A 109,859-nucleotide genomic window follows, 5' to 3' on the forward strand; every position below is an offset into this window, starting at 1 on the left:
CCACCGCAGCTTCACCGTGCTGGTGCCCGCCGTGAGCGGGGTCAGCCAGGCCCAGCTGACGCTGGTCAACGTGCTGGGCCAGACCGTGCGCACGAGCACGCTGGCCTTGCCCGCCGCCGGCGCCCAGACCACGATGGACGTGCAGGACGTGCCGCTGGGCGTGTACCTGCTGCACATCCAGGCTGGCAACACGACCATCACCAAAAAAGTGGTGGTGAACTAATGCCTCCTTGACCAACCCGGCTGCCTTACCCGGCAGTCGGGTTTGGTCAATCGGCTCATTTCTTTGCTCAACTCCGACTTCTCATGAAACAGCTTCTTAGCTCAACCTTTATTCTTTTCCTGCTGCTGGCCGCCCCGGCCGTCCGGGCCCAGGGCCCCGGCAACGGCGGCCCCCGCCCCGGCGCCGTGACCGACGTACCCGTCGACGGTGGCGCCTCGCTGCTACTGGCCGCCGGCGCGGCCTACGGCCTGAAAAAGCTGCGCCGTACGCGCCGTTAAGCTTTTCTCATTTCGGTAGGGAAGCGCCAATGCCCCACTGAACTCTTATTCTGCAAAAGCCCCCGGTAGCTTACCGGGGGCTTTTTTTATGTCATTGGGGCTTGGCAACGGCCCTGCTGCCGGGACGCCGGGGCGCGGACCGGGCCCCACTGCGTAGTTTTGCGTACACTTAGCTCCACCTTACTTTCCGACCTGCTTTTCTATGAACGCATCCCGACTTGAGCACGACTTTCTGGGCGAACGAGCCATTCCCGAACAGGTGTACTATGGCATTCAGACGCTGCGGGCGCTGGAAAACTTTCACATTACCGGCATTCCCATCAAGTCGGAGCCGCTGTTTGTACAGGCTCTGGCCTACGTGAAAAAGGCCGCCGCCATGGCCAACCGCGACCTGGGCGTACTCGACCCGACGCTGGCCGGCTACATCATGCAGGCCTGCGACCGGGTTATCAGCGGGGAGCTGGACAATGAGTTTCTGACCGACATGATCCAGGGCGGGGCGGGCACTTCGGTGAACATGAACGCCAATGAGGTTATTGCCAACGTAGCTCTGGAGCTGATGGGCAAGCAGAAGGGGCAGTACGAATTCTGCCACCCCAATAACCACGTCAACTGCTCCCAGAGCACCAACGACGCCTACCCCACCGCCTTCCGCATTGCCCTCAGCAACAAGCTGGTAGGCTATAGCCAGACCCTGGGCGAGCTGGCCGATGCCTTTGCCGCCAAGGGCGACGAGTTTCGCAACGTGCTCAAGATGGGCCGAACCCAGCTTCAGGATGCCGTCCCGATGAGCATGGGCGACGAATTCCGGGCCTTTGCCACCAACCTGCGCGAGGAGCTGCTGCGCATTGCCGACAGCCGCAGCCTGATCAGTGAAATCAACATGGGGGCCACGGCCATCGGGACCCGGGTGAATGCGCCGGCGGGTTATGCCGAGCTGGTTACGGAGCACCTGCGCACCGTCACGGGCCTGGATTTGAGTTTGGCCGGCGACCTGATTGAGGCCACCTACGATACGGGGGCTTACGTGCAGCTCTCGGGGGTGCTCAAGCGCACGGCCGTGAAGCTCAGCAAGATTTGCAACGACCTGCGCCTGCTCTCGTCGGGGCCGCGGGCGGGGCTGTTCGAAATCAACCTGCCGGCCCTGCAGCCGGGCTCGAGCATTATGCCGGGCAAGGTCAATCCGGTGGTGCCCGAGGTCGTGAATCAGACCGCGTTTTACGTTATCGGCGCCGACCTGACTGTGACCATGGCCGCCGAGGCCGGGCAGCTCCAGCTCAACGTGATGGAGCCCGTCATTTCCTTCGCCCTATTTACCTCCCTTTCCTACATGACCAACGCCTGCCGGACCCTGCGCGAGAAGTGCGTGGTGGGCATCACGGCCAACAAGGAGCACGCCGAAAACCTGGTCCGCAACAGCATCGGCATCGTGACCCAGCTCAACCCAGTTATCGGCTACGAGGCCAGCGCCGAAATTGCCAAGGAAGCCCTGCGCACCGGCAAATCGGTCCACGACATAGCCGTCACGGAACGGGGGCTGCTGACCCAGGCCAAGTGGGACGAGATTTTCACCTTCGAAAACCTGATCCGGCCGGGCTTTATTCAGTAGCGAGCTTGCTGGTTGCCCTTCATAGCAAAGCCGGTTCCCGCGCGGGAACCGGCTTTGTCGTTTTCGCGCTGAGCTGTTCGAGTCGAGGCTTCGAAACCGGCCTAAGCCGGGGCGGCGTCTTTTACCACCGGCTCCACAGCCCGCTCGAACCGCAGGCGGCCGTCGGGAGCAGTGCCGGCGGGCTGAAAGCCGTTGCGCAGCAGCACCTGCTGGGAAACGGCGTTGTCGGGCTGGGTGTGGGCCTGCAGCCGGCGCACCATCCCGGTTTGGGCGGCGTGTTCAATCAGGCCGGCCACCAGCTCATTTCCCAACCCCTGCCCGCGCCAGTCGGCGGCAATGGAGTAGCCGATTTCGGCGAGGCCGGCCGCGTCGGGTGGCCCCAGAAAGCCCCCGGCTCCGACCAGCGTGGCGGGTACCTCGGGCGTGGCTTTGCGGATAGCGTACCAGCCGTACCAGCCGGCGGCGTCGCGGCCGCCAGCGGTGAGCTGCTCGAGGAAGAACTCAGCAGCGGCTTGGTCGTACTCGCCCGGGGGCCAGTCGCCGGGCAGGGCGGCGCCGAGCAGCACCGGAAAGTAGCGGGGCTTTTGCAGCTCGGCAATCAGCAGGGCGCGGCTGGCGGCAATCAGGGTGAGCCGGGGCGTGTGGGCAATCAGGGGAATCATGACAGGACTATGGAGCGGATGCAAAGGTAAAAGTAGCGTAACCTCGCCGCGGGCCGCGGGTTTTGCCGAAAAGCGTTCCGGCTCATCGGCAGCAGCAAGGCGGCAGCGGCGGGCAACAGGTAGTTACCACGAACCACTGTTGTTGCTGTCGTCGTCGAAGCCGCCCCCGCCGGTGTCGCCCGAGGAAGAGTCATCGTATGACGAGGTATCGTCGGAGGAAAAGTAATCGGGCTCGGCGCTGCCCGCGTCGTCGCTGAAATAGTCCTGCTCCGGCGCACTGCCGGCATCATCGTTGAGCGCGGGAAAGCCGCCCGACGCAGCCCCGCTGGCAGCTCCGGCAGCGGGCCCAGCTAGCGGGGACTGGCCGGCATCGTCGAGCTGCTGGTTGTGCAGTCCGGCGCCGGACTCGTCCTGCCCGTGGGCCATGCGGTTGCCCAGATAAGCTCCGGCCGCGGCGGCAGCCCCCGTCATCAGCATGCCGCCCATGCCGCTGCCGCTAGTGCCCCGGTTGGGCAAAAAGTCGGGGGCGGGCTGTCCGGGGCGCTGGTTATAGCCAGTGCCGGGGCCGGGGCGGTTGGGCTGATTCGGCGCCGCTGGTTGGTTGGGCAGAAAGTCGGGAGCCGGCGCGGCGGCGCGGCGGCGAAACAGGCGCGACACCAGCCACAGCACCCCACCCAGGAGCAGGGCCCCGACGGCCAGCATCCCCCCGCCCGGCCCCGACGATTCAGGCTCCGGGACCGAGGCTGAAGGCCGGAACGGCTCCGAGGCCGGCGCCGACTCCGCAGGTGGGGCGTACGAATCGGTAGTGGCCGGAGCAGCGGCAGTGGCCTCCGGGCCGGGGGCTTCCACGGCGGCGGCTCCCACGTCGGGAGCCCCTGCGGCGACGCCGGCAGGGCCAGCGTCGGCAGTAGTGGTGTTCTGCCGGCCAGGGTCGGTGGCCGAGAGCAGCTTGTTGAGCCCGGCCCGCAGCCCGGCAAAGTAGCGGCCCTGCTTAAATAGGGGCGTCAGCTGCTCGTTGATAACGGTGCTGGTCAGCGCGGGCGTGATGACGTCGCGCAGCCCTTTGCCAGTCTGAATGGACACTTGGTGCTCCTGGGCGGCCACTAGCAGCACCACGCCGTTGTCTTTGCCGCGCTGCCCCACGCCCCAGCTTTCACCCAGGGCCCGGGCATAGTCGGCCACGGCGCGGCCGCCGAGCGTGGGCACGGTCACGACCACCACCTGGGTGCCGTTGGCGTCGGCGAAGCGGCGCAACCCATTTTCCAGACTCTGGGCCTCGGCCGCACTCAGCAGCTGGCCCTGGTCGGTGACGAAGCGAAACGGCACGGGCCGGGCGGGTAGCTCATCGGCCGGCGCCACCGGGGCGGCCAGGCCCAGGCCCGCCGTCAGCCACAACAGCGCAAAAAACAGAAAACGGTGCATAGGGCAAGCAGTAAGTGGTGAGGTGCTGAAGGGAGCTTTTACGGCGGCGCGCCGGATTTGGCTGTGGCTCACTCCGGGCGGGAATCAGGAATAAATCCGGGGGCTACGCCGTATCTTTACGGGCCATGACCAGTGCCGCTTCCCCGACCATCTATTTCGAAAATGCCGCCGCCCGCCTGCTCGAGGACCCGGCCGGCTTTCTGTGGATTGTCTGGAACAGCGCGGAGCGCACGTTTGCTGATCTGCGCGAGCTGTTTGGCCGCGTCCAACTGGCCCTGGAAGAGCACCACTGGGGTCGGATCCTGATTGACCAGCGCCTGATGAAGCCGTTTTCTCCCGAGGAGCAAATCTGGATAACCCAGGAGTGGTTGCCGCGGGCCGTGAGCGAGGGTGGCTACCGCTTCGGGGCCGTGCTCATCTCGCCCGACGTGATGGTGCGGCTGGCCACGGCCTACATCACGACTCACGTGCAGGGCATTCCGCTGCAGTACCGCTCGTTTGAAACCCCGGAGTCCGCCATGCGGTGGCTGCTCCAGCAACCTGTGGCCGCCGAGTAGCCACCCGCCGCGCCCTACCCGTTCTTACAGCAAAAGCCGCTTCCCGTTCCCGGAAAGCGACTTTTGCTTGTTAAACTTTGTTTGATTTGGCAGCTCAAACGCCTAGGAACCGGTTCCGGAACCCTGAGGGCGGCTGTTCATTTCCGCCATTTCGGGGCTGGCACCGCCATTCGGGCCCGAACCCTGATTTTGGCCTGGGCGCTGCTCTTCGGCCGCCTGCACGGGCACGTCGGTGGCCTGCTGGCCCACCCGCTCCGACATCTGGCCGCTGCTGCCGCTGCCACCGGAGCCGGCCTGACCGCCGCGCACTTCAATCTGGTGGCGCCGGGTTTTCTGCTCGTCCTTCGGCACACTCACGCGCAGCACGCCATCTTCGAAGCTGGCCTGAATCTGGTTGGCATTCACGGTGTCGGGCAGCTGCAGGGAGCGGTGGAAGGAGCCGTAAGAGCTTTCCACCATGTGGTAGCGCCGGTTATTTTGCTCGTTGCGGAACTGCCGCTCCCCGCTAATGGTCAGGCGGCCCTGGTGAAAATCCACCTTGATGTCTTCGCGCTTAAGGCCGGGCAGGGCCGCTTCAATTTCGTAGCTCTTCTCGGTTTCGTAGGCGTCTACGTGGGGCGAGTAGGTATTCAACCGGCCGCGCGAGGCCAGGGAGTCGTTGAAGAACCGGTCGAGCATCGTGCTGAAGCTCGACGAGCTCAGGTCGGAAAAGGAATCCTGATACTTCTGGATAGCCATGGCTGTGAAAATTTGGGGTGAAACAAACGAACACAAGCGTACTTTATTTACGAAGCGGACCGGAGCAGTGTTGCAACACAAACGGCGTTTCCAGCCTATCAGAGCATTTTATCGCTGCTTCAACGCCCACTAAATCCGCCGAAAGACCAGGCGCTACCACCCGGCTTTAGCTCCCGCGCCCCACACCATAATTTCCGAGGCTCGCAGGCGCCGGTTGGCAGCCTTGCTGACCAGGTACAAGTCGTTGGTGCTCCATTCGGAGTACAGCAGCTGCCGGAAGCCGGGCCCGGCCGGGGGAGCCCGCACCACCCGCAGGCTCGCTGCCGCCCCCAGCCTCAGGGCCGTCGGCCACCAGTAGTAGCCCTTGGCATAGCGGCCGGTGCGGGCACTGCCCAGGAAAAACTGCCGGCCGGTGGAGTAGCTCACGAAGCTGCCCACGGCCAGCGGCTGCGCCTGCCACTGCTCGCCCAGCCGCAGGCGCGGGTAACGGGGCACGTAGGTGGCCTTGGCCGTAAAAATGAACAACGGCCGGCTGCTCAGCGCCCGGGGCACGTAGCCAACCAGCAGTTCGGGCTCCAGGCGCGGATTGCCCCGGTAGCCGCCACCCAAGGCCAGCAGCCCCAACCCTCCGCCCACCTGCAGGGTCAGAAACGGCCCCCGCGGCCCCGGCGGCTTGGGTTGAGCCCCGGCGCCCGGACCCAGCAGCAGCCCGGCCAGCAGCCACCGCCGCGCGTTACCGACTCGCATAGGTCACGGTTTGAAGCTGAAACTGCCGCCGCGCGCCCCAGACCGAGAGAATCAGGTAGCGCTGCTTCCGCAGACTGTAGCAGGTCAGGAAAGGCACGCCACCCGGCAAGGGCTGCCGGACCGAGAAGCGGTGCACGTGCCCCGCCAGGTGCAGTACTAGCTGCGGGCTGGCTCCGAGCAGGGCGGCGGAAGGGTGGCGCAGGGCCGGGTCAAAGTCGGGGTCGGTGGGCGGCACGTGGCAGACCACCACCTGCCGCCGGGTGCCGGCCGTATCCGCCAGCTGGGTGCGCAGCCAGCCCAGGTCGGGCACGCGGCCCCCGAAGCCGTATTCCCGGCTGTTGGTGTCGAGCAGCACAAACCGGGTGGCTCCGTACACGAAGCTGTAGTTGAGCGGCCCAAACACCCGCTGGTAGGCGCTGCGGCCGTTAGCAAGCTGGTCGTGGTTGCCCACCACGGTCAGGTAGGGCACCCGCAGCCGGCCCAACCGCCGGTGCACCCAGCGCATTTCCCGGCTGAGCCCAAAGTCGGTGATGTCGCCGGCCAGGAGCACGAAGTCGATGCCGCGCTGCTGATTCACGCTGCGCACGAAGGCCTCGGTTTCGTCGTAGAACCGCTGGGCGTCGCCGACGAGCACGAAGCGCACGGTATCGTCGGTGGCGGCCAGGGCGGCCAGGCGCGCCAGGCTGCGGGCGGTGAGCTGACGCTCCGCCGGGGGCACCCAGGTCTGGTTGGGGCTGAACTCAAGCCAGGTGCAGCCGCTCAACACCAGCGCTGCAACCATCATTCCGCCCCTGCTGCCCCGCGCTGCTCTCATCCCGCCGCCGGCTGAAACGCAGGTCTCCGCCTCATATACCGGAAGTTGAATATACTCAAAAATCCCGTGGCGGCCTTTGCCGGGCGGGTGTTTTTTTGAATTTTTATGCCCCGTACGACCACTGCTGAGCTTATCCGAACCGATTTTGCCTGCTCGAATAACCAGGCCGGCCGCCTATCTTTAGCTGGTATATTCCTCACCCTCTTTTCCTCTTTATCGTTTTACTATGCTGCCTTCTTTACGCTGCCTGGGGCTGGTGACCCTCACCTTACTGGCCAGCTGCAAATCCTTTGACCCGAAGCTCCTCAATCCGACTTCCCAGACCGTGAGCAGCAAGCTGCCCGCCATGGAGAACCGGGTGCAGAGCGAAGCTACCGTGATTGTGGGTAACGGCGGGGCCGTCGTCGCCAGCGGCTCCCGCGACGTAGCCACGTTCTTTGAACGGGAGGTGCAGGAAGTTCTTACCGAGCCTTACGGGACCAAGCGCGGCTACCTGGAGCTCAAAGTGACGACCACCAAGCAGCGCGTTGGCCTGGGCTGGGCCATGCTGTCGGGCTTCACGTTTTGCGTGCCCAACCTCTTCGGTATGCCCTTCGCCACACCCCAGGTCAGCGTCACGACCCAGCTCGACGTGCTCAACGGCCAGCGCCAGCTTTTGGCTACTTACCGTGCCGACGCGGAAGCCAAGTCCGTGACCAGCATCTACAGCTCTACCAGCTACGCCGACCCGGCCCGCGTGCTGTACCTGCAAGCCGTGCGCCAGTGCCTGGACCAGATCAAGCTGAAGATGAGCCCCGATGCGGAGCGCTTGCGCGGGCAGCTGACCGGCATCTAAGGCGAAGTCGGCGGCAGTTCTGGCTTAATGTTTGACCGAAGCTCGGCCCCCACTCCACCCGGCGCCCGGGGGGCCGGGTGGGGTTATCCGTATCCTTCTCTCACTTCTCTTTTTCCCATGCTGAAAGCTATTACCGCCGCCGCCTGCCTGACCGTCGCCGCCCTGGCCCTGAGCGCCACCCCGGCCCGGGCCCAGATCAACATCAACATCGGGCCGCCCGCCCCCCAGTACGTGGTGGTGCGCGAGGCCCGGCCGGTGAAAAAGTGGAAGGGCCCCAAATACCGCAAGGGCGCCGTGCTGCTCGTGCCCGCCGGCCCGGCCTACTACTATGACCGGGGCCACGGACACGGGCACGGCCGGGGTCGGGGCCGCCACTAAGCCGGCTTTCACCCAGTACTCTACAAAAGGCTTCCCTACCCGGGGAGCCTTTTTTTGCGGCCGGCTCGGCGGCGGCCGGCACGCTCCGGCAGCTTCCATCCGGCCCGAAAATGCCCTTACTTTGCTGATACCTTTCACGTTTCGACTATCCTCGTTATGAAGCATTTTACTCGACTTACGGGCTTGGCGGCGCTGGCCGCCCTGGCTTGGCCGGGTCCGGTGGCCCACGCCCAGACCGTTCCATCCTGGCAACAGGCCCTGCTTATCAATCAGACTCCCGCCAACCTTGCCGAAGTGGCCGCCACGGCCCTCGATGCCAACGGCAACGTGTACCTGGCCGGCAGCTTCCTGGGGACCATCACCATCGGCAACACCACGCTTAGCAGCACCGCCGGGCAGGACCCCGACGTGTTCGTGGCCAAGTGGAGCCCGGCTACCAACAGCTTCGTGTGGGCGCAAAAAGCCGGGGGCACGGGCCGCGACATGGCCACGGCCCTGGCCGTCAATGGCAGCAGCGTATACGTGGCCGGCACCTTTGCCAGTACCCAGGCCAGCTTCGGCAGCTTCCCGCTCACCAACTCCACCGGCGTCGACGATATCTTCGTGGCCAAGCTCACTGATGCCGGCTCCAGCAGCAGCTTTGGGTGGGCCACCCGGGCCGGCGGCATCGGCGGCGACCGGGCCACGGCCCTGGCCGTCAGCGGTGCCGACGTGTACGTGGCCGGCGCCTTCGACAGCCCTTCGGCCTTTTTTGGGACGCAGACGCTCAACAACGCCGGCAGCGGCAGTGCCGACGCCTTCGTGGCCCGCCTCACCGATGCCGGCGCTTCCGCCAGCTTCACGTGGGCCACGCGCGCCGGCGGCCAGCTCGATGACCAGGCCACCAGCCTGGCCGTGAGTGGGGGCAGCGTCTACCTCAGCGGCTTTTATCGGAGCATCACGGCCCGATTTGACAATTATACCCTCATCAATGCGGCTACCGGCGGCGACATCTTCGTGACCCGACTCGCGGCCACCGACGGCGCCTACACCTGGGTGCAGCGCGCCGGGGGCACAGGGCACGACGTGGCCACGGCCCTGGCCGTGAATGGCAGCAGCGTGTACGTGGCCGGCTACTTCAGCAGCCCCGTGGCGGACTTCGGCAGCCTCAGCCTGACCAACGCCGACGCCAGCATCAACGCCTATGCCGACGTGTTCGTGACCAAGCTCACCGACGCGGGCAGCACCGGCTCCTTCGTCTGGGCCCAGCGGGGCGGCAGCCGGGACACCGACATAGCCACGGCCCTAGCCGTGCGCGGCACCGACCTCTACGTATCGGGCTACTACGCAGGCTCCAACACTAGCTTCGGCGCTACGATGCTACCCAACGCCCGCGCCAACGACGTCTTCGTGGTCCGGCTCACCGATGATGCGTCGATGCCCGGCTCCTTCGTGTGGGCGCTGGCGGCCGGGGGCACCGGCGGCGACGCGGCCAAAACCCTGGCCGTGCGCGGTACCAGCGTGTACGTGGCCGGCGTGGTCACGCCCCCCGCCACGTTTGGCGCCCTAGCCCTCACCAACCCCGCCAGCAGTGACGGGGCCACCTTCCTGGCCGTGCTCAACGACCCGGTCACGCTGGCGGCTAAGTCGGCCCGCGCCCTGCCGGGCCTGGCGCTCTACCCCAATCCTGCCCGCGGTGCCGCTACCCTGCAGCTGCCGGCCGGCGTGGGTTCGGCCACCCTTACCCTGCTGGATGCCCTGGGTCGGGTGGTGCGGTCGGGCTCTGTAACTGAGCGGCAACACGAGCTGAGCCTGGCCGGCCTGGCACCGGGGCTTTACACCCTGCGCGTGCAGGCCGCTGGCCAGGTGGCAACCCGGAGTTTGGCCGTGGAATAACCGTCGTGCTTTTTTCTGCCGCAGGCCCGCATTCCCGGAATGCGGGCCTGTTTGATTTCCAGCCCGCACGGTCCGCGCCCTGCTCCAACGGCGGCACGCAGTCCGATTCTACTACTCCCGCGCCCCGCCAAAACCGAACGGTCTGCCCGGCTTCGGACACAATTGGGTGGTAGCTTTCCAGCCTATTTCACAGCAATCAACTGATAAACAAACATTTATTCACCTGGCACGGCGCTTGGCTGCTTAGTAGGCAGAACGGGGCGGGCTTGTCCGATAACGCACAGGCGGCCCCGCTAACTCACTTTATTCACCTACTTCTCCCTTACCGCTATGAAACGTCTGTTTGCCGTTGCCCGCCCCACTTCCACCCTCCGCTTTGCCGCCCGCACCCTCACCCTGGGGATTTTGCTGCTGAGCGGGCTCGGCACGGCGCCCCGCGCCCTGGCCCAGCACGCCTCCCCGGTTTCCGTCACCAGCGTGGATGCCGAAAGCATCCGGGTGCGCATCGACAACGCCGCCGGGCAGCCCGGCCGGGTGCAGGTGCTGAACCTGACCAGCGGGCAGGTGCTGTTCGACGAAGCCTATTCGGCCACCGCCTACGGGCACCGGTTCAACTTCCGCCAGCTCCCCGCCGGCCCTTACGCCCTGCTGCTGCGCGCCGCCGGCACCCAGTATCGCTACACCCTGCAGGTGCAGGACGGCGCGGCGGGCACCTCCGTGGCCCTACGCACCATCAAGGCCCGCCTGCCCAAGCAAGCCCTGGCCGCCGCCGACCTCTAGGGCATAGAGCAGCCGGGTGAGCAGCTTATTTTCCGGCGATACCGCCCACCTACCTTTGGGGGCCGAATATGACCCTGCACGCTGCCTTAAACAGCCCCGAAGGCTCTTTTTATCTTCTCTCGCTGCTTCTAAACTTTTTACCTACGCTCTTTTATCAACATGCGCACATTCTTACTAATCGGCGCGGCGGCGCTGGCGGCCCTGCCGGCCCTGGCTCAGGCTCAGACGGCGGCTCCGGCCCAATTCGGCGTCCGGGCTGGCCTGAGCCGGTCGGTGCTCGACGGGCTCATTAATCAGGAAGCTGACTACCGCAACGACCTGCACGCGGGCGTGTTTCTGCGCTACCGGCTGTCCTCGCGCGTGGCCCTGCAGCCCGAGTTGACCTTCGCCCGCCAGGGTTACCGCAGTACCAAGCCCTACGGCGTGCTCCCCCTGGAAAGCACGACCACCATGACCTACCTGAACGTGCCGCTGCTGCTCAAATTCTACGTGGGCCAGGTGTTCAACGTGCAGGCCGGCCCCCAGGTAGGGTTTCTGCTCGGCGCGCGCCGGGAAGGACAGCTGGGCTGGAGCTTTCCTCCGGGTACGAGCGAGGTCAACTACATCACCGGTACTGAGGATGCCAAAAGCGAGTTCGGCACCGATGCCGGGCTGGTCGTGGGCCTGGGCGCCGACCTGAAAAACGGTCTGACGTTCTCGGCCCGGGCCAACTACGGCCTCAAAGACATCAACCACAACGCTGCCGACCAGGCGTTCCGCAAGCGCATCGGTATCGACGGGGGCATCCACACCCGCACGCTGGAATTCTCGGTCGGCTACGCCTTCGGCCGCGGCAGGAAGTAGCTTGTCGCTTGCTGCTCCCTGTTTCCTCTAAGCCCCGCGCCAGCAGCTGACGCGGGGCTTTTCGATTACGCTGGCCGCCGCCGGGCGCCGGAAAGCCTACCAGCCGCTGGTCTGCCCCGGTGCCGGGCCTTTTGCAACCTGGACCGGGCAAGGCGAGTCTGTACCTTCCGGATTATCCTGGCTTCGCGGCGCTTCAGCGGCGCTGCGTAGGGCCGCCGACGTCTGGCTAATGTATTCTTACCTGTATCCTTAACCTGCTGCGTACGTGACTCGTCTTCTGTGCTGCCTGCTGGCCCTTGGGCTTAGCGGGGCTCCCTCGTTTGCTTATGCCCAGACGTCACCCCCTCCGCCGGCGCCGCCGTCGGAGGCTACGGCCCTGGCCGCGGCTCTGCCGCCCCTGGCCCGCCTCACACCCCGCCAGGTAGACAACATCACGGCCCTGGGGCAGGTCTGGGGGTTTCTGAAGTATTTCCACCCCGCCGTGGCCGGGGGGCAGCGCGACTGGGACACGGAATTCTTGCGCCAGCTGCCCGGCGTGCTGGCCTGCCGCTCGCAGGCCGCGCGCAGCCGCCTGCTCAGCGCCTGGATTACGGAGCTGGGACCCGTGCCGGCCTGCCCGACCTGCGCCACCCCACCGACGGCGCCTGTGCGCTTGGCCGCCGACCTGGGCTGGGCCCACGATGCCCGGCGCTTCAGCGCCCCACTACGCCAGCAGCTGGCCTACATTGAGGCCAACCGCTACCAGGGCCCTGCTTACTACGTGACCCGCACGGGCTCCACCACCAACTTTCCCCACGAGGAAGCCTACGCCGAGCCGAGCCTGCCCTCCCAGGGTTTGCGCCTGCTGGGGTTGTGCCGCTACTGGAACCTGTTTCAGTACTACTACCCCTACCGCTACGCCCTCGACGAGGACTGGGCCCGGGTGCTGCCCGCCCTGCTGCCCCGCTTTGCCCAGACGGCCACCCCGCTCGAGTACCGGCACGCGGCCCTGGCCCTGTTTGCCCGCGTCCACGACGGCCACGCCCGCTTCTACCCGCCCGACCCGCTGCTCGAAGCCGAGCGCGGCGCCTACCAGGTGGCCGCCGACGTGCAGTTTCTCGCCGACCAGGCCGTGGTGACCCGGGTGCGCCCCGCTGGAAAGGGGCCCGCTTCGCCCCTGGCCCCCGGCGACGTGCTGACCCACGTGGCGGGTACTTCCGTCAAAGAGCTGGCCCGGCAGCGCCTGCCCGAAACCGGCGGCTCCAACCGGGCGGCCCAGCTCAACACCATTGCCCTGAACCTGCTCTACTGCGCCAGCCCGGAACTGCCGGTCCAGGTTCTGCGCGCCGGCCGGCCCCTGCGCCTGCTCGTGCCGGCCGTGGCCGTGGGCACGCCCGCGCTGCCCCCGGCCGCGGCCGACAGCCTGTACCGCTTCCTGACGCCCGACATCGGCTACATCGACATGGCCCGGATTACGCCGGCCAAAGTGCCCGCCATCATGCAGACCTTTGCCCATACCAAGGGCATTGTGGTGGACCAGCGGAACTACCCCGGCTCGTTTGTGGCCACCTACCTGCCCGCGTTTGCCCTGTCCCGGCCCGTGGTGTTTGCCAAGTTCACCCGCTACGACCCCACCTATCCGGGGCGCTTCCTCTGGGAATCGCCTGACACGCTCCGCCCCATCGGGGCCACCCGCGGCAACCCCGCCCGCCTGCCGCCCTACCCCGGGCAGGTGGTGGTGCTGGTGAATGAGGTGAGCCGCAGCCTGGCCGAATTCACTACTATGGCCTTTCAGGCCACCCCGCGCGGCACGGTGCTGGGCAGCCAGACCGCCGGCGCCGACGGCAACTCCACCCCCATCACCCTGCCCGGGGGCCTCAAGACCCTGCTCACCGGCATTGGCGCCTACTACCCCGACGACCGCGAAACCCAGCGCGTGGGCCTGCGCATCGACGTGCCCGTGCGCCCCACGGTGGCCGGCCTCCAGCAGGGCCGCGACGAGCTGCGCGACCGGGCCGTGGAGCTGATCCGGCAGGCGCCGACGGCCGGGCAGTAGTCTACGCCACCCCAGCCACTCAGCGGCTGGGGTTTAAGCAAACAGCCGGCACACCAGCGCCCAGGCCGCCACAATGATGACCACGCAGCCCATCGTCACCAGGTAGTTGACCACGAAGGTCAGCAGCGGGTCGTGGGCGAAGAGCCAGTGCATGCCCGAGGGCACCAGGGCAACCGCCGCCGCCGGCTTCAGGATGTCCCACCCGGCGGTGAGGATGGTTTTGGCTTTGTTGAACATGGGGGTAACGGCGTAGCCCGACCAGAGCTGACGCGAAGATAAGGCCCAGGCTCAGGATGAGAACTAACTGGCGGCGCTCCGGCGCGGTGTTACCAGGGCGGGGGCTGGTCCTGGGGCTGGGACTCGGGTCCGTCCCAGTGCTGATGGTACTGCACGGAATCCTGCCGGGCCTGTTCGGCGCGCGCGGCCTGGTCGGCCCGGCGCATCTGCTCCAGCTCCTGGGGTGTCGGCCGGTAGTCGGTGGGGGCGGGCTGGCCCGGCGGCACGACGGTGGCCAGCACGCCCAGGCCAACGACCAGCCCGCTCAGCCCCAGCGTCCACCGCGTCTGGCGGAGGTGGGCGGCGCGGGCCGGCGAAGCGGCGGGCGGGGTGCGGGGCGTGGTATTGGTGGCCAGGGCTACTAAGATTCCGGCCAGGGTGGGCAGGCCGAGCACCAGCAGCCACAGGTCCCACCGCACCTCGGCATACACCACCAACAGCAAGACCCAGGGCGCCGCGGAGCAAACCGCCACCCCGCCCAGCAGTACGGGCAGCAGCAGGAGCGCCACTTCCCGCCCGCGGCTCCGGGGCTGGTGGGTGCGTCCCGCCAGTACCAGCCAGAGCATCAGCAGCTGGGGCAGCCACAGCACCACCGCGGCCTTCCACACGATGCCGCCCAGCCACCGGGCATCGGCGGCGCTGAAATCCAGTAACAGGGGTGGCAGCATGAGAACGAAGCAGGGGACTGAGGTGGTCTAGCCGGAGTTACCCCTTTTCTTATCCGGGGCGCTGGCCTGGTTCGCTGGGGACTAGTCCTGCGGAGTACCTCCTTTGCCCACGACTCAGGCTGGGACAACGAGCACACCTGCGCGCTAAAAAACGTCCACGCCGGCGCCCGGCCCCGGCAATCCTTTAGCGGATGTTCTTGTCGAAAAAGGCAATGACGCTGGCATTCATGCCCAGGTGAAAGGCTTTCCGATCAAACTGTCCGGGGTCGGTACACAGCAGCGGCGGCGCGAGCAGGCCGCAGGGGGTCAGAAACGAGAAGTGCTCGGCGCCCGGCACCGAATGAAACTCGGCTCCCGAGCCAAGGGCCTCCCGGACCCGCTTGGTGTTGGTAGCATAGGAAACGACGGTGTCCTGCTCCCCGCTCCACAGCTGCACCGGCACCCGCACGGCAGCCAGCGCCCCGGGGCCCAGCGTGAATCCTAACCCCGGGGCGGCCACCACGGCGGCCCTGATTCTCGGGTCGGCCGCATAGGTGTTGCCTTCCTTCGCCTTGTCGGGGTCCAGCAAGGGGGAGTTGCCCTCGCGCAGCACCGTGCAAATAAACTCCGGCGACTCGGCGCAGTGCCCGGCAATCAGGCGCAGGTCGGGCTGGGCACCTACGGCGGTCAGCACGGTGATGCCGCCGGCTGAAAAGCCAAAGGCGCCGACGCGGGCCGGGTTGAGGTGCGCGTGTCCCGGCCAGCTCTTGAGCATGTAGTCGAGGGTGAGGCGCAGCTGGCGGTTGCGCCCCCCGAGCCAGGCAACGGTGCCGGCCGCGCTTTGGTCGGCGTAGTTGTCGCCGCTATGCATGGGGGCGGCCACCACGTAGCCGGCGTCAGCCAGAGCCAGGGCCAGGTCGGCATGGCTGCCGGGGCCCCCGGCATTGCCGTGCGAGAGCACCACCAGCGGTAAGCCGTTGCCCGCTACGGGCCCGTCGGCGGCTACATCCATCAGGTTGAGGCCCAGCTGGGTCGTGGGCCAGGTGCGGGCCTGGGTGGGGTACCAGATGCCGACCGTAAAGGGTTGCCCATTGGAATCAGTGGCCCGGGTTAGCTGGAATCCCACCCGTCGCTCCGTGCGCATAGCCTTCCAGACCACGGCCGCGCCAATTCCCACGACCAGAACAACAAGACCAAGTAGTAGCCGACGAATCCATTTCATCTGTTTCTCTAGCGGTAAAGGCGAGGGTATAGTGCTTGAATATGGGGTGAATGTAATGTTTAATTCCATCCGCCTCACTACCTCACTACCCCACCAGCCCTCCGTCCGTCACTTGGCACAGCCGAGCGACTGTGAGGGGAGAAGCCGCGCCGTCATCCCTTGTCACGTTGTGCCTATCACCCCCCGTCTATTATCCCTCGTCTGTCATTCCTCGTCTGTCATCCTGAGTGCAGCAAAGCGGAGCGAAGGACCTTCCTCGCCTACCTCAGAAAGCCGGATACCAACGTAAAAAACCCTTTACCACCGATGCAGTAAAGGGCTTTTCGCATGTAATGGGCCTTGTCACTCAGGCGAGGAAGGTCCTTCGGCTGCGCCTCAGGATGACAGCCAGGGGGCTAATAGCTTTCCTTCTGAAACCCGAACTCCCGGAGCTTGGCCTCGAAGGTGTCGGGGTAGTTGGCCTTGAGGTGGTGGATCAGGGCGCGCAGGGCCTTGCGGAGCTTCTGCTCGCCCTGCACCTTGTCGCTGACCTTGCCGCTGCGCTCCCCGGCCGTGCCGGTACTTTGCTGCACCAGGGCCGCGTACTCGGTGGCCAGCGGGGCCCAGTAGGCGGTGCCGTACTTCTTCTTGTCGTATTTGTACTTCACCAGCGCCGCCTGAAGCTTGCCCAGCGCCACCACCCGCTCGGTGCGGCCCTTGGGCAGGCGGTAGTTCTTGTTTAGTTTCTCAATGCCGAAATCCCCGTAATAGGCCGTCTCGTCGTCCTTGTCTTCGTGCAGATAGCCTTTCACGAAGCCCAGCCCCTTGTCGAGCAGCTTATCCAGGGCCCTGAGGCGGGCCGATTGGGGGCTGCGGGCGTCCCCGGCCGCATCGGCCGCGGCGCAGGCAGTGGCAAACGCGCCGGCCGCGGTGCTGAATTCGGCCTTGGACAGCCAGAGCAGGCCGGGCAGGTCGGCATTCGTCCAGGCCCCCGCGGCCGTGGTAGCTACCGCGGACAAGGCCAGGGCGGTATCAGGTAGCTGGTTGGCCCGCTTAACGGACTTCTTGGTGGGAGCCGCGGCCGCCGCCGACAGCTCAGGAACAGTAATGGACATAACGCTAAAATGATTAAGTGGTAAGATTCAGGAATATAAAAAGTTGATTATACAATACCAAGTCCCCCGGAGCGCCCCCGAATGCGGGGAAGCCGGGGGGAAGTCACCCCGGCCTTCCCGCGAATGCGGGAGAGCCCGGAAACTGAAACCTGGGGTATCCGCGAATGCGGGAGAGGCGGGGTGAACTCCCCCCGGCCGTCCCGTCATTGCGGATGCCCTCGGAAAATGAAAACCTGTTCTCCCGCGAATGCGGGAGCCCCGGGGTGACTACTTCCGCTTGTACAGGCGCACGACAAAGCCGTACGGCGTCACGTAGACGAGGCTGTCCCGGGTGAGCTTGCGGATGCGGCAGCTGTAGGGGCCGTCGACCAGAAAGATGGTTAGCCGGGTGGGCGTAACGGTGTAGCGCAGGGGCCGGTCCAGGGACTCGACATAGGTGAGGCGGGTGCCCTCTACAAAAAACTCCGCGTTTTCGTCCTCGCTGGCGGCCCAGATTCCCTGAATCAGGGTTTGGGTACTGGCGGCGGGCCGGGGCCGCGGGGCCTGGGCCACGCTACTCAGGGCGCTGGTCAGCAGCAGGGTGAGTACTGGAAAAGCCTTCATAAATCCGTTGGCCCTTACCCCAGCCGGGGCGCCCGAATGATGTTCTGCAAGTCGGCCGGGTTGCCTTTCGCGGCCTCGATGCGGCCCACGTTGCTGACCACGAAGGCTTTCAGCAGGTCGTTGGCATACGGCAGGTGGTGACCTTTAGCCATCTTATTGTTGAAGATCAGGGCCTGAGGGGTGCGGATAAGGCCCCAGGGAACTCCCCACCATCCCAATAAGGCGGAGGAAGTGTTGGCCTCCCGGCTCAGGGTATCGAGGCAGCCGGGGCAGGCAATGGCAAAGGCTTTCTTCTGGGTGGTCATCACCAGGAAGCTGAGCACCTTGCTGGTAATCGTCGCGTTCAGCGGCCGGGCGGCCGACTGGCAGAGGGGGCAGGGCTGGGCTTGCAGCAGGGCGCAGTACTCCTGCACGCCCGCCTCGTCGAGCACCCGGAACTGGGCCTGCACGCTTTGCTCCGCGACTTCCGCCAGCCCGCGGGTACGCAGCTCATCCTGCAACAGCGCCAGCGCCTCGGGCCGCAGCCTCACGGCATCTTCGCTGACGATGCGCAGCAGCTTGTCGTCGGACAGGCGGCGGTAGTTTTCGCGGAGGATATCTTCGGATACGGCCATAGCAGGATACGATAGGGGCTGAATGAGTCGTCGAAAGATAGAGCATTCCCCTGCTCCTGAGCTGGCGCGCGTCTCTGACGCGTGCCAGCCGGTCCCGCGTCTGTGACGCGCCTACAAGAACAGCTGGCCCCCACGATTCGCGTCAGAGACGCGAGACCGGAAGGCACGCGTCGCAGACGCGCGCCAGCGAGGGGTAATTATTCCCGTTCAGGAATTTCCTGCACAGGGCTATTCTGACACAAGGCCTCAATGGCTTCCACTCCACTATCGGCTATGAAGCACAAATAATCGTCGTATCCCCCGTAGACTTTGCCTGCGTCACTCATGAACAGCAGCAAGTAGTCATTATGGGCTTGTCCTATTACACAGAGCTTGTTGGTGCCGATACGCTCGGCATAGTTTTCTTGTACCCAGGAAGCATCTACATCATCTACAGCTTCGGCTACATTGAAGTGGAAGGTATCGGTTTGTCCATGCTTGGGAAGCGTGACGCGCAAGCTGCCAAACTCCCGCAAAAACTCCTCAACTACCGAGAACCAAGGATATCCGTCCTTCCACAAAGCAAAACGGTAGCCGATGGTAAAGATAGTTCGGCCTGGGTACCAGCCGGCATTGGTCAATAAGCTCTGGGTGCCACCTGATAGAGTATTCACCTTTTAAACCAATTACGAAGCCGCCTTATACTCCGCATCCGGGGGCAGTTTCCCAGTCTTTTTCAGGTAGGCAAACAGCTCCCGCTTGGAAAGTGGGCCGCTGATGCGGCCAGCTGCCCATTCCTCATCCGTCTTGCCATTCATGGAAAGGCTATTCGGATTCTTCGGCGAGTCGGCGGAGGATAACGTCTTGGATGGTTTCATAGCGGGGAAGGTCTACGTCGTCGATAATAAGTTTTTGCTCGGAACTGGTGGTAAAAAGAACGGCAATGAACTTGCGTTGGTTCGTGTAGCCCACTACTTCAATCTGCCCGTTTTGCCGCAGGTACGTCTGCGCCCGTTCCGAAACGTTGATCAGGTGCTCTATCTCATCCAAGTAGATGCTCACGCTGCTCAGCCAATGCAGGTTAAGCCGGCCAAAGTCAATTTGGTAGTTCTCAAACATAGTAGTGAGTAAAAGATAATGATAAGCGAATAGCTCTTTCAAGATGCACAAAAAAGCCGCCGCTTCCTTCCGAAGCAGCGGCTTTCTTAGCTATTCAGGTTTACCCCCCTTACGACCCGCACGCCTCGCAGGCGTCCGGGTTATCCAGGGAGCAGGCCATGTCGGAGGCGTTCTGGGCCGACACGTTCAGGGGCTCCAGGGTCTCGGCGGCTTGCTTCTGCACCGTGAACTTGATGGCGTCGGCGGCGGCTTTGGTGCGCAGGTAGTACATGCCGGTTTTCAGGCCCTTCTTCCAGGAGTGGAAGTGCATGCTGGTGAGCTTGCCGAAGTTCACGTTCTGCACGTGCAGGTTCAGGCTCTGGCTCTGGCAGATGTAGGCGCCCCGGTCGGCCGACATATCGATGATGCGGCGCTGGGAAATCTCCCATACCGTCTTGTACAGGTCCTTGATGTGCTGGGGGATGCTCGGAATGTCCTGCACCGAGCCGTTGGCGGCGATGATGTCGTTCTTCATCTGCTCGTTCCAGATGCCGAGCTTCACCAGATCCTTGAGCAGGTGCTTATTCACCACCATAAACTCCCCGCTCAGCACGCGCCGCACGTAGATGTTGGAGGTGTAGGGCTCAAACGACTCGTTGTTGCCCAGGATCTGGGCCGTGGAGGCCGTCGGCATGGGCGCTACCAACAGGGAGTTGCGTACGCCGTGCTCCATCACCTGGGCCCGCAGCGTGTCCCAGTCCCAGCGGCCCGACTCGGGCGTGACGCCCCAGAGGTCGAACTGGAACTTGCCCTTGCTCAGCGGGGAGCCGGGGAAAGTCTCGTAGGCGCCGTCCTTCTTGGCCAGGTCCATCGAGGCCGTCATGGCCGCGAAGTAGATGGTCTCGAAGATGTCCTTGTTCAGGCCCGTGGCTTCCTCGCTTTCGAAGGGCATGCGCAGGGCAATAAAGGTATCGGCCAGCCCCTGCACGCCTAGGCCGATGGGGCGGTGGCGCAGGTTGGAGCGTTCGGCTTCCACTACGGGGTAGTAGTTGATGTCGATAACCTTGTTGAGGTTCTTGGTGGCGTGGTAGGTCACCTCGTAGAGCTTCTGGTGGTCGAACACCAGGTGGCCGTTTTCCTCCTTCAGGTAGCGGGGCAACGCCAGCGAGGCCAGGTTGCAGACCGCAATTTCGTTCTCGTCGGTGTACTCCATAATCTCGGTGCACAGGTTCGACGACTTGATGGTGCCCAGGTTCTGCTGGTTGGATTTGCCGTTGGCGGCGTCCTTGAAGAGCATGTATGGCGTGCCGGTTTCAGTCTGGCTTTCCAGGATGGCGAACCACAGGTCCTGGGCCTTCACGGTGCGGCGGCCGCGGCCTTCCTTCTCGTACTTCATGTAGAGCTTCTCGAACTCCGGGCCCCAGGTGTCGCCCAGGCCGGGGCACTCGTTGGGGCACATCAGGGTCCAGTCGCCGTTGGCCTCGACGCGCTTCATGAACAGGTCGGGGGTCCAGAGGGCGTAGAACAGGTCGCGGGCGCGGTTTTCCTCCTTGCCGTGGTTCTTTTTCAGGTCCAGGAAGTCGAAGATGTCGGCGTGCCAGGGCTCGATGTAGATGGCGAAGGCGCCCTTGCGCTTGCCGCCGCCTTGGTCCACGTAGCGGGCCGTGTCGTTGAAGACCTTCAGCATCGGGATGATGCCGTTACTGGTGCCGTTGGTGCCCTTGATGTAGGAGCCCGTGGCCCGCACGTTGTGGATGCTCAGCCCGATACCGCCGGCCGACTGCGAAATCTGGGCGCAGTTCTTCAGCGTGTCGTAGATGCCCGTGATGGAGTCGTCCTTCATCGTGAGCAGGAAGCAGGAGCTGAGCTGGGGCTTGGGCGAGCCGGCGTTGAACAGGGTCGGCGTGGCGTGGGTAAACCAGCGCTCCGACATCAGGTTGTAGGTTTCGATGGCCGACTCAATGTCGTGCTTGTGGATGCCGATGGCCACGCGCATGAGCATGTGCTGGGGCCGCTCCACCACCTTGCCGTCCATGCGCAGCAGGTAGGAGCGCTCCAGGGTCTTGAAGCCGAAGTAGTCGTAGCTGTAGTCCCGGTCGTAGATGATGGCCGAGTCGAGGGTGGCGGCGTGGCTGTGAATGATTTCCCAGACGTCCTTGGCGATGAGCGAGGCGTTTTCGCCGGTCTTGGGGTCCTCGTAGGTGTAGAGGCGCTTCATGGTGCTCGAAAACGACTTCGAGGTCACCTTGTGCAGGTTGCTGACGGCAATGCGGGCGGCCAGGATGGCGTAGTCGGGGTGCTTGGTGGTGAGCGAGGCGGCGGTTTCGGCCGCCAGGTTGTCGAGCTCCACCGTCGTTACGCCGTCGTAGATGCCGTCGATGACCTTCTTGGCTACCTCGATGGGCGAGATGAAGTTCTGGTTGAGCCCGTAGCAGAGCTTTTCAATGCGCGCCGTGACTTTGTCAAATTTCACGGATTCGCGGCGGCCGTCGCGTTTGAGTACCAGCATAAGCGAGCAGGTTGAGTTGGGGTGGTTGGGATGTATGAAAACACCACGCCGTGAAAGGGCGGGGACGTACGAACAAAAACCAGGGCGCCGGGGAACTAATCCGGCGTTCTTAAGACGGAAGATATCCGCTTCCGTCGGGCAGGACAAACCAAAAGATTAGAAGTTTTCCACAAACCCCGAAACCGCACAGTACGAGGGGTTTTGATTGCTAAAGTGAATAGCCGCGGGCCGATGTTCAGCCGGCGAAATCGGGTTGCGGATTTTGGGGAAAAGTGGTAGGCGGGGCCGACGGAAATAGAAACAACAAAGCCCACCGCGGGGCGGCAGGCTTGGTGGCGTATGAGCCGCTTATTGGGCCACGGAAGGCACTAGATTGGTTATGCTGCGCAGTTTGATATACTCAGCCAGGGTGCTCTGGCCGAAAACAGCCCGGCGCTCATCCACGTGGACTTCATCCTCGATGGGCGCCACCACGCGCTTGCCGGTCTTGGGGTCCGTGACCATCTGGGTGCCAAACAGCTGGGGCTTGCCCTGCCGTACCAGCACCTGATCCTGCAGGAACAGGTAGCCAAACGGCGACAGGTCGCCCCGCAACGTGGCCTGGCGGATCATGGGCAGGTATTTTGCCTGCACGGCAATGTTGGCCTGCTGAATGACGAGAAACGGCGCCAAGCTGCCAAAATGCCCCACCTGCTGCTTGGTGGGCCAGCCCTGCTGATCCAGCAGGGGCAGCACCAGCGCCAGCTGCCGGGCATCGGCAGCCTTGACTGCCTGCTCCGCCTGGAGCGTCTGCGGCGCGTTGGCCCCGTACAGCGACTTCAGCGAGTCGCGCTCAGCTCGCACCTGCCGGTGGTCCGCAAACACCTGCTCCAGCTCCCGCTTGAGGGGCTGATTGAAGCGGGCTTCAATGCGGTCGGCGTTCTGCTGGGCGGCTTTCACCACGGCAGCCCACCGTGGGTCGGAGTGCAGGCTGGCTAAGTCGGTGTCCTTCACTAGGTGCGGCAGGTTGCCGTAGCCCGCCGCCATGGTTTTGTCCAGGTAGCTGAAGGCCTTGTCCGGGTTACCCGCCAGGGCCCAGCTGCAGGCCGCGTTGTAGAGGTCACTCAGCTTAGGCGGGGCTTGCGCCACCGACTGGTCGTAGAGCTGCCCCGCTTCCTGGTACTGGTGCACCTTGTAGGCGGCCGTTGCCCGTTGGCTCAAGGTCTGGGGAATGTTTTGCGCAAAAAGTGGGGTTCCGGGCAGCAGGAGCAGGCCCAGGAGAACAGTAATCTTGTGCATTGAAGTTGGAAATAGTTAACCAATACAAACAGTCGGATTGATGCGGATTGCAATAGGTAGTAGGGGTGTAAAAGACAGCGTCTGAGGAAGGTAAAAAACCGAAAACCCGGCTTCTCACCTCTCTCAGACGCTGAGTGAGACTGGCAGATGGGGTTAAAAGTCCTCGTCGAGGGAGAAGGCGTTTTCGGTCCGTTCGCTCATCACGCCGGCTTTCTGGTATTCGGCCACGCGCTTCTCGAAGAAGTTGGTTTTGCCCTGGAGCGAAATCATCTCCATGAAGTCGAAGGGGTTGGTCGAGTTGTAGATCTTGCTGTAGCCCAGGCTTAGCAGCAGGCGGTCGGCCACAAACTCAATGTACTGCGACATGGTGGCCGCGTTCATCCCGATCAGGTTTACGGGCAGCGCGTCGGTCACGAACTCCTGCTCGATGCTCACCGCGTCGCGGATGATTTCGTGCACGCGCTCCTCGCTGAGCTTGTTTTGCAGGTAGCTGTAGAGCAGGCAGGCGAAGTCGCAGTGCAGGCCCTCGTCGCGGCTGATCAGCTCGTTGGAGAAGGTCAGGCCGGGCATCAGCCCGCGCTTCTTAAGCCAGAAGATCGAGCAGAACGAGCCGGAGAAGAAGATGCCCTCCACGGCGGCAAAGGCAATGATGCGCTCGGCGAAATCCTCGGAGTTGATCCACTTCAGGGCCCACTCTCCCTTTTTCTTCACGCAGGGCACGGTTTCGAGGGCGTTGAAGAGGCGGTCCTTTTCTTGGGGGTTCTTGATGTATGTGTCAATCAGCAGGGAGTAAGTCTCCGAGTGAATGTTTTCCATCATGATCTGGAAGCCGTAGAAGCAGCGCGCCTCGGGCATCTGCACTTCCTGCATGAAGTTGACGGCCAAGTTTTCGTTCACGATGCCATCGGAGGCCGCGAAGAAGGCCAGCACGTGGCTGATGAAGTGCCGCTCGCCGTCGTTGAGGGCATCCCAGTCCTTTTGGTCCTGGGAGAGGTCAATTTCCTCGGCGGTCCAGAACGAGGCCTCGGCCTTCTTGTAAAACTGCCAAACGTCGTTGTTCTGGATTGGGAAAAGAACGAAGCGGTTGGGGTTCTCGGTGAGCAGCGGTTCCATAGCGAGAGGGAAAAATAGGCGGAAGAATAACCGGCGGGCCGGCCAACGCAGGGTCTTGCGGAACCCGGCATTCCAGGAATTGTTTGGCGCTTCCGGCGCGGCGCAGGGCCCCGTCGAAGCATCAAATATAATCCTGACCCTCGGGAACCCCGCCCCGCTTCGGCGTTTTTTCTGTGTTAATTTTTCCGTATGATCCGGAAGGGCCGCGGCCCGGCCCGCCGGCGCCGCAACCGGAAAATCCGCCGCAAAGGCGCCCGGCAGCCCTAATTTTATAAAGTTATCCACATTTCGCCTGTGGACAATTTGACTTATCCACAAAAATACTATTCACGTACCCGCTCGGGCGTTCTTGTAAGGTAGGCTGCAAGCGGGGCGGAGCGGCCGTACGGGGCACTCGGGCCGTCGAGTAGATGATGATTAACGAGTTAGGTTTGGTTTTGTGAAATGATACTTCTACTTTTGCCTTCCAATTTTCAGAAAACGCGAAGACGCCGATGTACGCAATTGTCAACATAGCCGGGAAGCAGACCAAGGTCGAAGCCAATAAATTTGTATACGCTCATCGCCTGGCTGGCAACGTCGGCGACAAGGTAGAGCTGGGCAAAGCCCTCCTCACCGACAGCGACGGGACCATCACCATTGGCTCGCCCCTGCTGGACGTAGCCGTTACGGGCACCATCCTGGAGCACGTAAAGGGCGACAAAGTTCTGGTATTCAAGAAGAAGCGCCGCAAGGGCTACAAGAAGCTGAACGGTCACCGTCAGCAGTTCACCAAAGTAATGATCAACAGCATCGGCTAAGTAGCGCTTAGTTGTTAGTGCCTGGTACCTGGGTAATCCCGGGGTCGTTCGGCTCTAACGCGACATTCTAAGCACTGATAACCAAGCACTAAGTACTAAATACAATGGCACACAAGAAAGGCGTAGGTAGCTCCAACAACGGCCGCGAATCTCCTTCTAAGCGCTTGGGCGTGAAGATCTTCGGCGGTCAAGACATCATTGCTGGTAACATCATCGTGCGTCAGCGCGGCACCAAGCACCACCCCGGCCAGAACGTGGGTATTGGCAAGGACCACACGCTGTTCGCTATGGTCGACGGCACGGTGCAGTTCCGCAAGGGCCGTAAAGACCGTTCGTTCGTGACGGTGGTTCCGGTTTCGGAAGTTGCTGCTGCCTAACACCCCACTCTTTTCGGAGTAGCCAGCTCGCACGTCCTGCGTGGCCGGATAGTCTGAACCAGAAAAGCCACCCCAGCCGGGGTGGCTTTTCTGGCTTGTAGGCATTTCCTGTGCTGGTGCCTTTACTTATTAGGAGACTACGCCCCGAAATTCGGGGTCAGCGCGTAAAGGACCGGCTTACTCGGGCTGGCGTCCAGCTCCAGGCTGGTCACCTGCAGGTTGAGCAGGTACAGGCCGTCGGACACGGCATCGGGCACGAAGATGAGCTCAGTGATGGTGCAGGCGGTGCGGGTAGCCTGGGGGTACTGCCAGAAGGCGTGGTGGGCCAGCAGCTCCCCGTTGTCCTCCTCCCGGTCGACGCTGGGCAAGTCGAGCAGCAGGTGCTGCACGTTGTGGGCTACTAGGTAGTGCGCCAGCGCCGGCTCGATATACGTGGGGTTGGTGCCGGAGTACTGCCGGTGGCGCTTGGCTTCCTCATTGGGCAAGGTGCGCAGAATCACGGCTTCGGGCGCCTGGTCGGCTGCTTCCAGTAAAGGCTGCACGTCGGCCAGCAGCACGACCAAGTCGCCGTTGGGCTGGGGCCGGGGCGTCACGGACACGAGTTGGGCCACCCACAGAAAGCGCGCCAGGCAGCGGTTGAGCGTAGCGGCGGGGTCGGGACTGATGTGGCCGTAGCACTCGGTGTGGGTACCGTTGCCGTGGGGCGTCAGGTGGACGCGCTGGTAATTAGTGCTGCCGCCCAATGCCACGCTGCCCACGAACGAGCCCACCCGAATGGTATCAAACTGCACCGGCTCGGCCCAAAAGCAGTTGACTTGCCCGGGACCCGGGGCCAGGGGCAGGGAAATGTCGAGCGGGGTGGCGGGGTCGAAGTAGTATGGGCGGCCGAGGTGGGGATACGTGGCGAGCATAGCGTGGGGAATTACGGATTGGCGGGCGCCTGGGCCAGCTCGTTGAGAATCTGGCCGAGCTCCGCAGCCCGGCTCAACACCATGAAGTGCGTGCCGCCCGGAATCAGGTGGTCGACGGGAGCCGGTCCGCGGGGCAGCACCCGGTCGTGGGTGCCGTGGATGCGGACGGCCGCGCCGACGCCGCGGCTGTCCCAGTGCAGCAGCTGGCGAATGGCCCAGCGGGCGTAAACCGGGTCGGTGTCGCGCAGAATCCGTTTGAAGAGCTGGTAGTCGGCTCCCGAGTTCACCCCGAAATACCACTGGCCGACCCGGGGAAACAGCTTCAGCGCCTGCGGGGGCACGAGCCGGTGCAGGCCGGTGTGGCGCACCAGCCGGAGCAAAGGCGGCAGCGAGGCCGCATCGGGAATGCTGGACACCAGCACAACCCGGGCCCGGGGGCGGAGGCGGGCAATTTCCAGGGCCACTATCCCGCCAAACGACACGCCCACCACAAAGCAAGCCTGCTCAAACGGGATGCCGGCGGCCACGCGGGCGGCGTAGTGCGGCAAGGGTTCGGTGGGAGACGTGGGCGGCAGCCAGCTGAGCACGTGGGTTTCGCCGTACAGGGCCGGCTGCAGGTCGCGGAATACCCGCTCGTCGGCACCCAGGCCCGGAATCAGGTAAAACACCGGCGGCATCGGCGGGCTAGGGCTCGAGGCGCAGAAACACGCCTTCCAGGTAAAAGATGTTGTGCGGGGTGCTGCCTTCGTAGTCCTCCTCTTCCTCGTCGTCACCCTCGTCGAGACCCAGGTCCAGCTCCTCCCCTTCTTCCTCCTCGTCGTTTTCGAAGTCTTCGGCCGGATAGGTGCACGAGAGCTTCATGGCTACGCCGGCCAGGGGCACGGGGGGCTTTTCCTCACTCGTGTACTCCAGCAGGCAGGGCCATTCCGTAACGGTAGCTAAGGCTTCGGCAACTTCCTCCTGCAGGGCTTCGGCCCGGGGGCCGGCCAGGCGCAGCAGCAAATCGAGGGAGGGAAACTGCAGGCCCAGGTGAAAAAAGTGCAGGCTCTCGTCGAGAAACGTCGTGGCCCATACCGTCACGTCGTCGGTGTTGTCGAAGACAATGGCGGTCAGCTGGATCTGCTCGACGAAAAAGTCGGCATCGTCGGCGAGGGCGTCAATCAGGCGTTTCATTACCTGAACATACGCAAAACTGTTGCTTCCAACCAGCGCCGGCGCCCCGGATTACGCCGCCAGAAACAGCTCCAGCGTGATTTGGTCGGCCAGCAGCTTGCCCCGGTCGGTGAGGCGCAGGGTATGCTCGTGCACGGTAGCCCAGCCGTTGGTCTGCAACTCTCGCAGATACTCAGCACGTTGGGTGAGCAGGTCGACGCCCAAGGTCTGGTGCAGGTGACGCAGGTCGCAGCCCCGGGCGGTGCGCAGGCTGGTCATCAGATATTCGTTGGCCCGGTCGGTGGGCGAAAGAATTTCGCGGGTGACGGGTACCTCGTTCTGCTCCAATACTGCCGTCACGTACTGGGTATTGTTGGCCACGGCGTACTCGCGGCTGCTCCCGTCGAAGGAGTGGGCGCTGGGGCCGAGGCCCAGGTAGGGCACGCCGCGCCAGTAGTTGGCGTTGTGGCGCGACTCCCGGCCGGGCCGGCAGAAGTTTGATATTTCGTACTGCTCGTAGCCCTGGCCCGGCAGCGCGGCCAGCAGGCGCTCAAACTGGGCGGCCACGAACTCGTCGGGCGGGGCCACGAAGGTGCCCTTGCGCAGGCGGCGGCCAAACACCGTGTCGGGCTCGATGGTCAGGGCGTAGCACGAGAGGTGGGGCACCTGCAGTTCAAAGGCCCGGGCCAGGTCCTGCTCCCAGATGCCGTGGTCGGGGGCCGGCACGCCGTAGATCAGGTCGATGGAAATATTCTCAAACCCCACGTCCTGGGCCATTCGCACGCTGGCCAACGACTCCCGGGCCGAGTGGGCGCGGTTCATCAGGCGAAGGTGGGGCTCGTGGAAGCTTTGCAGGCCGATGCTGAGCCGGTTGACGGGCGAGGCGGCCAGCTCGCGCAGCTTGGCCGGGGTAAGGTCATCGGGGTTGGCCTCCAGGGTGATTTCCGCCCCCGGCGCCACCCGGAAGTGCCGGTGGATGGCGGTGAAAATCGTGTCCAGCTCGGCCGCCGTGAGCAGGGAGGGCGTGCCCCCGCCGAAGTAGATGGTTTCGAGTACCGGTACCGGCCCCAGGTAGGCCGCCCGCAGCAGCATTTCCCGCTCCAGCGCTTCGACCAGCCGGCTTTTCAGCGCCATTGAAGTGCTGAAGTGGAAGTCGCAGTAGTGGCAGGCCTGCTTGCAGAAGGGAATGTGAAGGTAGAGGCCGGACATGGTGGAAATAAGCTGGAGAAACGAAATAAGGGCGCGGCCGGGCGGCTGGGCGGCAACGGATAGGGCCGGCTGGTTTGGGGGTAGGCCACCGCGCGCCGGGTGGGAGTCGGGGCGCTGAGCCGGCCAATTGTACTTTCGGGAAATTAAAAGCGCAGTTCTGCGTTTGTGTTCCCAAATGTACGCCCGGCCCCTCGTTTTCTTCCTGCTGAGTCTGCTGCTGGCGTGGCCGGGCGGCCTGCGGGCTCAAACGTTGCCGGCCCCCGGTCAGGTTCCGGTGCAGTCCCCGGCCTTCCCTCCTGCCCCGGCCCGGCCCGATACGCTGAGCCGGAAGAAGGCACTGGGTCCCCGCAAGATTCTGCGCTTCACGACCGAGGCCGCCGACCAGGCTCTGGTGAAGCGCTACCGCCCCGCGGCCTCGGCTCCCGACTCCCTGGCGGCCCAACGGGCGGTGCGGGAGCTGGTGCTGGCCCTGCAGGCCGACTCCTACCTGACGGCCTCCGCCGACGCCATGCGCTGGCGCCACGACACGCTGCAGGTGCAGCTCTACGTGGGCGAGCAGTTTCGCTGGGCGCGGCTGCGCAACGGCAACCTCGGCGACGGCCTGCTCACCCGGGCCGGCTTCCGCGAAAAGCTGTACGCTAACCGCCCCTTCCAGCCCGCCGAGTGGGCCCGGCTCCAGCAGAAGATTCTCATCGAAGCCGAAAACCAGGGCTACCCCTTCGCCACCGTCCGCCTCGACTCGGTGCAGCTGCGCGGGGCCGACATCGAGGGGCGGGTGGTGCTGGACCGGGGCAGGGTGGTGGTCTTCGACTCAATTCAGATTGTGGGCACCACCAAGACTCGCAAGCGGTTTTTGACCAAGTACCTGCAGATTTTCCCCAACCAGCCCTATAGTCAGCAGCGCGTGGATGCCGCCGCCCGCCTGTTGCGCCAGCTGCCTTACCTGCAGGTGCGCTCCGAGCCCCAGGTGCGCTTCGCCAACGGAAAGGCCCGGGTATATCTGCTCATCAACGACCGGGCCGCCAACCAGTTCGACGCCATCGTGGGCGTGCTGCCCAATCCTAATCCGGGGGTGGGCCAGAAGAAGGTGCAGATTACCGGCGACGTGACCATCAACCTGCGCAACCTCAGCGGGGGCGGCAAGCAGATCGGGGTGCAGTGGCGCAAGCTCGACGTGGCCTCCCAGCTCTTTGATGCCCAGTACGTGCACCCCAATTTCTTCGGCACCCCGCTGGAGCTGGCCGGCACGTTCAACCTCTACAAGCAGTCGAATGCTTTTCTCACCCTGCGGCCCCGGGTGCAGGTAACCTACCCCACGGCCCGGGCCGGGCGCATCACGTTTTTCACCGAGCGCCGCAGCTCCCGCCTGCTCTCCGACTCCACCTTCCGTACCCGGACCGTGCTGCCCGATACCATCGACTCCGAGTTTAACTCCTACGGCCTCGAATACGGCTGGAACACCCTCGACGACCTATTTTTTCCCCGCCGCGGCACCCTGGCCAGCGCCCAGGGCGCGGTAGGCACCAAGCGCATCAGCAAGAATGCCGACCTCAACGACACGCTCTACCAGCGTCTGCCGCTGCGCTCCACCCAGGTCACGCTCAGCCTACGGGCCGAGCGCTATTTTCCGGTAGGCAAAAACGGGGTGGTGCTAGCCCGGCTCCGGGGTGAGTCGTTGGTAAATCAGCGGCTGTTTCTCAACGACATGTTCCGCCTGGGTGGGCTGGCCACTTTGCGAGGCTTCAACGAGTACGCCTTTTATGCCAGCTCCTACGGCATCGGCACCGTCGAATTCCGGCAGTTCACCGGCGGCGACGCCTACGTGTTCGTCTTTGCCGACCAAGCCTACCTGCGCCGGGACCTGCGCAACGACCGGGCTTCCGACACGCCCACCGGCCTGGGCGCGGGGCTGAGCTTCCGCACCGGCGCGGGCTTGTTCCAGTTCGTGTATTCCGTGGGTCGGGCTCAGGGCCAGTCCTTTTCGCTGAACGCCTCCAAGATCCACTTCGGCATCACCAGCCGGTTTTAGTGCGCCGAGCCGTTTGGATAGGCTGCTGTATAGGCCTTTTAATAGTGGGGCTCCTCGCGTAAAACAGCTTCAGAGCACGCAAAAAGCCCCGCCGCCAGCAGGCGTCGGGGCTTTTCTGATAAAATCGGGCGTAGAATCTCGCTCCGGAAAGCAGACGACAACTCGGGCTGCCTGCTACTGGGTGGTTACTGCAGTGCCTTTTTCAGTTCCTCGGCAGCCTGGGCCTCGGCGGCTTTGGCTTCGGGCACCACGGCGCCCATGCCGAAGAATTCGTGAGTCACGTTGTCGTAGAGCTTGTAGGTAACCGGCACCCCGGCCGCCTGCAGCTTATCGGCGTAGGTTTTGCCCTCACTCATCAGCGGGTCGATGCCGGCCCCGATAACGGTGGCGGGGGCCAGGCCTTTCAGGTTAGGAGCCGTGACGAGCGAAATCAGTGGGTTTTTACCGTCGGCCGGCGTGCGCAGATATTTATCGAAGAACCAGGCCATGAAGGGCTTGCTCAGCGGTTTGGCCTGGGCATTTTTCTGGTAGGAGGGCGTATTCAGGTCGTAGCCGGCAATGGGGTACACCAGCAGCTGGTGCTTGGGCTGCATCACGCCTTTGTCGCGGGCCATCATGCAGACGGCAGCGGCTAGGTTGCCCCCGGCGCTTTCCCCGGCTACGGCCACGCGCTTGGGGTCACCCTTGATGGAGGCGGCATTTTTCAGCACCCACTGATAAGCGGCGAAGGAGTCGTTGTGGGCCGTGGGAAACTTATGCTCCGGGGCCTGCCGGTAGGCCACCGACACGAAAATGGCGCCGGTCTGCTCGGCCAGGGCCCGCACGGAAGGATCATAAGTATCGAGGTTGGCAATGACCCAGCCCCCGCCGTGGTAGTATACCACCACCGGCAGTGGCCCCGTAGCGCCTTTGGGAGTATAGATGCGGGCTTTCACGCCCGGCGCCACTTCCCGGCTCATCGTGTCGAGCTTCGAGGGCGGCGTTTGAATGCCGTAGTCTTTCATCACGGCCATGGTGGCATCGGTGGCCGAAGGAGCCTTGCGCACTTCCGCTACCGGCAGCTTCTCGGGGGGCGTGGGCCCGCTCAGGCTAGCCAGCTTCTCGATGACGGTCTGCATTTCAGGGGCAATATCGGGAGCCCAGGCCGGGGCAGGCCCGGCCGGCTGGACCGCTTTCGGGGCGGCACTCGGAGCAGCGGCGGCAGTGTCCGCCATCGTGCTGGCTGCGTCGGTGGTGGCCCCCGCCTGCTCGTTGTTTTGGGGGCTGCTGCACGCTGCCAAGCCCAGCATGGATGCGAAAATCGGAGTCAGCAGGCGGGCCCGGCCGACGAAGGGAGAGGAAAACGGAATAGTCATGTGTTTAGACAAGAAAAAGTAGGAACGGAAAGAACATATGCATGTACGCCGCAAGTGTTAAACCCGGTTGACTTATTTGGCGACGGCAAGGAGCACTCAGCCCGCAGGCGAGTATCTGCTGCCGTGATACAGTTGAGCTCCTTTAAAACAATTAGACTGATAATCAGCCCAGAAGCCTCGCCGGGCCGCTATTATACTTAGCAGATGATGTTTTTCTAAAAAAGCCTCTTACATTTGCATCACCAAACAGTGCGGGGTGGAGCAGTTGGTAGCTCGTTGGGCTCATAACCCAAAGGTCACAGGTTCGAGTCCTGTCCCCGCTACCTACGAAGAGGCCGTTTCCAACCAGGAAATGGCCTTTTTCTTTTTAGCCTTCTGCCAGCCTGGTACCCACGACAGCGCCCCACGTTCTGAACAAGAGCATGGGGCGTTGTCGTGCGTGCGCAAGTGGCGTCGTCACGCCAAGCAAGTTTGGCGGCACACGCGGCTAGCCGGGGCCGGAGCATCATTTGCTACCGGTACCAGCCACAAACAAATCAGCCGCCCTTCTTTGCGGAAGGACGGCTGAACGTGATTCAAAAAACAGGGTGGGCCGGAATGCTTTAGGGCTTGGGCGGCATGGTGCCTACCGGAGCATCTACCTTGATAACGCCTTTGGCTTTGCGCGTTACCGGAGTTGCCTGCTTGCGCTTGGCTTGGCGGCGCAGCTTCATGCGGCGGAAGAAACCGGGCTTGCGGTGCTTGCTCCGGCTGTTGCCGCGGTAGCGCTTATACACGGGCCGGGGCACTCGGGGATAAGCCAGCGTTTCGGTCAGCGCTTCGGCGGTGCCCGTCGATTCGGCTAGCGCCGTGGCGGGCTCTACAAGCACCAGAAAGGCGCACAGCAGGAGGAGGATGAACTTGGTCATAATACGAAATGTGAAACGCTGGTGGCCCTGAACGTGCCTTCTCAAAGATTAAGCCAATCTGCCGCCCCGGTAAACCAACGCTTCAATACCGGGCAAAGGCCCCGAAGCATTCGACAGCAACCTGAAATTCAACTCTTTAACGAAAACGAGAGCAAACATCAACTTCGGGTCCATCCGGGTTTTCTACAATTGCTCTTCTTACGATACTACGCAGAAAGTCCCGGGCAGGATTCTGCCCCGCCACAATTTGTGCTGGCTGCTATGGGCACTCCGGTGCCGGCCAGTGCGCTACTGCTGAGCTCCAAAGCCCGGCAGCGGCATGGGCATCTCAATGTTGGAGGACTTGGGAAACGCCAGAAAGTGCGTAACCCGAGGCGGGGCGGAGCCGGTGTGAAACTGCTGCACCTGGGCTTCCACCGCCTGATCTTCCTTCGTGAACCGATGGTGCTGGCGCTGATGCTCCCCCCAGGTGGCTACGTAGAAAAACTCCGTAATCCGCTCCGGATGGGCCAAGTCGGCAAAGACCCCCGCGCGTAGGGCGCCGTCGCGCAGGCGCAGGCGGGTAAGCTGCCCGGCGGCTTGGCGGAACGCGGGCCAGTTGGCCGGGGCTACTTCGTATTCTACCATCACCACCACCGGGCCGTCGTCGGGGTCCACGGTGCCCTGCACCTCGGGGTCGGGCCAGTGGCCGGCGGGGTCAAGGTTCAGGTTTTCGCCCGAGCGCATGGGAAAAGGCAGGGCCAGCAATGAGCTCAGCAGCATCCAGCCCGCGGCCCCCAGCAGCGCTATGCTAACGGTAGCCCGGTCGGCCAGTTCCCCCCAAACAAGACTGCCCACCGAAAGCCCGGCCTGAAACACCAACATGTAAATGCTCGTCACGCGGGCCTGCACCCACTTAGGTACGTTCAGCTGCACGGTGGTGCTGAAGCTAGTCATGACCATCAGCCAGCAAACCCCCGAGAAAAACATAACCGGATACAGCCAGTAGATGGACGTAAACAAGGCCAGCGCCGCATTGGTCCCCACGAAAGCCAAGCTGCCCAGCAGCACCCGCTGGTTGAAGTTGAGCCGGGAGCCGGCCCGACCCATCAGCACGGCGCCGCCCACTGCCCCGGCGCCCAGCCAGGAAAGCATGGTGCCGTAGTGACCCGAGCTCAGCCCCAGCCGGCGGGCCACCACCACCGACACCAGGGCCCACATGGCGCTGGCCCCGAAGGAAAAAGCAAACGTGCGCACCAGCACGCCATACAGCGTCGGGGAGTACTGCACGTAGCGCATGCCCGCGCGCAGCGCCCCAATAAAGTTCTCAACCGGCCCAGCGTCTTCGGCCACGGCAGTACGCTTCCAGCTGTAGACCACGGCCCAGGTACCCAGAAACGAGAGGCCGTTGAGCAGAAACACGAAGCCGGGCGAGTAGTAGGCAATAATTACTCCGCCAATGGCCGGCCCGATGGCCCGGGCAATGTTGTTGCTGATTCCGTTCAGGGTGATGGCAAAGGGCAGCACGGGCCGGGGCACCAGCTCCGTGACCACCGTTTGCCAGATGGGAGCATTCAGGGCCGCGCCCATGCCGAGTAGAAACGTGAAGCCGAGCACGCCCAGCGCCGAAATCTGCCCTGTGAGGGCCAGCGCCCCCAGCAAGGTGGCCACCACGGCCATAAAAGCCTGGGTGAACAGCAGCAGCCGGCGCCGGTCGATAAGGTCGGCCATGACGCCCGCGGGCAGGCTCAGCAAAAAGGCGGGCAGGCTGGTAGCGGTTTGCATCAAAGCCACCAGCAGGGCCGAGCTGGTGAGCGTGGTTACCAGCCACACGCCGGCCACGTTCTGCATCCAGGTCCCAATGTTCGATACCAGCCCCGCAATCCAGATGGCCCGGAAGACGGTAAAGGCAAACGGAGTCCAGAGCGTGGGCTTGGCTTCGGGCAGGGTAGTAGCGGGGGAACTCATAGGCGGAACTGACAGCGGACCTACCGCCACATGCGGCGGCCCTCCCCTGTCAAACAACCTCGTACGGCAATTGGTCCGGCCAGGATGACCTTCTCCCCTACGCGCCGATGCACGCCGGGCAATGGACTGCTACGCTATTCGGAAAACAACTCGTAGCAGCGGTAGGTACGGTGTCGGATAATGAGGCCGTCCTCAAACTCGAAGATCATGCAGAAATGTGCTGCCAGCTCCCCCCCGCTCCGCATGGGGCTGAAGTCCTTCATAATGGTGGCGTGCCAGTGCGTTTCCAGCACCACGCTGCCGTCGGTACGGGCCACGAGTTGGATGTCTTCAAACTGCGGGCTTTTCAGCAGCTCCCGCCCGGCCCGGATGTTATCCAGAATTGCCTCAAAGGTACGGCGCTGGGTGGTTTTGGTGAGCAGGTTCGGGTACTCAATCTGCTCAATCTGAGGATGAAAGACGTTGGCGTAGGCAGCGGGGGACGTTTCCAGCGCCTGGCTCAGGGCAAGGTAAGATCTAACAACGGCGAAGTGCTCGTCCATGATGTATGCAGCAGGTAGGTGTGAGAGGGAAGCAGGAATCGGAATGCCAAGATAAGCAGGGCCTTGAGGTTTGCTACTGTCATTAGCTTCCGGCTCCGGCACCCAACGCCCACAATGGCCTTTTCGTGCGTGCCGCAGCCCATCTAGAACTTAGTAAGCCCCGCTCCAGTCCTTGTTAGGACCGACCTCATCCGCCTCCCGCCGCCGCAAGCCGCAGATTAACAACCAACTATATATAAACCACCCGATAATAAGGCGGTGGCTGTTTTTCGGAAAATATTTCCGCGTCGTCCACCAAGGGGGCCGGCGCCGAGGCTCTTCACAGCATTATTACCAGAATGCGGGGCCGGGATCGGGCAAAGCTCCGGGAATGGCCCTAGCCCGAAAACACAACTAGCCCCACCCAGCCCGGCTTCCGCAGAAACCAGGTGGAGTGAGGCTAGTATGAGTTGTCAAAGGCAGGCCCTACAGCGTGGTACGGCTGGTACGGGGCTGCGCAATCTTGTGGGCTTTATGCTTGGCTTTGCAACGCAACCGCCACCGCTTATACACGCCCAGCTTCCGGGCCTTGTGCCGGCTGTTGCCGCGGTATTTCTTATAGTTGGGCATGTGCGAGCCTTCCGTAATGCGAGCCTTAGAACGGAAAAGGAATACTCCCGGCGGATTCGCCAGAACGGGCTGCGTATCGGCGAAGATCATCAATGCGCAAAACAGCAAGAGTAGTATTTTGGACATAGGAGAGATTTTAAAAGTGTTTTTCAATTCCTGCAATGAACAAAGGATGTGGCCGCATCCAATCCGAGCGTTGCATAGAACGAATATAGAGAACGTATATCAGAAATGTTCAAAATTTATAAAATAAATCTTGATCGAATATTAGAATGAATAAATTGATTTATTCTAATACAAACGCTTCTAACTATTCCGTTACTCATGTGTAAACACCAATTCAAAACTAGTGAGCACTTATAAAAATAATTATACTGTAAACTTCATCATCCAGGCCGCTGACGCCGAAGTTGAGCAGCCCGACAACAGAGCACCCATTATAAGGTGGCTCCTACCGGGCAGCACCCCAGACTGGATACCGCCAGAAACAATTCAGTCCCCGGCCCGGTATGCAGCTGAACCCAGCCACCCCATTTTTCTGGTTTCGCGAAGCTTATGCGCACCGTCAAACAACAGCACCAGGCCGTCAGCGCCCCCATTGCCGACCTCGTTACCTACCGGGCCCTGCCCACGCCCGCCGTCGAGCACCTCGACCCTTTTCTATTCCTGAACCACCACGGCCCCCAGCGTTACGCTCCCCACAACCGCGGCCTGCCGTTTGGCCCCCACCCGCACCGGGGCTTCGAAACCGTGACCTTTATTTTGGCCGGCGACATCATGCACCAGGACAGCGGCGGCCACCAAAGCATCATTGGAGCGGGCGGCATTCAGTGGATGACGGCCGGCAGCGGGCTGATTCACAGTGAAGTATCCTCGCCGGAGTTTAAGCAGACGGGTGGCGACCTGGAAATTCTGCAGCTTTGGGTGAACCTGCCGGCCAAGGATAAGATGGTGGCGCCACGCTATATCGGCCTCCAGCAGGACGAAATTCCGGTCGTGAGCCAGGACGAAGGACGCGTTCTGATCCATGCCGTGTCGGGGCAGTGGGCGGGGACGGCCGGTGCCGTGCAGCCTTTGACCGCCATGAATCTGGCCACGATTGACTTTAAGGCCGGGGGGCAGGTGCGCCTGCCCATTCCGGCTGCCCACACCGTGTTCTTTTACACCATTCGGGGCACGCTGCGCGTGAACGGGCAGCAGACCGAAGCCCGCAAGCTCACCGAGTTCAACTACGACGGCGACGAGCTGCTGATTGAAGCCTTAACCGACGCGGTGCTGCTGCTCGGGCACGCGGCGCCTTTCCGGGAGCCCATTCTGGCTTACGGCCCCTTCGTGATGAACACCGAGGACGAAATCCGGCAGGCCTACCAGGATTACCAGGCGGGCAAGTTTGGTACCTGGCACGGCTAGGCCTCGATAACCAACTCGTGCCGGCTGAGCAGGCCCGGCAGCCCGGCCAGGCTGAAACGGGCTTTGCGGAGCTGGTTCATTTCCGGATCAATCAGAAAGCCGGTGGCCGTGGTGAAATCGGCGCCGCCGAGCTGGGTGCGCTCAAAGGTGGTGCCGGCCAAGTTGCAGTCCTGAAACACGGCTTCCGTGAGGTCGGCGCCGCCGAAGTCGGCCTCGGTGAGCTGACAGCCGCTGAAGCGCGTGTAGGGCATCTTGCGGCCGTAAAAGGAAGTGTACGACAGCTGGCACTGGTCGAAGTGGACGCCGAAGAGCATGTCGCGGCAGGCCGTGAATTGCAGCCCCGACAGCTTACAGCCGTCGAAGGCCACGTTTTGCAGGCTGGTGCCGGCCAGGGACGCTGACGCCAGGTTGCAGCGCTCAAACAGGCAGTCGACGAAAAGCAGGTTGCCCAGGTCGGCCCCCGCCAAGTCGGCCCCGATGAAGTGGCACTGCTCAAACTCGCGGCCGTGCCGCAGCAGCTGGGCGGCATCCCAACGCTCGAACACGTTTTCGGGGGGAAAGGAATCGGGCTTGCGGGGCAGGCTGGGCTTGCGGCGGGGCTTCACTGGAACCGGGAAAACGGGTGATACGACGGGCTCCAAAGATACGCCCCGGCCGCCGCTCCAGGACGCGGGCACGCCGTTTTTCGGAAATTGCCGACCAGCACAAAAGCAGCCGGCTTTCAGCGGGCTGCTTTTGGCAATACATAGAATAAGGATAGCACGTACCTGATCAGCAGGGGGCCACTCCACCACCGATCCTAACAATATATAGCTGCGCGTAACCCAAGGATAAGCCCGCCGCGGGGCGTAGCCAGCCGGTCGGACCGCCTTTCTTAGGCTTTAGTTTCACTTCGATGACGCCCTGGCGGCCCTTGTCCCCGAATTTCTGCGCCGCCTCGTCGCCCTGGTACACCTTCATCTGCTGAATCTGGGCGGGAGGAATCTGGCTAAGCTGCTCGGCCGTAATTTCCTGGCCATCAACCAGAATCAGCTTGCCCGCCAAGTCGGCCTTGCGCTGGGCCGTTTCCTGGGCCGTAGGCAGGCGGTAGGTGAGGTGGTGCTGCGCATTGAATGCCTGCACCGCCGCCGAATCCTTGTTCTTCCTGGTCGTAATCACGATGACGCCCGCCGTGGCGCCGGCACCAAAGCTCCGGACTGCGTCGGCGCCCTGCAGCACGTTCATCGACTCAATGGCTTTCGGGTCCAGCTGGTCGGCGGCCGCCTTGCTGACGGGCTGGCCGTCCACGAAGTAGAGCAGTTCCGCGGCCAGCGCCGCGGAAGCCGCAGAGGCCGGGGCAGCGGGCCGCAGCGGAGTGCCGGTGAAGGCCATGGTCAGGGTGGCCAGGGGCAGCACCAGGGCGTACTTGGCCAGGTGCAGGCGGGAGGACTGGGATTTGTTCATCATCATAATGCGGTTTTTGAGGATAAGAAAGGTGAAATGGTTGGCCAGCGCTGCCCCCGGCGCCATAGTACTCAGCTTGACCAGGCTGTACTGGTAGGCTTTGCTGTCGAGCAGGCCGGCGCGTAGCACGGCCCGGTCGGTGATGAACTCCAGGTTTTCGAGCACCGCGCGGCGCAGCAGCCAGGCCCCGGGATTAAACCAGTAGAAAGCCTGCTGCACTTGGGCCAGCAGCACGTCCAGGGTGTGCCACTGCCGCACGTGCACCCGCTCGTGGGCCAGGATGGCGGGCAGCTCGGCGGCCGGGTGCTGCGCGGGGTTGAGGTAGACTGTCTGCCAGAATGAAAACGGATTCAGGACTCCCCTCACGCGCCGAAACGGCTGCCCGTGCCAGCTGGCCGGCACGGAGTCGCGGCGCAGGCGGTAGAGGGCCACCAGCTGGCCCGCCAGCCGCAGCAGCAGCCCGATAACGCCCGCCCAGTACGCCAGCTCCACCCAGTAATGCCACGTCACGCCCGCGGCGGCCGGCCGGCTGAGCGTCTGCCAGTCGGGGGCCAGCTGCTGCACGGTACCGACCAGCGGGGTAGCTGGGCCGAGCAGCCCGGGCAGGGGCAGCAGCGGGTACAGGACCGAAAAGCCGATGGCCCCCAGCAGATAGCCGCGGTTGAGGGTGTAAAACGTGAGCCGCCGCAGTCCCAGCCAGTACCCGGCCCAGAATAGCGCCAAAGCCACGTTGGCCTGGAGCAGATATACAAGCAGCGCCGACATAGCTAGTCCTTTTTGCCTTCTTCGATCATGCGAATGATTTCCTGCAGCTCGGCGGCGCTGATTTTCTCTTCCTTGGCGAAAAACGAAACCAGCTCTTTATAGGAGTTGCGGAAATAGTCGCTCACGAAGGTGCTCATGAACTTCTTGCGGTAGTCCTCGGCTTTCACCAGCGGCTCGAAGCGGTAGGAGTTGCCCAGTTTTTCGGCCCGCAGGTAGCCCTTGCGCTCCAGGTTGCGAATGGTGGAAGCCAGGGTGGTGTAGGGCGGCACCGGTTCGGGCAGCTTTTCCAGCACTTCCTTGATAAAGCCCCCGCCCTGCTGCCACAGCACCTGCATGGCCTCCTCTTCCGATTGAGTTAGTCGTTCCATCACCATTACGATTTTTTCGTAATTCTACGAACAATTCGTAATAAAGACCAACGAAGGCGCAGAAATAATTTCAGGCCCTGAAAGAAAGCCGTTTAACGGGGTTTAAAAGCCCTTTTCAGAAATGCGGGGAGTTACCGGGAACCCAGGCGCTGCTGGTTGAGCCAGGCAATGGCCTGTCCTTCGTCGCCGAAAAAGGCGACGACGTAAGGCTGATTATCAAACGCCCCCGGCTCCCGAAAGCCCGGGCCGTTGACAATAGCCTCCATCAGCGCCGGCCCGACCAGGTACGCCACCGCGAGGCGGCCGCCCAGCAGGCGGCTCATTTCGGGAAAGAAATCGGTGAGCAGCCATTGGGTGGTCTGCGGATCGTTGAAGGCGCGGCGCCGGATATCCTGCAGCCAGTAGTGGCAGCCCGCCGCCAGGGCCTGCTGCTTCAGCTCCCGGTACACGGCGGGCAGCGCTTCTACGGCCGGCTGACAACCCCAGCGCCCCACGAAAATGCCCAGATCGGGGCGGTAGGTCAGGGTCAGCAGATCAGCCGTGGGGTCAGGATGCATAGGGCGGGGAATGAGGGCCGCAAAGTAGGCACTATTCCGCCGCCCGCGCCCGGGCTGCCTCAGCGGCGTAGCGCCCGGAGCAGGAAGGTGGCAGATGCCGTACGCCCACTCCTACCAAGTGGCTACCAAAAGTTCCGGACCGCCGCACAAAAAAAGCCTTCCGCACGGCGCGGAAGGCTTTTCTGACTTATGCACAGGGCTAGGGCTAGCTCAACTTACCAGATCTTGGCCCGCTCGCTCTGGGCGCGGACCATCTTGGCGTTGTCTTTACAGCCGAAGGCCTCGAAGAACTCGGGCATGTTCATCAGCGGACCATTGGTGCGGTACTGGGCCGGGGAGTGCGGATCAGTGAGCACCTGCTGGCGCAGGTATTCGGGGCGGGCATTGGTGCGCCACACCTGGGCCCAGCTCAGGAAAAAGCGCTGCTCGGGCGTGAGGCCGTCGTAGAGCGGACGCGGGTTCGAGCCGTACTGCTTCTGGAGCTGCTTCTGCAGGGCGGTGTAGGCCAAGTTCAGACCGCCGAGGTCGGCCAGGTTTTCGCCCATGGTCAGCTTGCCGTTCACATATACCGAGTCCAGGGGCGAGAAAGCGCTGTACTGGGCCCCCACCATGTCGGCGCGCTGGTTGAACTTGTCGTTGTCTTCCTTGGTCCACCAGTCGCGCAGGTTGCCTTCGGCGTCCGACTGCCGGCCTTTGTCGTCGAAGCCGTGGGTGATTTCGTGGCCGATAACGGCGCCCATGCCGCCGTAGTTCACCGCGTCGTCGGCCTTGGGGTCGAAGAACGGGGGCTGCATGATGCCGGCCGGAAACACGATTTCGTTGAGCGAGGAGTTGTAGTAGGCATTTACCGTGGGCGGGGTCATGCTCCAGTCGCCGCGACGGATGGGGCCGCCGTAGCGCTTCAGGTTATCCTTGGTATCCCACTCCCGGGCGGCCAGCACGTTTTTCAGGTACGACTCACGCGAGATGGTCAGGGCCGAATAGTCCTTCCACTGGTCGGGGTAGCCGATTTTGACGGTGAAGGCGTTGAGCTTCTTCATGGCCTCCTCCTTGGTGGCGGCGCTCATCCAGGTGCTTTGCTGGATGTGCTCCCCCATCGACTCGCGGATGTTGTTGACCATTTCCAGGGCCTTCTGCTTGGTTTCGGGCGTGAAGGCCTTGTCGACGTAGAGCTGGCCGAACGCCTCGCCCAGCGAGCCGTCGGTGGCGCGCAGCATGCGCTTCCAGCGGGGCTGCTGCTGCTTGGCGCCCGACAGCACCTGGTTGTACCGGAAGCTTTCATCAACGAAGGACTTGGGCAGCGCACTGGCCACCGAAGCCACCAAGTGCCAGCGCAGGTAGGTTTTCCAGTCGCCAAGCGGCTCGGCCTTGAGGGCGGTGCTGGCTTCCTTCATAAACTCCGGCTGCCCCACAATCACCTCTTTGGCCGTACCCAGGCCCGCTTGCTGCAACAGCGTCGGCACGGCCAGGTTCGGGAACTGCTGGCTGGCCTGGGCCACGGTCATCTTGTTGTAGTTGGCGTACGGGTCGCGCAGGGCCACCCGGTCCTTGGAGGCCTTGGCCAGCCGGGTTTCGATGCGCAGCACGGTAGCCGCGTTTTTCTGAGCCGCGGCCTCCGAGTCGCCGAGCTGGCGGAAGGTGTTGGTCAGGTACGTCACGTAGGCGGCACGCACGGTTTTGGAGCGGGCGTCGTCCTTGAGGTAGTAGTCCCGGTCGGGCATCGACAGGCCGCCCTGCGACATGTAGACGGCGTACTCGGTGCTTTTCTTGCGGTCCTGGGCCACGCCCACGCCCAGTACCGAGCCCGTGCGCAGCATCTGCTGGTGGGCCAGGGCCAGCTGCAGGCCTTTCAGGTCCTTGATGGCGGCTATGCGCGCCAGCTCGGGCTGCAGGTACTTCAGGCCGGCCTTTTCGATGGCGGCTGAGTCCATGGCTGAAGCGTAAAAATCACCGACCTTCTGCAGGTTGCTGCCTTTGGTAGCGGCGCGGTTGGCGGCGGCCTCGTCCAGAATCTGGCGCATCACGGCCTCGTTCTGGTTGATGAGCTGGTTCCAGGAACTCCAGCGCGGCTCGGCGGCCGGAATCGGGTTGTTCTTGAGCCAGGTGCCCGAGGCGTACTGGAAGAAATTGTCGCAGGGCGACACCGACAGATCAGCATTGGCCATGTCGAGGCCCACGCCCTTGAGCACAGGGCCCGCCGGAGCAGCCGCGGGGCTGACGGTTTCGGGGGTAGTAGTGGCAGCGGCCGAAGCCGAAGTTTTGCTCGTGGCGCAGCCGGCCAGGGTCAGGCCGGAGGCGGCGCCGAGCACGAGCAGCAGGTTATTTTTTTTGATCATACAACGAATAAACGGTGGGAAAGCGGGGCAGGAAATGACGAAGTACTACTGCAAAGCCGGAAAGCCGCGAAGGGGTTCCCGGCGGGTACTACCAGATTTTAGCCCGGTCAGCGTCGGTGCGCACCATCTTCTGGCCGGGCTGGCAGCCGAAAGCCTCGTAGAACTGGGGCATGTTCATCAGCGGGCCGATGGTGCGGTACTGGTCGGGGGAGTGTGGGTCGGTGAGAATCTGCTGGCGCAGGGCTTCAGGGCGGATGTTGGAGCGCCGCAGCTGGGCCCAGCTTAGGAAAAAGCGCTGCTCGGGCGTGAAGCCGTCGTAGAGCGGACGCGGGTTGGCGCCGTACTTTTTCTGGAGCTGCTTTTCCAGGGCCCCGTACACTACCGTTAGGCCGGCGAAGTCCGCCAGGTTTTCGCCCATGGTCAGCTTGCCGTTCACGTGCACCGAGTCCAGGGGCGAGAAGGCGTCGTACTGCCGGCCCACGATGGCGGCGCGCTTGGTGAATTCTTCGCCGTCGGCCTTGGTCCACCAGTCGCGCAGGTTGCCCTGAGAGTCGTACTGCCGGCCCTGGTCGTCGAAGCCGTGGGTCATTTCGTGGCCCATCACCCCGCCAATGGCGCCGTAGTTGACGGCATCGTCGGCGTTGGGGTCGAAGAACGGGGGCTGCAAGTACCCGGCCGGAAACACGATTTCGTTCATCGGCGGGTTGTAGTAGGCATTGATGGTCGAGGGCGTCATGCCCCACTCGTTGCGGTCAATGGGGCCGCCGTACTTTTTGGCGTTCTGGCGGTAGTCCCACTCGCGGGCGGCCAGCAGGTTTTTCACGTACGAGTCCCGGGTGATGGTCAGCGCCGAGTAGTCCTTCCACACGTCGGGGTAGCCGACTTTCACCCGCAGGGCGTTCAGCTTCTTGAGGGCTTCGGCCTTGGTGGCGTCGCTCATCCAGGTGTTGGTCTGGATATGGTCGGCCATGCTTTCCTTGATGTTGGCCACCATTTCCAGGGCCTTGGCCTTGGCCGCGGGCGAAAACGCCTTGTCGACGTAGAGTTGGCCAAAAGCCTCGCCCAGGGTGTTGTCGGTGGAAGCCAGCAGGCGCTTCCAGCGGGTGGTTTGCTGCTTGGCGCCGGTGAGTACCTGGGCAAAGCGGAACGACTCATCGACGTAGGCCTTGGGCAGGGCCCCGGCTACGGAGCGCACCAGGTGCCAGCGCATGTATGTTTTCAGATCGGCCAGGGGCTCGGCCTTAAGCGTGTTGCTGAGCTCGGCAAAGAAGGCCGGCTGCCCCACGTTCACTTCCTGAGCTTTGGCCAGGTCAACGTCGGTGAGCAGGCGGGGGAGGTTCAGGTTGGGAAAGCGCTGCTGGGCCGTAGCCAGCGGCATCTTGTTGTAGTTGGCCTGGGGGTCGCGCAACTCCACGCGGGAGCGGGAAGCCTTGGCCAGCCGCGTTTCGATGCGCTCCACGGTGGCCGCGTTCTTGCGGGCCGTGGTGGCATTGTCGCCGAGCAAGCCAAACAGGTTGGTCAGGTACTGCCGGTAGGCCGTCCGGATGGTCTGGGTGCGGGCGTCGTCCTTGAAGTAGTAGTCCCGGTCGGGCAACGTCAGGCCGCCCTGGGAAAGGCCGATGGTGTAAGCGGTAGAGTTTTTCTCGTCGACCTCCACCGCCCCGCGGAAAAAGGCGCCGGTACCGAGCATGAGCTGCCGGGCCATGACGTCGGTCAGGCTCTTGGCATCCTTTACGGCGGCAATACGGGCCAGTTCGGGCTGCAAGTACTTCAGGCCCGCGGCCTCAATGGCGACGGTATCCATGCCGGCCGCGTAGTAATCTCCGACTTTCTGGGGGTTGCTGCCCTTGGGCGCAGCGGGGTTAGCGGCGGCATCTTCCAGGATCTGGCGCAGCAGCAATTGGGTCCGCTCCCCGAGCAGGTTGCGCGGCCCCCAGCGGGTGGCGTACCCCGGCAGCGGGTTGTTGCGCAGCCAGTTGCCGCCCGAATACTGGTAGAAGTCGTCGCAGGGCGACACGGAGCGGTCCAGGTCGTTGGGGTTGAGGCCTACGCCGGGCAGCACGGGTGCCGCCGCCACCGGGGCCGCCGGCGTCGAGGCGGCGGCAGCGGTTTGGGAAGCCGGCTGGCTCGTGGCGCAGCCCGCCAGCGTCAGCAGGGAGGCCGTCGTCAGAAGCCGGGACAAAGGGGACGTGTTTTTCTTCAAAGCGAAATAAAAATGAGGGCGGGCAATAGGTTTCCCGCAAAGACCGGCGGCAAAGCAAAAGGCTGCATTCGGGCGGAGCGCCCGGCAGCGGCGTTAAGGTCGGCTATTTTGCGGTCCGCTGCCGGGGCTTGGCCCGGGCGTACTGGTCGGGCCAGGCGACTTCCTCGCCCAGCTCAAAGGCGGCGTGCAGGGGAAAGTACGGATTGCGCAGGAACTCCCGGGCCAGCAGCACTAGGTCGGCCTGGCCGTTGGTGATGAGGGCCTCGGCTTCGGCGGCGGTGGTAATCAGGCCCACGGCCCCGGTGCGAAGGCCGGTTTCTTTTTTCACCTTCTCCGCAAACGGCACTTGGTAGAGCGGCCCCACCGGAATTGTCGCCGCGGGCACGTTGCCGCCGGTGGAGCAGTCCAGCAAGTCCACTCCGCGGGCGTGCAGCTCCCGGGCCAGGGCCACGGATTCGTCGGCGGTCCAGCCCCCCTCGGTCCAGTCGGTAGCCGAAATGCGCACTAGCAGCGGCAGTTCGGCGGGCCAGGCGGCGCGGGTGGCTTCCACGACTTCCAGCAGCAGCCGAATCCGGTTTTCAAACGAGCCCCCATACTCGTCGGTGCGGTGGTTGCTGAGCGGGGACAGAAACTCGTGGAGCAGGTAGCCGTGAGCCGCGTGCACTTCAACGAGCTGAAAGCCGGCCTCCAGGGCCCGGAGTGCCGCGGCGCGGAAGTCGGCCACCACTTGCCGCAACCCGGCCTGATCCAGTGCGACCGGCCTGGGGTAGTTGGCCGCAAACGCCTCGGCGCTGGGCGCTACCGTGGTCCAGCCGCCCTCGCTTTCGGGCACCTGGCCCTCGCCTTTCCAGGACGTGTAGGTGCTGGCCTTGCGGCCGGCGTGGGCCAGCTGAATGCCAATGGCCGCGCCCTGGGCCCGGACAAACTCGGTGATGCGCCGCAGGCCGGGCACGTGCTCATCCTTCCAGATGCCGAGGTCGTCGGGGGTGATGCGGCCCTCGGGTGCCACGGCGGCGGCTTCGGTGATGATGAGGCCGGCACCACCCACGGCCCGGCTGCCCAGATGCACTAGGTGCCAGTCGTTGGCAAAGCCATCCTGGCTGCTGTACATGCACATGGGGGATACGACAAGGCGGTTTTTCAGGGTAAGGCCGCGCAGGGTCAGCGGCGAGAAGAGGCTGGACATATGATAGACGGTGCGTGAGAAGGAGCCGCCGGCCGGGCGGCCGGGAATTGCAGTAAACTCCCGGTCCGGGGCCAGGGTTTGCCCGGCGGCGGCCGAAGTTGGGCCAGCCCGGTTCCCGGTCGACGATAAAACCGCTATCCTTGCGGCAGTTTTTACCCCTTATGCTATTCCCCGATGAAGAATGTTACCCTGTTTACTGCCCTGCTGCTGGCCGCCGGCACCGCTACCGCGCAAACGCCCGGCGGCACCCGGCTGGGTCTGAAGGCCGGCGCTACGTTCTCCACCTTCAGCGGGGTTATCAACGCCACCCCGCGCCCCCGCACCTCCTTCGTGCTGGGCACCATGCTGCGCCTGAAGCCGTCGAGCCAGGGCTTCGCCGTGCAGGTGGAGGCCCAGCTCAGCGCCCAGGGCACCAAGCTCGAAGATGCCTCGGCGGCCTCCAGCCCGACTTCCGCCAGCGGCACCATCTCCCTGCCTTATATGAATGTGCCGGTGCTGCTGCGCCAGTACATTGGCAACGTCTTTTACGTGAACGTGGGGCCGCAGCTGGGCTTGCTCGTCGGTAATAAGGAAGGCTACAAAACCCTGGAAGGTGCCCTGGTGGGGGGCGTAGGCCTGGAAACGAGCGGCGGCCTGGTGCTGGATGCGCGCCTGCTCTACGGCCTGACCGGCATCAACAACGACCCGGCCGAGCGGGCTTTCCGCCAGCGCCTGGGCGCAAGTGGCCTGTACAACCGCGGCGGGCAGCTGTCGGTGGGCTACCTGTTCGGAAGCAAGTAACTCCTGCCCGGCGCCGGCTTTTTGCGTATTCCCTGCTATGAGCACTCCCATACAAACCGGCCTGCTGGCTTACGGCATGTCGGGCAAGGTTTTTCAGGCCCCCTTCCTGACCACCCACCCCGGCTTTCAGCTGCGCGCCCTCGTGGAGCGCAGCCGCAAGGAAGCCCACCTCACGTACCCGGCCGTCGTTAGCTACGACTCGGTGGCCGAGCTGCTGGCCGACCCAGCCGTGGAACTGGTGGTGGTCAACACGCCCAACAACACCCACGCCGAGCTGACTCGGCTGGCGCTGCGGGCCGGCAAGCACGTGCTGCTCGAAAAGCCCGTGGCCACGTCCGTCGCCGAGTTTGAGGAGCTGCACGCCCTGGCCCGGGCACAAAACCGCCACCTGCTAGCCTACCAAAACCGCCGCTGGGACTCCGACTTTCGGGCCGTGCGCCAGGTGGTGGAAAGCGGGCAACTGGGCCAGCTGATTGAGGTGAACTTCCGCTTCGACCGGTTCAAGCCCGCTCTGCACTTCAAAACGTTCAAGGAAGACCCCGTGCCCGGTAGCGGCCTGCTCTACGACCTGGGTCCCCACCTGCTCGACCAAGTTCTGAGCCTGTTTGGCCGCCCGGTGCGGAGCCGCAAAACCACCGGCAGCTACCGGCCCGGCTCCCAGGTCGACGACTATTTCACGTATCACTTGCAGTACGCTGAAGGCCTGAACGTGTTCGTAACCAGCGGCCTGCTCATTGCCCAGCCCCTGCCGTCGTTTGTGCTGCACGGCACCCGGGGCAGCTTCGTCAAGACCCGCAGCGATGTGCAGGAAAGCCAGCTGCTGGGCGGCATGTCGCCGCAGGCCCCGGAGTACGGCCTCGACCAGGAGCCGGGCTCCCTGACGTTGGCCGCCGATGCCACCCTCACCACTGCGCCCTACCCGGCTCCCAAGGGCGACTACACCGGGCTATTCGAGGCCGTGTACCAAACCATTCGTCACGGCGCGCCCTACCCGATTCGGGAGGACGAGCTGCGCTGGCAAAACGAGCTGCTCGAGCAGGCCCCGGACTAGCCTTGAAGTTCTTTGGGTGCCTCCTACGAAGAAGCTCCTACCGGGGCCGGTCGAGCTTGGTGGCCGGAAACTGCGGGTCCAGCGCCACCAGCGCGTCGCGCAGGGCCCGGGTCACGAGGTGGGCTTTGTACCAGTTCTGGTCGGCGGGCACCACCTGCCAGGGGCAGCTTTGGGGGCTGCAATGCTGGAACACATCCTCGTACACGGCGCGGTACTCGGGCCACTGGTTGGCCTTGCCCGCATCTTCGGCCGAGTATTTCCACTGCTTGCTGGGATCTTCCACCCGCTCCTGCAGCCGCTCCCGCTGCTCCTTTTCCGACACGTGCAGGTAAAACTTGAGCACGGTGGTGCCGGCCTGCTGAAGCAGCTTTTCGAAGGCGTTGATGGCCGTAAAGCGCCGCCGGGCCTCCTCGGCATTGACCAGCCCCAGCACCCGGGTCACCAGTACATCCTCGTAGTGGGAGCGGTTGAATACCTGAATCATGCCGTGGCGCGGGGTATGCTGATGAACGCGCCAGAGAAAATCGTGGGCCAGCTCCTCGTCGGTGGGCTCCTTGAACGACTGCACCCGCACACCCTGGGGATTGAGGCCGCTGAAGACCGTGCGAATCAGCCCGTCCTTGCCGCTGGCGTCCATGCCCTGCAGCACCACGAGCACGCTGCGCTTGTTTTCGGCGTAGAGGCGGTTTTGCAGGCCTACCAGCTCTTGTCCCAGGCGGCGGGTTTCGCGCTTGGTGTCGTCTTTGTGCACATCGTGGGGGGCGCGGGCCGAAGTTTTGAGCAGGTCGAAAGAGTCAGCGGAAGGCATAGTCAGCAGTGGTAAAAGGAGGATCAGACTATGTACGGCCCGCCCTTGATACCGGCCGAACCAACGGGCCATTACTTCCTGCTTCGGCTAGTGCCCCAGGGCAAAAACCGGCCATTATGACTATAAGCTTCTTATTAAGCCGCTCAAATCGGACATAGTGGCTCCTTTTAGCGGGAGAAGAAGCTGGAATCAGGTTGGTACAGCGTTTGATTTACCCCCATCGTACTCAAGAAAGGAACCCAACCATGAATCTTATCAGCAAAGAATTCATTCGCAACATTGCCCCGCAACTCGACCTGCTCAACACGGTGGGTGGCGGTATTGCGCAGGCCGTACTGCGGGTGGACAAGGGCGCGAAGGGTGTGGTGATTCGGGTCGCGGCTCCCTCGGTGCGCCCCGAAAACTTCCACGTTGTGCTCAACAACAGCGACCTGACCGTGTACTGCGAGTACCGGCACCAGCCCGAAGACCAGCTCGGCGCGCCGCTGTTCAGCCAAACCCTGACGCTGCCGCCAAACCTGGACTTGGCCCGGATTGACGCCGTGCACGAAGGCCAGGAGCTGCGGGTGCGCATTCCCTACCAGGATTCGGCCACCCAGCCGCGCGAAATCAACATCAAGCAGCGCTAAGCCGCCGCCCGTTCATACCGTCGGGGCCGACCGACTCGTTTTGTCTCACCCAAGCCACTGCTTATCCCAGTGGCTTTTTTATTGCCCGGCGGGCAGGCTTAGCCAAACAGCGGAATCAGCAGAAAGAAGCCCGTGACCAGAGCTAGGTAAAACCAACCCATTACTTGCCCGCGGTAGTGGCGCGGCAGGCGGTTGCTGAGCACCAGCACGGCCACCACCACCAAGGTCAGGTGCAGCAGCAGAAATACCACCGTCTTCACCCAGTTGCTGACAATGGTATTCTCGGGCTGATTCTGGTCGGCCATGCCCAAGCCGGCGGTGGCCGCCTTGAGCAGATAATACGCGCCAACCTCGAAAGCCAGAAAGCAGCCTAGTCCCGCCAGCAGCGCCAGGGGCCCGGATTTGGAAGAAGCATCCGCCATAAGGTGAAATAGTGAGATGGTGAAGTTATGAAATGAGGAGTTGATGTGCTGACGGCGCAGCTCTGCACCATCTGCGCCAACCGCACGGCAGCTCACCACGTCCCAAGTTCACTATTTCATTTTTTCCCCAGCACTTCCGCCGTGCGGGTCTGGATATAGAGCTCGTCCACCTTGGCCCGGGCCCAGGGTGTGCGGCGCAGAAAGGTCAGGCTGGACTTGACGCTCGGATTCACCGAAAAGCAGTTGATGCGGATTCGCTCATCGAGGCCCGGCCAGCCGTAGCGGGCCACTAGATACTCCAGAATCTGGGCTAGCGTGACGCCGTGCAATTCGCGAATCAGGTGCCCGGACTCGTCGCGGGCGTCGGCAGAAGTAGGCATAAGGAAGCCGGAAGGTAGATGAAGCCAAAGGTCGGTAAAAGCCCGGGAAAGGCGCTTTTGCGGGGACTTTTTTCCGAACGGTGCCAGCTTTTACGGCGACGAGGGTACGTTGCCCCCCACATTGTGCGTTACCTTTGGGATGATGGCTATGCTGAAAAAACCAACCAAACGTGCCGCCCCCCGCCCCGCCCCGGCCGCGTGGCGCCGCCCCCTGGGGCTGCTGGCACTGCTGCTGGTGCTGGTCTTGCTGCTGGGCTACGGCCGCTACCGCCGCCAAATCAACCGCTACGCCCGCCGGGCCTACGCCACGTTCACCCTGGGTCACCTCACGGGCCGCGAAAAAACGCCCCTGCTGGCCGGCTACTCCGTGCACGGCATCGACGTGTCGGCCTACCAAGGGCGCATCGACTGGCCGCTGGTGGCCAGCCACCGGGTGCGCTTCGCCTTTATCAAGGCCACCGAGGGCGTCACGCTCCGCGACGCGCGCTTCAGCGCCAACTGGCGGGCGGCCCGCAAAGCCGGCGTCTACTGCGGGGCCTACCATTACTTCCAGCCCAACTACGACGGCACCCAGCAGGCCAACCTGTTTGCCCGCACCGTGCCACTGGCGGCCGGCGACCTGCCCCCGGTGCTCGACGTGGAAGCCCCCCAGTTTCACGACGTGGCCGTGATGCGCCGCAACGTGGCCACCTGGCTGCGGCTCGTGGAGCGTCATTACGGGGTGCGGCCCATCCTGTACTCCAACTACAGCTTCTACAAACGCTACCTGGCCGGACACTTCGACGAGTATCCGCTCTGGCTGGCGCATTACGAAGTCGATAGTCCGCAGCTGCCGCGCGAGAAGTGGATTATCTGGCAGCACAGCGACGAGGCCTACGTGCCCGGCATCCGCGGCACCGTCGACTTCAACGTTTTTCAGGGCAATTTCGAAAACCTGCTGGCCCTGCGCATTCCGGCGTCCAAGCCCGCCCGCCGTCCCGAATAGAGCCCGCCATTCCTTTCGCCTATGACCCGCACTCTGCTTCGCCTTGCTTTTGTGGTTCTGCCCGGCCTGGGCCTTTTCAGCTGCGGCGGCAGCCGGAGCGCCTTCACCCAGAGCGGCATTGCCTCCTTCTATGCCGATAAGTTTGACGGCCGCGCCACCACCAGCGGCGAAATCTACCGCCCCAGCAAGCTCACGGCCGCCCACAACACGCTGCCCTTCGGCACGGTGGTGCGCGTGACCAATGAGCGCACCCACAAGTCGGTGAAGGTGAAAGTCAATGACCGGGGGCCGCACGCCAAGGGCCGGGTTATCGACCTGTCGAAAAAAGCCGCCCGTAAGATTGGCCTCGTCGATGGGCTGGCGCCGGTGAAGCTGAAAGTGGTGAAGGCCGCCGGCGCCCGCCGCTAACGCCCTGGCCGCGCTTCCCGTAGTACTTCCTTTTCCCAAGCCGCTGCTCCCCATGAGAATCCGCAAGAAAGTCCAATGGTCCCCGCCCGCCCACGCCGACCGGTTTGCTGCCCTGAGCGGGTTTGTGCAGGCCGCCGAGGACGAAGGCTGGTCAGAGGCCGAAGTGCAGTTCGTCATCGATGAGGTGGTGGAAGCCCGCGACGAGGCCGAGGTGCAGGCCATCTGGCAGGACTACACCAAGCCCGCCATCCGCCCCTAAAAAAGCGAGGCCCGGAGCAGTGCTCCGGGCCTCGTCAATGGGTTGGTAAAGAGCCAGTATTACTTGCTCTTCATTTTCATCTTACCCTTCTTACCGCTTTTGGCGGCCATCATCAGGCTGTCCTGCTCGGCTTTCATGGCCATCGTGGTCATGCGGCCGCTCAGGGACATCATGTCGCCCTCCTTGAGCATGGTGGAAGTACCGTCGGCCATCGTCACGGTGCCGTCGGCCATGATTTTGGTACCGTTGACCAGCGTCACTGGCTGGCTTACGGGGTTGGTTTGCCCTTGCTGGGTGTAGAGCACTTTACCCTCCTTCATCACCAAGCCATCCTTCATGGTGGCCGCGCCTTCCTTAATCACTACTTTCTGGCGAGGCGCCACGGGCTTGCGCGGGGGCAGTTTGGTCTGGGCCTGGGCCGTCAGAGCAGCGCCCGACAGCAGCAGGGCGGCAAAAAGAGAAACAGTTGCTTTCATGGGAACGGGTATTGAGTGGGAAGTGAGTTGAACGTGCGAAGGCCTGTAAAATACAAATTGTCGACTAAAAGTTCGCCCGCGCTCCAACAACCTCTTGCGCCGCGGCTGCGTTGATAAAAACCAGCTTTTTTGTTTCGTTACGCAAGGCTTTTTCTAATGTTGTTGCGTCAAGAGCCGCCGCTTACCGTTTAGCTTACTGCTCTGGCGGCCGGGTTTCGGCCCGCGGGCTTTCCAGCCCGGGACGGCTCGCCGGCTGACCAAACGGTCGGCTTCTTGCGTATCACCTTAGCACTCAGCCCCAACGTTCACTTCCCGTGGATTACAAAGACTACTACAAGATTCTGGGCGTGGATAAAAATGCCACGACCGACCAGATCAAAAAGGCCTACCGCAAACTGGCCCGCCAGCATCACCCCGACGTGAACCCCAACGACCCCAAGGCCGAGCAGAAGTTCAAGGAGGTGAATGAGGCCAACGAGGTGCTCAGCGACGAAGACAAGCGCCGCAAATATGACCAGCTCGGTGCTGACTACCAGCGCTACCAGCAGGGCGGCGGGGGCCGCGGCCAGGGCGGCTTCGATTGGTCGCAGTACGCCGGTCAGGGCCAAGGCGGCTTCGGGGGCGGGGGCGGCGACCCGTTCGGCGGCGCCGACTTCTCCGACTTTTTCAGCTCCATCTTCGGCGGCATGGGCGGCGGGCAGCGCGCGGGCGGGCAGCGCCCCGGCGCCGGGCAAGACTATCAGGCCGAGCTGGAGTTGACGCTCGAAGATGCTTACCGCGGGGGGCCCCGCACGCTCACCGTGAACGGCAAAAGCCTGCGCATCAACATCAAGCCGGGCGTGGAAGACGGCCAGACCATCCGGCTGCGCGACCAGGGCGGCCCGGGTCGCAACGGCGGACCGGCCGGCTCGCTCTACATCACGCTGCGCCTGCAGCCCGACGCGCGCTACACCCGCACCGGCAACGACCTGACCATGGACGTGCCCGTGAGCATCTACAAAGCCGTGCTCGGCGGTGAGCAGGTCGTTGACACGCTGTCGGGGCCGGTGAAAATCAAGATCAAGCCCGACACGGCCAACGGCACCCGGCTACGGCTGCGCGGCAAGGGCTTTCCCCGCTACCAGCACCCCGACCAGGTCGGCGACCTGTACCTACGCCTGAACCTGACTTTGCCCCAGCACCTGACCGACCAGGAAAAAGAGCTGTTTCAGCAGCTGGCGGCTTTGCGCCCTGAATAATCCTGATCCGGGCGGGCAGCGCTCCGGCCCGGGTTTCGTTCATTTTTCTGCCCCATCATGGCTACGCACCTCATCACCATCACCGTTCGGGATTACGCCACGCGCTACGGCCTGAGCGAAACCGACGTGCACGAGTTTGTCGACCTGGGTTTGCTGAGTCCGGCTGAGCTGCCCGAAACCATCCAGGCTGAGCCCGACCACCTCGTGCGCCTGGCCCGCCTCCACCACGAGCTGGGCATCAGCAAAGAGGCCATCGACATCGTGCTGGCCATGCGCCAGCGCCTGCTCGAGATGCAGGAAGCCCTGGCCCGCCAGACGGCCCGCACGGCCCAGCTGGAGCGCTACCTGCGCGGCTCCGGTCCCGTCCTCGACCCCGAAAGCTAAGCCAGCGCTACACGATATCCACGGCCAAAGCCAGGGCGCAGCCGGCCAGGGTGGCGGCCAGCTTGGGCCAGTTGAGGCGGTGCTCGGGGCTGGTTTCAAACAGAATGGTGGTCGAAACGTGCAGGAAGTTGCCGGCCACCAGCCCCAGCAAAGCCGCATACAGGCCGCCGGTAAGCAGCTGCTCCAGCACCACGTAGTTGCTCACCACAATGCCGGCCGGGGCCGCCAGGGCAAACAGCACCAGATAGGGCAAGGCCCGCCGGAAGCTGTTCAGGCGCAGCAGCAGGGCCGCCATCAGGGCAAAGGCGGCCGGGATGTGGTGCAGTGCCACGCCCGTCAGGATGGCGTAAAAGTCCTGGCTCACGATGCCCACCTGCGGGGACTTGACCAGAATGCTGCCTTCCAGAAACGAGTGGATGACCAGGGAAAACAGCAGCATAAACGGCACCCGGCCCGCGTGGCTGGTATCGTGGTGCACGTGCCCGTGCTCGACGCCCTGGGAAAACACCTCCAGAATCAGCTGCCCGAAAAAGCCGGCCAGCACGTAGTAGCCCACCCGGTGGGTGGCTGCCGGCGCCAGCGCCAATGCCTCGGGCAGCAGGTGAGTCACGGTGAGCGTAAAGAGATACGCCCCGCTGAAGGCCAGCAAGGGCTTCATCCAGGCCGTGCGGGCCGTGGGCACGAGGCGGGTAAGCCAGCCGGCGCCCAGCACGGTTAAAAACAGCATCAGTACGGCAAACCACATAGCGGGTACGGCAATAATCAGGTAGGCAGAAATTCGCAGCGGCAGCCGCTTATTTTTTGAGCACAAAAATCATTCGGGGGCTGCTGGCCTCGTCGTAGGGGTTCAGCTGGTAGTCCCCCAGGATTTCGGCCAGGCGCAGGCCCGCCATCTGGAAGTACTCCTCGAACTGTTCCCGGCGCAGGGCGCGCACCCGCTCCTCGTAGAGTTGAGGCTGCCCCTGCTCGTCAGTGAAGCGGATTTCCTTCACGATAAAGTCTCGGTCGAGGTGGCGGCGTAGCTGGAAGCGGGTGCCGTCCACGGTTTTCTCCTCGTGGCTTACCAGCTCCGCCACCGTGCGCTCGGTGTTCATGAAGTCGATGACTAGCTTGCCGCCCGGCCGCAGCGCCGCCGCCGCCGACTGCAAAGCCACCACGTTTTCGGCCTCTTCGGCAAAATAGCCAAAGCTGGTAAACAGGTTGAAGATCAAGTCGAAGGGGCCCCAGGGCAGATGGTCGCGCATGTCGTGCACCTCGAAGTGCAGGTGCGCGTGGGCAAACTGCCGGGCGTAGACGATGCTTTCCGGCGACAAGTCAACCCCGGTCACGTCGTAGCCCTGCTCGCTTAGGTAGATGGCGTGCCGCCCTTTGCCGCAGGCCAGATCCAGCAGCCGCGCCGTGGGCTTGGGATGCAGATGGCGCAGCAGCGCATCGATAAAGTCCCGGGCTTCCTGCTGATTTCGGTCGCGGTACAGCCGGTGGTAGTAGGGCGAATCAAACCAGGTGCTAAACCATTCGGTGGCGGGTGCGGGCATCAGAGAAAATAAAGCGAACAGCCCCGGCCGCGGCCGCGGCCGCGGCCAGGATGAGCTAGCGTTAACCCACTTCTTGCAACAATGTTACAAATGTAGGCAAACAAATGCTGGCGTCAGCCGAAAGGCGGCGATGGGGCTAAAACGCAAACTGCCCCCAACAGGTCGTTGGAGGCAGTTTGGCGCAGCTAAGCAGCGCACTAAGGGCTATTCTTCCTTCAGCTGACCGCCGGTCGTGCCTTTGGGCATGGCGTGGGGCTCGGCCTGTACTTTGGCGGCGTCAGAGCCTTTCTTGCTGGTTTCCACTTCTTCGGCGTTGGCGCTCATGGCCTTTTCGGCCGAAGGCTTGTTGTGTACGTCCACGTCGGTTTCGTCAACGGGGCCGTTGTTGCTGATGGGGTGGGCAATGGCGCCACCTTTGGCCTGGTTGGGCTCTTCGGCCGTGCCGCGCTCGGCTTGGGCATAGCCTTCGTCGGAACGGGTGCCGGGCGCTACCATGTCTACCGATACTTTTTTGTCGGGGCGGTAGTCGGAAGGCTCGCTGCTGCAAGCATTCAGGGCCAGCGTAGCCAGGGCGAGGCCGGAGAGCAGAAGATTCTTGGTCATAATCGTGAGCAGTTGAAAGGGCAGCCGGGCGGCCGCAACGACGGGCCCCACGGACAAGTAGGGCCCAAAAGTAAACAGGGAACGACAAACGTCGCGCGTCGGGCCGGATATTCCTTGCGCTAAAGCTGATACCGGCCCCCGGGGCGAAAAGTTACGCCGCCGGCGGGGTACCGGCCGCCGGAGCTGGAGCAGCCGCGGCATCCTGGGCGGGCAGCAGGTTTTTGCGCCGCAGCATCGAATCAAACAGCTTGATGTCGTTGGGCGAGTTGAAGATGCGCAGCGGAATGTGCAGGAACACGGGCACGGTAAAGGTGCGACCCAGCCAGCCTTTGAAGCCCGGCAGCTGCGTGGCCTCGGTGGGGGGCTGCAGCCAGAGCAGGTAGGCATCGGCGTCGCGGCGGGCCTTGCCAATCATGTCCCAGGTTAGGCCCATGCCCTTGGTCTCGTTCAGGCGCAGCAGGATCTGCCGGTTGTCGATTTCGTAGTTCATACGCTCAAACAGGGCTTTGCTCTGCTCCATCTGGGCCACGCCCGTAATCTGGGCTGAGCGCAGCAGCACGTAGAGCAGCGTGAGCACCAGGGCCAGAATCAGCCACCACCACGAGGGCCAGATGGCCGCCGGCAGCAGCCCCACGGCGAAGGGAATAAGCGCGTACCACCACTCCTTTTTCCACACCTGGGCCATGGCCATGCGGGTGTACGTGTCGGTGCTGAGCTGGTACTTTTTGGTTCGGATAGCCATCGGGCTCGGGCCCTGGCCTTGCGCCTGGCGGTAGCCACCACGCTGATTGGGTTGTTGCATTCTACTGGTTGGTTGTCAAATTTTTACCCTGGAATTACCGGCGGCTAATAGGCCTTCAGGCTCAGGTCCAGGCTTTTCACGGAGTGCGTCAGGGCGCCCACCGAAATGAAGTCGACGCCGGTGCTGGCCACTTCGGCAATGGTCTGCTCGGTGATGCCACCGGAGGCCTCGGTGGGGAAGCGGCCGGCTACCAGCGTCACGGCCTCGCGCAGCATGGTCGGGGCCATGTTGTCGAGCATGATGCGGGTGATGCCCCCGGTTTCGAGGACCTGCTGCACCTCGGCCAGCGTGCGGGTTTCCACCACGATGGGCAGGTTCTTACCCGTGCGGGTCAGGTAGGCGTGGGTCGCGTCGATGGCCGCCCGGATGCCCCCGGCGTAGTCGACGTGGTTATCTTTGAGGATGATGCCGTCGAAGAGGCCGTAGCGGTGGTTTACGCCCCCGCCGATGAGTACGGCCCACTTCTCGCAGATGCGGAAGTTGGGCGTGGTCTTGCGGGTGTCGAGCAGCTTGGCGTTGGTACCGGCCAGCAGGCTGGTCAGGTGGGCCGTGTAGGTGGCAATGGCGCTCATGCGCTGCATGCAGTTGAGCACCAGCCGTTCGGCGGTCAGGATGCTCTGGGCCCGACCCTCCACGGTGAAGGCAATATCGCCGTGCCGGACGCGGCTGCCGTCGGCCAGCAGCTCCGTCACGCGCAGGTCGGCATCAACTTCGCGGAAGATTAAGTGAGCCAGCGCGACGCCGGCCAGCACGCCTTCGCTTTTCACCAGCAGGTGGGCACGGTTGCGGGCATCGGCGGGAATGGAGGCCAGCGAGGAATGGTCGCCGTCGCCGATATCTTCGGCCAGGGCCGTGCGGATAAAGGTGGTGAGGGCTTCCGGGGTGAGGTAGGGGGCGTTTTGCACGGTGCAAAAATAGAAAAAGGCCCCGACTTGCGCCGGAGCCTTTTTCAGGGAACATCAAATTCAGGAGCTACGCTTCGGGGAAAGCCAGCTGCAGTAAGTAGTTTTTTTTCAAATGGTTACTGTAGCGCGTTAGCAGGCAAGGGGTTATTCCTTGGTGAAGTCGATGGTATCGATAACCAGGTTGCCCTGCGCCGATTTCATCTTGACGAACATCCGGTAGGCTCCGCTCTTGCTCACGTACTTGCCCACGGCGTAGGGCGTGCCCTCGGTGCTGCCGCCGTAGTGGACGAAGTCGAAGCCGGCGGGGGAGTTTTTGGCGAAAAAGTCTTTCATCACAAACTCGGCCTGCGTGGCGCTGTAGCTCTGCTTGTCGCCATCGAAGCTCAGCTCCACCGTGGAGCCGAAGTACTGGGCCAGCTCTTTGGAAGAGCCTCCCCGGATGGCGTTGCGCACCGGGGTGAAGCCTTCACCCTGAGCGTGGACCGTGGCGGAGAGAAGCACCAGCCAAATAATGGCCAATGCGTGAAGAAGGTTACGTTTCATACTAGAGTAGGGAATGCATCATGCTGTTCACTAAAACTATGCCAAGAGGGCCATACGCATAAAAGATGCCCACGGCCGAACCGCTTGGGGGGGAAATTAACGTAAATGAACACAAACTAACTTAATGCGGACGTTCCGGGCCTTGCCCCTATCTTTGCAGCTATGAACAAACAGGTATTGTTGGTGATTCTGGACGGCTGGGGCCTAGCGCAGAACAAGGAGGTATCAGCCGTCGATAAAGCCCAAACTCCCTTTGTCGATTCCCTGTTCCAACGCTTTCCCCACAGCAAGCTGCAGGCCTCGGGCGAAGCCGTGGGTCTACCCGATGGGCAGATGGGCAACTCCGAAGTCGGCCATATGAACATCGGGGCCGGCCGGGTGGTGTACCAGGATCTGGTGCGCATCAACAAGGCTATCCGGGAGCGGAAGCTGGGGTCGGTGCCAGCCCTGGAAAAGGCGTTTGACTACGCCCGCACCACCGGCAAAAACCTGCACTTCATCGGCCTGCTTTCCGACGGCGGCGTGCACTCCCACATCGACCACCTCAAGGCCCTCTGCACCCTGGCCCACGATGCCGACGTGCACAAGGTCTTCATTCACGCCTTCACCGACGGCCGCGACACCGACCCGAAGGGCGGCGTGAACTACGTCAACGACCTGGAGCAGCACCTGGAGCGCAACGGCGCCAAGATTGCCTCCATCGTGGGCCGCTACTACGCCATGGACCGCGACAACCGCTGGGAACGGGTGAAGGTGGCCTACGACCTGCTCGTGAATGCCAAGGGCACGCCCTCGCAGAACCTGATTCAGAGCATGCTCGACTCCTATAAGGAGGGCGTGACGGATGAGTTTCTGAAGCCGATTGTGAAAGTCGGGGCCGACGGGCAACCGCTGGCCACCATTCAGGAAGGCGACGTGGTTATCTGCTTCAACTTCCGCACCGACCGGGGCCGGGAAATCACGCAGGCGCTGACCCAGCAGGATTTTCACGCCTTCCAGATGCACCGGCTGAACCTGCACTACCTGACGATGACCAACTACGACGCCACCTTCGTGGGCGTCACGCCCATCTTCGACAAGGACAACCTCGGCAACACGCTCGGGGAGGTCCTGGCGGCGCACGGCAAAAGCCAGATTCGGATTGCCGAAACCGAGAAGTACCCCCACGTCACGTTCTTCTTCAGCGGCGGGCAGGAAACCGAGTTTGCCGGCGAAAGCCGCATCATGCGCGCCTCGCCCAAGGTAGCCACCTACGACCTGCAGCCCGAGATGAGTGCCTACGACCTGCGCGACGCCCTGGTGCCGGAGCTGCAGGCCCGCTCGGCCGACTTCATCGTGCTCAACTTCGCCAACCCAGACATGGTGGGCCATACCGGCGTGTTTGAGGCCGTGGTAAAAGCCGTGGAAACGACCGACGCCTGCGCCCGCGACGTAGTGGAAACCGCCCTGGCCAACGACTACGCCTGCATCATCATTGCCGACCACGGCAACGCGGAGGTGATGCTGAACCCCGACGGCACGCCCAACACGGCCCATACCACTAATCTGGTGCCCTGCATCTTGGCCGACAACGACTACCACGGCTCCCTGGCCAACGGTAAGCTCGGCGACATTGCGCCTACCGTGCTCGAGCTAATGGGCATTGCCCAGCCCGCCGACATGACCGGCCAGTCACTGCTGCACGCCGATACGGTGCAAAACCCGACGAATGCGTAGCAGCTGGCTGGCTCCCCTGCTGCTGCTGGCCGCCTGCGGGCCTGACAACGACGTTGCGCGCGCCAGTCAGGATGCGCGCAAGCCTCTGTATTTTGACCTGAAAGGCTTTCTCGACCAGCAGACTGCCCTGCTCACCCAACGCCGGCCCGCCGTGGAAAAACAGGTTTCGCTGCGGGATGGCCGGGTCGAAACCACCCGGGTCGGGCAGGTAGACTGGGGCAAGGAGCTGCAGATTTTCTACCAGGCCGACATCAACAAGCCAGCTTTGCGGGGTACCTACGAAGTACTGGGTGGCTCCGCGGCGGCCGATACGGTAGACATGGTGCGGCAGTACCGCCGCAAGCCGGGCGCGGAAAACAACGTGGACCAGTTGCAGGTGCGTGAAACCGACACCCGGGCCGGCACCATCGAAGCCATTCTCACCCAGGACAACCCGCTGTTTTTTTCGCGCAAGGTTCTGACGCTACACTACCAAAATGGCCAGCTGAGCGCCTACAAGGTGCAGGGCGTGCAGAAGCTGGTCTTGTTCGACACGCTGCGCTACTCCGCGGCCGTGCGGGTGCTCTAGCCCCGCTCTTCGCCCAGCAGCGTGACGACCACCCAGCGCCGGCCGCCGTGGTTGCGGTGCTCCCCCAGATAGATTCCTTGCCAGGTGCCCAGGGCCAGCTCCCCGTTGGTAATTGGGATGGTAACGGAGGTGCCCAGCATGGCTGCCTTGAGGTGGGCTGGCATGTCGTCGGGGCCTTCCTGGGTGTGGCGGAAGTAGGGCGCACTTTCGGGCACAGCGCGGTTGAAGAACTGCTCGAAATCGTGGCGCACGGTGGGGTCCGCGTTTTCGTTGATGCTTAGGCTGGCCGAGGTGTGCTGAATGAAAAAGTGGGCGGTGCCCACCCGCAACTGCTCGAGTTCGGGCAGCTCGGCCACCAGCAAATCGGTGATGAGGTGGAAGCCGCGGCTCACGGCCGGCAGGCGCAGGCGTTTCTGAATCCAGCGCATGGCTACGGGTTTTTCCGCTCGTAAGCGCCCAGGTCCGGGGCCGGGCCACGCTGCACGTGGCGCAGGTCGTAGTCGAGGCGGGCGCCGCGGGCGGGGCGGTTGCTGGCTGGTGACAACGTGTCGAGGCTGTAGTCGAGCTTATCGGAAAAGCCCCCGTCGGGAGCCCGCTTGAACTTGGGCGCCACGTTGATCAGGTTGTCGTTGACGCTGAGCAGGGTGCGGTAGAGCTTGGTGCGCACGATGCTGTTCGTGACGCTGACCGGAAACGCCGTGCCGGTGTTCTCGAAGGCTAGCTCGTCCTCTATTGAGCCCCAGACGATGGAGTTCTGAATCGAGATGCTGGTTTGAATCGGGTTGGCCACCTTGGCCCGGGCGGCCTTGCTGGTAAAGGCCAGCGAGGCCGTTTCGCGCCGGAAGGCGGGCGTGTAGTTGGCTACAGTGCAGAAATTCAGGTCGTACTGCCCGCCGCCGATGCCGCGGATGGCATATTCCCCGCAGTTAGTCAGCAGGCAGTTGCGCAGCACAAAGTCGCCGCTGAAGCTGAAGATGCCGGCCCCATCGAAGCCCTGCCCGCCGTTGGCAAAGGAGAGCGTGGCCCCGGAAATGTTCTTGATAACCGTGTTTTCGACTGTCACCGCGGGGCGGGGCAGCTGGTTGCCAGGATTGTAGACGAGCAATCCAAACGAGGCATTCTTGATTTCGGCGTAGCGCACCACGTTGTTGCGGCTGGTGGAGTCGAACTGAATGCCGGCCCACTGCCCGGGTATCTCATTGTAGAAAGGTTCGAGCCGGTCGCCGGCGAAGCGCACGAGGTTGCGGTCATCGGCCTTGAGCTCGGTGGTGGGCTGAAAGTCGGGGTTTACCCGCAGCGTGCCCTTCACGATGATGGCCGCCCCGGCGTGCGAGTACACCCGCGTGCCGGGCAGCATGGTCAGGATGCAGCCCGGCCGGACCAGCACGGCCCCGAAGATGACGTGGGGCTTGTCATTTTTCCACTCCGTGATGCAGGGCAGAATCTCGTTGCGGTGGAAGTAGGCGTTGCGGCCGTAGGAAATCAGCCGCACGGCCTGGTCGTTACCGTTGGTGCGAAACCGGAGCTGGTCTTCCACCAGAAAGGGTTTGTCTTCGGCCTGCTGGGCGGGCCCGAGCGTGGCCCGAATCAGCACCTGCAGGCTGTCTTTCCCCCGGATTTCGACGTTGTTGGCCGCGGGGCCCGCGTCGCCGTTGATGACCAGGGCGTACGGGGAGCCGCCGGGGTTGGCCAGCGTAATCTGCTCCACGTTCACGGCCCGGCGGTTGCGGTTATAGACCCACAGCCGTTTGGTGATGGTGCCCACCTGGGTGAAAACCGTGTCGAACATCACCGTATCGGTCGAAAACTCCAGCTTGGCGCTGGAATCGGTGGTCAGCAGGTTTTCCTTGGGCTCGCAGCCCGGCAGCGTGAGCAGGCACGAGCAAACGAGCAGCAGGGGAAGCAGGTAGCGCATAGCTGGTTTATAGTTGCTGGTTTTTGGTTTTTGGCTGGCTCGTCGGCTATTGACTACAGAAAGTATGTTCTGCTCCAGCTAACGACCAACTACCAAAAACCAATCACCCTAAACCAAAAGATTACGAAACGCCTTCCTGCAGACGCTCGGCGCTTTCGGCGATGCGCAGCTGCTCCACGAAGTCGTCGATGTTGCCCTCCATCACGCTGGCCAGGTTGTAGACCGTGTAGCCGATGCGGTGGTCCGTCACGCGGCCCTGGGGGTAGTTGTAGGTGCGGATTTTGTCCGACCGGTCGCCGCCGCCAATCATGCTCTTGCGCTGGGCGCCTTCAGCCTCGTTCTTTTTAGCCAGCTCGATTTCATACAGGCGGGAGCGGAGTACCTGCAGGGCCTTATCGAAGTTCTTGAGCTGGGACTTCTGGTCCTGGCACTGGGCCACGATGCCGGTGGGCAGGTGGGTCAGGCGCACGGCCGAGTACGTCGTGTTGACCGACTGCCCGCCGGGTCCCGACGACATAAACAGGTCTTTGCGCACCTCGTTCATGTCAATCTGCACGTCGAGTTCCTCGGCCTCAGGCATCACCACGATGGACGCCACGGAGGTGTGAATGCGGCCCTGGGTTTCGGTGGCCGGCACGCGCTGCACGCGGTGTACGCCGCTTTCAAACTTGAGCTTGCCGTACACGTCCTCGCCCTTTACGGCCAAGATAATTTCTTTGTAGCCGCCCGAGGTACCCTCGGTAGCGTCCACGAGTTCCATTTTCCAGCCCATGCGCTCGGCAAAGCGCATGTACATGCGCTGCAGGTCGCCGGCGAAGATGGCGGCTTCGTCGCCGCCGGCCCCGGCCCGGATTTCCATGATGATATCCTTGGAGTCGTTCGGGTCTTTGGGAATGAGCAGTTCCTTGATAACCTCCTCGAGGCGCTCCTGCTCGGGCAGCAGGGTTTCGAGCTCCTCTTTAGCCATCTGACGGAAGTCTTCGTCTTTCTCGGTCGCAATGACTTCGCGGGCGCCCTCGATGTTGGACAGCACCTGCTGGTAGTTGCGGTACTCGGTTACGATCTTGCCCAGGTCCTTATATTCCTTGTTCAGAGACTTGTAGCGCTTCATGTCGCTCATAGCCTCAGGCTGCATCAGCTGTTCGTTGACGTCTTCGTAGCGCTGGCGAATGGCCTCCAGTTTATCTAGCATCTTGCCTTCAGAGAGTTGTATTGGACTGTAAAGATACGGAAATCTACCGCCACAAATCGGGCGCGTTGTTCGCACTGCGGGCGGCTGCGCTCACGGCGCCGGAAAGCTTGCCAGACCTACCACCCCCTGACTTCGCCGCGCGGAAACAGTATCTGCCGGGCCGGTAACCTCGGGGCGGGCGGCGGGTTTATCTTTGCGCCTAGTCGTTCCTGGTCTTTTTCCTGCTCGGCCCAGCCTGGGTCGGGTGCCTTTTCTTCGCTGCCTATGTCCGTTGTTATTCAAGCCACCCGGGCCGTGGCGGTGCTGAGTTTGCTGCTCACGGGCTGCCGTCCCGACCAGATTGAGCACATCAAAAACGGCAAGCAGATTGCCACCGACCTCGAAAACATGACGGTGAAGCGCATTCTGCCCGCCGACCTGCTCCGGGCTGCCCGTTGGGCCGGCGACTCGCTCACCGAATCGGCCGACCGGGCCCTGCGCCGACAGCTTGCCGACCGGCTCCAGGTTGGCGGCGTGGCCGCGGCCCTCTCTTACTGTCAGCCCGAAGCCTACGCCGCCACCGACTCCCTGGCCCGCATCTTCAAGGCTACGCCGCGCCGGCTAAGTGGGCGCCCGCGCAATCCGCGCAACCAGGCCCAACTGCCGGCCGCGGCCCTGGTGCCTGACACGGCCACGGCCCGGCTGGTGAGTCGCGCCACGGCTGAAACCTTCGTGTATCAGCGCCCTATCACGCTCAACGACGCCCAGTGCCTGCGCTGCCACGGCCAAATAGGCAAAGACGTTTCTGCCGCCGACTACGCCCTGATTCGCCACAGCTACCCCGCCGACCAGGCCACCGGCTACCAGCTCGGGCAGGCCATGGGCGTGTGGCAGGTCCGCCTGCAGCGCGACGGCGTGGCGGAACTCTACACCATGAAAACGCGCAAGGTGATGAAGCCGCGCAAGCCCCTGTTTTAGCTTCTCCGACCACTTCAGAACCTCGGCAGATATCCTCCGAAGGTACCCGTTGGTCCTCGGAGGTGGTCGAGTGGGGTTCGGAAGCCGGACGGAGAAGTTCCGAACCCCAACCGACCACCTTGGAGCTCCGGGCGTGGTCCTGCGTGCCCCTCGGCCGGACTTCGGAAGTACACGGGCAACCGGGGCGGGCGTAACCCTGGGGCCGGGTTTGCGGTTTGCCTAGCATGACTGCACCCGACTCTACCTCAGCTTCACCCATCATTATTATCGGGGCCGGCATGGCGGGCCTCACCTGCGCCAACTACCTGCACCGCGCCGGCCGACCGGTGCTGGTGCTCGAAGCCGATGACGCCGTCGGCGGTCGGGTCCGGACCGACGTGACGCCTGAAGGCTTTCGCCTCGACCGGGGCTTTCAGGTGCTGCTGACCAAGTACCCCGAGGTGCAGCGCCTGCTCGACTACGGCGCGCTGGGTCTGCGGGCCTTTAAATCGGGAGCTGTAATTCGGTTGGAAAACGGCCGCGAAACCACTCTGCAAAACCCCTTGCAGCAGCCCCTGGCTGCTTTTACCGCCCTCACTGCGCCCATCGGCACGCTACCCGACAAGCTGCGGATTCTAAGCTTCGTGCAGCACGTGCAGCGGCACACCAGCGCCGAGCTGCTGGCCAAGCCTTCCACCGACACGCTGAGCTTTTTGCGTAGCTACGGCTGGAGTGAGCGGATCATCAACCGGTTTTTCCGCCCGTTTTTCGGGGGCGTGTTCCTGGACCGCGACCTGACCACCGCTAGCAACTTCTTCGAATTCGTGTTTCAGCAGTTTGTGCAGGGCGAAGCCGCCGTGCCCGCCCGGGGCATGCAGCAGATTCCGGAGCAGCTGGCTGCCCGCCTGCCCGCCGGTACGGTGCGCCTGAACACCCGAGTAGACTCCATTGATGGCCAAAGCGTGCGCCTGCAAAGCGGCGAGACCCTGGCCGCTGCCGCTGTGGTGGTAGCCGTGGACGGAGAAGCCGCCGCCCGCCTGCTGCCCACCTTCCGCCAGCCGATTTCCACCGCCTGGCGCCGCACCACCTGCACCTACTTCGCCGCCGATAAGTCGCCGGGCCGGGCCGACAAGCTGCTGCGCCTCAATGCCGGCGCGGGCAGCCTGGCCCACAACGTGGCCTTTCCCAGCGACGTGGCCCCAGACTATGCCCCTGCCGGCCGCACCCTCGTTTCCGTGAGCACCCACGGCACCCAGGCCCTGACCGAGGAGCAGCTCACCGAGCACCTGCGCGCGGAGCTTACGGCTTGGTTTGGCGCCGAAGCAGCCTACTGGCAGCACCTGCGCACCTACCACATTGCCCACGCCCTGCCCGCCTACCCGGCCGGTCAGCCCGCCCGGCAGCTCCTGCAACTGGCCCCCGCCCTATTCCGCTGCGGCGACTACACCGCCTACCCGTCGCTGAATGCCGCCATGGCTTCGGGCCGGGAAGTAGCGGAGCTCCTGTTGCGGTAAGACCTGCAAAAAAGGCGGAGTCCGGAGAAGATGCTCTTTTCCGGACTCCGCCTTTTTTAAATTAACTCCACAAACACCGGACAGTGGTCGGAGTGCACCACATCGGGCAGGTGGCCGGCGCTGCTGATGCGGGGCTGCAGGCCGGCGTTGACCAGCCAGTGGTCGAGGCGCCAGCCCACGTTGCGGGCCCGGGCCCCGGCCCGGAAGGTCCACCAGGAGTAGTGACCCGGAACGGCGCCGGGGTGGTGGCGGAAGGCATCGACGTAGCCATCAGCCAGGAAATCAGCAAACCAGCGCCGCTCCTCGGGCGTGAAGCCGGGGCTGTTCTGGTTGGCCTTGGGGTTGTGCAGGTCAATGTCCTGCTGGCAGCAGTTGAAGTCGCCGCCGATAAGCAGGCCCGGCAGCATGGCCTGCAACTCGCGCACGTACTGGCGGAAGAAGTGCAGCCACTCCACTTTAAATGCCTGCCGTTCGTCTCCGCTCGTGCCCGAGGGCATGTAGGTGTTGAGCACCGAAAAGTCCTCGAAATCGAGGCGCAGCACCCGGCCCTCGGTGTCGTAGCACTCCCGGCCGCAGCCCACCACCACGTTTTTCGGCAGCAGCTTACTGAACGTGGCCACCCCGCTGTAGCCGGGCTTCTGGGCTGGGTGCAGATACGCGTGGTAGCCCAGGGCTTCAAATCCCGACACGTCTAGCGGCTCCCGTCCGGCCTTGATTTCCTGCAGACACAGCACGTCGGGCTGGGCTTCGGCCACCCAGTCGAGCAGGCCTTTGCCCAGGGCCGAGCGGAGCCCGTTGACGTTGTAGGTTATGATTTTCAACGCGTTGTCTTGTTACTCGTCCTTCATAAAAGCCTCGAAGTACTCCAGAATGTGCCATTTCAGCATCCGTTCCTGCTCCTTGAGGTTGGCAAACGGTACGGGCCGCACCAGCGTGTAGTGGGGCCAGCCCTCCTCGTCCACCCGGTCGAGGGCGTAGTAGCCCGAGAGGCTGAACAGGCGGCAGGTGGCAATGTGCATCAGATCCTGCTTCTGCTCCTTGGTGAAGGGCCCCGCACCCTGGCCCAGCTCCTGCACCCCAATGAGCAGCAGCAGGGCGTTCAGGTCGGGCTTTTTGCCGAAGCGGGCCTTCATCTGGTTCATCAGCTCCCACCACCGGTGCTCAAACTGGGCCTCGGTTTCGTCGACGTGGAGCGGGCTCATGCCTCGTGGTGGTGTTCGGGGGCGGGCGCTACGGCTTCCTCCTTCAGGATTTCCCAGTACTCCACGGCCCGGCGGAAGTGCGGAATCACGATGCTGCCGCCGATGAGGTTGGCAATGGCAAAGACCTCGTAAATCTCCTCGTCGGTGAGCTTTTCCTCGAAGCATTTGCCCAGGTGGTACTTGATGCAGTCGTCGCAGCGTAGCACCATGGAGCAGGCCAGACCCAGCATTTCCTTGGTTTTCACGTCGAGGGCGCCGGCCTGGTAGGTGTTGGTGTCGAGGTTGAAGAAGCGCTTGATGACCTTATTGTCGGCCGCCATGATCTTCTCGTTCATGCGCTGGCGGTAGTCGTTGAATTCAGTAACCTGGGACATTGGAAGCAGGGGTGAAGATGGATTGCGGAAAGTTGAAGGGCCGAGGCGCCCGGTGGAATGGGGTCGGCCTTGGCAAGTCGGGTTAAAACCTTAAAATTAGGCAGAAGTTCCGCGCCACCTATTCCCCGCCCCCGTTTGGGCTGCTATGGTCCTATTGCTACCGCCTCGTTACCCGATTCTTATGCTTCTTATGCTGCCCCGCCATGTTTATTGCCAATGCCCTGGCCGACTTCGTCGCCCTGATTTTCCCACGCACCTGCCTGGCCTGCGTTGAGCCCTTGGCCCGGGGCGAAGACTACATCTGCACCGGCTGCCGGGCCCAGCTGCCTTACACCGACTATCACACCCTGCCCGAGGCCCACAACCCACTGGCTCGCCGGTTCTGGGGCAAGGTGCCCGTGCGCCACGCCCTGAGCTACCTGCGCTTTCTACGCCACGGCCGGGTTCAGCACCTGCTCCATCAGCTTAAGTACCAGGGCCAGCAAGACGTCGGGCGGATACTGGGCCGCTGGTATGGCACTGAACTAGCCAGCCATGGCCTCGCCGCCGACTTCGACCTGATTGTGCCCGTACCCCTGCACCCGCGTAAGCTGGCCAAGCGCGGCTTCAACCAGTCCGACACCTTTGCCGAAGGCTTGGCCTTGGGTCTTGCCGTGCCCTGGAGTGCCCACACCCTACGCCGCACCGAGCACACTGATTCGCAGACCCGCAAGAGCCGTACGGAGCGCTGGCTGAACGTGGCCACCGTGTTTGAAGTCAATGCCCCGGCCAGCCTTGTCGGCAAGCGCATCTTGGTAGTCGACGACGTGCTGACCACCGGGGCCACGCTCGAAGCCTGCGCTGCTGCGCTGCTGGCCGCCGGCTGCCGGGAAGTCAGCATTGCCACTATTGCCTGCACCGAGCATTAGTTGAAAAGAAAAAGCCCGAACTGCGGACAGTTCGGGCTTTTCAAAAGCGTAACGCTTCAGCTTACTTGTTCGAGCCGGCGTTGATCATGGCGCAGCGGAAGCCGATGGCCGCCGTAGCGGAGTCTTCGGCCATGAAGCGGCGCGTGCCCGGCGAGAGCCAGTACGCTACGTCGCGCCACGAACCACCTTTATAAACGCGCACGTGGTCGTCGATGAGGGACTGGTATCCTTTCTTGTCGTACTTCTCGCTCGGGTCGAGGTAGCCGTTGCGACGGAAGGGGTTCAGATCTTCCACGTCTTCGAAGGAGAGCGGACGGTAGATGTCCTGCACCCACTCGTTCACGTTGCCAGCCATGTTATACAGGCCGTAGTCGTTCGGCGGGTAAGCGTAAATGTACTCGGTAATCATGGCGCCGTCGTTCAGGCTACCGGCAATACCGGCGTAGTCACCGCGGCCGCGCTTGAAGTTGGCCAGGAACGTGCCCATGCCTTTGCCGTAGGGGTTCCGCACCTGACGGCCATCCCATGGGTAAATGCGCTTGTTCTCCTGGTTTTCGTTGCCAGGCTCCTGGGTACCGATGAGAGCCTGGGCCGCGTACTCCCACTCCGCCTCGGTGGGCAGACGGTAGTTGGGCAGCGTGTTGCCGTTTTCGATGGAGATTTTGGTTTTGCCGTCGCCTTCGGTGCCTTCAGCAGCGTCGCCGCCCTTGTTTTTCTTGCCGAACAGGCCACCTTTCTTCTTGGTGCTGCCGCCGTCTTCGTCACCTTCCGAAGCCAGACGCTCGTTCACCTTGGCCGTCCGCCAGGTGCAATAGTCGTTGGCCTGCAGCCAGCTCACGCCCACCACGGGGAAGTAGCGGAAGCCGGGGTAACGCAGGTAGTAATCCACGTAGGGGTCGTTGAACGACAGCTCCCGGGCCCACACCGTCGTGTCGGGCAGGGCCGACTGGTAGAACTCCTCGGAGGAGTCCTTACGGGCATAGTGCAGGTATTCGAGCCAGTGAATGTTGGCCACTTCGGCTTCGTCCATGTAGAACGAGGCGATGGTCACGGTGCGCTCGATGTTGTCGTGCGTCATCGTAACATCCTCTTCCTGAGAGCCGAGCACCGTACGACCACCTTCAATAAAGATCAGGCCGGGGCCTTCCGGAATGCCTTTGTAGTCGGCCACCCGCATGCCGTCCTCGGTGTTGTACTCCAAGCCCGTCGTCGAGCTGTACTTACCAGGTTTGGTAGCCGTTGGCGGCCCACCTTTACACGAAGCCAGCGCACAGGCTCCTACGACCGCAAAACGCAGGTACTTGGAAAAATTCATGATCAAGTTGAAACTACCTGAGAGAAAATGATTTAAGGAAGGCAATTTGGATGCAATAATACGCAAATTTAGAAGGCCGGGCAAGGAATTGACGGGTAATTCCGACGTTTTAACCGCCGCCACGCCGCTTCCAACGAATCGAACTGCCGGATGCTGAGCGACACCTCGTGAGCGCCCCCCAAATCGGCACTGAGCTGGCTCAGGCTGATGTCGTAGCTATAACCGAGCCGCAATGCCCCTACGCTGACCCCGGCCACGGCCGTCAGCAGCTGCTGGGGGCGGCTGGCCCCAGGCAGTGGCACGCCCCGGTAAATGGCCCCGAGGGTGATGGGGGTCACGGTGCCGTACAACCCCACTTCAGCCCGCTGCGACCCGCCCTGCCGGGTGTAATTCACGGTGGGTGAAATACTTATCTCCCGGTAAGTCAGCTTTTCGGTTTTCTTCAGGAAAAAATATTTCACGCCCCCGTTGAAGTTCAGCCGCATCGGCAGCTTGGCCTCGGTGGCAAAGCCAAGGTCGGGCTGGTTGACGTGGTGAGCTGCCGCGCCCACCCAGAAGTTGTCGTTGTAGAGCAGCAGGCCGGTGCCCACGGTGAGGTAGCTCACGGGCTTCACGTCGCCGAAGGTTTCGGCCGTCTGGCCCACTACCTGCCCGTCGTCGGAAAGCTGGTCGCCGAAGACAAGGTTGTCGTAACTGATGCGCTGGTTGCCGTAGCTGGCCTGCAGGCCCCCGCTCAAGCTAAGCTGCTCGGTGAGCCGGGCGTGGTAGGCGTAGATGCCGCCCACCTCTAGGCGGGTGTAGCCGATGGCCCCGCTGCGGTCGGTGCTCAATAGCAGCCCCACAGCGCTGTTCTGGTCGGCAAAGCGGTAGTCGGCGGCCAGCTGCCCGGTCTGGAACGTGCCGGCCAGGGTCGGAAACTGGTTGCGGTAGCTGAGCGTGACGCTGTAGTCGTCGAGCAGGCCGGCGAAGGCCGGGTTGGTGTGCAAGCGCGCGGCGTAGGGCTGGGCAAAGTACAAATCCTGCCCCTGCGCCGCCGTTCCGGCCGCCAGCCCGAGCCCGGCGGCCAGCACAACCGCGCCCCGCCGCCGGCCCCGGCCGGGACGGTGCACTGGAAGCATAAGACGGTCAGGCTGGTAGCGAGGCATAGAGTACGAAAGTAACGCGGCTGCCCGGTGGTTTGGTACGTGGACGAAGGCGGAGGCCGGAACTAAAATGCCGAATTCCCCCCTATTTATAAACCAACGAATGTATTCGAGCATCTAATATAGTAGTATCGACGGCGGGCCGGCCGCGGCTGGGTTAGTCCCGGCCCGATATCTATTCTACTTTTGCCCGGCAGCCGGTCCCGGGTGGCCGGCCGCTTGTTAGCTGCTAACCTTTCCGCTTTACCTTTTTCAACGATGCGCAAATTCCTTTTAGGTCTGCTGATTTTTCTGGTGGTTCTGGTCGCTGCCGCGGCCCTGACCCCGATTCTGTTCAAGGACAAGCTCAAGCAGCAGCTCGACAAACAGCTGGCCCAGCGTGTGGCGGCCAAGGTGGAATACGACCCGAATAAGGTTGGCCTGAGTTTGTTTAGCACCTTTCCCGACCTGGGACTGAGCATCGACGAACTGCGCGTGATTGGCGTCGATTCTTTTTCCCGCGACACGCTGGCCTACCTGCCCTCGTTTCGGGTGGGCCTGGATTTGATGAGCGTGATTCGCGGGGAGCAAATCAAGATTAAATCCATTCAGCTCGACCGGCCCGACCTGAGCCTGAAGGTGCTCAAAAGCGGCCGGGCCAACTGGGACGTGATGCTTTCGGACTCCGCCGCGGCCGCGAAGGGGCAGGACACGAGCCAGGTGAGTCTGGCCATCAAGGGCTGGGAAATCAAGAACGGCAAGCTGCGCTACGAGGACCGCACCATCCCGTTTGCCATGCGCGCCAGTGGCGTGAACCACACCGGCTCCGGCGACTTTGCCCAGAACGTGTTCGACATGGTGAGTAAGACCACGGCCGAGAGCTTCACGATGAACTACGCCAGCGTGGACTACATCAGTAACAAAAAGCTGGACGCCGACGTGACGATGGCCATGGACCTGGATAAGATGCTCTTCACCTTTAAAGACAACAAGGTGAAGCTGAACGACTTTCCGGCCACTTTTCAGGGCACCGTGGGCTTGCCCAACGCTACCGACATCACCTACGATTTGACCTTCAAAGCCCTGGAAACCGACTTCAAAACGATTCTGAGTCTGGTGCCGGGCGTGTATACCGAGCAGTTCAAGGACGTGAAGGCCGATGGCCGGGTCGCTTTCGACGGTTACCTGAAGGGCGTGCAGAATGAGTTAAAGTTTCCCGGCTACGGCGTGAACCTGAAGGTGACCAACGGCATGTTTCAGTACCCGCAGCTGCCTCAGGCGGCCCGCAACATCAACGTGGACCTGAACGTGGATAACCCTTCGGGCTTCACCAACAACGTGAAGGTGAACGTGAAGCAATTTCACCTCGACCTGGGCAAAAACCCCATTGACGGCAACGTCATCATCGACGGGCTGGCGCCGATGAAGGTGGACGGCCGCGTGAAGGCCAACGTGGACCTGGCCGAGATGATGAAGGTGTACCCGGTGCAGGATCTGCTGCTGCGCGGGCAGCTGTTCGTGGACGCCACCGGCAAGGGCACGTATTCGAAAACCCAGATGCCGGTCGTGAATGCCAAGCTCAACCTGACCAATGGCTACGTGAAGAGCAAGCAGTTTCCGGCCCCCATCGAAAACCTGACTCTGAATGGCACGGTGGTCAACACCACGGGCCAGATGAACGACACCCGCATCGACATCCCGCAGTTTCGGATGCTGCTCGACGGGGAGCCGCTCGAAGGCCGCGTGGCCGTGCAGAGCATCGACAAGCCCGTGTTTGACGCCAACGTGAAAGGCGTGGTCGACCTGACCAAAATCACCAAGATCTTCCCGCTCGAGGGCATGACCGTGACGGGACGCCTGAACGGCAACGTGGCCGCCAAGGGCAAGATGGCCGACATCGAGGCCGGGCGCTACCAGAGCGTGGTGGCCTCGGGCACCGTAAACGCGCAGAACGTAACTTATAAGAGTGCCGACCTGCCCCAGGGTATGCGCGTGACCCGGGCCACGGCCACGTTCAACAACGACCAGATTGTGCTCCAGAACATGACCGGCTTCGTAGGCTCCTCCGACATTGCCGCCTCAGGCACTATCTCCAACTACATGGGCTACCTGTTTACGCCCGGCCAGCCGCTGCGGGGCAACCTGACGGTGAACTCCCAGCGCTTCAACGTGAACGAGTGGATGGTGGATGAGGTATCGGCCAAGCCGACCAAGGGCGCCACGGCGGCCACCAAGGCGCCGGCTGCCGCCACCAAGGCCGACGGCGTGCTGCAGATTCCCAAGTTCTTCGACCTGACCCTGAACAGCACCGTGGGCCAGGTGGTGTACGACAACCTCAAGCTCGACAACGTGAAGGGCGTGGTGACCGTGCGCGACGAAACGGCCAAGCTTAACAACCTGACTTTTAATACGCTCGGCGGGGCCTTTGCCACCAACGGCTCCTACAGCAGCAAAAACCTGGCTCACCCCAAGTTCGACTTCGGGCTCAACATCAAGAACCTGAACTTCCAGAACGCCTTCTCGGCCTTCAACTCCATCAAAACCCTGGTGCCCCTGGCCGACAACCTCGAAGGCGTGTTTTCGACCAACTTCAGCGTGAGCGGGGAAATGGGCCCCGACATGATGCCCAACTACAGCACCCTGACCGGCAAGGGCCTGTTTGAGGTGGTGCGGGCCGCCGTGGGCAATTCCGACGTGCTCAACAAAATCAGCACCCTGACCCAGTTCCAGGAGCTGAAGAGCTTCGCCGTCGACCACAAGGACGTGGCAGCCGAAATAATCAACGGCAACTTTATCGTGAAGCCCTTCGACCTCACGGTGGGTCAGATCAAGATGACGGTGGGCGGCTCCAACAACATCAGCAGCGGCGGCCTGGCCTACGTAACGGCCCTCGACGTGCCGACCGGCAAAGTGGGCACCAACCTCAACAGCCAGCTCACCCGCCTCACCGGCGTGAAGGATATTAAAGGCACGGAACGCGTGACGCTGGGCCTCAACATTGGCGGCACAGTTACGAATCCGGTGGTAAAGCTGACCACGGGTGGGGTGAAATCGCAAGCCAAGGACCTGGCCAAAAGCCTGGTGACGAGCGTGGTGCAAAGCCAAGTCGATAATGCCAAGCTCAAGCTGGCCGCCAAAACCCAGGTGGCCCAGGACAGCCTCAAGCACGAGCTGGAGCGCAAGCAGCAGGAGCTGGCCGGCAAGGCCCAGCTGGAGCTCGAAAAGCGTCGCCTCGAAGCTCAGGCCAAGCTCAAGGCCCAGGCCACTCAGGGCCTGAACAACCTGTTTGGGGGCAAGAAAAAAACGCCGGCCAAGGAGCCGGCTAAAGACCCCGAGCCCACACCCACCGACAGTACAAAATCCGGACAATAGAACTTAACCGGGCTAATCGGGTCGAAAATGGCCGAATAATTGCTCAAAACGAAGAGGTGCCGTTTCTCCGTAAACGGCACCTCTTCGTTTTCCCACCTTTCCACACTTTCTCCCGATGAAACTCAACCGCTTCCTTTCCTTCGTGGCCCTTGCGGCCCTGACCCTCACCGGCTGCAGCAAAGACAACGATTCTGACGCTGGCACCAAGCTGGAAGTGCGCCTCACCGATGCCCCCGGCGACTTCCGGGCCGTGTCCCTGGACGTGCGCCAGATCGAGGTGCACCTGAAGGACGAGCAAGTGGCCGACGGCTGGCAAACCCTGAACTTCACGCCCCAGTTCGTCAACATCCTCGACTACGTCAACGGCAAGTCGGCCCTGCTGGTAAGCACCGATTTCGCCCCCGGCGACATCAAGGAAATCCGCCTGATTCTGGGCCCCAACAGCACCGTAACGGGCACCGACGGCTTCGTGTACGACCTCAAAACCCCGAGCGGGCAGACGTCGGGCGTTAAGCTCAAACTCGACAAGGTGACCCTGCGCGAGGGTGAAACCTTCCAGCTCCTGCTCGACTTCGACGTGGCCAAGTCCATTGTGGAGCGCGGCAAGTGGAACGCCAGCAAGAAGAAGGAAGAGCGCTACCTGCTCAAGCCCGTTATCCGGCTCGTGGCGCAGGAAATTGCCGGCGGCTTGTCCGGCACCGTGACGCCGGCCGCCACGCTCCCCCAGATTCTGGCCATTCGGACTTCCCTCATCCCCGCCGACACCTTCAGCACCGCTGCTGATGCCAGCGGCGCGTACCGCCTGCTGGGTATTCCGTCGGGCGTGTACCGCGTGGAGTACTTCCCCACCACTACGGCACCTACCAACCAGCCTGCTTACCACGGCGCGGTCCGGACCGGTATTGTGGTAACCAATAACCAGGAAACCCGGATTGACCCCGTCAAGCTCGACTAGTCCGCTCACGGATTTCGGAAAAGAAGCGCTGCACTTACTGTAGCGCTTCTTTTTTGCCCGCGCCGCCCGCGCACCTGCAGTTTGCTCAGCAGGACAGAAAAGGGCTTTCCAGCGGTCAGATCCTTGAAAAGCAATACGGTATAAAAATATTTCCGTGTAATAGCGTGGATTATATATTGCAATTTTCTACGTTTGAATTGTCAAACTCTCCTGCCACTCTACCCTTTCCACTATGAAGCACTTTGCTCTCCTATCTGCAGCACTACTTTCCAGCCTCGCTTTCACGGGTTGCCAGGACCTCGCCGAGGACGTGGCACCCCGCCCCCAAACCGCCTCGGCCGACGCCAAGAAAGTCACCACGTACCAAGCCGTTTCCATCGACCTGATCGGGGTGGAAGTAAGCCAGGACACCGACGAGAATACCAGCAACTGGACCGCCCTGCCCGGCGTGCAGCCCGGCCGGCGCAACCTGTTACAAACCGGCAATATCGGCACCCCGCTCTTCGTCACGGGCGCCTTCCAAACCGGCACGCTCAAGCAGCTGCGCCTGATTCTGGGTCCTAACAGCACCATCACGCTCTCCGATGGCCGTATCCTGCCTCTCGATACGCCTAGCGGCCAGACCTCGGGCCTGAAGGTGAAGCTGAATGCGGCCGTCACGAGCGGCACCAACTACGCCGTACTGGTTCCCATTGACCCCGATTGGCAAGTGGTGGCCCGCGGCAATGGCTCCTACGGCCTGAAGCCCGTGCTCGAAGGCACCGTCAGCGCCCAGCAAATCATTATTATCACGCCCGGCGGGGGCGGCGGTCCGGTGGTTTTCTAACCCGCTTTCCGGCGCCGACCCGCGCGGCCGGCACTTAGGCAATTCGTAAAAAAGGGCTTCGCGAAATCAGTTTCGCGAAGCCCTTTTTCGTGTCAATTCCCCGATTAATCCAGTCGTTGTTTCTTAATGCAGCAGTTGTTGCAGCAGCGCCAGCAGTTCGCCCTGAGTGGTCTGGGTTTTGTCGTGGGCGTACCAGCCGTGCACCTGCTCGGCGTACTCCTCGTGCGTGGCGCCGCGGGCTTTCAGGTCGAGCAGCAGCTTCTGGGCCGGGGCAGGGCGGGGTCCCCAGTGCGTGACCTCAGTTAGTGTGTCGGCGCGCAGCACCAGCAGCTTCGGAATCGAGCGGGCGCCGTTGGTGAGGTAGCGGTCCATCAGGTCCGGGTGCTCGTCGCGCAGCACGTAATGGGTGGTGATTCTGCCCCCCGAGGCCTGGGCTATGGCTTCCAGCACGGGCACAATCTGCGAGGCGTCGCCGCACCAGCCTTCAGTGATAATCAGCCACACGTACCGCTGCGTGAGGTTTTGCAGCGCCGCCTGCACGGCGGGCAGCAGCTGCACGGTTTTGTCGAGGCGGCGCATGCGCTGCACGTTCAGCTTGGTGTAATCGGTCAGCTCTTCCGACTGCTGGGGGCCGGTGGTTTTGCCTTCGGCCAGCAGCTCGTCAATCAGCTGGCGGTAGGCGGCATACGAGTAGGCCGAAGCCAGCAGCTGGGGAGTAGCAACCGGCAGGGAAAGAAGGTCGGACATGGCGGGCAGAGAAAACGGTGGCTGTTGAGCTCCGTAAACTCAAAAAACCCCGGCGAGGTTATTCCCGCCGGGGCTTTTCGCGCAGCAAACTCGGTTCTACAGGCTCACCGTTTCCAGGCCCGCCGCCGACAGTTCTCGGCAGTAGGTGATGTAGTCGGTGTTGATGGGTGTCAAGCCCTGCTCCCGCATCTTGATGGCCACCTGGCCGCGGTGGTAGTTGCCGTGGATGGGCAGGTGAGTGTAGATGTCCGATACCTGACTCGTGAAGGATTCGCCGGCCGAATTGGTGTAGCTGATCAGGCGGTGCAGTTCGGTCTCGTCGGCTTCGGCGGCCATGCGGTACACGCGCGCCGTCGACTGCTCGTGCCAGTAGTGCAGGCCGGCCAGATCGTGCTCCTGCCACACTTTCACCGGGCTGGGCGTGTTGGTCAGGCGGCCAATCCAGATGGACTGGGCATTCAGGACGTGGCTGAACAACCGCAGCACGTTGGCGGGAATGGTGGCGCCGCCTGCCACGAGGCCGTCGAGGTGGCGCAGTAGGGTTTCGTTGGCCCACACGTTGTAGGCGCCCAGTTTTGCAATGGTGTTAATCATCGTTCAGGTATTCAGGGTTCAGGTCGTCGGAGGGCGCAAAGCGGCCGGGGCCAGTGCGGGCCGGGGCTATAACAGCGGGGCGCCCGGATCTTCTACCGCGGGTCCTGCCAGACCAGCATTTCCGCGGTTCGGTTTTTGGTAAAATCGGCGCACTGTCCGTCGCCGCGGCCGGTGATGCCACCGTCGGGGTGGCAGAGCACTTTGCCCTTGGCGTCGTAGACCGTGCTGAACTGGTCGCAGCAGGGCGCCGTTTCGAAGTACACTACCTGGTCGTTGTAGCGGTAGCGGTAGATGTGCACGGGCGGGTTCTGTTTTTTCTCGGCTAAGTGGTTCTGAATGCGCGTTTCCAGCCACTGGGGCCGGGCGGTGGTGTCGAAGGCGGTGGCCCGGTTGCGGGTCAGGTCGGTGGTGTTGGCGCTGGTCGGGTTGGGCGTGTCAGTGCCGTTCACGTAGCCCGCCACCGGCGGGTCGGTGGGCGTATTGACGGCCACCCCGCGCTGGCAGGCGCCGGTCAGCAGCAGGGCCGCGGAAGTGAAGGCAAACAGGAACGTGGGGCGCATGGCGGCAAAATTAAGGGGGCGAAAGTAGTGAACGGACGCCAAAGGCCGAGGTTGCCTCCCGCCGCGCGACGGGAACCCGACCCTTTTTTCTACTGGTCCCCGATTACCAGCCCCACAAGCTCCACAGCGGTGGCCCAAATACCAGCAGCCCCACCACTAGTGCCCCAGCCGCTACCACCAGCACCGCGCCGGCAGCCACGTCCTTGGCCTTGCCGGCCAGGGCGTGGTACTCGGGCGAAACCAGGTCGGTGAGGGCCTCCACGGCAGTATTGAGCAGCTCGGCGCTCCACACCGCCCCGATGGCCAGGGCCACTAGTGCCCACTCCAGCCGCGTAATACGTAGGTAAAAGCCCAGCCCGATGGCCGCCGCCGCCGCCGCGTGAAAGCGCAGGTGCACTTCCGAGCCCAGCGCCGAGGCCACGCCCCGGAAGGCGTGCCCGAAGCTGGCCACGCGCCGCCGCAGCAGCCCCGGCCGGCCTGCGGACTCAGCCACGACCGTCAAACTCGTGGAATACGCTGAGCCGCAGCCCCTCCCATTCCGATTTCAGAATGCTGTAGTAGACCGAGTCGCGGCGCCGGCCCCCGGGCATCACCATGTGGCTGCGCAGAATCCCTTCCTCCGTGGCCCCCATCCGCCGCATGGCTTCCCGCGACTTCAGATTCAGCGCGTCGGCTTTAAGCTCCACCCGTTCGCAGCCCAGCTCCCCAAAGGCGTACTTGAGCAGCAGGTGCTTAGCCGCGCGGTTGAGGCCGGTGCGTTGAAAATCCGTGCCCAGCCAGGTCCAGCCGATTTCCAGGCGCCGGTCGGGAGGCGAGAAGGAGCCGTAGCTGGTGCTGCCCACCACCCGCCCGGTTTCCCGGTCGATGATGGCAAAGGCGTAGCGGGTGCCCTGGGCGCGGTCCTGCACGGCTTTGTTCAGGTAAGCGGCCAGCCCCAGCGCATCGGCGGGAGCGGGCAGGGAGCTGAATTTCCACAGTTCCGCATCGAAGATGATGCGCTTGAGCTCTTCAAAATCCGTGGGCTCCAGGGGCCGCAGCCGGACGCGGGAGTTTTCGAGGGTGATGCAGCGGGAGCAGTCCATAAGCGTGGAGAAGGGCGGGCTTCGAAATCAAAACCAGAACGTCATGCCGAGTGCAGTCGAAGCATCTCTCCCGCAATAGTATATGATTACTTTGGCGGGAGAGATGCTTCGACTGCGCGGACGCCAGATCAAGCATGACGAACAGCGTGGCTGCTTACTTCTTCATCTCGCCCACCATGTCCTCGGGCTTGAGCCACTCGTTGAACTGCTCCTCGGTGAGGTAGCCGAGCTGCAGGGCCGTTTCCTTCAGGGTCGAGCCGTTTTTGTGGGCCGTCTGGGCAATTTCGGCGGCTTTGTAGTAGCCGATGTGCGGGTTCAGGGCCGTCACCAGCATCAGGCTGCTGTCGACATGCTTCTTGATGTTGGCCTCGATAGGCTCGATGCCCTCGGCGCACCGGTCGTTGAACGACACGCACACGTCGCCGATGAGGCGGGCCGAGTGCAGGAAGTTGTAAATCATGACCGGCTTGAACACGTTCAGCTCGAAGTGACCACTCATGCCGCCGATGTTGATGGCCACGTCGTTGCCCATCACCTGGGCCGCTACCATCGTCATGGCCTCGCACTGGGTCGGGTTCACCTTGCCGGGCATGATGCTCGAGCCAGGCTCGTTGTCGGGAATGTGCAGCTCACCGATGCCGGCGCGCGGGCCCGAAGCCAGCAGGCGGATATCGTTGGCAATCTTCATCAGCGAAGCCGCTACCGTCTTCAGCGCGCCGTGGGCTTCCACGATGGCGTCGTGGGCGGCCAGGGCCTCAAACTTGTTTTCGGCCGTGATGAAGGGCAGACCGGTGAGGTCGGCAATGTGCTTGGCCACGTTCTCCGAGTAGCCGGCCGGGGTGTTGATGCCGGTGCCGACGGCCGTGCCGCCTAAAGCCAGCTCGGAGAGGTGAGCCAGCGTGTTCTTGATGGCGCGCAGGCCGTGGTCGAGCTGGGACACGTAGCCGCTGAACTCCTGGCCCACGGTCAGCGGGGTGGCGTCCATCAGGTGGGTGCGGCCAATCTTGACGATGTGCATGAAATCCTGGCTTTTGCGCCGGAGCGTGTCGCGCAGCTTCTCGATGCCGGGAATCGTGACTTCGACCAGAATCTTGTAGGCGGCAATGTGCATGGCCGTCGGGAACGTGTCGTTGCTCGACTGCGACTTGTTCACGTCGTCGTTGGGGGCCAGCACCTTTTTCTCGTCCTGGAGGCTGCCGCCCTGCAGCACGTGGCCGCGGTAGGCAATAACCTCGTTCACGTTCATGTTCGACTGCGTGCCCGAGCCGGTCTGCCACACCACCAGCGGAAACTCCTGGTCGAGCTTACCCGCCAGGATTTCGTCGGCAACCTTGCCAATCAGCTCGGCCTTTTCGGCGCTCAGGATACCCGCGTCGCGGTTGGTCAGCGCGGCGGCCTTTTTGAGGTAGGCAAAGGCGCGGATGATTTCCTTGGGCATCCGGTTGATGTCCTGGGCAATCTGAAAGTTGTCGATGCTGCGCTGGGTCTGGGCGCCGAAGTAGGCGTCGGCCGGCACCTGCACGGTGCCCATGGTGTCTTTCTCGGTGCGGAATTGCATGTAGCGGGAATGAAAATGACGAATCCGGTTTTGGAGGTGGTAAAAGTACGCAACAACCCGAACTCAGGCCCTAAAAAGACACCGGCCCCGCTGCCGAAGCAACGGGGCCGGTGAAAAATTCCCGCGCCGGGAGTTAGCAGCCCGACCAGCGGACCCGCCGTCAGAACGAATAGTTCAGCGAGGCTTTAATCACGCGGTTCTGGGCGTCGAAGCGGTTGTTCTTATCCAGCGACGACAGGCCGAAGTCGTAGCCCGCGCTCAGGCCGAAGCCGCTGTCGAACTGGTAGCCCAGCCCCCCAACGGCGGCGAAGTCCACGGGGCGGAACTGATTTTTCACGTCGAAGTCCGTCTTAAAAGCGCTGAAGCCCAGGGCTCCGGCTTCCACGCGCACCTTGTTGCTGACCAAGAACGAGGCCTGTGGGCCGGCGAAAAGGTAGAAGCCGGGCGTCAGGTAGCCCTTAAACAGCACCGGCACATCAATGTAGGCCATGCGGGAGGTAGCCGTGACGCGGGCATTCAGGAAGTCGAACTTCTCCCAGGGCAGCGTGCCGACCAGCTTGGCGCCTTTCTCGGAGTACGAAACGCCGGGCTCGATGGCAAAGCCCGGACCCAGCGGAATAGTGGCGTAGAGGCCGGCGTGCACGCCGGGCTTCATTTCCTTGGTCACGGCCCCGTTGGTGTAGCCGGCCAAATCCATCACGCTCTGCACGGCATCCCCCGACCAGTCGGAGACGTTGACGCCAGCCCGCACCCCGAACTTGATGCCCGGCGTGGCCGGGGCGGGACGCACGGCCGAGTACACGGGGCGGGCCGGAGCTGGAGAGTAGGTTGGGCGGCGCACCTGGGCCTGGGCCACGGAGAAAGAAGCAGAAACCAGCAGCGCGGCCGCAGCCAAGCGCCCGAAGAGAGCTTTGGAGTTCATATCGAAGAGTATTCGGGAAAAGATGAAGAGCAGAAAACCGCGGCGGCGCAGGCAGCATCCGAGCCAGGGTTTCGGTGGGGTGGTATGTCAAAACCATACCAACTACGCTGCAGCTCCCCGCACCCCGGCGCGGCCGGCCGGGAACTGCCGCTGCAAATCAGCCACTTAAAAATCTGCTGCATCGACCAACCGGGCGGAACTCCCGACCAAGCGCCGGGCTACCAGCAGGACCCAAACCCGGATTTTATGCCCGCGCTGCAGCTGACTACGCCGCACTGGTACGCCGAAAGACGGGCGCTGCCGAAGTAGGGGCTGGGGTTGAGCGGCGGCCGTGCCTCATTTTTCCGTGGTAAGTCGTCTGTTAGCAGCCGGCTGCGTATAGCCCTTATTCAAATCAGCTATTCCCGCCATGAAAAAGACCTTCGAAGACGAATCCGAGGCTCTCTCGGCCCAGCCCGACCAGCCCACCACGGCCCAGCCGGCCGCCTCTACCACTGCCTCCTCCACGGCTTCTTCCCCAAGTGAGACGCCCGTGCCCGTGGCCGGCAACGGCGCCCCCGATTACAGCCAGGTTCAGGTTAAAACCGAGCCCGAACTACCCCGTGAGGTAGAGCCCGGCGGCAGTGCCACCGAGCCCCAGAGCGGGGGCGGCTACAGCGGCTAGCCCATACCAACGTTGACTTAACAGCAAAAAAGCCGACCTGCGAGGGTCGGCCTTTTTTGTTGGGAGCGTGGGGCCGGCTACGGCTAGAAGCTCACCGACATTTCCACCACCTGGTCGGCGCGGAGGCCGCTGGCGAGGCCGGGCTGCCAGGCGGGCCCTTCGCAGATCAAACGGATGGCGGCGGCATCGTAGTCGGCACGCAGGCTGCGAACCACTTGGAAGTTCTCCAGCTGCCCGGCGGCCGTCACCGTGAATTTCACCCGGACGGTACCATCCAGGCCCTTGGCGGGCGGCTCGGGCCGGAACTTGTTGTTGTGATGCAGATAATCCTGGAAGCTGCGGTAGCCGCCCACCGGCTGGGGCCGCACGCTGGCCGCGGGGGGCAGATTAGCAGAGCGCGCCGCACCCGTTTCCGGCGCCGCTTTGGCCTTCATGCTTTTTGCCGCAACGCTCCCATCCATGTCGGCGGCAGCGGCCATGGCCACCCGCCCCTTGGCCGGCGCAGGTGCCGCCGATAACGACTCCGGCACCGGCACCGCGGCCTGGGGCACTTCCACCATAGCCACGACGGCCGCAGGGTTTTCCGGCGTAGCGGTGGTAGTAGCAACTGCGGAAGCCGGCCTAGCGCGGCCCCGCCGGGCCGGGGCCGCGCTAGGCCGGGGCCGGGCTGCGGCAATGGGCGCGGAAGCCGCCGGCGCCTCAGACCGCGTCGCCCCGGCCACCGGCTCCGGAGCTGGAAGCGGGGCTGCGGCCGGGGCTGGGGTTGGCTCCGGGGTCACCGCCACGGCCGGCTCGGCGGCGCGGGGTGCGGGACGGGCAGCCGCCACTTCGGCTGATTCTGACTGTAACTTCTTGGTCCGCAATCCAAACCAGGCGGCGGTACTCAGCACCAATAGCAGCAGCACGGCCGCCATAGCCCGCCAGAGCACGGCCTGCCGCTGCGGGGCCGCTTCCTCCGCCAGGCGCTGGTGCAGACGGCCTTGCAGGGTAGTCAGGGCGGCATCGGTGGTGGCAGCATCAGTAACGGCCAGGCCGTCGAGCACGTCGGCGCAGCGGGGGCAGTCCAGGGTGTGGGCCTCGACACGGTGCTGCTCGGCCGCGGGCAGCGTACCGGCCACATACTGCCGCAGCAGCGGCAGGGGCAGGTGTCCGGCCGGGTCGGCGGGCAGCTGCGGGGGCACGGGAGGCTGATTAACGGGCCGCATTGGTATTGAAACTGGAATTAGAGGAGGAATCGAGGTGGCGCTTGAGGTTGCGCGTGCCGTTTTGGAGGTGACTTTTCACGAGGCCCAGGTCGAAGCCGGTTTCTTGGGCAATGTCGCGGTAGCATTTTTTTTCGAGGTAAAACAGCTCCAGACAGCGGCGCTGCCCGGCGGGGAGGTCGGCCAGAGCGTGCTCCAAAGCCTGCAAACGCGCTTCCGTAAGTTCCTGTTCTTCCGCATCATCTCCCCGATGCGCGGCCCCCACCGATTCCACACCGGCGGCGTCAGGAAATTGCACGACCACGGGCCCGCTCTCCGGGCCGGCCCGCTGCCGGCTGCGCAAAATCATAAGGCAGTGGTTGCGGGCCGTGGCGTGCAGCCAGGCCGGGAAGTTGTCGACCTCGTGGCGGCGCAGGGTATCGAGCAGCTTTTCGAAAAGCTGCATCACGGCGTCCTGGGCATCTTCGTCGGGCCGCAGGTACTTGCGGCAGATGGCAAACACCGTCGGCATGTGCCGCTCGTAGAGCACGCCCAGATCGGCCACCACGCCCTGCTGGCGGTAGCGCGTGAGCAGCTCCGCATCGGAAAGCTCGGTGGGCGACGGGGGGCGGCGTTTGAAAAACATGGCGGCGGGCAGAGGCGAAATGTACGCATTTAGCCCCCTTCGGCCCACCACCTAGTGCGTCGGCGGCGTCCGGGGCGACGGTTGCGCGGCTATCCTGCCAAGTGCCCGGGCCAAGCTAAAATATTTTCGGGCGGGCCGTGTGGAATCCGCCGAAGGGGCGCATCAGGCTACTGAATCCTGACTCCAAACCCCTATTTCTATGAAGAAGCTGATTCTGTTTGGCGCGGCCAGTCTGCTGACCGTAGTGGCCACGGCTAGTCCCCAATCCACCGCCACGCCCCACCGCGTACATCAAGTTAAGCCACAAGCCGATACACTGACGGCGCGCGGGCGCATCACCGACCGCAGCAACGGCCAGGGTTTGGGCGGGGTGACTATTCTAGTGAAGGGCACGACCGTGGGAGCCGCAAGCAACTCCGACGGCACGTATCGGCTCCTCTTACCAAAGGGCGCCACCACGCTGGTGTTCAGCTCTATCGGATACAACCAGGAAGAACGCTCGATTCCGGCTTCCGGCCGGGTCGATGTCGGCCTGAGCGCCGACCAGAAACAGCTCAGCGAAGTCGTCGTGACCGGACTGTATGGCCGGGTGGCCGGGGTCCAGATCAGCGGGTATTCGGCGGGGAAGATGCGGAAAGGAAAAAACCAGGGGTATGCACCTGTTGCAGCAGATGTACGCTATGGTTCCGCGCTTCCCCGCCCTGCGCCGGGCGAAGGAGAAAGCTACGCCGCCATCCAGGAAAACGGTTTTCGCCCGACCCTCAAAGAACCCCTGAGCACGTTTTCCATCGACGTCGACGCGGCCAGCTACTCCAATGTGCGCCGCTTTCTGCACCAGGGGCAGCTGCCCCCGCCCGACGCGGTGCGGGTGGAGGAAATGCTCAACTACTTCACCTACGACCTGCCCCAACCCTCCGGCACCGACCCGTTTTCGGTCACGACCGAGCTGGCCGTGTGCCCCTGGAACCCCGAGCACCAACTGCTGCACGTGGCCTTGCAGGGCCGCCGCATCAGCACCGCCCAGCTGCCCCCGGCCAACCTGGTTTTCCTCATCGACGTGTCGGGCTCGATGGCGGAGGAAAATAAGCTGCCGCTGGTCCAGGCCGGATTGCGCCAATTGGTGCGCGAGCTACGCCCCCAGGATAAGGTGGCGCTGGTGGTGTACGCCGGGGCCGCGGGCCTGGTGCTGCCCGCCACGCCCGGCAGCCGTCCGGGCGAGATTCTGCGGGCCATCGACAAGCTGAGCGCCGGCGGCTCGACGGCCGGCGGAGCGGGCCTGCGCCTGGCGTATCAGGTAGCGCGGGAGCAGTTTCAGCAGGAAGGCAACAACCGGGTGATTCTGGCCACCGACGGCGACTTCAACGTGGGCGAAAGCAGCGACGACGCCCTGGAGCACCTCATTGTGCAGGAGCGGGAGTCGGGCGTGTTTCTGACGGTGCTCGGCGTGGGCCAGGGCAACCTGCAGGACAGCAAGATGGAGCGCCTCGCCGACAAGGGCAACGGCAACTACGCCTACCTCGACAACCTTGACGAAGCCCGGCGGGTGCTGGTGCGGCAGTTTGGCGGTACGCTCTTTACCCTGGCCAAGGACGTGAAGCTCCAGCTCGAATTCAACCCCGCCCGGGTGCAGCAGTACCGCTTGGTGGGCTACGAAAACCGCGCCCTGGCCGCCGAAGACTTCAACAATGACCGCAAGGACGCCGGGGAGCTGGGCGCGGGCCACACCGTGACGGCTCTCTACGAGCTGGTTCCGCCCGGCGCGCCCACCGGCATCGATGCGCTGAAGTACCAGTCCAATCCGGCCCCGGTGGCCGTGGCTCCGGCTTCGGCCGAGGTGATGACCGTGAAACTGCGCTATAAGGAGCCCCAGGGCCAGCAAAGCCGCCTGCTGGAGCGCACCCTGCGCGGGGCGCCGGTGCCCGTGGCCCAGGCCTCCGAAAACCTGCGCTTTGCCGCTGCCGTGGCCCAGTTCGGCATGCTGCTGCGCCAGTCCGACTACCGTGGCAATGCTACTTACCCCACCACGCTGCAGCTGGCCAAGGACGCCCGCGGCCGCGACGAGGACGGCTACCGGGCCGAGCTGGTGCGCCTGGTGAAGCTGGCCGAGGGTCTCACGCCGGCCGCCGGCGCCCTGGGGGCGCGCTAACTTCTGGTTTCATCTTTCTATTTCTACTTCTACTCGATGCCTAGCTCCGCCTTTTCCCTCCAGATTCCTTCCCCCTGCGCCGAGTCGTGGGACGCCATGACGCCCCGGGGCGCGGGCCGGCACTGCGCCAGCTGCGAGCAGGTCGTTATGGACTTCACCGAGAAAACCGACGCCGAAATCCTGGCTATTCTGAAAGCCGCAGCCGGGGGCCACGCCTGCGGGCGGCTCCGGCCCGATCAGCTCGGCCGGCCGCTGCGGGGCTTCAACGTGGCGCCCCGCGTCAGCCGCTGGTCGACGGCCGTGGCCGCGACGCTGGCCCTGCTGCTGGGCCGCAGCCTAACTGCGCCCGAAGCCCGGGCCCAGGCGCCGACGAACCAGCACCCGAATTTTGGGCGGCACTCGCCGGAGCCGGAACTCGGCACCCGCAAGCTCACGCGCAGCGCCAAGAGCTTGGGCGGGATGGTAACAGTAGCAGCTGATACCGTGTTGCGCACCCACATCAGCGGGCGGGTAGTCGATGAGCTCAGTGGCGAAGGGCTACCGGGCGTGACGGTGCTGCTCCAAGGTACCCAGCACGGGGTTTCGACTATTGCTGACGGCAGCTTTACACTGCCGGTTGAGCCCAACGAGCAGCACTGTGCAATTATGTTCAGCTCCATTGGTTACAGCAGTGTGCTTCTCCCCCAGTCAACTACTGAAACAGGTATGACCGTTGGGATGGAAACAAGGGCAACAACCGGTCTACTAATTATTTATCCCATTTATACCCCGCGCGGCTTATGGGACCGGCTGCGCAGCATTCCGTATCGGGTTACCAACTTATTCCGCTAACGCCATTCGGGTTTGGCAGGAACAGCAGCCTCCCCAGCCGGGCGACTCGGGCTGCCGCTGCTCTCGCTGACTCCGAAGGTCTATCCGTTACCGCTACTCTTAATTTCTACCGGTACTATATAAGTATGGCAAAACCCCTGACCAGCCGGCTGGTCAGGGGTTTTTCGTGGGGTGGAGTTGAAAGCTGGCCGGGGTTAGGGCTGGGTTTCGGCCAGGCCTTTCTTGATGGCGGTGAACAACGGGTTGTCGGGGGCCGCGACTTTGGACAGGTCCTTCTGGGCTTGCAGAAAGTACGGGCGGGCCGCCTTGGGCTGCTCCAGCTGCATGTTCAGAATGGCCAAGTAGAAATTCAGCAGTCCCCGCGGAGTTGGCTCGGGCGGAACGGTGGGCAGCTGGCTCCGGAAAAACGCCTCGGCCTCCTTCCACTGGCTGCTGGCCTGGTAGATATCCATAATGTCCTCATACATCTGGTCATTGGCGGGGTTGAGGGCATAGAGGCGAGCCGCCAGCGCGGGCGCTTCGGCCGCGTGGGCGGGCACGGCCAGGGCCAGCAGCGCCCGGAGCGTGGCGTAGTTGCGGGGCTGCAAAGCCAGGCTTTGCTGGTAGGCCTTTAGCGACTCGGCCGGCTGCTTGAGCTGCCCGTGCAGGAAGCCCAGCATCCGGGCGGCATCGGCTTTTAGCTCGGCATTGGTGTAAAGGTCGTAGGCCAGCCGGGCCTCGGGCAGAGCTTCCTGGGGCCGGTGCAGCTCCATCAGGGCGTAGGCCAGGTTGTAGTGCGAGGTCGGGTACTGCGGATTCAGCTTAATGGACTGCTCGAAGGGCGCCAAGCTGGCCGCCGCCTGCTCCTGCACCAGATTCGCATAGCCCACGGCGTAGTACGACATATAGTCCCCTTCCCCGTGGGCGTGGGCCTCGCCGTAGTAGCGCAGCACCAGGGCCAGCAGTTGGGCGTCGGTCTTGTCCTGCTCCCCGCAGTGGCACTGCTGCACGGCGTAGTAATAGTCGCCGAGGCCCTTGGTCAGGGCGTAATCCGTCGGAAACTTGCGCTGGAGCCGGCTCAACTCCTGGGGCAGGTCCAGGGTCACCATGTCGTAGACGCCGGGCTGACCGCGCAGCTGTTCCACAGTTTCGGTGGCCTTCAGATCTTTCAGGCCGAAGCCTCGGTGGCCCAGGCTGATGATATAGTTCTCCAGCACCAGCTTTTCCTTGCGCAGCAGCAGGCGGGGCTGCTGGTTTTGGGGTCAGCCCCGTCCAGGAGCTTGTAGGCCGCCGCGTACTTTTTCTCGCCGGTCAGCTGCTCCACCCGGGGCAGCAGGGCCGCCGGCGTCACGCTCTGGGCCCGGCCCGCCCCAACGGTCAGCACCAGGCCGGCCAGCAGTAGATATCGATGCATAACAATCAGAAAATCAGGAATGAAATAGGAGTTCCGAACAGGGCCGTAAGATGCAGGTTTTCGCGCGGATTTGGGTGGCTACCAAACGTTTGTTCGGGAGCCGGGAGCAAAAATTAATTTGGAATTGCCGGCCGCCGGCCCCACCTTGCCGACCTAAAGCACTCCGTTTGCCATGCTCCAGCCCGTCGGCCGCTTTTATTTTAGCTACTACTTCACCTACGCCACGGCGTAGTTGAGCGGCCCCCCTGTAGCTTTTTCCCTCGAAATTCTCAGCGCCTCTCGACTACCTCGGGAGGCGCTTTTTTTGCGCCCTACCTCTTCTGCCATGCCGGCTCCGACCTTCTTTTATTACGGCTTTACCTACCGCTTCTATCCGAAGCAGCGGCTGCCCTATTGCCTGGCCTGACCTCCCTCAGGAACTCCCAGCCAACGCCCAGGGCCCCGCACTACGGAGGCCCTTTTTTATTGCCCTTTTTGTCTTTTTCCGCATGTCTTCTTCCGTCGCCATCCAGGGTTTTGCCGGCAGCTTCCACGAGCTGGCCGCCCACCACTACTTCGGTTCCGCCACCACCACGCGACCCTGCGCCACGTTTGAGGAGCTGGTGCGGCAGGTAGCTGGCGGCTCGGCCCGCCACGGGCTGATGGCCATTGAGAATTCCATTGCCGGCAGCATTCTGCCCAACTACACCCTGCTGCGCAAAGCCGACCTGCGCATCACCGGGGAGGTTTACCTGCGCATCCGCCAGCACCTGCTGGCCCTGCCCGGGCAGGAGCTGGCCGCCATCGAGGAAGTCCACTCCCACCCCATGGCCCTGCTGCAGTGCGCCGACTTTCTGGGCCAGCACCCCTGGCGGCTGGTCGAAACCGAGGACACGGGCCTGAGCGCCCAGCGCATTCGGGAAAGCCGGCGCAACGGGGTGGCCGCCGTGGCCGGGACCCGGGCCGCCGAGCTATTCGGCCTCGACATTCTGGCCGCCGACATTCACACCGAGAAGCAGAACTACACCCGCTTTCTGGTGTTGGCCAAGCCCGAGCACGCTCCCGAGCCGGAGCAGCCCGACAAGGCTTCGCTCTACTTCCACGCCGCCCACCGCCAGGGCAGCCTAGCCCAGGTGCTGGTGCGCATTGCCGACCTCGGCATCAACCTCTCCAAGCTTCAGTCGTGCCCCAGGCCGGGCAGCACCTGGCACTACACCTTCCACGCTGACCTCGAATTCGACGACCCGGCCCAGCTCGCCGCCGCCCTGACCGCCATCGGGCCCGTGACCGAAAAAGTGCAGGTGCTGGGCCGCTACCGCCGGGGCGTCACCCACTAACGCCCGCTTTCCCACCGAGGTCCGAAGCCCTAAGATGTTAAGTCCTGAACCCATGAACGTTTCCGTCGCCAGCCGCCTGCAGCACACCAGTGAGTACTACTTCTCCCGGAAGCTGCGCGAAATTGAGGCCCTGAACCAAGCCGGGGCCGCCGTTATCAACCTCGGCATCGGCAGCCCCGACCTGCCGCCCCACCCCACCGTGGTGGAGGCCCTGACCAGCGCGGCCCAGCGGTCCGACACCCACGCCTACCAGAATTACAAGGGCGTGCCGGCCCTGCGCCAGGCCATGGCCGCCTGGTACGGGCGCCAGTACGGCGTAGCGCTGGATGCCGACTCGGAAGTGCTGCCCCTGCTCGGCTCCAAGGAAGGCATCATCCACGTCAGCATGACGTTTCTGGAGGCCGGCGACGAGGTGCTGATTCCTAACCCCGGCTACCCGGCCTACCGCGCCGCCGCCCAGCTCAGCGGGGCCACGCCCATCGACTACGACCTGACGGCCGAAAACCACTGGCTGCCCGACCTTGACGCCCTGGCCCGCCGCGACCTGAGCCGGGTGAAGCTTATGTGGGTGAACTATCCGCACATGCCCACCGGCACGGCCGCCGACCCGGCTTTTTTCGCTCGGCTCGTGGCCTTTGCCGCGGCCCACAATATTCTGCTCGTCCACGACAACCCCTACAGCTTCATTCTTAATCCCGAGGCCCCGCAGAGCCTGCTGGCCGTGCCCGGGGCGCGGGAAGTGGCGCTGGAGCTGAACTCGCTGAGCAAGTCGCACAACATGGCGGGCTGGCGCGTGGGTCTGCTGGCAGGCCGCGCCGACCTGCTCCAGGAGGTGCTGCGCTTCAAGAGCAACCTCGACTCGGGCATGTTTCTGCCGGTGCAGCTGGCCGCCGTAGCTGCCCTCCAGCTCGACCACGCCTGGTACGAGGCGCTCAACACCCACTACCGTGCCCGCCGGGAACTGGTGCTGGAGCTGCTCGACACCATCGGGTGCGCCGTGGCTCCGGGTCAGGTGGGTTTGTTCGTGTGGGCCGCCGTGCCGGCCGGGTACGCCGACGGCTACGCCCTGAGCGACGAGCTGCTGCGCGAAGCCCGGGTGTTCATCACGCCCGGCGGCATTTTCGGCTCCAACGGCAACGGCTTTATCCGGGTGAGTCTGTGCCAGCCAGTAGAAGTGCTGCGGGCCGCGCTGGCGCGGGTCAACGGCGAAATAGTGAGGTTGTGAAGTTGTAGCTCAATGCCCTCCTCCTCGCTCCGCTTCACCCGCTCACAACTCCACAACCCCTCAATTTCACGCTTAACCCAATGATTGTCACGATAATCGGCCTGGGCCTCATTGGCGGCTCCCTATCCATCAGCCTTCAGCAGCAAGGCCTCGCCACCCACCGCATCGGCGTGGATCTGAGCCCCGAAAACCGGCAGCAGGCCCTGGCCCTGGGGCTGGTGGAGGAAGTCAGCACCGACCTGGGCGCCGCCGTGAGCCGTGCCGACCTGGTAGTGGTGGCCGTGCCCATGGACGCCATGCTCACCGTGCTGCCCCAGGTCCTCGATGTGGTCGACCAGCAGGTCGTTATCGACGTGGGTTCGACGAAATCCATGCTGCTGGCGGCCGTGGCGGCGCACCCGCGCCGGGGCCGGTTCGTGGCCGTGCACCCCATGGCCGGCACCGAGTACTCGGGACCCGAGGCGGCCGTGGCCGGCTTGTTCGAGGATAAAACCCTGGTTGTCTGCGACGCCGGGCAGAGCGACGCCGACGCTGTGACGCGGGTAGAAGCGCTGTTTACCCGGCTCCGCATGCGCATCGAGCACCTCGACGCCGGTGCCCACGACCTGCACACGGCCTACGTGTCGCACATTTCGCACATCACCTCCTTCGCCCTGGCTCTGACGGTACTGAAAAAGGAGAAAGAAGAGCAGCAGATTTTCGCTCTGGCCAGCGGGGGCTTCGCCTCCACGGTGCGCTTGACCAAAAGCTCGCCCGACATGTGGGTGCCCATCTTCCGCCAGAACCGCGTGAACGTGCTCGACGTGCTCGACGAACACATCCAGCAGCTCCAGCACCTGCGCCAGCTCATTGACGCCGAGGACTTTGCCGCCGTCTACCAGCAGATTGAGCAGGCCAACCTCATCAAGAAGATTCTAAAGTAACCAGAACGTCAGTTCCCCTCCTTAGATAAGGAGGGGTGCCCAAAGGGCGGGGTGGTGGACCACGCTGGAACGACTTTAAGCAGTAGCTCCAAGACTCGTGCAACGATTGTCAACCGCCCCTGACCCCTCCTCATCTGAGGAGGGGAACCAGCTCCCAATCCTTTTACCTTTTCAAAACCTCAAAAACGCAACATACATCATGCAATCTGCCCTGTTCAACCGCCAGCCCGACGATAAGCCCTACCTGATTGCCGGCCCCTGCTCGGCCGAAACCGAGGAGCAGGTCCTCGACACCTGCCAGCGTCTGGCCGCCACCGGCAAGGTGCAGGCCCTGCGCGCCGGCATCTGGAAGCCCCGTACCAAACCCGGCGGCTTCGAAGGCATCGGCACCAAGGGCCTGCCCTGGCTGAAGAAAGCCGGGGAGCTGACCGGTCTGCCCATTGCCGTGGAAGTGGCCACGGCCAAGCACGTGGAAGACTGCCTGGCCTTCGGCGTCGACATTCTGTGGGTGGGCGCCCGCACCACCGGCAACCCGTTTTCGGTCCAGGAAATTGCCAACGTGCTGCGCGGCGTGCAGGTGCCGGTGCTGGTCAAGAACCCCATTCACCCCGAGCTGGAGCTGTGGGCCGGGGCCGTGGAGCGCCTGCAAAAGGCCGGCCTGGAAAAAGTGGGCCTGATTCACCGGGGCTTCAGCTCCTACGGCAACACCGACTTCCGCAACGCGCCCATGTGGCACCTGCCCATCGAGATGAAGCGCCGCCACCCCGAAATGCCCCTGCTCTGCGACCCCAGTCACATCTGCGGCCGCCGCGACACGCTCTTTTCCGTGGCCCAGCAGGCCCTGAACCTGGGCTTCGAGGGCAACATGATTGAAAGTCATATCGACCCCGACCACGCCTGGAGCGACGCCAAGCAGCAGATTACCCCCGAAGTACTCCGCGACCTGATTGAAGGCTTGGTGTGGCGCCACGAAACCACCGACCAGCGCGAATTCCTGACGGCCCTGGCCGGCCTGCGGGAGCAGATCAACCAGATTGACGCCGAAATCATCCAACTGCTGGGCCGGCGCATGGGCGTGGCCGAGAAAATCGGGCTCTACAAAAAGGAAAATGACATCACCATCCTGCAAACCGGCCGCTGGAACGAGGTGCTCGAGCGCGCCCAGCGCCAGGGCTCCACGGTGGGCCTTACGCCCGAGTTCGTGGAGCAGTACCTCGAAGCCGTCCACCTCGAATCCATCAACCGCCAGAACAGCGTGATGAACCAATAAAGCTAAAAAGCCCCGCGACCGAACCGGCGCGGGGCTTTTTGCTGGTGGGTGGCGCCAAAAATCATTGGCATCAGACTTCTAAACGCGGGGCTTTTAGCAGAAAATTGCCGGTGCGGGCGTAGCGTGGCATAAATCCGCCGTTTCCAGTAGGCTTCTGAATCCGGAAGCTCAACCGCGCCGGCGTTGGCCGCGCGCCGAATTTGGCCGTACTTAGGCCCATGCTGTTTTATACCGTCATGAAGCCCGTGGTGCAGGTGGCGCTGCGCGTGTTTTTCCGTCGCCTCGAAATCCGCCGCCGGGAGCGGCTGGAGCAGCCGGGCCCCATGCTCATCGTTTCGAACCACCCCAACACGCTCATGGACCCGCTGGTGGTAGCCGCCAACCGCCGCGCCCCCATTGCCTTTCTGGCCAAGAGCACGTTTTTCAAAAACCCGATTTCCAGGGCCATCTTTTTGTCGGGCAACTGCATCCCCATCTACCGGCGGCAGGACGCGGAAAGCGGCGACTCCGGCGTGACGCCCGAGGAGCTGGCCGCCCGCAACGAGGCCGCCTTCGGGCAGTGCTACGACTACTTCGACAAGGGCGGCGTCATCCAGATTTTCCCCGAGGGCACCAGCGTGAGCGAGCGGCGCCTGCGCCCGCTCAAAACCGGGGCGGCCCGCATCAGCCTCGGCGCCGAGGCCCGCCACGACTTCCGCCTGGGCCTGCGCATCCTGCCCATCGGCATCAACTACTTCGACCCCAGCCGCTTCCGCTCCGACGTGTTCGTCAACATTGGCCGGCCGATTCTGGTGGCCGACTACGCCGCGGCCTACCGCGCCGACCCCGAAGCCGCCGCCGACGCGCTGACCGAGGAAATCCGGCGGCGGCTGGAGCAACGTCTGGTTATCACCCGCGACGCGGCCGACGACGAGCTGGTGCTGCAGGTGGAGCGAACCTTCGGCGAGCACCTGATTCCCGACGACGAGGAAACCCTCTACGATAACTTCCTGCTCAGCCGCACCCTGCTCGAGGCCGTGCTTTACTTCGAGCAGCACGCCCCCGCCCGCCTCACCGAAGTGCGCGAAAAGATGAGCCGCTACCTGCTCGACCTGGGCCGCCTCCGCCTCACCGACGAAGCCCTGGAGTCGAGTACGGGGGCGGGGCGGCGCTGGGCCCGGGCCACGGTGTCGGGCCTGAAGCTGGCGCTGGGCCTGCCACTCTACCTGTACGGGCTGCTGAACAACTACATTCCCTATATCCTGCCCTCCCTCATTGCCAAGCGGGCCACCAAGGACCTGGAGTTTGTGGCGCCCATTATGATGGTCACGGGCATCCTGACATTTGGCCTAAGCTACGCGGTGCAGATCGGGCTGGTCCACCACTTCACCCAGAGCTGGCTCTGGACGAGCCTGTACGCGCTGAGTCTGCCGCTGTCGGGCTTTTACGCGCTGAGCTACTGGAACAATCTGCGCGCCCGCCTGCGCCGGCTGCGGGCTTTGCACCTGTTTCGCACCCAACGGCCGGTGATGGAAAGCCTGCTGCGCCAGCGCCACGACATCCTGCGGCTGCTCAGCGAGTCGCGCGCGGCCTACCTGGCGGCCACGGGCTCGGTGGCCCAGTAGCAGGCTCTTCCCGCTGGCTTATTTCACGCCAAAAGCCCTCCGCCACGAGTTGGCAGGGGGATTTTTGGTGGATTGTGGTGCGCTTTTGTTAGCCTAGAAGTCTGCTTTCACCCCGATGGCCAGGGTCAGGATCTGTCCGAAGCTCAGGCCCTTGCGGTTCTGCGCGTAGCTGACGGCGTACAGGTCGTTGGTGCCCAGCTCGTAGTAGAGCGACACTGCCTTGGGCGCGGCCTCGGTGGAACCGGGGCGCAGAAACGTCAGGCGGCTGCCGGCCAGCGGACCGTAGCGGGTATCGGTCGAAAACCAGTAATAATCCTTGGTGTACTGCCCGCGCTCCTCGTCGTTGATGGTGCCGTGAGTGTAGCTGAAGTACACGCCCACGGTCAGGGGCTTAAGTTGCCACTGGTCGGCGAGGCGCACCGTGAAGGGCGAATACAGCAGCTTGGCCGAGGCCAACGACAGCGTGGAGCCGGCATATTTCTTGGGCACGTAGCCCAGCAGAATGTCGGTTTCAACCTTGTTTTTGGCAAAAGCATATCCCGCCCCGGCCGCGACCATGCCGATGCCGCCGCCGGTCTGCACCATCAGGTGGCGGGGCCGGTACCAGGGGTGAATTGCCGCAGTGCGCTTTTGCGCGGGAGCTGGAGCCGCATCGGGCTCGGAAGTAGCGTGGGCACTGAAGCTAGGAGCCAGCAGCAGAACGGCCGCCGTAGCGCCGAGGAAAGAACGGTACTGCATGACTAGAACTTCACTTGCTTAAGGCGGAACTGCTTGTCGCCCCACACGGTCAGGATAACGTAGGCGCGTTTCTCGAAGCCGTAGGAGTTGACGTAGTTCACGCCGTCGTTGAAGGGCTGGCTTACGCCGAAGTCGTGGCGGTGCCCGTTCATCTCAAACACCAGCTTGGGCGTGGTGCGCAGGGCCCCGGCGTAAGCATCGGTCAGGGTCGGGTCGAAGTCGGCATCCTGGGGCGGCACGTGCGAAATCACAATCTGCCGACGGGCCCCGCTCAGGTCGCTGAGCTGCTGGCGCACCCAGGACATGTTGGGCGTGCTGCCGTCGAAGTTGGCCTCCCGGCCGTTGGTGTCGACCATGATAAACTTGGTGTCGCCGTAGACGAACGAGTAGTTCAGGGGCCCGAAGATGTGCTGGTAGGCCTCGCGGCCGTTACCGACCGAGTCATGGTTGCCGACCACCGTCACGTAGGGCACTTTCAGCTTGCGCAGGTGCTCATTCACCCAGCGCATTTCGCGGCCCATGCCGAAGTCGGAGATGTCGCCGGCCACGACCAGAAACTGGATGCCGGGCTGCTGATTGACGCTGGCCACCAGGTCTTTGGCCTCGTCGTAGAAGCGCTGGGAGTCGCCGGTGAAAACGAACCGCAGGGTGTCGCCGGCGGGCAGGGGCTGCTGGCGCAGGCGCTCCAGGTTTTTGGCCGTCAAGTCCTTCTCGTCGTCGGGGGAGCGGAAGTCATTGGGGCTGAATTCCAGCATTTCGCAGCCGCTCAGCGAAAGGGCAGCCACGGCGGAAAGCAGGGTAAGGCGGGGAAAAGAACGGAAACGGTTCAGCATTCAAAAAGCACTATAAAAACGGCAAACTGGGCCATCCGCAAGGATGGTTTTGGCGCTATATACTGTTGAGTTGGCCGGGGTGTTTTGCCCGGGCCGAAGCTGCGGGCACCGCGTTTCCGAACAAAACCGCCCTGGTAAGCTCCCAGCGGCGTATTTCCGGGCCGCCGCAATTCTGGATTAATTCTGAGTTTCCGGCGTGGAAAGAGAAAAGCGGAGCGGGCCGCCGACGCCGGATGCCCAGCCGGGCCCGACGTTCCTATCCCCGAGCGTTTACTCATCCAGATACTGGTGCACAAACTTGATGGCCATGCTGCCTTCGCCCACGGCCGAGGCCACCCGGGCCATGGCCCCGGCCCGGCTGTCGCCGGCGGCGAAGATGCCGGGCACGCAGGTTTCGAGCAGGTAGGGCTCCCGGTCCCGTTTCCAGGCCAGGGCGTAGCGGGGGTCCGTCACCAGGTCGCGGCCGGTGAGCAGGTAGCCTTTCGCGTCGCAGAGCACCTGGTCGCACACCCACTCGGTGCTGGGCCGGGCCCCGATAAAGACAAACAACGCCCGGGCGGGCCGCACTTCCTCCCGGCCGTTATTGTCGAGCACAACTTCCTGCAGGTGGTCCTGCCCGCGCAGGGCGGCCACTTTCGCCCGGGGCAGAATCTCGATGTTGGCGGTCTGGGCAATCTGCTCAATCAGGTAAGCCGACATGGACGCCGCCAACGACTCGCCCCGGATGACGATAAACACCCGGCGGGCGTAGGTGGCCAGGTACATGGCGGCCTGCCCGGCCGAGTTGCCCCCGCCCACGATGTAGACGTCCTGCTGGTCGCAGGAGCGGGCCTCGGTGCGGGCGGCCCCGTAGTACACGCCCGCCCCGGTCAGCGCGTCGATGCCCGGCACTTCGAGGGTGCGGTAGCTGACGCCGGTGGTGAGCACCACGGCCCGGGTCTTGACCTCGGCCCCGCTGCTCAGCGTCAGCACCTTGTAGCCGTCCTGCACGCACAGGGCCGTGACTTCCTCGGGCAGAAACTCGGCCCCGAGGCGCACGGCCTGGGTCCAGGCGCGGTGGGCCAGCTCGGCCCCGCTCAGGCCGGTGGGGAAGCCCAGGTAGTTTTCGATGCGGGAGCTGGTGCCGGCCTGCCCGCCCGGCGACTGTCGCTCCACAATCAGGGTCTTGAGGCCTTCGGACGCCCCGTACACCGCCGAGGCCAGCCCGGAGGGGCCGGCTCCCACCACCACCACGTCGTAGAGGGCCGCTGCGGGCCGGGAGGGAAGCCCCATTTTCTCGACCAGGGCCGCCCGCCCCGGCCGGGCCAGCACCGTGCCGTCGGCGTTGATGGCCACGGGCAGGTCGGCGGCGGTGTAGTCGGTGGTGGCCAGCAGCAGCTTGGCCTCGGGGTTGGTTTCGTAGTCGAGCCACTGAAACGCCACCATATAGCCCGAGAGGAAGTCCTTGAGCTCGTGGGAAAGCGGGGACCACTGAAACCCGATCAGGCGCACGCCCTGGAAGCGGGGCTTGTGCTGGGCCTGCCAGGCGGTCAGCAAATCGTGTAGGGTTGGGTAAAGCAGCTCCTGGGGCGGGTCCCAGGGCTTGAGCAGGTAGTGGTCGAGGCGGGCGTTGTTGATGGCCCGGATGGCAGCCTCCGTGTCGGCGTAGGCCGTGAGCAGCACCCGCTTAGCGTCGGGGTAGATGCCGCGGGCCTGCTCCAGAAACTCGACGCCTTCCATGCCCGGCATGCGCTGGTCGGCCAGCAGCAGGGCCAGGGGCTCTTCGCGGCGCTTCAGCTCCCGGAGCGTGTCGAGGGCCTCCTGACCGGAACCGGCGCGCAGCACCCGGTAGTCGCGGCGAAACTCGCTGCGCAGGTCCCGGTCGATGGCGCCGAGCACTTGCAGGTCATCATCCACGGCGAGTATTACAGGTTTCTTTTCCATAGGTCAGAGGCAATTAGGCAACGGGGCGCAGACTTAGTTTAATACAAATTTCAGGTTGGGTTCACTCGGTACAGACGAGGCAGTTTGAGCGAAGCCAGAGCGAAGGCACTCCGAACGTACCCCGAAAGGGCCGTATCGGGAAACTGCAATTGCGAGCTAGACAGCTAGTCACTGCTTCACTCGCAATGACTGGCTGATAATTCTCACCCTTCCCCCACCGGCAGCCAGGCACAGAACTCGGTGTGGCCGGGCCGGGACTGCACTTCGAGCCGGCCGCCGTGGTCCCGGACGATGCGCTGGGCAATGTCGAGCCCGAGTCCGGTGCCTTCGCCGGCCTGCTTGGTGGTGTAGAAAGGCTCAAAGATGCGCGGCAGCACCTCGGGGGCAATGCCCGGACCGTTGTCGATGATAAAAACGCGCACAAACTCGCCCTCGTGGCGGGTGCGCAGGGTGATTTCGCCGCCCGGCGGCAGCGCGTCCAGGGCGTTGTCGAGCAGGTTGGTCCAGACCTGGTTGAGGCTGCTGACCTGCCCGCGAATCAGCGGCAGAGCCGGGGCGTAGTCGCGCGTAACGATGATGTTCTTGGCCCGGAGCTGGAAGCTGAGCATGTTGAGGGTGCTTTCCAGGCCGGCCGGCACGTCGAGGGGGGCGAAGTTGCCGCCCCGGTCCAGGTGGGAGTAGGTTTTCACGTTGCTCACCAGCTGGCTGATGCGGCCCCCTGCTTCCTGCACGTCCCGGATCAGGTGCAGCGTAATCAGCTGCCCTTCCAGCCAGGCGAAGGCCGCGGGGCAGGCGGCGGCGGGCAGCAGCCGGGCCACGTGGGCCAGCTGCTCGCGGGTGAGGCCGGCTTCCATCAGGCCGGCGGCGAGGCGGTAGCCGTCGGGCACGCCCTGCTCTTCCAGCCAGTCGGCCAGCTCGTCTTCCCGGTCGGCGCATTCCAGGGCCGACAGCGTCAGGGCCGGCGACTCGCCCGGTACGGCCAGGGCCGTGAGGGCGCGCATGGCTTCGGGCGAGGGGCAGTGGCCGACGAGCTCGGCAAACAGGGCGGGCTTGGCCTGGGCGCGCTGGGCCAGGGCTTCGGCGGCGCGGGCAATGGCGGCGGCGGGGTTGTTGAGCTCGTGGGCCAGGCCGGCCGAGAGCTTGCCCAGGGCCCGCAGCTTCTCGTCGCGCTCCTGGCCCCGGGCCTCGTCGCGGGCCCGGTCGCTCATCAGCCCCACCAGGCGCTGCACCAGCTCGGGGCTCACCCGCTCCAGCTCCGGGAAATGGTCGCGGTGCAGCACATACAGCCGGGTGTCGCCGCTGGCCGCGCCCAGGCCGTTGATGACGCGCAGGCGGGAGTAAGGCAGCACCCCGCTCACCTGCCCGGCCGCCACCCGGAAGCGGGGCTCCCGGCTGCCGTTGTGCAGGCTGAAAAACTGAATGCCGCCCCGCAGCACCGCCATCATATACTCGGCCGCGTCGCCGGGCTGATTGATGGGGGCGCCGTCGGCGTACTCGCGCGCCTCGCCGTGGGCCAAGAGCCAGTCGGTGGTTTCGGCGGGCAGGTTCTGGAACGTGGGAATGGCCAGCAAGTCGGAGGCAGTGAGGGTGGCCGTCATGAGCAGGAAGGTTAGAAAGAAGGAATATAGGGCAAACCAACTGAACCGGGCGCCGGTTTGGCGGCCCCGCCGCCGGATGGATTTCCCTGGCCCAGCCCCTACCTTGCGCCCTAGTTAGTCTAGATTGCCCAACCTCCCACCCTGCCCCGACCTGCTTTATGCGCGTTATGTTCTATTTGTCCGCAATTACCCGGCGCGGCCTCACGCGGCGGGCCACCATCCTCGGCGCCGGCGGCCTGCTGCTCAGCACCCTAGCCCACGCCCAGACCCCGGCCCCGGTAGCTACCCGCGTCGATTCGCTGCGGGCAGCCCGCCGGGGCACCCCGGAATTTTACCCGGCCCAACTCACCTTCACCAACGGCCGGCAGGTGCAGGCCTTTCTGCCCGGCTACGCCACCTGCTTTCTGGATCGGGTGGAGTGCTACGAAACTTCCCCGGACCGCATTCCGCCGCCCCCGCTCAAGGCCGTGGCCGTGGAGCGCCTGCGGGCCCTGAGCGTGGACGGGCACCACTACGAATCCTTGGTGCTGAAGGGCAAGCCCCTGGGGCTGCTGGCTGAGAACCTGGGCACCCCGGGCCCGGTGGAGCTGTTCGGCTACGCCAAGACCAAGAACGACATGCTGATTCCCGTGCCCCTGGCCATGCCCCTGCTGATTTCGACCGGCACCCACGAGAAGTACTACTGGTACGTGCGCACTCGGGGCGGGGAACTGCGGGAGGTGCCCCGCGGCGACGGGGAATTTGCCAAGGAAATGAGCACGTTCTTCGCCGCCAACCCTAACCTAGCCGCCCGCATCCGGGAAAAAGAGAAGGGCGCCCGGGTGGAAGATATGCGCCAGCTGGTGCAGACCTACAACGACCAGCAGCGGGGCAAATAACCGCGTTATTTTCGCCCTGAGGCAACTTTTCCGCCGTTCCACGCCTTATTGAGTGCTGGCCTACCAGGGCCGCCTTACCTTAGTTTATGGCCAAACTCAAGACGCTTTATTTCTGCCAGAACTGCGGGGCCCAGTCCGCTAAATGGATTGGCCGCTGCCCCAGCTGCGGGGAGTGGAACACTTACGTGGAGGAAGTTATCCAGAAGGACGACACCCAGGCCGCCGGCTCCTGGAAGCCACCGACTTCCGGTCCCGGCCCTAAGGCGGCCACCAAGCCCCGGCCCATCGGCGAGATTCACTACGAGGAGGAGTCGCGCTTCGACACCAACGACGGGGAGCTGAACCGGGTGCTGGGCGGGGGCCTGGTGCCGGGCTCGTTGGTGCTCATCGGCGGCGAGCCAGGCATCGGCAAGAGCACGCTCATGCTCCAGATTGCCATGAGCCTCAAGCAGATGAAGGTGCTCTACATTTCGGGCGAGGAAAGCGAGCAGCAGATCAAGATGCGCGCCGAGCGGCTCGGGCCCCAGCACCCGCAGTGCTACATCCTGACCGAGACCAACACCCAGAACATCTTCAAGCAGATCGACCAGCTCCAGCCCAACGTGGTTATCGTGGACTCCATCCAGACCCTGCACTCGGGTCTGGTGGAGTCGGGGGCAGGGTCGGTGAGCCAAGTGCGCGAGTGCACCGCCGAGCTGCTCAAGTTTGCCAAGGAAACCGGCGTGCCAGTGCTGCTCATCGGCCACATCACCAAGGACGGCTCCATTGCCGGCCCCAAGATCCTGGAGCACATGGTGGACACGGTATTGCAGTTTGAGGGCGACCGGCACCTCTCGTATCGCATCCTGCGCACCACCAAGAACCGCTTCGGCTCCACTTCCGAGCTGGGCATCTACGAGATGCAGGGCTCGGGGCTGCGGCAGGTCAGCAACCCCTCCGAGATTCTGCTCAGCCAGCGCACCGAGAGCCTGAGCGGCATGGCCATTGGGGCCACCCTGGAAGGCAACCGCCCATTGCTGGTGGAAGTGCAGGCCCTTGTCACGCCCGCCACTTACGGCACGCCCCAGCGCTCGGCCACCGGCTTCGACGCCAAGCGCCTGAACATGCTGCTGGCCGTGCTCGAAAAGCGCAGCGGCCTGCGCCTGGGGCAGCACGACGTGTTTCTCAACATTGCCGGCGGCCTGCGCCTCGACGACCCGGCCCTGGACGTGGCCGTGTGCGCGGCCGTGGTGTCGTCCTTGAACGACCTGCCGATTCCGGGCAACGTGTGCCTGGCGGCGGAAGTCGGGCTGAGCGGGGAAATCCGGGCCGTGAGCCGCCTCGACCAGCGCCTCTCGGAGGCCGAGAAGCTGGGGTTCAGCGAAATGTACATCTCCCAGTTCAACGCCCGCGGCCTCGATCTGGCCCGCTACGGCATCCGGGCCCAGGCCGTGGGCCGCCTCGACGAGGTGCTCAGCGGCCTGTTTGGATAAAACCCGGATAGAATTTATAGGTGATTGTGGCGGAGCGCTGAAAAGGCCCCGGCCGGCCGGAATATTCGGCGGACCGGGGCCTTTTCTGTGCCCGGCAATCGACGCAGAAAGCGTCGTAAGCGGCTCTTAGGGGCCGGGTTACGAAAAAAGCCAAAATATGGATTGGCCAATGTAAACCTGTTTGTTGTATCTTCGGTATAGAAGTTGGCTTTTCCCACGAACCGCCGTTGGCGCCGTTTGGTGGCCCGGCGGAGCGGAAAAGCGGTAACTGCACCCGTACTGACCTTTAGATTTCGATGGCATATTCTTTTCGCGTTCCGGGAGCCGGCCTGCTGGTGGCGGCCCTGCTGGCGGCGGCCCCGCTGGCCAGCCGCGCTCAGGGCACGGTAACCCTGATGGGTAAAGTCAGCGGCCGCACCGCCGACTCCGTGGCCGTGTCGATCCGGGAAAATCTGCTCGACCCCAAGGAGCAGACCACCTACGCGGCCGTCAACGACCGGGGTGAGTTTAAGCTGGCGGTGCAGGTCAACGGCCCGACCCGCGCCGACTTGGTCTACGACGACGACGTGGCCGACCTGTTTCTGGAGCCCGGCATGGCCCTGGAGGTGAAGTTTAAAGGCAGCGACCTGGCCTCGACCGTGCGCTACAAGGGCAAGGGGGCCGAGCCCAACACCTTCCTAGCTGAGATGGACGAGCGGTTCACCGAAATCGACGGCTTTCAGGTGCTGCCCGAGAACATCATGTTCTACGAGGCCGGCTTCCTGCACTTCCTCGACTACCGCCGCAAGGAGCAGCGCAAGTTTTACGAGGGCACCATCGACACGGAGCACTATTCCCAGGCCTTCCGCGACTACATGACGGCCGAAATCGACTACAGCTACGCCAACGACCGGCTCACCTACCAGGATCTGCGCGAGCAGGTGGTGGCCACCGAGGGCCGGCTGAAGATGACGCCGACCTACTACGACTTCCTCAACGACAAGAGCCTGATCAACAACCCGGCGGCCATGCGCAGTGAGCTCTACCAGGAGTTCTTGCTCAACTACGTGCACTACCTGGCTACCTCCAGCGGGCACCAGCGCACCGAGCCGAGCTTCTACCAGGTCTGCTACGACATGGCCAAGAACCAGCTCAGCGGCCCCACCCGCCCCATCGTGATGGGCCGGGTGTTGCAGGAGTCGTTCCGGTTTGGCCACGTGAAGCAGTCGGCCGCCATGCTGGCCGACTTCCGCGCCGCCGACCCCAAGAACGAGTACTACCCCCTGCTGCAGCAGGACTTCCAGATTCACAAGGCCTTCGCCATCGGCGCCCCGGCTCCGAACTTCCACCTGCTGACGGCCACCGGCGACTCGGTGTCGCTGCAAAGCTTCCGCGGTAAGCTGGTTTATATCAACTTCTGGCGCACCACCAGCGGCCTGGCCCTGCGCGACCTGCCCTACGCCGCCGACCTGATCAAGCGCTTCGACGGCAAAAACATCGTCTTCCTCAACATTGCCCTCGACGAGAATGAGCCGGCCTGGAAGCAGCTGGTACTCGGCAAGAAGCTGCCCGGCGTGCACGTGCGGGCCGCGGGCGGTATGCGCTCCGCCATTGCCAAGGCTTACGCCATCCAGGACGTGCCCGCCTACTTCCTGCTGGCTGAAGACGGCACCTTCCTCAACACCAAGCCCAAGCGCCTGAGCAGCCGCGCCGCCATCGACGAAATCAAGCAGTCGTTTGGTAAGGCCAGCACCTACAGCAGCACCCTGCCCGCGGGCGAAGGCAAGTAGCCGCACCTGCCGCCGCAGTTTTGAAGCGCCCGTCAGCTTTCCGCTGGCGGGCGCTTTTACATTGTAAGCCCCTGACCAGCAGCGCCCGGCCGGGCTTGCCCAAACTCTTTAGCCGCCGGCCGGGTTACGGAGCGCACTTCCGCCCCGTTTGCCGACCTTTGTTTCGCATGGCTTCCCTTTTTACCGACGGTCTGAATTTCGTTTCCAAGCTCACCCCCCGCCGCGCCCTGAATGCGGCACAGGTGGTGGGCAGCTACGCCCTGAGCAAGCTGACGGGCCAGGCCCGGCACTGGGGGCTGCCGCTGGCCCTGAGCTTCGAGCCGACGACGAGCTGCAACCTACGCTGCCCGGAGTGTCCCAGCGGCCTGCGCTCCTTCACCCGCCCCACCGGCATGCTCCCCGACGAGCTCTTCAAGCGCACCATCGACGAGGTACACAAGCGGCTCTGGTACCTGATTTTTTACTTCCAGGGGGAGCCGTACCTGCACCCCAACTTCCTGGATTTGGTGAAGTACGCCGCCGACAAGGGCATCTACACCGCCACCAGTACCAACGCCCATTACCTCAACGACAAGAATGCCCGCCGCACGGTGGAGTCGGGGCTCGACCGGCTGATTATCTCCCTCGACGGCACCACCCAGGAAGTGTACCAGCAGTACCGGGTGGGCGGCAAGCTCGACAAGGTGCTGGAGGGTACCAAGAACGTGGTGAAGTGGCGTAAGGAGCTTAAGTCGAGCACCCCGCGCATCATCTTCCAGTTCTTGGTGGTGCGGCCCAACGAGCACCAGATTGAGGAAGCCAAAACCCTGGCCAAGGAGCTGGGCGTGGACGACGTGTGGTTTAAGACGGCCCAGATCTACGACTATCAGCAGGGCTCCCCGCTCATCCCGACCATCGACTACTACTCGCGCTACGAAAACAACAACGGCACCTGGAGCATCAAGAACAAGCTGGTGAACCACTGCTGGAAGATGTGGCACAGCTGCGTCATCACCTGGGACGGGCTGGTAGTGCCCTGCTGCTTCGATAAAGACGCCGAGTACCGGCAGGGCGACCTGAAAGCCCAGACTTTCCGCCAGCTCTGGCACGGCCCCAAGTACCGTTCCTTCCGCGCCTACCTGCTCAAGGGCCGCGACCAAATCGATATGTGCCGCAACTGCACCGAGGGCACCAAGGTATGGGGGTAGTGGTAAGATAGTGAAGTGGTGAAATAGTGAGTTTGATGTTCAACATGCGCTAATAGCGCAGAACCGCGCCGCTAGAACGACAACTCTCAAATTCACCACTTCCCTATCTCACTTACTCCGCCCAGGGGTACATGTCGGGAGGCACGTTTTGTTGGGCAACGGTGGGTAGCGGGTGCAGGGCCTGAGTGTGGTCGAGAAACACAAAGGCGTCGTAGCGCTCCGGCAGCACGGAGGGCACGTAGTTGCCGAACTGCTCAAACTCGGGCCGGTACACCACCCCGATGGCGCGGTGGGCCAGGGGCTGCTTCAGCGCCGGCTGGTCGCGCAGCTCGGCCGAGAGCAGCAGCGCATTCTGGTCGGGGAGCTGCTGGTGGAGCCGGTCTTCCCAGGAGCCCGGCAGGGCGGGCGGCACGGGCATGGTTTCCAGCGGAGCGCCCCACTTCCGGCCCGCCACCACCGTGCCCTCGTAGGAGCCGAAGCCCACGGCAAACACCTGGCTGCGCCCGTACATCTGCCGCACGAGCTGGCCGAGGTTCACCGTATCGTTGCGGTACATGTCGGTGTAGCGGGCGTCGCCAATGTGGGTGTTGTGCTCCCAGACCAGGGCTTTGCTGTCGGGGCCGTGCAGGTCGAGCAGGCGGGTGAGGGTTTCGGTCATGTGACCGTCGCGCACGTTCCAGGAGGCCGGCCCGCCCTGGAGCATGGCCCGGTAATACCGCTCGGCATTCACGGCCACCAGCGCGTTCTGCTCGGCCGCAAACGCCGTTTCGTGCTCCAGCCCCGGACCCGCCGCGGCCCTGGGCCGCTGCCGACGCAGGGCCTGGAGCATGGCCGTCACCTCGTCCTGGCAGCTTTTCGAGACGAAGGCCACTGCCTCAGCGTATTCCTGGGGGTCGTTGCCGTAGGGCTCAAAGCAGCGCAGCGCCTGCTGGGCGGCCGTTTCGGCCCCGTCGCCCTGCTGCTGCACGTAGCGCATAATCTCCTGCAACGACTCCCAGAGGCTGTACACGTCGAGGCCGTAGAAGCCGACCCGCTCGGCCAGGGGCTGGTGGCGGTTGTGGGCGTGCAGCCAGTCGACCAGGGCCGCTACCTCCCAGTTGCCCCACATCCAGGTGGGCCAGCGGTCAAAGGTTTTCAGCAGCTGGGCGGCGCCTTGGTAAGGGCTGTCGGTGTTCTTCAGGGCGCAGTTCACCTCGAAGCAGTCGGGCCAGTCGCCTTCCACGGCCATAAAGCGGAAGCCCTTTTCCCGGATCAGGCGCCGGGAAATAGCGGCGCGCCAGGTGTAGTACTCCGACGTGCCGTGCGAGGCCTCGCCCAGCAGCACGATGCGGGCATCCCCGATGGCCGCCACCAGCGGATCGAGGTCGGCGGGGGTGCGGAGCGGATGGAAGGGCAGCGAATTCTCCACGGTTGAGGCGGACTAGGTGAAAACGCAAAAACGCGCCCCAGCCAAGCCGGAGCGCGTCGGTATTGTGCATGTAAAGAACCTGGGGCCTACTTGTGGGCCTTCTTGAGGTTCTTACCGAGGTCCTCTACTTTCTGCAGGAAGTTATCCGTTTCGGCATCGGCGTAGGTGCCGAAGGCGTTGGAGATGGTACCGCGCACGCCGTCGTTGCACTCAATAGCGTACAGAATCGACATGTCGTCGGGGTCACTTTCGCCCTCGAAGCGGTAGAAGTCGACGATGGTGACATCCTCGGCGCCGTAGCTCTTGGGCGACTCAGTACTGATGGTCTGGAGCCGGCCGTCGCAGACGTTGAAGTCCTGGGTGAAGCCGTCCTGGGTAAGCTTTTTTTCGACGTTAATAAGCGAGCGTTCCTCTTCTTTGTCTTGCATCGTGGTAGTGTTTCGGTTGGGAGAGAGCAAAGCGGAGGCGGCCAAAGACAAGCCCCCGCACCAGCCTATACGGAGCCGGTACGGGGGCAGGTTGTGCGAAGTTGATTCAGGCGAAATCTAGGGTGCAGCGGTCCGGGCAGCGGCCGTTTCGATGGTGCGCTGGAGGCGGTCCACATCGAGGGTGCCGCAGGCCCCGCCGCAGCCCTTGGCGCAGCCGCCAGCGGTCTTGACGAAGAAGGCGCGCCAGAAAATTCGGCCCACGTAAAACGTGGCGGCCACAAACAGCAGGGCGATGATGAGGTATTGCAGGATCATAACGAAGGCAAAACTACGGCCGGCCGGGAAAAGTTTACGCGCCGGCTCCGCAACGCGGCAGGAGCCGGCCGGGACTTACTGCTGCCAATATTGCCCGATCAGGCCCTGCATTTCGGCGTGCACGGAGCCGTTGGAAGCCACCACCTCCCGGCCGAAGATAGGGTCGCCGTCGTGCAGAAACTGGGTGACCCGGCCGCCGGCCTCGCGCACGAGCAGGATACCGGCCGCCACGTCGTAGGAGTTGATGTTGAACTCGAAGTAGCCGTCGAAGCGGCCGGCGGCGGTCCAGGCCAGGTCCACGGCGGCCGAGCCCACCCGGCGCACCCCGTTGGTGCCGCGCATAAACTCCTTCAGGATGGCCAGATAGGCGTCAACGCGGTGGAAGTTGCTGTAGGGAAAGCCCGTGGCCACCAACGACTGGCCCAGCGCGGGTGTGCCCGATACCCGGATGGGCTCCTCGTTGCAGAAGGCCCCGCCCCCGCGCACGGCCCGGAAGCACTCGTCGAGGTTGACCTCGTAGACCACGCCAATGACCAGTTCGGTGCCTTCGAGCAGGGCAATGCTGACCGAGTAGCAGGGCAGGCCGTGAATGAAGTTGGTGGTGCCGTCGAGCGGGTCGATAATCCAGGTCAGCTCGGTGCCGGCATTGGTGGCCTGGCTGTCGCCGCCGGTGGTACCCTCCTCGGTGATAAAGCCGGCCTGGGGCAGCAGCTCCCGCAGCCCGGCCACCACCATGCGCTCCGACTCCTGGTCGACGTAGGAAACCATGTCGTGCAGGCCCTTGTGCTGGACGTGGGCGCGGTCGAAGGTGGCGGCTTCCTGGCGGATAAACTGGCCGGCCCGGCGGGCTACGGCGGCCACTTGGTGGCTGAGCTGGGTGAAGTCGGTCATGTTGTTTTGGGGAAGGAACGTCATGCAGAGCGTCAGCGAAGCATCTCGCGTGGCGTCGTCAGATTAGTAATCCAACGGCAGCCCGCGAGATGCTTCGGCTGCGCCTCTGCATGACCAACGATTAGAGAATCTACTGGGCAAAGCGCCGGTTCAGGCCGCTCACCAGCACAAAAACCAGCAGCAATACGGCCAGCGCCTGGGCGCCGCGGCCGATAAGCTCCCCGTAGCGGACGTAGAAAGTGATATCCGTATTCAGGTGGACGGTGCTGCGGGCCGCGGCCGGCACCCACCAGCCGGTACGCTGGGTGATTTCGCCTTTCTGATTGATAAAGCCCGAAATACCCGTGTTGGCCGAGCGAGCCACGTCGCGGCGGGTTTCGATGGCCCGCAGCGTGGCGTACTGCAAGTGCTGGCGGTAGCCGGGTGAGTCGCTCCACCAGCCGTCGTTGGTGATGATGCCAATCAGGGTGGCCCCGCGCCGGACGTAATCGGCCACGAAGTCGCCGTACACCGATTCGTAGCAGATAACCGGGGCCAAGCGCAGCGTGGAGTCGGCGGAGGCGCCGCGAAACACGGTGCGCTCTTCTTGGCTGCCCAGGCCGCCGGCCGCCCCACCCAGGTCGATGACGAAGGCCGAGAGCCAGTGCGGCACGCCTTCCACGCCCGGCACCAGCCGCGACTTATGGTAGAATCCGATGGGCTCAGCGGGGCCAGGGAAGTGCACGGCCGTGTTGAAGAAGTCGTAGTAGCCGATATCGTCGCGGAAGCGGGCCGAGGCACTGGCGGCTTCCTTATTCGGGTAGGTGGTGAGGGTGGTGGCGCCGGTTACCAGCCTCAGGCCGGGGTGGCGGGTGAGGAAGTTGCGGATCTGGAGCGTCTTGGGGTTGGCGTCGAAGGTAGCCTCCCAGTTGTTTTCCTCCAGGGCCGTTTCGGGCCAGAGCACCATTTTGGTTTGAGGCGTCAGATTTTGCTCGGTCAGTTCAAACATCCGCTGCAGCTGAGCCTGGTAGGGAATGAACTTGTCGCCGCCCTCAAACTTTTCCTGGTAGGGGTCAAAGTTGGGTTGAATGGCCAGCACCTCGGCCGGCGGCCCCTTTTCCTGGTAGCGGCTGCCGATGAGCAGGGAAACGCCAATGGGCAGCACAACGGCGGCCAGCGCGGCGAGCCCCAAGGTAGGCTTTACGCCGGAGAACCGGCCCTGCGGCGCTGTAGTGCCGGCCGCCGGCCGGATTGCCAGAAACACGAGCAGGTTTACCACCCAAATCCAGAGTGAGCCGCCCAGAAAGCCGGTGTACTCGT

Annotated in this window: 113 protein-coding genes and 1 tRNA gene (1 of these 114 running past the window's edge); 44 read left to right on the plus strand and 70 right to left on the minus strand. The window is 63.5% G+C overall.

Annotated elements, in window-relative coordinates; translation table 11 throughout:
* The 3 genes from EWM57_RS07045 to aspA form a co-directional block, all read left to right on the plus strand.
* A partial coding sequence (locus EWM57_RS07045) for a T9SS type A sorting domain-containing protein (RefSeq protein WP_129920434.1) occupies positions 1–223 on the plus strand: 223 nt, incomplete at its 5' end.
* Between the two features lie 83 nt (positions 224–306).
* Complete coding sequence (locus EWM57_RS07050) at positions 307–501, plus strand: PID-CTERM protein-sorting domain-containing protein (RefSeq protein ID WP_129920435.1); 195 nt, start codon at positions 307–309, stop codon at positions 499–501.
* Between the two features lie 202 nt (positions 502–703).
* Positions 704–2,110, plus strand: coding sequence for an aspartate ammonia-lyase (gene aspA, locus EWM57_RS07055; protein ID WP_129920436.1), 1,407 nt, complete (start codon positions 704–706; stop codon positions 2,108–2,110).
* A 101-nt stretch (positions 2,111–2,211) separates the two neighbouring features.
* On the opposite strand, the gene EWM57_RS07060 is transcribed toward aspA, so the two are convergent.
* Positions 2,212–2,772: a GNAT family N-acetyltransferase gene (locus EWM57_RS07060; RefSeq protein ID WP_129920437.1), complete on the minus strand. Its 561-nt coding sequence runs from the start codon at positions 2,770–2,772 to the stop codon at positions 2,212–2,214.
* Between the two features lie 123 nt (positions 2,773–2,895).
* Positions 2,896–4,194 (minus strand): TPM domain-containing protein, encoded by a 1,299-nt coding sequence (locus EWM57_RS07065; RefSeq protein WP_129920438.1) that lies wholly within the window; start codon positions 4,192–4,194, stop codon positions 2,896–2,898.
* 125 nt (positions 4,195–4,319) lie between these two features.
* Here EWM57_RS07065 and EWM57_RS07070 point away from each other — a divergent pair, with 125 nt between their 5' ends.
* Positions 4,320–4,751 (plus strand): hypothetical protein, encoded by a 432-nt coding sequence (locus EWM57_RS07070; protein WP_129920439.1) that lies wholly within the window; start codon positions 4,320–4,322, stop codon positions 4,749–4,751.
* Positions 4,752–4,853: 102 nt separating this feature from the next.
* Here the strand turns inward: EWM57_RS07070 and EWM57_RS07075 are convergent, their stop codons facing one another.
* The 3 genes from EWM57_RS07075 to EWM57_RS07085 form a co-directional block, all read right to left on the minus strand.
* The gene (locus tag EWM57_RS07075; protein ID WP_129920440.1) at positions 4,854–5,489 is read right to left on the minus strand and encodes an Hsp20/alpha crystallin family protein; all 636 of its coding nucleotides are present in this window, start codon (positions 5,487–5,489) and stop codon (positions 4,854–4,856) included.
* A 153-nt stretch (positions 5,490–5,642) separates the two neighbouring features.
* Positions 5,643–6,236: a hypothetical protein gene (locus tag EWM57_RS07080; protein ID WP_129920441.1), complete on the minus strand. Its 594-nt coding sequence runs from the start codon at positions 6,234–6,236 to the stop codon at positions 5,643–5,645.
* Complete coding sequence (locus EWM57_RS07085; RefSeq protein ID WP_165370444.1) at positions 6,223–7,020, minus strand: metallophosphoesterase family protein; 798 nt, start codon at positions 7,018–7,020, stop codon at positions 6,223–6,225. Before EWM57_RS07085 ends, EWM57_RS07080 begins: the two co-directional genes overlap by 14 nt.
* A 256-nt stretch (positions 7,021–7,276) precedes the next feature.
* Here EWM57_RS07085 and EWM57_RS07090 point away from each other — a divergent pair, with 256 nt between their 5' ends.
* The 6 genes from EWM57_RS07090 (at position 7,277) to EWM57_RS07115 (ending at position 13,796) form a co-directional block, all read left to right on the plus strand.
* On the plus strand, positions 7,277–7,885 hold the full coding sequence (locus EWM57_RS07090) for a hypothetical protein (protein WP_129920443.1): 609 nt from the start codon (positions 7,277–7,279) through the stop codon (positions 7,883–7,885).
* 117 nt (positions 7,886–8,002) lie between these two features.
* On the plus strand, positions 8,003–8,263 hold the full coding sequence (locus tag EWM57_RS07095) for a hypothetical protein (protein ID WP_129920444.1): 261 nt from the start codon (positions 8,003–8,005) through the stop codon (positions 8,261–8,263).
* 156 nt (positions 8,264–8,419) lie between these two features.
* Positions 8,420–10,138, plus strand: a complete 1,719-nt coding sequence (locus tag EWM57_RS07100; protein ID WP_129920445.1) for a T9SS type A sorting domain-containing protein — start codon at positions 8,420–8,422, stop codon at positions 10,136–10,138.
* A 330-nt stretch (positions 10,139–10,468) separates the two neighbouring features.
* Positions 10,469–10,918, plus strand: a complete 450-nt coding sequence (locus tag EWM57_RS07105; RefSeq protein WP_129920446.1) for a hypothetical protein — start codon at positions 10,469–10,471, stop codon at positions 10,916–10,918.
* A gap of 159 nt (positions 10,919–11,077) precedes the next feature.
* Complete coding sequence (locus tag EWM57_RS07110; RefSeq protein ID WP_129920447.1) at positions 11,078–11,761, plus strand: porin family protein; 684 nt, start codon at positions 11,078–11,080, stop codon at positions 11,759–11,761.
* A gap of 265 nt (positions 11,762–12,026) precedes the next feature.
* Positions 12,027–13,796: a S41 family peptidase gene (locus tag EWM57_RS07115; RefSeq protein ID WP_129920448.1), complete on the plus strand. Its 1,770-nt coding sequence runs from the start codon at positions 12,027–12,029 to the stop codon at positions 13,794–13,796.
* Between the two features lie 33 nt (positions 13,797–13,829).
* On the opposite strand, the gene EWM57_RS07120 is transcribed toward EWM57_RS07115, so the two are convergent.
* The 11 genes from EWM57_RS07120 to EWM57_RS07170 form a co-directional block, all read right to left on the minus strand.
* A complete protein-coding gene (locus EWM57_RS07120) occupies positions 13,830–14,033 on the minus strand; it encodes a hypothetical protein (RefSeq protein ID WP_129920449.1) in 204 nt (67 codons plus the stop codon).
* 89 nt (positions 14,034–14,122) lie between these two features.
* Positions 14,123–14,740: a hypothetical protein gene (locus EWM57_RS07125; protein ID WP_129920450.1), complete on the minus strand. Its 618-nt coding sequence runs from the start codon at positions 14,738–14,740 to the stop codon at positions 14,123–14,125.
* A 184-nt stretch (positions 14,741–14,924) separates the two neighbouring features.
* Complete coding sequence (locus EWM57_RS07130) at positions 14,925–15,941, minus strand: alpha/beta hydrolase family protein (RefSeq protein ID WP_129920451.1); 1,017 nt, start codon at positions 15,939–15,941, stop codon at positions 14,925–14,927.
* Positions 15,942–16,336: 395 nt separating this feature from the next.
* Positions 16,337–17,035 (minus strand): hypothetical protein, encoded by a 699-nt coding sequence (locus tag EWM57_RS07135; RefSeq protein WP_129920452.1) that lies wholly within the window; start codon positions 17,033–17,035, stop codon positions 16,337–16,339.
* 267 nt (positions 17,036–17,302) lie between these two features.
* Entirely contained in the window at positions 17,303–17,638 is a 336-nt protein-coding gene (locus EWM57_RS07140) for a hypothetical protein (protein WP_129920453.1), read from the minus strand.
* A 14-nt stretch (positions 17,639–17,652) separates the two neighbouring features.
* Positions 17,653–18,252: a hypothetical protein gene (locus EWM57_RS07145; protein WP_129920454.1), complete on the minus strand. Its 600-nt coding sequence runs from the start codon at positions 18,250–18,252 to the stop codon at positions 17,653–17,655.
* 197 nt (positions 18,253–18,449) lie between these two features.
* On the minus strand, positions 18,450–18,905 hold the full coding sequence (locus EWM57_RS07150; protein ID WP_129920455.1) for an SUKH-3 domain-containing protein: 456 nt from the start codon (positions 18,903–18,905) through the stop codon (positions 18,450–18,452).
* Between the two features lie 151 nt (positions 18,906–19,056).
* A complete protein-coding gene (locus tag EWM57_RS07155) occupies positions 19,057–19,350 on the minus strand; it encodes a hypothetical protein (protein WP_129920456.1) in 294 nt (97 codons plus the stop codon).
* Positions 19,351–19,459: 109 nt separating this feature from the next.
* A complete protein-coding gene (locus EWM57_RS07160; RefSeq protein ID WP_129920457.1) occupies positions 19,460–21,838 on the minus strand; it encodes a ribonucleoside-diphosphate reductase subunit alpha in 2,379 nt (792 codons plus the stop codon).
* Between the two features lie 348 nt (positions 21,839–22,186).
* Positions 22,187–23,116 carry a DUF6624 domain-containing protein gene (locus EWM57_RS07165; RefSeq protein WP_129920458.1) on the minus strand — a complete coding sequence of 310 codons (930 nt, stop codon included), beginning with the start codon at positions 23,114–23,116 and terminating at the stop codon, positions 22,187–22,189.
* Between the two features lie 153 nt (positions 23,117–23,269).
* Positions 23,270–24,229 carry a ribonucleoside-diphosphate reductase small subunit gene (locus tag EWM57_RS07170; RefSeq protein WP_129920459.1) on the minus strand — a complete coding sequence of 320 codons (960 nt, stop codon included), beginning with the start codon at positions 24,227–24,229 and terminating at the stop codon, positions 23,270–23,272.
* A 494-nt stretch (positions 24,230–24,723) separates the two neighbouring features.
* Here EWM57_RS07170 and rplU point away from each other — a divergent pair, with 494 nt between their 5' ends.
* Positions 24,724–25,029: a 50S ribosomal protein L21 gene (gene rplU / locus EWM57_RS07175; protein ID WP_129920460.1), complete on the plus strand. Its 306-nt coding sequence runs from the start codon at positions 24,724–24,726 to the stop codon at positions 25,027–25,029.
* Between the two features lie 104 nt (positions 25,030–25,133).
* Positions 25,134–25,406: a 50S ribosomal protein L27 gene (rpmA, locus tag EWM57_RS07180; RefSeq protein WP_129920461.1), complete on the plus strand. Its 273-nt coding sequence runs from the start codon at positions 25,134–25,136 to the stop codon at positions 25,404–25,406.
* Between the two features lie 137 nt (positions 25,407–25,543).
* Here rpmA and EWM57_RS07185 read toward each other — a convergent pair whose 3' ends face one another.
* Genes EWM57_RS07185 through hemW form a run of 4 tightly spaced genes read right to left on the minus strand, consistent with a single transcriptional unit; the run spans position 25,544 to position 28,678 of the window.
* On the minus strand, positions 25,544–26,317 hold the full coding sequence (locus EWM57_RS07185) for a cyclase family protein (protein ID WP_129920462.1): 774 nt from the start codon (positions 26,315–26,317) through the stop codon (positions 25,544–25,546).
* 11 nt (positions 26,318–26,328) lie between these two features.
* Entirely contained in the window at positions 26,329–26,994 is a 666-nt protein-coding gene (locus EWM57_RS07190; protein WP_129920463.1) for an alpha/beta fold hydrolase, read from the minus strand.
* Positions 26,995–27,001: 7 nt separating this feature from the next.
* Positions 27,002–27,490 (minus strand): hypothetical protein, encoded by a 489-nt coding sequence (locus tag EWM57_RS07195; RefSeq protein ID WP_129920464.1) that lies wholly within the window; start codon positions 27,488–27,490, stop codon positions 27,002–27,004.
* 51 nt (positions 27,491–27,541) lie between these two features.
* Positions 27,542–28,678, minus strand: a complete 1,137-nt coding sequence (gene hemW / locus EWM57_RS07200; protein WP_129920465.1) for a radical SAM family heme chaperone HemW — start codon at positions 28,676–28,678, stop codon at positions 27,542–27,544.
* Positions 28,679–28,853: 175 nt separating this feature from the next.
* Here hemW and EWM57_RS07205 point away from each other — a divergent pair, with 175 nt between their 5' ends.
* Positions 28,854–30,707 (plus strand): POTRA domain-containing protein, encoded by a 1,854-nt coding sequence (locus tag EWM57_RS07205; RefSeq protein ID WP_129920466.1) that lies wholly within the window; start codon positions 28,854–28,856, stop codon positions 30,705–30,707.
* A 185-nt stretch (positions 30,708–30,892) separates the two neighbouring features.
* On the opposite strand, the gene EWM57_RS07210 is transcribed toward EWM57_RS07205, so the two are convergent.
* Complete coding sequence (locus EWM57_RS07210) at positions 30,893–32,062, minus strand: alpha/beta hydrolase (RefSeq protein ID WP_242510008.1); 1,170 nt, start codon at positions 32,060–32,062, stop codon at positions 30,893–30,895.
* Between the two features lie 250 nt (positions 32,063–32,312).
* On the opposite strand from EWM57_RS07210, the gene EWM57_RS07215 reads away from it, so the two are divergent.
* Positions 32,313–32,385: transfer RNA gene (locus EWM57_RS07215), tRNA-Met, on the plus strand.
* A 279-nt stretch (positions 32,386–32,664) separates the two neighbouring features.
* On the opposite strand, the gene EWM57_RS07220 is transcribed toward EWM57_RS07215, so the two are convergent.
* The 4 genes from EWM57_RS07220 to EWM57_RS07235 form a co-directional block, all read right to left on the minus strand.
* On the minus strand, positions 32,665–32,970 hold the full coding sequence (locus EWM57_RS07220) for a hypothetical protein (protein ID WP_129920467.1): 306 nt from the start codon (positions 32,968–32,970) through the stop codon (positions 32,665–32,667).
* A 288-nt stretch (positions 32,971–33,258) separates the two neighbouring features.
* Complete coding sequence (locus EWM57_RS07225) at positions 33,259–34,917, minus strand: MFS transporter (protein WP_129920468.1); 1,659 nt, start codon at positions 34,915–34,917, stop codon at positions 33,259–33,261.
* 134 nt (positions 34,918–35,051) lie between these two features.
* Complete coding sequence (locus EWM57_RS07230) at positions 35,052–35,459, minus strand: nuclear transport factor 2 family protein (protein ID WP_129920469.1); 408 nt, start codon at positions 35,457–35,459, stop codon at positions 35,052–35,054.
* Positions 35,460–35,924: 465 nt separating this feature from the next.
* Positions 35,925–36,194 carry a hypothetical protein gene (locus tag EWM57_RS07235; RefSeq protein ID WP_129920470.1) on the minus strand — a complete coding sequence of 90 codons (270 nt, stop codon included), beginning with the start codon at positions 36,192–36,194 and terminating at the stop codon, positions 35,925–35,927.
* Positions 36,195–36,623: 429 nt separating this feature from the next.
* Here EWM57_RS07235 and EWM57_RS07240 point away from each other — a divergent pair, with 429 nt between their 5' ends.
* A complete protein-coding gene (locus EWM57_RS07240) occupies positions 36,624–37,478 on the plus strand; it encodes a pirin family protein (protein ID WP_129920471.1) in 855 nt (284 codons plus the stop codon).
* On the opposite strand, the gene EWM57_RS07245 is transcribed toward EWM57_RS07240, so the two are convergent.
* From EWM57_RS07245 to EWM57_RS07275, 7 genes are all read right to left on the minus strand, one after another.
* Positions 37,475–38,083, minus strand: a complete 609-nt coding sequence (locus EWM57_RS07245; protein WP_129920472.1) for a pentapeptide repeat-containing protein — start codon at positions 38,081–38,083, stop codon at positions 37,475–37,477. The two genes, EWM57_RS07240 and EWM57_RS07245, sit on opposite strands and share 4 nt — an antisense overlap.
* A gap of 166 nt (positions 38,084–38,249) precedes the next feature.
* Complete coding sequence (locus EWM57_RS07250; RefSeq protein ID WP_129920473.1) at positions 38,250–39,686, minus strand: M56 family metallopeptidase; 1,437 nt, start codon at positions 39,684–39,686, stop codon at positions 38,250–38,252.
* Between the two features lie 2 nt (positions 39,687–39,688).
* Positions 39,689–40,054 carry a BlaI/MecI/CopY family transcriptional regulator gene (locus tag EWM57_RS07255; RefSeq protein ID WP_129920474.1) on the minus strand — a complete coding sequence of 122 codons (366 nt, stop codon included), beginning with the start codon at positions 40,052–40,054 and terminating at the stop codon, positions 39,689–39,691.
* Positions 40,055–40,185: 131 nt separating this feature from the next.
* Complete coding sequence (locus tag EWM57_RS07260) at positions 40,186–40,611, minus strand: hypothetical protein (protein ID WP_129920475.1); 426 nt, start codon at positions 40,609–40,611, stop codon at positions 40,186–40,188.
* Between the two features lie 215 nt (positions 40,612–40,826).
* Entirely contained in the window at positions 40,827–42,947 is a 2,121-nt protein-coding gene (locus EWM57_RS07265) for a M13 family metallopeptidase (protein ID WP_129920476.1), read from the minus strand.
* An 88-nt stretch (positions 42,948–43,035) separates the two neighbouring features.
* Positions 43,036–45,129: a M13 family metallopeptidase gene (locus EWM57_RS07270; protein WP_129920477.1), complete on the minus strand. Its 2,094-nt coding sequence runs from the start codon at positions 45,127–45,129 to the stop codon at positions 43,036–43,038.
* Positions 45,130–45,253: 124 nt separating this feature from the next.
* Positions 45,254–46,336, minus strand: a complete 1,083-nt coding sequence (locus EWM57_RS07275) for an NADH:flavin oxidoreductase/NADH oxidase (RefSeq protein ID WP_129920478.1) — start codon at positions 46,334–46,336, stop codon at positions 45,254–45,256.
* Positions 46,337–46,510: 174 nt separating this feature from the next.
* Here EWM57_RS07275 and EWM57_RS07280 point away from each other — a divergent pair, with 174 nt between their 5' ends.
* The gene (locus EWM57_RS07280; RefSeq protein ID WP_129920479.1) at positions 46,511–47,116 is read left to right on the plus strand and encodes a porin family protein; all 606 of its coding nucleotides are present in this window, start codon (positions 46,511–46,513) and stop codon (positions 47,114–47,116) included.
* 37 nt (positions 47,117–47,153) lie between these two features.
* The gene (locus EWM57_RS07285) at positions 47,154–48,167 is read left to right on the plus strand and encodes a Gfo/Idh/MocA family protein (protein ID WP_129920480.1); all 1,014 of its coding nucleotides are present in this window, start codon (positions 47,154–47,156) and stop codon (positions 48,165–48,167) included.
* 37 nt (positions 48,168–48,204) lie between these two features.
* Here the strand turns inward: EWM57_RS07285 and EWM57_RS07290 are convergent, their stop codons facing one another.
* On the minus strand, positions 48,205–48,975 hold the full coding sequence (locus EWM57_RS07290; RefSeq protein WP_129920481.1) for a PPK2 family polyphosphate kinase: 771 nt from the start codon (positions 48,973–48,975) through the stop codon (positions 48,205–48,207).
* A 245-nt stretch (positions 48,976–49,220) separates the two neighbouring features.
* Here EWM57_RS07290 and EWM57_RS07295 point away from each other — a divergent pair, with 245 nt between their 5' ends.
* The gene (locus tag EWM57_RS07295; protein ID WP_129920482.1) at positions 49,221–49,604 is read left to right on the plus strand and encodes an Hsp20/alpha crystallin family protein; all 384 of its coding nucleotides are present in this window, start codon (positions 49,221–49,223) and stop codon (positions 49,602–49,604) included.
* A gap of 98 nt (positions 49,605–49,702) precedes the next feature.
* Here the strand turns inward: EWM57_RS07295 and EWM57_RS07300 are convergent, their stop codons facing one another.
* Positions 49,703–50,026 (minus strand): hypothetical protein, encoded by a 324-nt coding sequence (locus EWM57_RS07300; RefSeq protein ID WP_129920483.1) that lies wholly within the window; start codon positions 50,024–50,026, stop codon positions 49,703–49,705.
* Positions 50,027–50,142: 116 nt separating this feature from the next.
* Entirely contained in the window at positions 50,143–50,406 is a 264-nt protein-coding gene (locus EWM57_RS07305; protein ID WP_129920484.1) for a VF530 family protein, read from the minus strand.
* A 148-nt stretch (positions 50,407–50,554) separates the two neighbouring features.
* Between EWM57_RS07305 and EWM57_RS07310 the strand changes: the two genes are divergently transcribed.
* Genes EWM57_RS07310 through EWM57_RS07320 form a run of 3 tightly spaced genes read left to right on the plus strand, consistent with a single transcriptional unit; the run spans position 50,555 to position 52,058 of the window.
* Positions 50,555–51,391, plus strand: a complete 837-nt coding sequence (locus EWM57_RS07310; RefSeq protein ID WP_129920485.1) for a glycoside hydrolase family 25 protein — start codon at positions 50,555–50,557, stop codon at positions 51,389–51,391.
* 21 nt (positions 51,392–51,412) lie between these two features.
* Positions 51,413–51,799 carry a septal ring lytic transglycosylase RlpA family protein gene (locus EWM57_RS07315; protein ID WP_129920486.1) on the plus strand — a complete coding sequence of 129 codons (387 nt, stop codon included), beginning with the start codon at positions 51,413–51,415 and terminating at the stop codon, positions 51,797–51,799.
* A gap of 52 nt (positions 51,800–51,851) precedes the next feature.
* The gene (locus EWM57_RS07320; RefSeq protein ID WP_129920487.1) at positions 51,852–52,058 is read left to right on the plus strand and encodes a hypothetical protein; all 207 of its coding nucleotides are present in this window, start codon (positions 51,852–51,854) and stop codon (positions 52,056–52,058) included.
* 59 nt (positions 52,059–52,117) lie between these two features.
* Here the strand turns inward: EWM57_RS07320 and EWM57_RS07325 are convergent, their stop codons facing one another.
* A complete protein-coding gene (locus EWM57_RS07325; protein WP_129920488.1) occupies positions 52,118–52,534 on the minus strand; it encodes a DUF6799 domain-containing protein in 417 nt (138 codons plus the stop codon).
* 314 nt (positions 52,535–52,848) lie between these two features.
* Here EWM57_RS07325 and EWM57_RS07330 point away from each other — a divergent pair, with 314 nt between their 5' ends.
* A complete protein-coding gene (locus EWM57_RS07330) occupies positions 52,849–53,772 on the plus strand; it encodes a DnaJ C-terminal domain-containing protein (protein ID WP_129920489.1) in 924 nt (307 codons plus the stop codon).
* A 57-nt stretch (positions 53,773–53,829) separates the two neighbouring features.
* The gene (locus EWM57_RS07335) at positions 53,830–54,156 is read left to right on the plus strand and encodes a chaperone modulator CbpM (protein WP_129920490.1); all 327 of its coding nucleotides are present in this window, start codon (positions 53,830–53,832) and stop codon (positions 54,154–54,156) included.
* A gap of 7 nt (positions 54,157–54,163) precedes the next feature.
* Here the strand turns inward: EWM57_RS07335 and EWM57_RS07340 are convergent, their stop codons facing one another.
* From EWM57_RS07340 to EWM57_RS07365, 6 genes are all read right to left on the minus strand, one after another.
* Complete coding sequence (locus EWM57_RS07340) at positions 54,164–54,901, minus strand: ZIP family metal transporter (RefSeq protein WP_129920491.1); 738 nt, start codon at positions 54,899–54,901, stop codon at positions 54,164–54,166.
* Between the two features lie 49 nt (positions 54,902–54,950).
* Positions 54,951–55,691 (minus strand): class I SAM-dependent methyltransferase, encoded by a 741-nt coding sequence (locus tag EWM57_RS07345; protein WP_129920492.1) that lies wholly within the window; start codon positions 55,689–55,691, stop codon positions 54,951–54,953.
* Positions 55,692–55,895: 204 nt separating this feature from the next.
* A complete protein-coding gene (locus EWM57_RS07350) occupies positions 55,896–56,294 on the minus strand; it encodes a hypothetical protein (RefSeq protein ID WP_129920493.1) in 399 nt (132 codons plus the stop codon).
* A 151-nt stretch (positions 56,295–56,445) separates the two neighbouring features.
* Positions 56,446–57,096, minus strand: a complete 651-nt coding sequence (locus EWM57_RS07355) for a hypothetical protein (protein ID WP_129920494.1) — start codon at positions 57,094–57,096, stop codon at positions 56,446–56,448.
* A gap of 44 nt (positions 57,097–57,140) precedes the next feature.
* Entirely contained in the window at positions 57,141–58,001 is an 861-nt protein-coding gene (nadC, locus tag EWM57_RS07360) for a carboxylating nicotinate-nucleotide diphosphorylase (RefSeq protein ID WP_129920495.1), read from the minus strand.
* A gap of 144 nt (positions 58,002–58,145) precedes the next feature.
* Positions 58,146–58,544, minus strand: a complete 399-nt coding sequence (locus EWM57_RS07365) for a DUF4783 domain-containing protein (RefSeq protein ID WP_129920496.1) — start codon at positions 58,542–58,544, stop codon at positions 58,146–58,148.
* Between the two features lie 162 nt (positions 58,545–58,706).
* Between EWM57_RS07365 and gpmI the strand changes: the two genes are divergently transcribed.
* Both gpmI and EWM57_RS07375 read left to right on the plus strand, forming a co-directional pair.
* Positions 58,707–60,260 carry a 2,3-bisphosphoglycerate-independent phosphoglycerate mutase gene (gpmI, locus tag EWM57_RS07370; protein ID WP_129920497.1) on the plus strand — a complete coding sequence of 518 codons (1,554 nt, stop codon included), beginning with the start codon at positions 58,707–58,709 and terminating at the stop codon, positions 60,258–60,260.
* On the plus strand, positions 60,253–60,828 hold the full coding sequence (locus EWM57_RS07375) for a hypothetical protein (RefSeq protein ID WP_129920498.1): 576 nt from the start codon (positions 60,253–60,255) through the stop codon (positions 60,826–60,828). The genes gpmI and EWM57_RS07375 overlap by 8 nt, the downstream gene beginning before the upstream one ends.
* On the opposite strand, the gene EWM57_RS07380 is transcribed toward EWM57_RS07375, so the two are convergent.
* The 3 genes from EWM57_RS07380 to prfA form a co-directional block, all read right to left on the minus strand.
* Positions 60,825–61,256, minus strand: coding sequence for a secondary thiamine-phosphate synthase enzyme YjbQ (locus EWM57_RS07380; protein WP_129920499.1), 432 nt, complete (start codon positions 61,254–61,256; stop codon positions 60,825–60,827). The two genes, EWM57_RS07375 and EWM57_RS07380, sit on opposite strands and share 4 nt — an antisense overlap.
* Before the next feature lie 2 nt (positions 61,257–61,258).
* Complete coding sequence (locus EWM57_RS07385) at positions 61,259–62,743, minus strand: hypothetical protein (RefSeq protein WP_129920500.1); 1,485 nt, start codon at positions 62,741–62,743, stop codon at positions 61,259–61,261.
* A 121-nt stretch (positions 62,744–62,864) separates the two neighbouring features.
* On the minus strand, positions 62,865–63,935 hold the full coding sequence (prfA, locus tag EWM57_RS07390) for a peptide chain release factor 1 (RefSeq protein ID WP_129920501.1): 1,071 nt from the start codon (positions 63,933–63,935) through the stop codon (positions 62,865–62,867).
* Positions 63,936–64,199: 264 nt separating this feature from the next.
* Here prfA and EWM57_RS07395 point away from each other — a divergent pair, with 264 nt between their 5' ends.
* A complete protein-coding gene (locus tag EWM57_RS07395) occupies positions 64,200–64,892 on the plus strand; it encodes a c-type heme family protein (RefSeq protein ID WP_129920502.1) in 693 nt (230 codons plus the stop codon).
* A gap of 224 nt (positions 64,893–65,116) precedes the next feature.
* Positions 65,117–66,385, plus strand: coding sequence for an NAD(P)/FAD-dependent oxidoreductase (locus EWM57_RS07400; RefSeq protein WP_129920503.1), 1,269 nt, complete (start codon positions 65,117–65,119; stop codon positions 66,383–66,385).
* A 56-nt stretch (positions 66,386–66,441) separates the two neighbouring features.
* On the opposite strand, the gene EWM57_RS07405 is transcribed toward EWM57_RS07400, so the two are convergent.
* Genes EWM57_RS07405 through EWM57_RS07415 form a run of 3 tightly spaced genes read right to left on the minus strand, consistent with a single transcriptional unit; the run spans position 66,442 to position 67,961 of the window.
* Positions 66,442–67,206: an exodeoxyribonuclease III gene (locus EWM57_RS07405; RefSeq protein ID WP_129920504.1), complete on the minus strand. Its 765-nt coding sequence runs from the start codon at positions 67,204–67,206 to the stop codon at positions 66,442–66,444.
* Positions 67,207–67,218: 12 nt separating this feature from the next.
* Complete coding sequence (locus EWM57_RS07410) at positions 67,219–67,587, minus strand: hypothetical protein (RefSeq protein ID WP_129920505.1); 369 nt, start codon at positions 67,585–67,587, stop codon at positions 67,219–67,221.
* Entirely contained in the window at positions 67,584–67,961 is a 378-nt protein-coding gene (locus EWM57_RS07415) for a carboxymuconolactone decarboxylase family protein (protein WP_129920506.1), read from the minus strand. The genes EWM57_RS07410 and EWM57_RS07415 overlap by 4 nt, the downstream gene beginning before the upstream one ends.
* Before the next feature lie 203 nt (positions 67,962–68,164).
* Here EWM57_RS07415 and EWM57_RS07420 point away from each other — a divergent pair, with 203 nt between their 5' ends.
* Positions 68,165–68,869 carry a ComF family protein gene (locus EWM57_RS07420; RefSeq protein WP_129920507.1) on the plus strand — a complete coding sequence of 235 codons (705 nt, stop codon included), beginning with the start codon at positions 68,165–68,167 and terminating at the stop codon, positions 68,867–68,869.
* Between the two features lie 61 nt (positions 68,870–68,930).
* On the opposite strand, the gene EWM57_RS07425 is transcribed toward EWM57_RS07420, so the two are convergent.
* Positions 68,931–70,184, minus strand: a complete 1,254-nt coding sequence (locus tag EWM57_RS07425) for an SUMF1/EgtB/PvdO family nonheme iron enzyme (protein ID WP_207218276.1) — start codon at positions 70,182–70,184, stop codon at positions 68,931–68,933.
* 68 nt (positions 70,185–70,252) lie between these two features.
* The gene (locus EWM57_RS07430) at positions 70,253–71,302 is read right to left on the minus strand and encodes a PorP/SprF family type IX secretion system membrane protein (protein WP_165370446.1); all 1,050 of its coding nucleotides are present in this window, start codon (positions 71,300–71,302) and stop codon (positions 70,253–70,255) included.
* A gap of 282 nt (positions 71,303–71,584) precedes the next feature.
* Here EWM57_RS07430 and EWM57_RS07435 point away from each other — a divergent pair, with 282 nt between their 5' ends.
* The 3 genes from EWM57_RS07435 to EWM57_RS07445 all read left to right on the plus strand — a co-directional run bounded on the left by EWM57_RS07435 (position 71,585) and on the right by EWM57_RS07445 (position 76,458).
* Entirely contained in the window at positions 71,585–74,677 is a 3,093-nt protein-coding gene (locus EWM57_RS07435) for an AsmA family protein (protein WP_129920509.1), read from the plus strand.
* 115 nt (positions 74,678–74,792) lie between these two features.
* Entirely contained in the window at positions 74,793–75,632 is an 840-nt protein-coding gene (locus EWM57_RS07440; RefSeq protein WP_129920510.1) for a DUF4382 domain-containing protein, read from the plus strand.
* Between the two features lie 232 nt (positions 75,633–75,864).
* On the plus strand, positions 75,865–76,458 hold the full coding sequence (locus EWM57_RS07445) for a DUF4382 domain-containing protein (protein ID WP_129920511.1): 594 nt from the start codon (positions 75,865–75,867) through the stop codon (positions 76,456–76,458).
* A gap of 123 nt (positions 76,459–76,581) precedes the next feature.
* Here the strand turns inward: EWM57_RS07445 and EWM57_RS07450 are convergent, their stop codons facing one another.
* The 7 genes from EWM57_RS07450 to EWM57_RS07480 form a co-directional block, all read right to left on the minus strand.
* Positions 76,582–77,205, minus strand: coding sequence for a thioredoxin family protein (locus tag EWM57_RS07450; protein ID WP_129920512.1), 624 nt, complete (start codon positions 77,203–77,205; stop codon positions 76,582–76,584).
* A gap of 96 nt (positions 77,206–77,301) precedes the next feature.
* Positions 77,302–77,799 carry a DinB family protein gene (locus tag EWM57_RS07455; protein ID WP_129920513.1) on the minus strand — a complete coding sequence of 166 codons (498 nt, stop codon included), beginning with the start codon at positions 77,797–77,799 and terminating at the stop codon, positions 77,302–77,304.
* A gap of 92 nt (positions 77,800–77,891) precedes the next feature.
* On the minus strand, positions 77,892–78,359 hold the full coding sequence (locus EWM57_RS07460) for a DUF6970 domain-containing protein (protein WP_129920514.1): 468 nt from the start codon (positions 78,357–78,359) through the stop codon (positions 77,892–77,894).
* A 103-nt stretch (positions 78,360–78,462) separates the two neighbouring features.
* The gene (locus tag EWM57_RS07465) at positions 78,463–78,852 is read right to left on the minus strand and encodes a diacylglycerol kinase family protein (RefSeq protein WP_242510009.1); all 390 of its coding nucleotides are present in this window, start codon (positions 78,850–78,852) and stop codon (positions 78,463–78,465) included.
* Complete coding sequence (locus EWM57_RS07470; protein WP_129920515.1) at positions 78,845–79,441, minus strand: GNAT family N-acetyltransferase; 597 nt, start codon at positions 79,439–79,441, stop codon at positions 78,845–78,847. Before EWM57_RS07470 ends, EWM57_RS07465 begins: the two co-directional genes overlap by 8 nt.
* Positions 79,442–79,595: 154 nt before the next feature.
* On the minus strand, positions 79,596–80,999 hold the full coding sequence (fumC, locus tag EWM57_RS07475) for a class II fumarate hydratase (RefSeq protein ID WP_129920516.1): 1,404 nt from the start codon (positions 80,997–80,999) through the stop codon (positions 79,596–79,598).
* Between the two features lie 160 nt (positions 81,000–81,159).
* Positions 81,160–81,921, minus strand: coding sequence for a porin family protein (locus EWM57_RS07480; RefSeq protein ID WP_129920517.1), 762 nt, complete (start codon positions 81,919–81,921; stop codon positions 81,160–81,162).
* 84 nt (positions 81,922–82,005) lie between these two features.
* On the opposite strand from EWM57_RS07480, the gene EWM57_RS07485 reads away from it, so the two are divergent.
* Together EWM57_RS07485 and EWM57_RS07490 are read left to right on the plus strand one after the other, a co-directional pair.
* Positions 82,006–82,230: a hypothetical protein gene (locus tag EWM57_RS07485; protein WP_129920518.1), complete on the plus strand. Its 225-nt coding sequence runs from the start codon at positions 82,006–82,008 to the stop codon at positions 82,228–82,230.
* 100 nt (positions 82,231–82,330) lie between these two features.
* Complete coding sequence (locus tag EWM57_RS07490; protein WP_129920519.1) at positions 82,331–82,585, plus strand: hypothetical protein; 255 nt, start codon at positions 82,331–82,333, stop codon at positions 82,583–82,585.
* A gap of 83 nt (positions 82,586–82,668) precedes the next feature.
* Here EWM57_RS07490 and EWM57_RS07495 read toward each other — a convergent pair whose 3' ends face one another.
* Together EWM57_RS07495 and EWM57_RS07500 are read right to left on the minus strand one after the other, a co-directional pair.
* Positions 82,669–83,766: a TonB family protein gene (locus EWM57_RS07495; RefSeq protein ID WP_165370447.1), complete on the minus strand. Its 1,098-nt coding sequence runs from the start codon at positions 83,764–83,766 to the stop codon at positions 82,669–82,671.
* Between the two features lie 10 nt (positions 83,767–83,776).
* Positions 83,777–84,412 carry an RNA polymerase sigma factor gene (locus EWM57_RS07500; RefSeq protein ID WP_129920521.1) on the minus strand — a complete coding sequence of 212 codons (636 nt, stop codon included), beginning with the start codon at positions 84,410–84,412 and terminating at the stop codon, positions 83,777–83,779.
* A gap of 199 nt (positions 84,413–84,611) precedes the next feature.
* On the opposite strand from EWM57_RS07500, the gene EWM57_RS07505 reads away from it, so the two are divergent.
* On the plus strand, positions 84,612–86,558 hold the full coding sequence (locus EWM57_RS07505) for a YfbK domain-containing protein (RefSeq protein ID WP_129920522.1): 1,947 nt from the start codon (positions 84,612–84,614) through the stop codon (positions 86,556–86,558).
* Between the two features lie 36 nt (positions 86,559–86,594).
* On the plus strand, positions 86,595–87,389 hold the full coding sequence (locus EWM57_RS21540; protein ID WP_129920523.1) for a carboxypeptidase-like regulatory domain-containing protein: 795 nt from the start codon (positions 86,595–86,597) through the stop codon (positions 87,387–87,389).
* A 194-nt stretch (positions 87,390–87,583) separates the two neighbouring features.
* On the opposite strand, the gene EWM57_RS07515 is transcribed toward EWM57_RS21540, so the two are convergent.
* A complete protein-coding gene (locus tag EWM57_RS07515) occupies positions 87,584–88,585 on the minus strand; it encodes a tetratricopeptide repeat protein (protein ID WP_129920524.1) in 1,002 nt (333 codons plus the stop codon).
* Positions 88,537–88,782, minus strand: coding sequence for a hypothetical protein (locus EWM57_RS07520; RefSeq protein WP_129920525.1), 246 nt, complete (start codon positions 88,780–88,782; stop codon positions 88,537–88,539). The genes EWM57_RS07515 and EWM57_RS07520 overlap by 49 nt, the downstream gene beginning before the upstream one ends.
* Positions 88,783–89,270: 488 nt before the next feature.
* Between EWM57_RS07520 and EWM57_RS07525 the strand changes: the two genes are divergently transcribed.
* From EWM57_RS07525 to EWM57_RS07545, 5 genes are all read left to right on the plus strand, one after another.
* Positions 89,271–90,098: a prephenate dehydratase gene (locus EWM57_RS07525; RefSeq protein WP_129920526.1), complete on the plus strand. Its 828-nt coding sequence runs from the start codon at positions 89,271–89,273 to the stop codon at positions 90,096–90,098.
* 52 nt (positions 90,099–90,150) lie between these two features.
* Entirely contained in the window at positions 90,151–91,323 is a 1,173-nt protein-coding gene (locus EWM57_RS07530; protein ID WP_129920527.1) for a pyridoxal phosphate-dependent aminotransferase, read from the plus strand.
* 80 nt (positions 91,324–91,403) lie between these two features.
* Positions 91,404–92,246, plus strand: a complete 843-nt coding sequence (locus EWM57_RS07535) for a prephenate dehydrogenase (protein ID WP_129920528.1) — start codon at positions 91,404–91,406, stop codon at positions 92,244–92,246.
* A 199-nt stretch (positions 92,247–92,445) separates the two neighbouring features.
* Positions 92,446–93,516: a chorismate mutase gene (locus EWM57_RS07540; protein WP_129920529.1), complete on the plus strand. Its 1,071-nt coding sequence runs from the start codon at positions 92,446–92,448 to the stop codon at positions 93,514–93,516.
* A 218-nt stretch (positions 93,517–93,734) separates the two neighbouring features.
* Positions 93,735–95,120: a lysophospholipid acyltransferase family protein gene (locus EWM57_RS07545; protein ID WP_129920530.1), complete on the plus strand. Its 1,386-nt coding sequence runs from the start codon at positions 93,735–93,737 to the stop codon at positions 95,118–95,120.
* Between the two features lie 93 nt (positions 95,121–95,213).
* Here EWM57_RS07545 and EWM57_RS07550 read toward each other — a convergent pair whose 3' ends face one another.
* The 4 genes from EWM57_RS07550 to EWM57_RS07565 all read right to left on the minus strand — a co-directional run bounded on the left by EWM57_RS07550 (position 95,214) and on the right by EWM57_RS07565 (position 100,212).
* Complete coding sequence (locus tag EWM57_RS07550) at positions 95,214–95,858, minus strand: hypothetical protein (protein ID WP_129920531.1); 645 nt, start codon at positions 95,856–95,858, stop codon at positions 95,214–95,216.
* Between the two features lie 2 nt (positions 95,859–95,860).
* Positions 95,861–96,643, minus strand: a complete 783-nt coding sequence (locus EWM57_RS07555) for a metallophosphoesterase family protein (RefSeq protein ID WP_242510010.1) — start codon at positions 96,641–96,643, stop codon at positions 95,861–95,863.
* A gap of 318 nt (positions 96,644–96,961) precedes the next feature.
* Entirely contained in the window at positions 96,962–98,614 is a 1,653-nt protein-coding gene (locus tag EWM57_RS07560) for an FAD-dependent oxidoreductase (RefSeq protein WP_129920533.1), read from the minus strand.
* A 203-nt stretch (positions 98,615–98,817) separates the two neighbouring features.
* Positions 98,818–100,212 (minus strand): sensor histidine kinase, encoded by a 1,395-nt coding sequence (locus EWM57_RS07565; protein WP_129920534.1) that lies wholly within the window; start codon positions 100,210–100,212, stop codon positions 98,818–98,820.
* Between the two features lie 167 nt (positions 100,213–100,379).
* On the opposite strand from EWM57_RS07565, the gene EWM57_RS07570 reads away from it, so the two are divergent.
* From EWM57_RS07570 to EWM57_RS07585, 4 genes are all read left to right on the plus strand, one after another.
* On the plus strand, positions 100,380–101,090 hold the full coding sequence (locus tag EWM57_RS07570) for a hypothetical protein (protein ID WP_129920535.1): 711 nt from the start codon (positions 100,380–100,382) through the stop codon (positions 101,088–101,090).
* Between the two features lie 86 nt (positions 101,091–101,176).
* Complete coding sequence (gene radA, locus EWM57_RS07575; protein ID WP_129920536.1) at positions 101,177–102,562, plus strand: DNA repair protein RadA; 1,386 nt, start codon at positions 101,177–101,179, stop codon at positions 102,560–102,562.
* A 296-nt stretch (positions 102,563–102,858) separates the two neighbouring features.
* Positions 102,859–104,331, plus strand: a complete 1,473-nt coding sequence (locus EWM57_RS07580; RefSeq protein ID WP_129920537.1) for a TlpA family protein disulfide reductase — start codon at positions 102,859–102,861, stop codon at positions 104,329–104,331.
* A gap of 167 nt (positions 104,332–104,498) precedes the next feature.
* Positions 104,499–105,518: an SPASM domain-containing protein gene (locus tag EWM57_RS07585; protein ID WP_129920538.1), complete on the plus strand. Its 1,020-nt coding sequence runs from the start codon at positions 104,499–104,501 to the stop codon at positions 105,516–105,518.
* Between the two features lie 112 nt (positions 105,519–105,630).
* On the opposite strand, the gene EWM57_RS07590 is transcribed toward EWM57_RS07585, so the two are convergent.
* From EWM57_RS07590 to lnt, 5 genes are all read right to left on the minus strand, one after another.
* Complete coding sequence (locus EWM57_RS07590; protein WP_129920539.1) at positions 105,631–106,926, minus strand: erythromycin esterase family protein; 1,296 nt, start codon at positions 106,924–106,926, stop codon at positions 105,631–105,633.
* Between the two features lie 86 nt (positions 106,927–107,012).
* The gene (locus tag EWM57_RS07595) at positions 107,013–107,354 is read right to left on the minus strand and encodes a hypothetical protein (protein WP_129920540.1); all 342 of its coding nucleotides are present in this window, start codon (positions 107,352–107,354) and stop codon (positions 107,013–107,015) included.
* Between the two features lie 117 nt (positions 107,355–107,471).
* Positions 107,472–107,669, minus strand: a complete 198-nt coding sequence (locus EWM57_RS07600; RefSeq protein WP_207218278.1) for a FeoB-associated Cys-rich membrane protein — start codon at positions 107,667–107,669, stop codon at positions 107,472–107,474.
* Positions 107,670–107,744: 75 nt separating this feature from the next.
* Positions 107,745–108,584, minus strand: coding sequence for an inositol monophosphatase family protein (locus tag EWM57_RS07605; protein ID WP_242510011.1), 840 nt, complete (start codon positions 108,582–108,584; stop codon positions 107,745–107,747).
* A gap of 106 nt (positions 108,585–108,690) precedes the next feature.
* On the minus strand, positions 108,691–109,859 hold the 3' portion of the coding sequence (gene lnt / locus EWM57_RS07610) for an apolipoprotein N-acyltransferase (protein WP_129920541.1). The gene runs 463 nt beyond the window's last position; 1,169 of the gene's 1,632 nt are visible here — the last part of the coding sequence; its start codon lies off the right edge, out of view — the gene reads right to left on this strand; the stop codon is at positions 108,691–108,693.

It is taken from the genome of Hymenobacter persicinus, assembly GCF_004167665.1.
GTDB classification, from domain to species: domain Bacteria; phylum Bacteroidota; class Bacteroidia; order Cytophagales; family Hymenobacteraceae; genus Hymenobacter; species Hymenobacter persicinus.

Excerpts from the sequence above, each read along its gene's own strand:
- EWM57_RS07050 (WP_129920435.1), top strand. The coding sequence starts at position 307 with ATGAAACAGCTTCTTAGCTCAACCTTTATTCTTTTCCTGCTGCTGGCC.
- aspA (WP_129920436.1), top strand. The coding sequence starts at position 704 with ATGAACGCATCCCGACTTGAGCACGACTTTCTGGGCGAACGAGCCATT.
- EWM57_RS07060 (WP_129920437.1), bottom strand. The coding sequence starts at position 2,772 with ATGATTCCCCTGATTGCCCACACGCCCCGGCTCACCCTGATTGCCGCC.
- EWM57_RS07065 (WP_129920438.1), bottom strand. The coding sequence starts at position 4,194 with ATGCACCGTTTTCTGTTTTTTGCGCTGTTGTGGCTGACGGCGGGCCTG.
- EWM57_RS07070 (WP_129920439.1), top strand. The coding sequence starts at position 4,320 with ATGACCAGTGCCGCTTCCCCGACCATCTATTTCGAAAATGCCGCCGCC.
- EWM57_RS07075 (WP_129920440.1), bottom strand. The coding sequence starts at position 5,489 with ATGGCTATCCAGAAGTATCAGGATTCCTTTTCCGACCTGAGCTCGTCG.
- EWM57_RS07080 (WP_129920441.1), bottom strand. The coding sequence starts at position 6,236 with ATGCGAGTCGGTAACGCGCGGCGGTGGCTGCTGGCCGGGCTGCTGCTG.
- EWM57_RS07085 (WP_165370444.1), bottom strand. The coding sequence starts at position 7,020 with ATGATGGTTGCAGCGCTGGTGTTGAGCGGCTGCACCTGGCTTGAGTTC.
- EWM57_RS07090 (WP_129920443.1), top strand. The coding sequence starts at position 7,277 with ATGCTGCCTTCTTTACGCTGCCTGGGGCTGGTGACCCTCACCTTACTG.
- EWM57_RS07095 (WP_129920444.1), top strand. The coding sequence starts at position 8,003 with ATGCTGAAAGCTATTACCGCCGCCGCCTGCCTGACCGTCGCCGCCCTG.
- EWM57_RS07100 (WP_129920445.1), top strand. The coding sequence starts at position 8,420 with ATGAAGCATTTTACTCGACTTACGGGCTTGGCGGCGCTGGCCGCCCTG.
- EWM57_RS07105 (WP_129920446.1), top strand. The coding sequence starts at position 10,469 with ATGAAACGTCTGTTTGCCGTTGCCCGCCCCACTTCCACCCTCCGCTTT.
- EWM57_RS07110 (WP_129920447.1), top strand. The coding sequence starts at position 11,078 with ATGCGCACATTCTTACTAATCGGCGCGGCGGCGCTGGCGGCCCTGCCG.
- EWM57_RS07120 (WP_129920449.1), bottom strand. The coding sequence starts at position 14,033 with ATGTTCAACAAAGCCAAAACCATCCTCACCGCCGGGTGGGACATCCTG.
- EWM57_RS07125 (WP_129920450.1), bottom strand. The coding sequence starts at position 14,740 with ATGCTGCCACCCCTGTTACTGGATTTCAGCGCCGCCGATGCCCGGTGG.
- EWM57_RS07130 (WP_129920451.1), bottom strand. The coding sequence starts at position 15,941 with ATGAAATGGATTCGTCGGCTACTACTTGGTCTTGTTGTTCTGGTCGTG.
- EWM57_RS07135 (WP_129920452.1), bottom strand. The coding sequence starts at position 17,035 with ATGTCCATTACTGTTCCTGAGCTGTCGGCGGCGGCCGCGGCTCCCACC.
- EWM57_RS07140 (WP_129920453.1), bottom strand. The coding sequence starts at position 17,638 with ATGAAGGCTTTTCCAGTACTCACCCTGCTGCTGACCAGCGCCCTGAGT.
- EWM57_RS07145 (WP_129920454.1), bottom strand. The coding sequence starts at position 18,252 with ATGGCCGTATCCGAAGATATCCTCCGCGAAAACTACCGCCGCCTGTCC.
- EWM57_RS07155 (WP_129920456.1), bottom strand. The coding sequence starts at position 19,350 with ATGTTTGAGAACTACCAAATTGACTTTGGCCGGCTTAACCTGCATTGG.
- EWM57_RS07160 (WP_129920457.1), bottom strand. The coding sequence starts at position 21,838 with ATGCTGGTACTCAAACGCGACGGCCGCCGCGAATCCGTGAAATTTGAC.
- EWM57_RS07165 (WP_129920458.1), bottom strand. The coding sequence starts at position 23,116 with ATGCACAAGATTACTGTTCTCCTGGGCCTGCTCCTGCTGCCCGGAACC.
- EWM57_RS07170 (WP_129920459.1), bottom strand. The coding sequence starts at position 24,229 with ATGGAACCGCTGCTCACCGAGAACCCCAACCGCTTCGTTCTTTTCCCA.
- rplU (WP_129920460.1), top strand. The coding sequence starts at position 24,724 with ATGTACGCAATTGTCAACATAGCCGGGAAGCAGACCAAGGTCGAAGCC.
- rpmA (WP_129920461.1), top strand. The coding sequence starts at position 25,134 with ATGGCACACAAGAAAGGCGTAGGTAGCTCCAACAACGGCCGCGAATCT.
- EWM57_RS07185 (WP_129920462.1), bottom strand. The coding sequence starts at position 26,317 with ATGCTCGCCACGTATCCCCACCTCGGCCGCCCATACTACTTCGACCCC.
- EWM57_RS07190 (WP_129920463.1), bottom strand. The coding sequence starts at position 26,994 with ATGCCGCCGGTGTTTTACCTGATTCCGGGCCTGGGTGCCGACGAGCGG.
- EWM57_RS07195 (WP_129920464.1), bottom strand. The coding sequence starts at position 27,490 with ATGAAACGCCTGATTGACGCCCTCGCCGACGATGCCGACTTTTTCGTC.
- hemW (WP_129920465.1), bottom strand. The coding sequence starts at position 28,678 with ATGTCCGGCCTCTACCTTCACATTCCCTTCTGCAAGCAGGCCTGCCAC.
- EWM57_RS07205 (WP_129920466.1), top strand. The coding sequence starts at position 28,854 with ATGTACGCCCGGCCCCTCGTTTTCTTCCTGCTGAGTCTGCTGCTGGCG.
- EWM57_RS07210 (WP_242510008.1), bottom strand. The coding sequence starts at position 32,062 with ATGACTATTCCGTTTTCCTCTCCCTTCGTCGGCCGGGCCCGCCTGCTG.
- EWM57_RS07220 (WP_129920467.1), bottom strand. The coding sequence starts at position 32,970 with ATGACCAAGTTCATCCTCCTCCTGCTGTGCGCCTTTCTGGTGCTTGTA.
- EWM57_RS07225 (WP_129920468.1), bottom strand. The coding sequence starts at position 34,917 with ATGAGTTCCCCCGCTACTACCCTGCCCGAAGCCAAGCCCACGCTCTGG.
- EWM57_RS07230 (WP_129920469.1), bottom strand. The coding sequence starts at position 35,459 with ATGGACGAGCACTTCGCCGTTGTTAGATCTTACCTTGCCCTGAGCCAG.
- EWM57_RS07235 (WP_129920470.1), bottom strand. The coding sequence starts at position 36,194 with ATGTCCAAAATACTACTCTTGCTGTTTTGCGCATTGATGATCTTCGCC.
- EWM57_RS07240 (WP_129920471.1), top strand. The coding sequence starts at position 36,624 with ATGCGCACCGTCAAACAACAGCACCAGGCCGTCAGCGCCCCCATTGCC.
- EWM57_RS07250 (WP_129920473.1), bottom strand. The coding sequence starts at position 39,686 with ATGTCGGCGCTGCTTGTATATCTGCTCCAGGCCAACGTGGCTTTGGCG.
- EWM57_RS07255 (WP_129920474.1), bottom strand. The coding sequence starts at position 40,054 with ATGGAACGACTAACTCAATCGGAAGAGGAGGCCATGCAGGTGCTGTGG.
- EWM57_RS07260 (WP_129920475.1), bottom strand. The coding sequence starts at position 40,611 with ATGCATCCTGACCCCACGGCTGATCTGCTGACCCTGACCTACCGCCCC.
- EWM57_RS07265 (WP_129920476.1), bottom strand. The coding sequence starts at position 42,947 with ATGATCAAAAAAAATAACCTGCTGCTCGTGCTCGGCGCCGCCTCCGGC.
- EWM57_RS07275 (WP_129920478.1), bottom strand. The coding sequence starts at position 46,336 with ATGTCCAGCCTCTTCTCGCCGCTGACCCTGCGCGGCCTTACCCTGAAA.
- EWM57_RS07280 (WP_129920479.1), top strand. The coding sequence starts at position 46,511 with ATGAAGAATGTTACCCTGTTTACTGCCCTGCTGCTGGCCGCCGGCACC.
- EWM57_RS07285 (WP_129920480.1), top strand. The coding sequence starts at position 47,154 with ATGAGCACTCCCATACAAACCGGCCTGCTGGCTTACGGCATGTCGGGC.
- EWM57_RS07290 (WP_129920481.1), bottom strand. The coding sequence starts at position 48,975 with ATGCCTTCCGCTGACTCTTTCGACCTGCTCAAAACTTCGGCCCGCGCC.
- EWM57_RS07295 (WP_129920482.1), top strand. The coding sequence starts at position 49,221 with ATGAATCTTATCAGCAAAGAATTCATTCGCAACATTGCCCCGCAACTC.
- EWM57_RS07300 (WP_129920483.1), bottom strand. The coding sequence starts at position 50,026 with ATGGCGGATGCTTCTTCCAAATCCGGGCCCCTGGCGCTGCTGGCGGGA.
- EWM57_RS07305 (WP_129920484.1), bottom strand. The coding sequence starts at position 50,406 with ATGCCTACTTCTGCCGACGCCCGCGACGAGTCCGGGCACCTGATTCGC.
- EWM57_RS07310 (WP_129920485.1), top strand. The coding sequence starts at position 50,555 with ATGCTGAAAAAACCAACCAAACGTGCCGCCCCCCGCCCCGCCCCGGCC.
- EWM57_RS07315 (WP_129920486.1), top strand. The coding sequence starts at position 51,413 with ATGACCCGCACTCTGCTTCGCCTTGCTTTTGTGGTTCTGCCCGGCCTG.
- EWM57_RS07320 (WP_129920487.1), top strand. The coding sequence starts at position 51,852 with ATGAGAATCCGCAAGAAAGTCCAATGGTCCCCGCCCGCCCACGCCGAC.
- EWM57_RS07325 (WP_129920488.1), bottom strand. The coding sequence starts at position 52,534 with ATGAAAGCAACTGTTTCTCTTTTTGCCGCCCTGCTGCTGTCGGGCGCT.
- EWM57_RS07335 (WP_129920490.1), top strand. The coding sequence starts at position 53,830 with ATGGCTACGCACCTCATCACCATCACCGTTCGGGATTACGCCACGCGC.
- EWM57_RS07340 (WP_129920491.1), bottom strand. The coding sequence starts at position 54,901 with ATGTGGTTTGCCGTACTGATGCTGTTTTTAACCGTGCTGGGCGCCGGC.
- EWM57_RS07345 (WP_129920492.1), bottom strand. The coding sequence starts at position 55,691 with ATGCCCGCACCCGCCACCGAATGGTTTAGCACCTGGTTTGATTCGCCC.
- EWM57_RS07350 (WP_129920493.1), bottom strand. The coding sequence starts at position 56,294 with ATGACCAAGAATCTTCTGCTCTCCGGCCTCGCCCTGGCTACGCTGGCC.
- EWM57_RS07355 (WP_129920494.1), bottom strand. The coding sequence starts at position 57,096 with ATGCAACAACCCAATCAGCGTGGTGGCTACCGCCAGGCGCAAGGCCAG.
- EWM57_RS07365 (WP_129920496.1), bottom strand. The coding sequence starts at position 58,544 with ATGAAACGTAACCTTCTTCACGCATTGGCCATTATTTGGCTGGTGCTT.
- gpmI (WP_129920497.1), top strand. The coding sequence starts at position 58,707 with ATGAACAAACAGGTATTGTTGGTGATTCTGGACGGCTGGGGCCTAGCG.
- EWM57_RS07375 (WP_129920498.1), top strand. The coding sequence starts at position 60,253 with ATGCGTAGCAGCTGGCTGGCTCCCCTGCTGCTGCTGGCCGCCTGCGGG.
- EWM57_RS07380 (WP_129920499.1), bottom strand. The coding sequence starts at position 61,256 with ATGCGCTGGATTCAGAAACGCCTGCGCCTGCCGGCCGTGAGCCGCGGC.
- EWM57_RS07385 (WP_129920500.1), bottom strand. The coding sequence starts at position 62,743 with ATGCGCTACCTGCTTCCCCTGCTGCTCGTTTGCTCGTGCCTGCTCACG.
- prfA (WP_129920501.1), bottom strand. The coding sequence starts at position 63,935 with ATGCTAGATAAACTGGAGGCCATTCGCCAGCGCTACGAAGACGTCAAC.
- EWM57_RS07395 (WP_129920502.1), top strand. The coding sequence starts at position 64,200 with ATGTCCGTTGTTATTCAAGCCACCCGGGCCGTGGCGGTGCTGAGTTTG.
- EWM57_RS07400 (WP_129920503.1), top strand. The coding sequence starts at position 65,117 with ATGACTGCACCCGACTCTACCTCAGCTTCACCCATCATTATTATCGGG.
- EWM57_RS07410 (WP_129920505.1), bottom strand. The coding sequence starts at position 67,587 with ATGAGCCCGCTCCACGTCGACGAAACCGAGGCCCAGTTTGAGCACCGG.
- EWM57_RS07415 (WP_129920506.1), bottom strand. The coding sequence starts at position 67,961 with ATGTCCCAGGTTACTGAATTCAACGACTACCGCCAGCGCATGAACGAG.
- EWM57_RS07420 (WP_129920507.1), top strand. The coding sequence starts at position 68,165 with ATGTTTATTGCCAATGCCCTGGCCGACTTCGTCGCCCTGATTTTCCCA.
- EWM57_RS07425 (WP_207218276.1), bottom strand. The coding sequence starts at position 70,184 with ATGAATTTTTCCAAGTACCTGCGTTTTGCGGTCGTAGGAGCCTGTGCG.
- EWM57_RS07430 (WP_165370446.1), bottom strand. The coding sequence starts at position 71,302 with ATGCTTCCAGTGCACCGTCCCGGCCGGGGCCGGCGGCGGGGCGCGGTT.
- EWM57_RS07435 (WP_129920509.1), top strand. The coding sequence starts at position 71,585 with ATGCGCAAATTCCTTTTAGGTCTGCTGATTTTTCTGGTGGTTCTGGTC.
- EWM57_RS07440 (WP_129920510.1), top strand. The coding sequence starts at position 74,793 with ATGAAACTCAACCGCTTCCTTTCCTTCGTGGCCCTTGCGGCCCTGACC.
- EWM57_RS07445 (WP_129920511.1), top strand. The coding sequence starts at position 75,865 with ATGAAGCACTTTGCTCTCCTATCTGCAGCACTACTTTCCAGCCTCGCT.
- EWM57_RS07450 (WP_129920512.1), bottom strand. The coding sequence starts at position 77,205 with ATGTCCGACCTTCTTTCCCTGCCGGTTGCTACTCCCCAGCTGCTGGCT.
- EWM57_RS07455 (WP_129920513.1), bottom strand. The coding sequence starts at position 77,799 with ATGATTAACACCATTGCAAAACTGGGCGCCTACAACGTGTGGGCCAAC.
- EWM57_RS07460 (WP_129920514.1), bottom strand. The coding sequence starts at position 78,359 with ATGCGCCCCACGTTCCTGTTTGCCTTCACTTCCGCGGCCCTGCTGCTG.
- EWM57_RS07470 (WP_129920515.1), bottom strand. The coding sequence starts at position 79,441 with ATGGACTGCTCCCGCTGCATCACCCTCGAAAACTCCCGCGTCCGGCTG.
- fumC (WP_129920516.1), bottom strand. The coding sequence starts at position 80,999 with ATGCAATTCCGCACCGAGAAAGACACCATGGGCACCGTGCAGGTGCCG.
- EWM57_RS07480 (WP_129920517.1), bottom strand. The coding sequence starts at position 81,921 with ATGAACTCCAAAGCTCTCTTCGGGCGCTTGGCTGCGGCCGCGCTGCTG.
- EWM57_RS07485 (WP_129920518.1), top strand. The coding sequence starts at position 82,006 with ATGTCAAAACCATACCAACTACGCTGCAGCTCCCCGCACCCCGGCGCG.
- EWM57_RS07490 (WP_129920519.1), top strand. The coding sequence starts at position 82,331 with ATGAAAAAGACCTTCGAAGACGAATCCGAGGCTCTCTCGGCCCAGCCC.
- EWM57_RS07500 (WP_129920521.1), bottom strand. The coding sequence starts at position 84,412 with ATGTTTTTCAAACGCCGCCCCCCGTCGCCCACCGAGCTTTCCGATGCG.
- EWM57_RS07505 (WP_129920522.1), top strand. The coding sequence starts at position 84,612 with ATGAAGAAGCTGATTCTGTTTGGCGCGGCCAGTCTGCTGACCGTAGTG.
- EWM57_RS21540 (WP_129920523.1), top strand. The coding sequence starts at position 86,595 with ATGCCTAGCTCCGCCTTTTCCCTCCAGATTCCTTCCCCCTGCGCCGAG.
- EWM57_RS07520 (WP_129920525.1), bottom strand. The coding sequence starts at position 88,782 with ATGCATCGATATCTACTGCTGGCCGGCCTGGTGCTGACCGTTGGGGCG.
- EWM57_RS07525 (WP_129920526.1), top strand. The coding sequence starts at position 89,271 with ATGTCTTCTTCCGTCGCCATCCAGGGTTTTGCCGGCAGCTTCCACGAG.
- EWM57_RS07530 (WP_129920527.1), top strand. The coding sequence starts at position 90,151 with ATGAACGTTTCCGTCGCCAGCCGCCTGCAGCACACCAGTGAGTACTAC.
- EWM57_RS07535 (WP_129920528.1), top strand. The coding sequence starts at position 91,404 with ATGATTGTCACGATAATCGGCCTGGGCCTCATTGGCGGCTCCCTATCC.
- EWM57_RS07540 (WP_129920529.1), top strand. The coding sequence starts at position 92,446 with ATGCAATCTGCCCTGTTCAACCGCCAGCCCGACGATAAGCCCTACCTG.
- EWM57_RS07545 (WP_129920530.1), top strand. The coding sequence starts at position 93,735 with ATGCTGTTTTATACCGTCATGAAGCCCGTGGTGCAGGTGGCGCTGCGC.
- EWM57_RS07550 (WP_129920531.1), bottom strand. The coding sequence starts at position 95,858 with ATGCAGTACCGTTCTTTCCTCGGCGCTACGGCGGCCGTTCTGCTGCTG.
- EWM57_RS07560 (WP_129920533.1), bottom strand. The coding sequence starts at position 98,614 with ATGGAAAAGAAACCTGTAATACTCGCCGTGGATGATGACCTGCAAGTG.
- EWM57_RS07565 (WP_129920534.1), bottom strand. The coding sequence starts at position 100,212 with ATGACGGCCACCCTCACTGCCTCCGACTTGCTGGCCATTCCCACGTTC.
- EWM57_RS07570 (WP_129920535.1), top strand. The coding sequence starts at position 100,380 with ATGTTCTATTTGTCCGCAATTACCCGGCGCGGCCTCACGCGGCGGGCC.
- radA (WP_129920536.1), top strand. The coding sequence starts at position 101,177 with ATGGCCAAACTCAAGACGCTTTATTTCTGCCAGAACTGCGGGGCCCAG.
- EWM57_RS07580 (WP_129920537.1), top strand. The coding sequence starts at position 102,859 with ATGGCATATTCTTTTCGCGTTCCGGGAGCCGGCCTGCTGGTGGCGGCC.
- EWM57_RS07585 (WP_129920538.1), top strand. The coding sequence starts at position 104,499 with ATGGCTTCCCTTTTTACCGACGGTCTGAATTTCGTTTCCAAGCTCACC.
- EWM57_RS07595 (WP_129920540.1), bottom strand. The coding sequence starts at position 107,354 with ATGCAAGACAAAGAAGAGGAACGCTCGCTTATTAACGTCGAAAAAAAG.
- EWM57_RS07600 (WP_207218278.1), bottom strand. The coding sequence starts at position 107,669 with ATGATCCTGCAATACCTCATCATCGCCCTGCTGTTTGTGGCCGCCACG.
- EWM57_RS07605 (WP_242510011.1), bottom strand. The coding sequence starts at position 108,584 with ATGACGTTCCTTCCCCAAAACAACATGACCGACTTCACCCAGCTCAGC.